Origin of the sequence: Cupriavidus sp. Met-2, from assembly GCF_049843575.1 — a bacterium.
Taxonomy (GTDB): Bacteria; Pseudomonadota; Gammaproteobacteria; order Burkholderiales; family Burkholderiaceae; genus Cupriavidus; species Cupriavidus metallidurans.
Genome location: NZ_JBBHZL010000002.1, coordinates 113020 through 224075, shown reverse-complemented (window position 1 = coordinate 224075; position 111056 = coordinate 113020). Strand labels below are relative to the sequence as shown.

The window sequence follows — 111056 nt, the reverse complement described above, 5'->3', positions numbered from 1 at the left end:
CGGTCGCCCACCCTGCCGGAGTGCGGCCCACGGCTTTCATGTTGCCGTTCGTCTTGGCGCCTCCATTGGCGCGCGTACTGCCAACCTGTGCCTGCACGTCCTGCGACAGCCTGGCGTGCGTGTTCGAGCTGACCGGCTCGAGCACCGCCTGCTGATCATAGAAGTACTTCTCGCTCTTCGTCATCAGGAACAGGTATTCATGCGCTTTGGTGCAGCGATCGCGCACGCTCTCCGGCATGGGATTGGGCTTGTGCCAGATGATGTCCTGCCGGAGCCACCAGCCGGCATCCTGCAGCGCGAAGGCGAGGCGCCACGGCTGACCAACCAGATCCTTCGGTTTCAGACCTTCCACGCGCACGTCGCTGCGCGGAATCGGCGCGTCATCACGCCGGCGGCTGGCGATCATCGCTCGTGCTTCGGTTGCGGCCGGCGACGGTCCCCATGCTGCACCGCGCGTGCCGGCATAGCTGTCGCCCATGTTCAGCCACAGTGTTCCGTCGTCGGTCAGCAGCTGGCGGCAGAGGTCGAAGACCTCCACCATGCTGGTGATGAATTCTGGCAGGGAGGCCTCCAGCCCCAGCTGTCCGTCGACGCCATAGTCGCGGAGCCCCCAGTACGGCGGGCTCGTGACGATGCACTGCACGCGCACGCCGTCGGCGATTAGCGATCGCATAACGCGGCGGCAGTCGCCCTGATAGCAGCGATCCAGTTCCATCACGCCTCTCCCCCTCCCGACTGCTCGCGGGACATGGCGGCGTCGATGGCGGCGCTTGCAGTGCTATAGCCACGCCCTTCGGTGGCGTTGTTCGGCAAGCAGAACCATGCTTCTTTGCGTTCCCACAGGCGGTGTGTATGGACGTGTTCGATCATCCATTGATACCGCTCCGTATCCCTCTTGTCGCTCTCTCCCGCAGGGTGGGTGTAGATGGGCACAAGGCCGCCGATTCTGTCGGCAATGCGCTTGGTCCGCGTGAAGTAGTTACCGCCTGATGGTTGCGCGTAGCCGAATGGCACTGCTCCCGCATCGGCCTGTACCTGCTGGGCGAGCAACGCCTCGCCAAACTGGCGCATGATGGCCAGAACGGTTGACCGCTTGAATTCCACTGTTCCGGGATAGCGATTCATCAGGAATTGCAGGCGATTCGATTCGCCCAACGCCTCGCGCTCATCCTGCTGCGCCGATGCGGCCTTTGCGCGAGCAATGACACGTTGCAGGTTATCTAGCGTGCTGCTGGGCTCGCCATCCTTCACCACGTTCAGGCGATATACGCACTCGACGTGCTCCAGCGAACGCAGCATGTCATCGAATACGCTGCAAGTTGGCTGCACCCCCGCGCCCATTTCCCCAGGCTGGCGAGGGGCGGCATATGCTCGAATCGCGTCCGCAACCTGCTGAGGATCGCAGATCGACCCACCGGGCACACACGCACGGATCAGGGCTTCAGCGTCGAAGGTCGCGGGCTGGCGAGGGGCGGCGAGGATGGCGGCACGAGCAAACCGCGTCAGCCCTTGCGGCGTGAAGGTGACTTCCTTCAGTTCCTCTTCTTCCCAGAAGGTGTTGCGGGCGAACCTATCCGCCATGTCGAAAATCTGCTCATCCGTCAGCCCATCCCCCGCCTGTTGCGGGGCGCTCGGGGCGGAAAGAACAGAGTTGCGCCATTGACGCGCCATCAATGCGGCTTCGTGCCAGTCGGATGGCTGACTCGTCTGGGCGGCTTTCATGTACGCCGTGTCAAACGCTTCAAGCAGCGCCCCACCTTGCGGCTGCGGGGCGGCGCGTCGGTTCCACTGCTCGATAGCGTCAGTTGCGTTTCCCCATCCACCTTCAGCGCCGCAGACATGGCACATGACAGCCCAATTAACCTTGGACTGTTGCATTACCCCCGCCTCACCGCCGCAGAACGGGCACGGCAGCAATTCGCTGGCGTTGGTGTTGTCGGTCATTTTCTTCTCCTTAGAACCATGCGGCAGCCACATCTCGGTGCGGCGTCCATGTCCTCATGTGCTTCGCGTGACGCTGTTGCGCCTCTTCGCTTGCCTGTTCCTCCGCAGACAAGTGCTTGACGATGGAGAGCAATCGCTTCTCCCCGCGTGGCTGCGGTGCATCTGGCTGGCATCCGGTTGCGAACGCAGCGACTTGATGCGTGTAGTTGTCGACCCATATCCACCGGGCGATGTAGACGAGCCCGGCATTGCGCAGTTCTTGCAAGCGCTTCCGGGTCGTTCCATCGGTCCCGCCTGAATGCTTGCTGATCTGCTCGATCGTCGCCGTACCGTGCGCGCCGACGAAGGCAATGATGCTGTCGAGCACCGCCTGTTTCGCTGCCGTTTGCTTCGCGTGGCCGGCGTTTAGCATGTTGCCCTCCGGCTCATCTTGTCGGAGCGCGCGCGGCGAACCTGGCCATCAAGCTCGGCGCTATGTTTCATGATCATGGTTCGACCCTCGATCAGTTCGGTTGCCGACCGACTGCGTCGCGGCCCTTGGGTGCATGCTTCCACCACTGAGCAGGCTTCCCGCTGGCGCCATAGTCGAAGGGCGTGAACACCTGGCCGCCGGCGGCACCGCGATCACGCAGGAAGCCCCATGGTTTGACGTCCTTGGCCGGAACGATGAACAGCGACCAGACCTCGCGCGGCGTATGGACACCGATCAGCGGGCCGGGAGCCAGGATCACGCGATGGAACGTGTCACCGGTCAGGAAGTTGAACCAGCGCACAGCACGCGTGCCGCTGCGGGTGGCCTCGTAGTACCAGCCGCGCAGGATGAAGGACATGGCCCAGCGCCACGGGTGGTCGTGGAGACCACGATCGGGGTCAGACCCGACGAAGCGGTGCAGGTAGAAGCGGATACCGAAGAGCGCGCACACGAAGTAGCGCTCCAGGTAGGGGCGGTCGGCCTCGCAGATGATCTTGCAGGGGCGGCCAGCGGAGTATGCGAGCAAGAGGCGGCGGATCATGCGGCCTCCTTTGCCGGCGCCATGGCAGCGTCGTACTGGCGGATTGCCCAAGCAATGGCGTACAGATTCCAGATGAATCGAAAGGTGTACTCGTCGCAGTTCCATTCCCAGCAATCCTCGAACAGGCGCGGGAAATCCTTGTCTTCAAAGTCGTTCAGGCGTGACCAGACGCTGGTATCCCCGTCGCAGGCATAGTCCAGGACGTCGTTTTGCACCTCCTGCAACAGCTCGGCTTTTAGTTCCGCCGAGATACCGCGGCCTTCGCAGTAGTCGTCGATACGTTCCTTGACGCGCTTTTCGAAAGTCTCGGCATCGAAGCGCTTCGCCGCGCCGTTCCCATATCCATCGCAGGAAACTGCCTGCAGCTTCTCGCACCAATAGCCTTCGTTGATGTAGAGCTTGGTGGGGTCGCCGCGGTCGTCCGTGCGGAAGAACTCGAACATGTCAGAGAGACGCGAGAACACGTACGTGCCGCAGTCGCCCTTGATACAAAGAGTGCCGTGCCACGTCAGGATCTCGAACCAGTAGCTACTGGAATCGGGCTGACGGAATTTGATGTGCCGGTTGACGCCATCATCACGGATGACGGTCATTGCGTGCTTGGCGACATCGCTTTCAAATCTGGCCTGGGTGCAGGTCATCGGTACAGTCTCCCGTGGATCTGTTTGATCATTTCGAATTCAGCGGCGGTGACGTTGACCACCTGGCTGCGGTTGCGGCGCTCCTTCAGGCTGCGGACGAGCTCGATCTCGGCAGACTTGAGGGCGCTGGTATCGATCAGCCGGATGACGCGGTCGAGCATCGTGTGTGGGCTGACCGCGGTGGTTTGTGCTTGGCGTTGCATCCAGCGGTGATTGAGATAGGCGCCCACGCCGAGCGCGACGAATGGTGCAAGCAGGGCCGGCGCAACGGCGAGGACGGTGGTTAAAGTCGGCATCGGGTCAGTGCAGGCGCACCAGGACGGGCGCGCCATTGATCCAGCGGCCGGTGACCTTGAAGCCTTCGGCGCGACGGGCGCGCACGTACTCCTCCCAGGTAATGTCGGGATTCATGACTGCCTCCAGATAGGGGTAGCGGTAGGGGCGTCCGGATTGAGTTCGGCGTAGATGCCGGACAGGGCGATGGCGCTGAATGCAACAGCAAACCAGAAACCGATGGCGCGGAGGAGCTTCACGCTGCGCTCCCGGTGGCTCTTGCGATGACGGCCGCGCGCTCGTGATAGCGGGTGGTGCCTTTGCCGTCGACGCCGTCGCGGGCGTTGCGTTCAGCCCAGACGTCTTTCTGGGTAACGGACATCAGCTGCAGGCCGTTCTGGATGATCCGGTGGGCGTGCTGCAGCTCGCGGAGCAGATCGGCGCTGCAGTTGGTGACGGCCGCTTGGCGCAGGGAGGCTTGATCGGGTGTCATGCGGCCTCCGCAGACGTGGCAGCAGGTTCCGACGTGTTCTCGGCTTCGATGCGAGCAAGGGCCTTCGCGTCGATGGAGATGCGCACGCGCAGGCGCCCCTTCTTGAGAGTGATGCGGGTCCAGATGCTCTCGTCGCGTTCCACTTCTTTGAAGCCGACAACAAGGAGTGCCTTGTACAGGCGCGCATCAGCGTCGAAGACTGAGGATGTGGAGATGGAGATCGCGCCCCTATCAAAAAAGCGGCCGTCGACCTGGCTGCCGTAGAGCGTGTAGCCGGCGGCCTTCAGTGCTGCGTGCTCGGCTTCAAGCAACGCCAGCGCGGCGTCTGCCTTCTGCAGATCCTTCAGGCGGCTGCGATGACGGGCCTCTTCCCAGGCAACCGCCTGCTTACGGAGCGGCATTGCAAGGATCTGATCGTGAGTGGGGAACTTGGCCATGACTCAGACCCACCCGCGCGACGAGGCGAAAGCGAACGCAGCGACAACGCCGAGCGTCCACAACATGATTCCGATAGGTACGAGCAGGTCCATCCCCTCATCTCCCGTTTTGTGTAACGATGAGGGGAGTCTACAAACAAATATGTAGTTCGGCAAGAACCAAACAGAAAATTTTGTTTTCTAGCGGAGGCGCTCCTTCCGAGCGAGCGTCGACGCCAAGTCGCTCGCGTGTTCCATAGCCAAGAGGGAGGAGCTCGCGTATGCCCCAAACATTTGCGCGATGTAGGTTCCGTCCTCGCATCGACGGATGACGATCATGTCGTCCTGCGCCCCCGGTGGTACCGGCGGGCGATGCCTTGAGAGCCGATCTTTTCGATAGGCGCCAAGGTTCACTACTTTTGCCATTGCTGAGACCCCTTCTGCCGCCGGATTCTCAGGGCCCGGCGATCGATACTGGGGGACACAGATAGCGGGAAGGCTGCGGGTGAATAACCCCGCGAAAGCGGTATGCAGCGCATCTTGCCGGTGTGGCGGCAGATCGCTCTGTATGGCTACGGCAAACAAAAAGCCCGCTCTAGGCGGGCTTCTGATCGGTCATCCGTGTGAGTGGCGCTTTCGGGATACGTCCTTGAGTTCCGCCTTCCCGCCTGCAACAACTACCGGTTCGCGCTGGTCGTTGGGGCGCTCATCAAGGGGTCGTGTGTCCAGCTCTTGGAGGTAGGCGAGGGCTTTGGTCAGGCTGGATCCCGATAGCTTCGCCAGGATCGACTGCGCAATCTGGCGCTGGGTCGCCTCTAGTAGTTGGTGGGGCGCGCCCTGAGAGTCATCCGGTCGGCGGTGCTTGGATTCAACGACGATTACAGCGCCATCGGAGTCTCGCCCTTCGACGTCGAAGCCGTCGGGGCCTGGGCCGGTCCCATAGGTCAGCCACTGAACATCTACGTCCAACACCTGGGCAATTCGAGCTGAGTACTTGCTGGACTTCGCGTTCTTGTTCGGGTCCAGGAGGTGCTGAATGCTCTGCGGCTTGCACCCCATTCCCACGCGCCGAGCCAACTCGCTCTGGTCGTGGTTTGGGCTCAGGCCACGCGTGGTCATGGCCAAGTAGAGGCGGTCTGCATAGGTCGACATACACAGCATTTTGTTATGCCGTCTTGCAAAAGGGACGGTAGCGTGCTACAAATCTATGTGTAGACACGATAGGGCATCCGAATGCAAGACAGTCCGTGGCAAAAAGCCGTCCGCCTTGCGCACTCACAGGAAAAGTTGGGTGCGCTGTTGGGTGTGACCCAGCAGACGATCTCGTACTACGTCGAGAAAGGTGGCCCGATTCCAGCGAAGTACTGGCGAGCTTTGGAAACGTCGCTAGGGCTGCCTCGTCAGGAACAGCGTCCGGAAGACTGGCAGGAATACTGGCCCGAACTGGCTGCGTCCGTTCAATAGGAGCCTCAGTTTCCCGTCTGGCCGTCTTCCAGTGCTTGTGCGATGCGTTCCAGTCGCGCAAGAAGTTCACGAGTTGTGCGGATGCAGTCCTGTAGTGCTGGGCGTTGGTCGACTGGCTGGCGTCGGCCCCGATGGGGTTTGCCTTTTCCAGTCGCGAGCCACTGAGCGGAAACGCCAAGCGCGCGAGCGATGGCTTCGGTGTGGCGGCTCCCGGTCGCGTTGCGGTTCGGGTCAGCCAGGTACTGAATCGATTGGTACTGGACGCCGATGCGCTGAGCCAGAGCGCGCCGGGATGTCGGCGGCTCTGTCTGTTGCATTGCCCAGCGGAGGCGTTCGGCGTACGTGTACATGCGGTCGAGTTTGTCATTGCCTCTGTGCAGATTTGTCTGTGTTTTGCCGGCAGATCGTTCTGCCACCTTGGGCGAGCTAAGCCCAGTCAATCAGTAAGTCCTCGGGGGGAACCCCGCGATTCGCGGCATTTGCCGCTGCAACACCAGGAAGGAAAAGACCATGTCCCGTCGATCCGAGTACCGCAACGAAGTTAAGACGCGCCTCAGCGACGACGACTACGCCGCGCTCCAGGCATTCAAGGCGATGAGTGGGTTTGACTCCGACTCTGCCGCCCTCCAGCGCGCTGTACGACTCGCGTTGCGTGGTGCTGTAGGAACTTTGCCCGTGTCGCTCGTTGGCGTCAGTGCCGAAGTGGCCCAACTTGGGACGCAGGTGCACGCATGAGTGGTGAGCGCAAAACTCCAGATCTGGAGCGGAAGATCCTCAGCGTTGCGCTTTCGACGGAAGAGGCGGCGGACATGGTCATGCGGGCCGGTAAAGAGGGCACGCCGGTTGCCGATTTCCTTGGAACCCAGGTGCGGCGCGGGGCTTACGGGCACATGTATGCCGAGACGGTGGCCGCACAACTGCGTCCCAATCTGGGACATGTAGGGACAGGCAGGGACGCGAGGGAGGGCGACGCGTGATTCACGAGCTGATGCCGCGCGCAGATCTGCGCGAGCAGGGCGCCCAAGCCTTTCGCCGCGGGGAGTCCGAGGCGGATAACCCGCACTGGCCGCCCGGCACAGACGCTCACTTGGAGTGGAACTTCGGCTTCAAGGACGCGCAGTACAGACCCACCACCCAGCACGACTAGGAGAGGGCATGCACACGCAAGTCGCTCACACCAGCATCCGCAATTACGACCGTATGCGGTCATCTGGCCAGTTGGGCCGGGTCCAGCAGGAAATCATGGCAGTCATCGACGTCTGGCCGCGTGACTACTCCCTCAAGGAAATCGCCGAGGCTACCGGCCTGGCCATCAACACGGTCAGCGGCCGGGTCAACGAGCTGCGCCAGCTGGGTCAGCTCGAGCAAGGGCCGCAGCGCGCGTGCAAGGTCACTGGCAGGACGATCCGCCCGGTGCGCCGCCCGCATCCGCAGGGGGCGCTGTTCTGATGTCGATCGTTCACGTCGTCTCGATGTCGGGTGGCAAGGACAGTACAGCCACGGCCATCCTCGCGCTGGAGCAGCACGGTAAGGATGCCTGCCGGTTCGTCTTTGCGGACACCGGCAACGAGCACGAAGCCACCTATGAGTACGCGCTGGGCTATCTGCCGTCCGCGCTGGGGATCAAGGTGGACGTGGTGCGCGCTGACTTCACCGACGAATTTGCAACGAAGCGCGCCAATCTGGGGCGCCTGGCGGCCGGCGAGCCGGAGACGGCTGTCTATGGTCGGCGGCAGTTCAAGTACTCCTGGACGCCAGAGGCCGCCGCGCGCGCGCTCGAGCTCCTTCACCCGACGGGCAATCCGTACCTGGACATGTGCCTGGTCAAGGGTGGCTTTCCTTCCCGGAAGCGTCAGTTCTGCACCGATTACCTCAAGACGCAGCCATTGACTGCCTACGCGGTCGAACTGCTCGACGCTGGCCACGCCGTTTGGTCGTGGCAAGGCGTCCGCATTGACGAGAGCCATTCCCGTCGCGTGCGGCTGCAGGGCACTGGCGCTTGCGTGAAGGCATTCGAGGAGGTCGGTGGCGGCCTGTTCAACTACCGCCCGATCCTCCGCTGGAAGGTACAGGACGTCTTCCAGGCACATGAGCTGGCCGGCATCAAGCCGAATCCGCTGTATCTGCAGGGGATGGACCGTGTGGGCTGCATGCCTTGCATCAATTGCAGCAAAGGTGAGCTGCGGGAGATTGCTCGCCGCTTCCCGGCCGAGGTCGAACGCATCGCGGCATGGGAGCGGTTGGTGTCAGAGGTATGCCGCCCGCGATCCCCAGTTTCGTTTTTCCACTTGGGGGCGAAGGGCCACGCCGGTCAGTCGTCGACCATTCATTCAGTCGTGGAGTGGAGTCGGACCGGCCGCGGTGGACGCCAATACGACTTGCTTGTTATGGCTGAGCTGGAATCCCCGGCTCAGTGCTCATCTGCCTACGGACTCTGCGAATGACAGCCCTTGTTGTAGTTATCGCCAACGGCAAGTCCGCCCGTGTCAACCCGTTGCTGCATCCGGACATGCTCTGTCACGGCCAGCAGTGCTATCTCCACTTCCCAGGCATCTGCCGGAACAACCCCGACACCGTGGTGCCGGCCCACTCCAACCAGCTGAAGCACGGCAAGGGGAAGAGCATCAAGGCCAATGATCTGATGACGGTGCCAGCCTGCTTCCAGTGCCACTACGAACTCGATCAGGGGAAACGCTTCTCGAAGGGGCAGAAGAGCCTGTGCTGGGATGAGGCATACGACCGGTGGGCGGCATATCGCCTGAAAATGTATGGCGTGCCGGCGGCGCGCATTGAGGAGGCCGCTTGAGCACCATCATCATGTCCAAGTGCTGGGATCTGGAAATGCCGCCGACCCAGAAGTCGGTGCTGATCTCGCTGGCGGACAACGCCAACGACCAGGGCGTTTGCTGGCCATCGATCCCGACGATCTCTCGCCGTACCTGTTTCTCGGAGCGCGCCGTTCAGAACGCCATCAAGTGGCTGGAGCGCTATCACCTGCTGAAGGCAGACCGCTCGAATGGTCGCCACACCAGCTACACGCTCACGCCGGGGGAGTACCTCATGGAAACCCCCGCAGCAGATGCACCGGCGCAGCAAATGCACGGGCGCAGGAAATTCGCTGGCGCAGCAGATGCACCAACCCCCGCAGGAAATGCCGGGGTACCCCCGCAGCAGGTGCGCCAACCCCCGCAGCAGGTGCCGTCTAACCGTAAAGAACCATCAACTGAACCGTCAGGGAACCGTCAACGCGCGTCCGCCAAGAGCGGAAAGACCGCGAAGACACCGGCCTTGTTCGAACGGCTGTGGCTGGCCTATCCCCGGAAGCAAGGCAAGGCGGACGCCGAAAAGGCATTTGGCAAGCTGGCCGCCGACGAGGCGCTGCTCGAGCAGATGCTGGCGGCGATTGCGGTGCAGGCGGCCAGCGCCGAGTGGCGGGAGGAGGGCGGCAAGTTCATTCCGCACTGCTCGACCTGGTTGAACGGCCAGCGGTGGCTCGACGAAGGTGTGACCGTGGCCGAGGGAACGGCAGAGGATGCCTCCGAATGGTGGCAAAGCTCGACGGGCATCGAAGCGAAGGGCGCGACCTGCTGGCGCGCGCGAAAGTCGGGCGAGGATTTCCAGCGATACAAGGTTGGCGTGTTCAAGGCGGCTGGCGAGGGCCCGTGGCGCCAGGCGCTGCTTGCGGACCTGTTGCGCACCAAGAGTTCGATCTACGTCGACGTGCATGTGTACTTCTACGGCCATCCGCCGGCGGAGGGGCAGGCATGAGGTGGCTGATCGTTGTTGATGCCGCCGTGCTGATTGTCCTGGGCGGCGTCATATCGGGTTTGCTCGGCGCGTCAGTGCTTCAGAGCAGCCTCCTGGGCGGCTCGCTGGGATGGTTGTACGCGCGGCTTATGGCGGGAGGGTGGAAGTGAGTATGTGGGGGCAGTGGGCAAATGCGAACGGACGAGGCCTGGCGGCACGAGTGCGAGGTGCAGTGGCTGGCAGGAAGGCCGGGGCAGGAGATCGCGGACTACCTGCGCAAGGTGGAGAACAAGCGGGGGCGGCCGACGGCGGACAAGTTGGCATCGGACGTCCGAGCGGTAAGGCGGACAAACCGAGCAAGTACGGCAACGAGCGGGTGATGTTCCAGGGGGAGGTTTTCGACAGCAAGCGCGAACTGGAGCGCTACTGCCATCTGCGGATCCTCCAGCGGGCCGGCCAGATCCAGCAGCTGCAGCGCCAGGTGGAATTCATCCTCGCACCGGCGGTGGTCATCGATGGGCGGAAGCGCCCGCCGCTCAAGTACGTGGCGGACTTCACCTACGTGGAACGCGGCGCCGCGGAGAGGACTGTGGAGGACGTGAAGGGCGTCATCACCAAGGAATACCGAATCAAGCGTCACCTGATGGCAGCCATGGGAATCCAGATCAAGGAGGTGCGGTGATGGGTTGGAGCCTTGGATTCGACGAGGACATTCACTTCGCTGCCCGTGCGGCGAATACGGTTCTAATCGCCGCAGAATCTGCGGTGAATGTGTGGCGTAGCGAGGAGCGGAAGGTATGAGCTCCGCCGACATCTGCGACGTGTTCGCTTGCCTAGTGATGCTGGCCATTGCCGGCTCAATCCTGTGGGGGATGGTTCGATGACTGCCAGATGGACCAAAGAGGATGACGAGTTCCTCGAGCAGGGCTATCGAGATGGCCTGTCCGGGCAGGTGATTGCCGATCGACTGGGGCGCACACGGACTGGTATTCACATGCGCGCGATCAGGCTGGGTTTGCGGGTGCTGGATGAGCGTGGTGACAAGTCGCCGCAGTGGATTGCTATCCAGAAGCTCTGCGCGGATGGGGTAGGGCGGTCCGCAGCTGAGATTGCGGACGCCATTGGCGCAAATCGCGAGAACATCGCGCGGCTCATGCTTTATCGACATGAGAAGGGCTATGCCCATGTGGAGCGCTACCTGACTGGGCGGCCGGGCAAGGCATTGCCGGTCTGGCTTCCATTCCCAGGCGATGACGTTCCATACCCCGCCTCTAGCCGCAATGCTCAAAAGCAGAAGCGGTGTCGTGCACGCAAGCCGGTTGCGGTAGTCGAGCGGCGGGAGGCCGCGCCAGTCCCTCCACCAGACCAGCACGAGATCATCCGCGCACTGTTCGGTATGGGAGCAGCAGCATGACTGAACGACAGAAGGGCGGCGAGTTGGCGCGGCTGGCCGGCATGTGGTGTGGCAATCCGGAGTTCCGCCGCATGGTGGCAGACAGGACCGGTAGGTCGTGTGAGACGGCTGGCGAGGCCAGGGCCTACATCCTGGAGCGGTGCGGCATCGAATCCCGGGCGCAGTTGGACCACGTGCCGGCGGCAGAGGCCAAGTTTCACGCTAGCGTGCGCCTGCCATGGGTGCGCTGGCAGCAGGGCGCAAGACAACAGAACCACTTCACGAGATAACCAGGCCATCATGACCGAGACCGAGATCCTATTCACCAGCGCGGACAGCGCTCTCCGCTTTGCTTTCTCGTACTCGACGCAGCAGTACAGCCCGACGCCGATGGCGCGGGCGATGCGCGGCGGCAATGTTGGCACCGGCAAGGGGCTGGTGGGGGTGGACGGCGCAGGGCAGGCGGGGATGATCCAGGCGGAACTGAAGGAATTCAGTGAACTCGACCGGTCGCTGCTCATTGCTCAGTTCGCGCCTGTCGAGTTGCCCTGCGATTGCACCAGGGCGTGCTGCTCTGGCAACCGCCCGAATGTGGAGTGGGCGGACGCGATCAGCTATCTGACTGACCATACCACCTACCTGTTCGCCGGCCACCTGTCCAGCTACAGACTTAGACGGACGCTGGTCGAGCGGCATTTCGGTGCGCACCGGGATATTCACGGGAAGAAGCTGACGATCGAGCGGCTGGCGCAGCAGTGCGAGATCCACAGACAGACTGTCTCGACGCACCACCAGAAGCTGATGGCCTACTTTCGGGGCACGAAGGGCGTGAATGGCTCGGTTGGTGTCCAGGCAATCGCCCTACAACGCGCCAACGAGTTGCTCCGCGATCGAGGTCTTGTGGGGGAGGTGGATGCGATGCTCGCTATCTCTACTTAGGAAGGGCATCCGGCCAATTGGTGCGGATGAAATTCATGGTGGTTTCTGCTTTGAACTCTTCGGAGAAGTCGGTTCGTTTATAGCGTTCGGAGAACCCTTCCAGTCCGACAATTTCAATTTCATGACTATTGTAGTCAACCAGCATGAATAGAGGGGTTGTCGTTACCGGCTTTGGTGCGTTTCGCGACAACAGAACGGTTGTCGTCAACCCGCCGTAAAGGCGGATGAACGCCATAACGGCATATCTTCCGGCTTTCGCCTTCGCGCTGCAAATAGCAACGATGTGTCTATCAGACGGTACGTGGCTGAACGCGTCCTTTTCTTGTTGGCTGATCACCACCATGGGGCTTCCATGCACGATGCCACTCTTCACGCGGCTGAACGCGTGGTGCCTCGCGTAGTCTTCCTCGAAGATGTAGATCAAAAAATTCATGGCTATCTTGGCGTAGGTGCGCCGATAGTGATCAAGATTAATGGAGAGCGAAGTTTGGACGACCGGGTTCGGGGAATCCTGGTAGTTCAGCGTATCGGGGAGGGTGGCGGCAAATGCAGCTCGACGGGCTTGGCTGAGTAGGGACCCGACGTCATCCTCCTGCGCTGCCCGGAGAACCAGCTGACCGGTCGACTTCTGAAAGAGCCGAGGGCTGGCGTGGTTGGCGCTTTCTCGATTGTCTTTGAGGGGCTCGACCCATACACAAGATCTTGGCGGGCTGTCTCCCGTATGCCTTCCAGAGGGTATGTAGCTGTTCCCATCCCAAAGATATGATTCAATCGAATACGTGTTGCTTCCGTTTGTAGCAATTTTCCGCACAGAATCGATCTTCTCGGTTGAGAAGATGGCGCGCGCTTTTTCTAAGAATGCTTTCGGCTTGCCGCTCGCGCCTCCAGTAAAGCCGACATCGCCGTTCCGATGAAGCAAGAACTGCATCAGCATGTTTGGTTGCCCCTTTGCATGAATCTCTGCCTCGGCAACCGTGCCATCCTCAAGAACTACGGTCGTCATCTTGGTGTCCATCCGCGGCTTGGAGACCTTGCTTCCTCGACGTCTGCTGTGTTCCTGGAGTAGTACGCGAGCGAAGGCGTTGGGGGATGATCGCATGAAGCTCGCTTCCATCTTGGAGAACCGCACCTCATTGCACTCTATACATACAAGGTTCTTGAGCAGAAACCTTGCATTGTCCCCTCCCAAACCTGCAGGGAACAAATGCTCATCTGAGAACGGTCCCGGGCTGTCACAATAGATGCAGGTCTGCGGTGTCATTGTTGTGGCGACCGAAAAATCATCAGGATACCCGTATCAGGTCCGTCGACCCTTACTTTGCACTTGACCTTTCGACATTATGTGTCGAAAATAGACCTCATTCTGATACGCCGCAGAATTGCACCCAAAGCCCGCTCAGCGAAAGCCAGCGGGCTTTTTGCTTTGGGGTTTGCCATGTTCCTGCCTATCTCCTACTTCCTATTGTGGGGGATGTGGCCGCAGGTCTGGTGGCCCAACACGCCTGTCTCCTCCCGGTAGTTGCATCGGGTTTGGGTATGCCGGCCGCTGGCTGCCGTACCTGTTTCTTCTTCGCGCCATGAGCCGCCTTACCACTCTGAAGCCTCGCCTCATCGCGCTGAAGGAGGACCGCGTGGCCATCACGAATGGTGGCGGCTGGCGAAGTAGAGGGATGAGTAGCAATGAGCGTGGCTATGGCCACAAGTGGCAGAAAGCACGGGCAGCGTGGCTGCGTGAGCATCCTCTGTGTGTGTACTGCCACGAGGAAGGGAGGACGACAGCTGCTGACCTGGTGGACCACATCATCCCGCATCGTGGTGATCAGAGACTGTTCTGGAGTCGATCGAACTGGCAGAGCCTATGCGGGCCCTGCCACAGCGGACGCAAGGCACGTGAGGAACGAGCAGCCGGCCTGCGTTGAGCCTGCCAGCGGGCTCCGGTGGGCCTTGTCGCCTGGGCGGGGGTATCGAAAGTCTGGGGTCGGCCGGGGGCAAGACCGCCAGTTTCCTCACGCGCAGAAAATATCCCGTCCGACGAACTTGTTAATGGTTTAACACGGCAGCCGCGTTAAGAGCACGCCGCAAGTCATTGAGCGCAAACGGAAAACGTCATGCGCGATGTTTAACATTTGAACCGCTTTGAGCGGGCATTAACATGGCTCTCACCGGCAAAAAACAGAAATTTGCCGAGGCCAAGGGAAGAGGGCTGTCCAACAAGGACGCTGCGATCGCAGCGGGCTACAGCGCGAGCTCAGCGGCTGCTTCGGGTTCCCGTCTTGCGAAGGATCCCGACGTGCTCGCGCACCTGGATCGAAAGAAGCGGGCGGCGGCCGCAAAGAAGCCAGCTCCACCAGCGAAGACGCTTCCGAGTAAGGATCCGGCTACCCTGGAAGCTGAAACATTAGACGATGAGACTGCGATCGCCTCCTTCGACTGGGAGCAGGCAACTCGGTTTGGTGACCCGAAGGCATTTCTGAAGGCGGTCATGAACGACGTCGAGACGGAGCCCAAGCTGCGAGTGTTCGCAGCGAAGGAGCTAATGCCGTACTTCCACAAGAAGCTGGGCGATACCGGCAAGAAAGAGCAGGCGGCAGCTGATGCCAAGAAGGCGGCCAGCCGGTTCGCGCCGGCGGCGCCGCCTAAGCTGGTCGCGGCGGGCGGCAAGAAGGTGTGAGTATGGAATGGTCGACTGCGTGCACTGACTGGGAATTCAAGCTGGTCGAGCGGAAGTCGATCATTCCTCCGCCGATCTTCGTTGACGAAGCTGAACGCGCGCTGCAGATCTTCAAGGAACTGCGTGTTGTTGATCTGCCTGGCAAGCCCACGTTTGGTGAGTGCAGCGAAGAGTGGGTGTTCGATTTCGTTCGGGCCATCTTTGGTGGCTACGAGTCGGAGACTGGCAAGCAGCTGATCCGGGAATACGGACTGCTGATTAGCAAGAAGAACACGAAGTCGACGATCGCGGCCGGCATCATGCTGACCGCGTTGATTCTCTGCTGGCGGGAGGAGGAAGAACATCTGATCCTCGCGCCAACGAAGGAAGTGGCTGACAACAGCTTCAAGCCGGCCGCAAGCATGGTCCGTGAGGACGAAGAGCTCGCGGCCATGTTCCACATTCAGGACCACATCCGGACGATTACCCACCGGGTGACCCGGAATAGCCTGAAGGTGGTGGCCGCTGACACGGATACCGTATCCGGGAAGAAGTCCGGAAAGGTGTTGGTGGACGAGCTCTGGCTCTTCGGCAAGCGCGCCAATGCCAGCGCAATGTTCATGGAAGCGTTGGGCGGCCAGGTGTCTCGTGATGAGGGGTGGGTGATCTATCTGACTACCCAGTCTGACGATCCGCCGGCAGGTGTGTTCAAGGAGAAACTTGACTACTGGCGAGGTGTCCGTGACGGCAAGATCGTCGACCCAAAGACGCTGCCTGTTCTGTACGAGTTCACGTCTAGGCTGATCGCGTCAAAAGGGTATCTGGATCCGGCTAACTTCTACGTCACGAATCCGAATATCGGGCGCTCTGTGAGCGCGGAGTGGCTGGAGGACCAGCTGCGAAAGAACCAGGCGAAAACGGATGGGACGCTGCAGCAGTTCCTCGCCAAGCACCTGAATGTAGAGATCGGTCTGGCGCTTCGCTCTGACCGCTGGGCCGGCGTGGACTTCTGGCAGCAGCAGGCGCGTACCGGCATTACGCTGGAATCGCTGATCGAGCGGTCCGAGGTGGTGACGATGGGCATCGACGGGGGCGGCCTGGACGACTTGCTTGGTCTGTCCGCTGTTGGTCGGGACACCGAAACGGGCGAGTGGCTTACATGGTGTCATGCCTGGGCGCACCCAAGCGTGCTGGAGCGGCGCAAAGAGATCGCCCCGCGGTTGCACGACTTCGCTGCGGCGGGTCATCTGACGCTGGTGAAGAACATCGGCGAAGACGTTGGGCAGTTGGTCCAGTACGTCTCGCAGGTCGAGGAGTACGGTCTTCTGTTCCAGATCGGGGCAGACCCGGCCGCGCTTGGCGCGATCCTGGACGCGCTGGAGGACGCTGAGATACCCCGCGACAAGATCGTCGGCATCTCGCAGGGCTGGCGCTTGGGTGGAACGATCAAGACGACCGAACGGAAGCTGGCAGAAGGCGTGCTGGTGCACGACGGATCGCCAATGATGGCCTGGTGCGTTGGCAACGCAAAAGTGGAGCCTCGTGGTAACGCAATTCTGATCACAAAACAGGCCAGCGGAACCGCAAAGATTGACCCGCTGATGTCCATGTTCAATGCCGTCGAGCTGATGAGCCGCAACCCAGAAGCGCAAGACGGGCCTGGAATCTATAGCTTATGAAACAGATGATCGCAAAGGCGCTGGGTGGCTGGCGATCCCAACCGCCACCTGCCGTGCCGGCCGCGATCGAGCCGACGCTTGGTGCTGCGGCCACCAAGCCGGCAGACGTCAGCGCACTGGGTGAGAACTCATTTGTCGACGGTCTGTCGATGGACGAGCTGGTGAACCTGCTAGGCGCTGCGTACAGGTCATCGTCAGGCGAAGCCGTGACAGAGAGCACCGCCATGCGGGTCTCAGCCGTGTACGGATGCGTATCGCTGCTGGCCGGTGCGATCTCCACCCTGCCGATCGGCATTTACGAGCGTTCCGGGAATGACCGGCGCAGCGCCGACCATGAATACTGGTGGCTGTTCAACGAGCAGGCGTCGGAGGGATGGACTACCGCGGCTGCGCTGGAGTACCTGATCTCCGCCAAGTTGTTCCACGGCGACGGTTTTGGGCAATTGCTGCGGCCCAGCGCCTATAGCAACCGCGTAATCGGCTGGAAGCCGCTGCACCCGCTGTGTGTGATGCCGTTCCGGCACGAGGGTCGCGTCCTGTACCGCGTCATGCCGAATGACGGTAGCGAGTCGTACACACTGGACAGCGCGGACGTGATTCACTTGCCCAGCCTGGGATTCGATGGGCTGCGCAGTCCCAGTCTGATCACCTATGCAGCGGTCGAGGCCATCGGCGCCGCTATCGCCGCGCAGAAGTACTCCGGCAAGTTCTTCTCGGACGGCGCGAACTTCGATTACGCGCTGAAAACCGAGCAGAAGCTCAAGCAGCCCCAACTGGAGGCGCTGAAAGCGTCGCTGCTGGCGCGGATCCAGAACGGTGGGCGCGGCCCGCTGATCCTGGACGGCGGCCTGGCGCCGGCACAGCTGAGCGTCAACAGCAAGGACGCCGAGATCTTGGCAACGCGGCTTTTTACCGTCGAGGATATTTGCCGGTTCTTCGGCGTGCCGCCGCATATGGTCGGCCATACCGACAAAACCACCAGCTGGGGCAGCGGCATCGAGTCGCAGGGCATCGGATTCGTGCGCTACACGCTGCAGCGTCACCTGACGCCGCTGGCGCAGGAACTGAATCGGAAGCTTTGGCCGGTGCGCCAGCGGTTCTTTGTGGAGCACATCACTGCAGCGCTGGAGCGTGGAGACCTGAAATCGCGATACGAGGCATACAGAATCGCACTGGGCCGCGCTGGAGAGCAGCCGTGGATGAACGCCGACGAAGTGCGTCGGCTGGAAAACATGCCGCCGAACGCGGATCTGAATCTGAATGGAGGTGCCAGTGCGCAACCGACTTAACAAGCTGCTGCAGGACAACCGCAAGGCGTCCGCCCGCCGCTTCGACGTGCTGGCGAAGGACGGTACCGATGAGGCCGAGGTGTTCCTCTACGACGCGATCGTGTCGAACGAGGAAGAGGCAGCCTGGTGGGGTGGCGTGGCGCCGGAATCGTTCGTGAAGGCGCTACGAGAGATCGACGCCAGTACGATTCACCTGCGTATTAACTCGCCAGGCGGCAGCGTGTTTGCCGCCCGCGCAATGGAACAGGCGCTGCGCGACCACAAGGCCAAGATCATCGTTCATATCGACGGTCTTGCCGCCTCGGCTGCCACGTTCATCGCTTTGGCTGGTGATGAGATCGTGATGGGCAAAGGCGCTCTGTTCATGATTCACAAGGCATGGACTGGCATGTGGGGAAACGCCGACGATCTGCGCGCCGAAGCGGATCTGCTGGACAAGATCGACGGCACGTTGGCAGATACGTACGCCGAGCGCACCGGCGCCGATACCAAGCGGATCGCGGACTGGATGTCCGCTGAAACGTGGTTCACCGCCGACGAGGCAGTGGAGCACGGCTTTGCAGACCGCGTGGCCGAGACGGAAGCGAAGGCGAAGGCCTGGAACCTGAGCGCCTACGCCAACGCACCGAAGCCGGAACCGGAGCCGCCACAGACTCCGGCGCCGGCAGCCAATGTCGAGCCTGACCCGACCGCGGCGCCCAACCCCACTCCCTACGCCACGGATGAACACCGCGCCCGCCAGGCGCAGCGTATGAGACTTGTGGCCCAAATCTGACGCGAGTTCGCGCACAGAAACCAGCCGCCTCCGGGCGGCTTTTTTTCGTCCATTGATAAGGAAACGACCCTATGAGCAAACTCGCTCAACTGCGCGAACGCCGCAACGCCAAGGCAAAGGAAGCGCAAGATCTGAACGCCAAGTTCCCGGCCGACCAGCGCATGCCGGCCGCCGAGGCATCGCAGCTGGACGCCATCCTTGCGGAAATCGAGACCATCGACGCCGAGATCGCCCGCGAAAACCGTCTGGCGCAAGTCGCCGGCAACGCTCAGGCGGAGCATGAGGCTGCAATGCACGCTGCCACGCACCCGAACGGCAACGACTCGCCCGAGGCTGGCGCCCTGCGCGCCATGCTGACTGGTGGTCTGTCGGCGCTGAGCCCGGAGCAGCGCAACGCCATGTTTGCGCGCGTGAACCCGGACATTCGCGCCGCCATGTCGACCACGACCGGGAGCGAAGGCGGCTACACCGTTGCCACGGAGTTCAGCCGCAACCTGATCCAAGCCATGCGCGCTGCATTCGCGGTGCGCTCGGTTGCCACGGGCATCCAGACCAGCACTGGCGCTCAGATGCTGTTCCCGACCGCCGATTCGACGGCCGAGGAAGGCGAGATCGTCGGCCAGAACGGCCCGGTGACGGTGGGTGAAACCCAGTTCGGCCAGGCATCGATGGATGTCTACAAGTACTCGTCCAAGTCGATCGCCCTGCCGTTCGAGCTGATCCAGGATGCGATGTTCGACCTGGAGGCATACATCCAGACGCTGCTTAACCTGCGCCTGGGCCGCATCCAGAACCGCCACCACACCGGCGGCACTGGCACCGGCCAGCCGCGAGGCCTGGTGACGGGCTCCACACTGGGCAAGGCCGGCGCCACGGGCCAGACTGCCACCGTCACCTATGACGACCTGGTGGATCTGGAGCACTCGGTAGATCCGTTCTACCGCCCGGCCGGCCGCTTCATGTTCCACGACGACACGCTGAAGTCTGTGCGCAAGATCAAGGACGCGCAAGGCCGTCCGATCTTTGTGCCGGGCTACGAGCAAGGCAATCCGGGCGGTGCTCCCGACCGCCTGCTGGGCCGTGAGATCGTCATCAACCAGAACATGGACCCGATGAGTGTCTCGAAGAAGTCGATCCTGTTCGGCGACTTCTCGAAGTACCTGGTGCGCGATGTGATGGACGTGACGCTGTTCCGTATGACCGACAGCGCCTACACCCTGAAGGGCCAGGTCGGCTTTGTCGCCTTCTGCCGCTCGGGCGCCAACCTGATCGACGTCGGCGGCGCGGTGAAGTACTACCAAAACAGCGCGACCTAAGTATGAATTTCCTCAGCTCCGGCTGGGGCCGTCCCTCATCCACGCACCGAGAAAGAGCCCATGGCAACGAAGCTACCCCAATCCACGAAGACCGCACGCGTGCTGTGCGCGGTCACCATCGACGGTGTCCGTCACAAGCCGAACACCGTCATCGAGAACCTGCCGGCCGACGTGCTGAAGGCGCACGCCAAAGACCTGGACGATGAGCCGGCCGCAGTCGCACTCGCCAAGAGCGAGGGCGGCGAAGTGGTGCAGTACACCGAGCCGAAGGCCCCTGAAGCGGAAGCCACCGAGGAGTGAGCATGTTGTTGTCCAAGACCGTGACCGCTGCTGCGACGACCAAACCGGTATCGGTGGCCGAAGTGAAGACCAGCGCGCGGCTGGACAGCGACATGACAGACCTGGACGAGCACATTGGCACGCTGATTGACGCAGCCCGGATCGAGGCCGAGCAGGAAACTAGCCGCGAACTGGTGCCGCAGACATGGCGGCTTGAGTACTCCGATTGGCCGCGCGAGACGCTCCCGCTGTCGCCAGTCACTGCGCTGGTGTCGGTCGAGTACTTCGATGGAGCCGCGTGGCAACCGGCGAGCGGATGCGTGCTGGAGGATCGCCAGAACGGCCGATCCATCCTGGCGATCCCGCCTGACTTGATCTCTGCCCTTGGCTACCGCAACGGTGCTCGAGTGCGTGTAACCGTTGAGGCGGGCTATGAGACGGTACCGGCCGGCATCAAGGCATGGCTAATCGTCACCAGCGCATGCATGGCTCGCAACTCGTCCCCGCCGGCATACCTGGCCGGGCTGCTGGACGCTGAGAGGGACTGGTAATGAGTCATGACAGCCGAATCACTATCCAGCGGCCAACAGCGGACCAGGCCGACACCGGAGAGCCGGTATCGGCCTGGGAGGACGTGGCCACTGTGTGGGCCACGATCAAGCATATCAGCGGGCTGTCCGCCATCAAGTCCGGCGCCGACGTCTCGGTGGTCAAAGCCAGCATCCGCATCAACTGGCGGACTGGGCTGGACGCCAGCATGCGCGTGGTGCGCGGCACGACCGTGTACGACATCAGGGCAGTGATGCCGGACGAATCTGGTCGAAAGTACGTCGACCTGGTGTGCGAAACCGGCGCCCGGAGGTGATGCTATGGAAGTCCATCTGAGCCTGTCAGGCGACCTGCAGGCCGCGCTGGACCGCCTAGAGGCGGGCATGAAGGAGCGTGTGCTCCGGCCGGCTGCCCATGCCGGCGCCCTGGTGTTTTACGAGGAAGCGCGCCGGCTGGCTCCGGTGTACGACGGGCCGGAGAAGAAAGGCGTAAAACCCGGTCAGTTGCGCAATGCGATCTATCGCGTGTTCTCCGAAAGCAAGTCCGGTGAGACGCAGAAGATCTACGAGGTCAGCTGGAATGCCAAGAAGGCGCCGCACGGCCACCTGATTGAGCGTGGGCATTGGCGGGTGAATAAGGTGATCCGCGTGAACAACCGGTGGGTGGCCACGACTGAGCGTCTGCCGGCGCCGGTGTGGGTGCCCGCGGTGGGGTTCATTCGGCGTTCGTATGACCAGCGCGAAGCTGCGCTGAAGGCGATGCATGAGCGCGCCGCCGAGCGCACGGCGGAAGTGCTGGCGGAGGTCAAAGCATGACGGTAGAGGCCGACATCTTTCGGGCGCTGAAGGGCTTGGTGGGAAACCGTGTCTATCCGGAAGAGGCGCCAGCCGGTGTGGAACTCCCCTTCATCATCTATCAGCAAGTTGGGGGCGATCCGCTGAACTATCTGGCGGGTGTCCCGGACAAGCGAAACGGCCGATTCCAGATCGACGTTTGGGCGAGCAACCGCACTGATTCGTCAACGCTGAGTCGCCAGGCTGAAGACATCCTGCGCGCAGACCCTGTTCTGAGCGCCGATACGCTGACAGGCATGATCGCGACGAAAGACCCAGCGACTGGCTGGCGCGGATCGTCGCAAGATTTCAGCATCTGGTTCACGAATTAACGCCCGTTCGGGCATCAACCACTGACCCGCTGCGGCGGGCTTCTTTACTTCAGGAGTCTCATATGTCTCTGAGCTTGCCCAACGGGGCAGTCTTTTCCCTGGCCACTACGGTTGGTGCAGCCATTGCTGTCACGGCGCTGACAAACGCAAGTCCGGCGGTGGCCTCGGCTGCAGCCCATGCTCTGGTAGACGGCGACATCGTCGAGATCATCTCCGGCTGGCCAGCACTGAACGGCCGCGTCGCGCGTGTCATCGATAGCGAGGCCGGTACGTTCGCCTTGGAGGGCATCAATACAACGGACGCCACGAAATACCCCACAGGTGCGGGTATCGGCAGCGTCCGCAAAATCCTCACGTGGACGCCAATCACGCAGGTTCTCGAGGCGTCGATGTCCGGTGGCGAACAGCAGTTCTACAACTACCAGCTTCTCGAGGACACGGGCGACGAACGGCAGATACCAACAATTCGCAGCGCGCGTTCGGCAACGCTGCAGATTGCTGATGACGACACGCTGCCGCACTACGCGGTCCTCGATGCCGCTGATGCCGAGCGCAAACCGCGTGCGATCTGGTTGCAACTGCCCAGCAGGGCACGCACCTACTACCGCGCATATGTCTCCTTCAACAAGGTGCCGACGCTGACGAAGAACCAGGCAATGGCCTTGTCTGTCGCGCTGTCGATCGACGGCGAGCCGACGCGTTACTCGGGAGCACAGGCATGAGCTTCAAGGTCAAAGTGAATCCCACTTTCGTTGGCGAGGCGAAGATCCATGTGCCGGGTGAGGGACCGAAGCCACTCAAACTGGTGTTCAAGCACAAGAGATCCGAGGCTGCTGCCGAGTTCTACCAGCGGGCAGCCGAGCTGTCGCTGGATGTCGCCCGGCCGATCAGCGAGCAGTACGCGAGCCACCTTCTGGAGATCGTTGAGGGTTGGTGCGACGTGGATATGGAGTTCTCTGCCGAAGCGTTTGCCGAACTGCTGGCGAACTACGCCTTCGCCGCCCAAGCGATTCAGGAAGCGTACTTCGAGGAGCTGGCCGGAGCTCGCCGGGGAAACTGATCGAGGCGGCACGCGCACTGTACTGGCGTCCTCCGGACGCCACGCAGTTGGCGGCATTTGGACTGACGATCGCGGACTATCCCCGACCGGAGGTTGACCTCTGGCCGGAGACGGTCATGGCGTTCGACGTCTTCTGTCGCATGGTCACGCAGTGGCGCATGGGGATGGCTGGTCCCATAGGGCTTGACTACAGCGTGCTGCCATTCGTGATGCGTATGGCATGTGTACCGCGCAAGCAACGCAAAGGCGTCTTCGAGCAGGTTCGCATCATGGAAGATGCCGCGCTCGCGACGATGAACGAGGGGTGATATGTCCGAGGTGATCGGCAAGGCGACACTGGAGGTTGGGGCGGATTCGTCCTCGCTGGAGGCCGGACTCGCCAAGGCTGGAGAGGCCGTCCAGCAACTGGAGCGGACCGCCGCTACCTCGTCGCAGAGGACTGCCGGTAACTTCAAGGGTGTAGGCGATGCGGCAACCGATGCGTCGCGGAAAATGGACGCGAGCGCCAAGCAGTTCATTGCCAGACTCACGACACAGGCGAACACCGCTGGCTTGTCGAATTCTGCGGCCAAGGAATACATCGCCATCTCCAAGGGCATCCCAAAGGAGGTCTACGAGCCGCTGATTGCCAAGCTCCGTGAGGCGGAGCAGCAGTTTGGCAAGACGGGCGTCTCGGCTGCTCAGACCGCCGCTGCGATGCGCATGGTGCCGGCGCAGATGACCGACATCGTGACGCAGCTCGCAGGCGGGCAAAGTCCCCTGTTGGTGCTGACGCAGCAGGGCGGGCAGCTCAAGGACATGTTCGGCGGCATCGGTCCCGCTGTGCGCGGGTTCGGTACGTACCTCGCCGGGCTGGTGAATCCGCTGACGGTGACGGCCGCCGCTGCGATGACCCTGGCCGGTGCCATGTACCAGGGCTCGCAGGAGCAGACGGCATTTCAAAAGTCGCTGATCCTGACTGGCAACTATGCCGGTGTCAGCGCAAACCAGCTGGTGGCTATGTCCGCCGAGATCAGCCGGACGGTCGGCACGCAGGGCGCGGCGGCGGCAGTCCTCAATGACCTGGCCGCATCAGGCAAGGTGGCGGCCGACCAGCTCCAGGTGGTGGGCACGGCCACAGTCACCCTGGCGAAGGTGGGGGTGGCCGTCAAGGAAACCGTCGGTCATTTCAATGATCTGGGCGACGAGCCGGTGAAAGCCGCCCTCAAGCTCAATGAGCAGTATCACTTCCTGACAGACACGGTCTACCAGCAGATCAAGGCTCTGGAAGAGCAGGGTGACAAGGACCAGGCCGCCGCCTTGGCGCAGCGTACTTACGCTCAGGAAATGACGCAGCGTGCCAACCAGGTGCTCCAGCATCTTGGTCTCATGGAGCGCGGCTGGAATTCCGTCGCCGGCGCCGCCAAGGGCGCATGGGATTACATGCTGGGCATCGGCAGGCCCGACACGCTCGCTGACGTGCGGCGCAATATCGCCGCCGTTCAGTCTGAGCTGGAAAAGATGGGGCAGCCGACCGGCTTTGACTCCACGGGCGGCGGCGCTGCCACCGGCAACGGCGATCGTCGACGGGTAGGTGCCTTGGCGCGGCTCAAGGCGCTGCAGGCGCAGGAAACGGCGCTACAGGCCGATGCCGACAAGGCGGCAGCCGATGGGCGGCGGCAGCGCGACGAGCAGGAAAAGATCGCCGCCAGACAGCGGCTGGAGGCGCAGGAAAAGGCTACCCGATCGCGTGCGCAGCAGCGTGCCGACGAGATCGACCAGCTGCGGAAAGATGGCGAGAAAGTCGGTCTTACCGAGGAAGAGATCGCCAAGCGTATCGCGGCTGTCAACGAGAAATACAAAGACCCGAAGGCGTCGCACGGCAAGGCATACACCGAGGACTACGCCACCCGCTACCTCGACCAGCTCAAACAGACTGAGGCAGCAACCAAGGCCGCGCTGGAGGATAGCGACAAGCTGACGGCAGCCGCGAAAGCACGCGCGGAGTTCGAGCAACAGATCGCCGACATCAAGACAAAGAAAGTCCTGACGGCCGATCAGAAAAGCCTGCTCGCACGGCAGGATGAGATCCGCGCTCAGCTCGATCTGAACGTCGCTGCCGATGCTGCGCTTGAGAGCAAGAAGGCGCAGACCAAAGAGGCTGAAAAACAGGTGCGCCTGGCGGAGCAGGCGCGCGCGCAGGCCGCCGGCATTGACGTCCGGATCGGCGAGGGCGCGAGTACTCGTGCGGACCAGTACTCGCGCCAGCTCGATGCCTTCGGCATGGGTGGCCGGGCGATGGAGCAGGTGAGCGCCGCCAAGAGCATCTATCGCGAGTTCGCGCGCGTCCGGACGGACTGGATCAAGAGCATGACCGACCGGGGGCAACTCGGGACGCCACTGTTTCAAGACGAATTGGTCCGGATCAATGAAGGCGAACGCGCGGCGCTGGACCAATTGGGGCAGTACTACGACCAACTGAGCCAGAAACGTGCCGACTGGAGCAACGGTGCGCGCGCAGCGTTCGCCGACTACCAGGACTATGCCGCCAACGTTGCCGATCAGACGGGCCGGCTATTCGGCAATGCCTTCCAGGGCATGGAAGATGGCTTGGTCAGCTTCGTCACGACGGGCAAGGCGTCGTTCGCTGATTTTGCCAAGTCCGTGATCGCGGATCTGGCGCGTATCGCCGCGCGAGCGGCAATCTCGGGCTTGTTCCAGATGGGGATCAATCTCCTCGGTGGGGTGCTCGGCGGCTCGCTGGGTGGCGCCGGGGCCTTCGACGGGGCGGCGGGTGCCGCGGCTGGCGCTCCTGGCCAAATTGCGACTCCGCTGGCCGGCGACCTCTTCGGTAATGCGGGTTCCGTGCCGGGCAACTACGGCTCGGGGATATTTGCCCTACCGGCGCGCGCAAGCGGCGGCCCGGTGGTGGCTGGTCAGCCGTACCTGGTCGGCGAAGAGGGGCCGGAGATCCATGTCCCGAGCACAGCGGGCACGATTATCCCGAACAAGGCGTTGGGTGGCTCGAAGGTGACGCTGAATTTCTATGGCGCGCCTGGCGAGCCGGAAGTCAGGAAGTCCGAGGACGCTGCGGGTAACACCAACATTGATGTGATCTGGAAACAGATCGACCAGCGCATTGACCAGCGCATGTCGAAGAACATGGTCGGGCAGGGCGGCTATGCGGCCCAGATTCGCAACGGAATGATCTGATATGGCAATCGAAACCTTCATGTGGCGGGCCAGCGGCCCAGGCGCGCAGGGGGACGTCACCCTGCGCGTACGGGGTGCGCAGTTTGGCGATGGCTATGCGCAGGCTGTGCCCGACGGTATCAACAACAAGGTCGAGGCGTGGCCACTGCAGTTCGTGGGCGATCGCGACACCATCAAGGCGATCCGCGATTTCCTGGACCGGCACGCCGGCGCGACGTCGTTCTACTGGACGCCGCCGCTCGGCGAGCAGGGCCGGTACAAGGTGGCGCGGTACGCCCTCGGCCCAGCGGCCAAGGGCGTCTACACCCTCTCCGCAACTTTTCAGCAGGCGTTCGCGCCGTAGAAGATGGCAAAACAGACAATCAACCTCGGTTACCCGCCGAAAGGCGATGGCGGTGATGATTCGCGCACGGGCTTCACCAAGGCAAACGCGAATTTTGACGAGCTGTACGCCAAGGCTCAGTCGCAACTGGTGAAGGATGTCGGAGGCGCAGGCGTGATTGCCCTGTCTGCTCAGGAGGCGCTGACGGGGATTATGTATTTATACGGTGCGTTGACTGGGAATCGGGAAGTTGCAGTACCGGATTCCGTCCCGCAGACATGGATTGTTGTGAATGCCACCACCGGGCCATTCACGCTTCGCTTTCGAACGGTGAGTGGAACGGGCCCTGTTCTTGCGGCCGGATCAAGCGTTGTGGTGTTTAGCGACGGCGGTAACGTCTCGGATGTCGATGGGATCATGCGGTACCAGGTCGGTCAACTCATGACGGCAGCGAGTGCTGACGTGGGCAGGGTCTCATTTTTCGCGGCCAGCACGCCCCCATCTGGATACCTGGAGTGCAATGGGGCAGCCCTCTTCAGGTCCGACTTTCCTCCACTGTTCGCCAGAATTGGCACGACTTTCGGAGCGGGAAACGGCTCAACGACATTCAACATCCCGGATCTGCGAGGGGAGTTTCTGCGTGGATGGGATCACGGCAAGGGCGTGGATCCAGGGCGCGCATTCGGTAGCTTTCAGGATCAGGCTGTGATCAGCCATAGCCATACCATTCCTGCATCCATTCTGTATGCCATGGCCGGGACAGCGTATGCGGGCGGCACCTACGGCAACACCTTATCCAACCAGGGGACGGGCGCCGCAGGGGGGTCGGAAACGCGCCCGCGAAACGTCGCATTGCTTCCGTGCATCAAGTATTGAGGGCAGGTATGAAAGTCACGAACTACGACAACTTCACCGGCGTGCCAACCAGCGTTGGCGTTGCTACCGATAACCCGGTGAATCCTGATATGCCGCTCATTCCAGCGTACGCGACCGTGCAGGATGCGCCCTCGGTGCAGGCCGGGCAGGTGGCGATCTATGTGGATCCACATGGCGTGCCGCCGATGAACTGGGAGTTTGGTGAATGGAAGATCGTTCCCGACTATCGGGCCATTCCCCTCTACAGTGTGCCTAGCGGTGAGCCGTACGAAATCGGGGGGCAGTACGCTGGAGTCGGGCCCCTTCCCGCTATGGTGACGGACCAGCCTCGCCCCTCTCCGGCTCACGTCTGGCGCGATGGTGCATGGGTGCTGGACGAGGGGCTGGCCGCCACGCTGCGAGTGGACGCGGCCCGCATCAAGCGTCAGGCGGAATCGGCTCGAGCGCGCACCGCGATCGAGCCATTGCAGATGGCTGTCGAGCTTGGCATCCAAACGGAGGCTGAAGGTGCGGCATTGATCGAGTGGAGGCGATACTTCGTCGCGCTGAGCCGCATCGATGTGACAGCAGCGACGATTGAATGGCCGGAGGCACCCGTCACATGAGCATTCAGGCCGATGTACAGAAGCTGGAGCCTGGTGAGTGGGTCGAAGTGTTCGAACTGGACGCGACCGCTATTGGTGGTGATGTCCTCTGCTTTCACGGTTACACGCAGGTCGGCTCGATCTGGTGGCAGGGTAAGGAGTACTCGCCCTGGTCGATTCAGGTGGAGGGATTCGCGCGCACAGGCGATGGCCAGCAGCCCACGCCCACCCTGCGCGTGGGAAACGTGGACGGCTCGATCTCGGCGCTATGCCTGTTCCTTGCCGACATGGTTGGTGCGCAGCTCACGCGCCGGCAGACGCTCGGCAAGTATCTGGACGCCAGAAACTTCCCTGGTGGGAATGCGGATGCCGACCCGGGTGAAGAGTTGCCGCCGGAGATCTGGCTGCTCGAACGAAAGGCGGAAGAATCAGCCGTCTCCGTGACGTTCGAGCTGTCTAGCGCGCTGGATTTCGGCGATGCGCAGATCCCGGCGCGCCAGATCGTTGCCAATATCTGCATGTGGCTGACGAAGGGGGGGTATCGCGGTCCCTATTGCGGGTACACCGGCGTGGACTATTTCGATCGCGACGATAACCGCGTTACCGATCAGGTGCTGGACAAATGCGGCGGCCGTCTCTCGTCGTGCAAGGCCCGGTTTGGAGCAAACAACCCGCTGCCATACGGTTCGTTTCCGGCAGCGGATCTCGTCAGGGGGTGATATGCGGCGCGAAACCTTGCTGGCCGTGCGAGAGCACGCGCAGCGTGACTACCCGCGCGAGGCCTGCGGGCTGGTGGTGATCGTCAAGGGGCGGGAGCGATATGTCCCGTGCCGGAACGTAGCAGCTGGCACCGAACATTTCGTGATGCCGGCCGAGGACTATGCGGCGGCCGAAGACCTCGGCGAAGTGATTGCGCTGGTGCACACGCACCCGGACGCGCCGGCCACGCCTAGCGAGGCTGATCGTGTCAGCTGCGAGGGATCTGGTTTGCCCTGGCACATCCTGTCCTGGCCGGCGGATGACTTGCAGTCGATCGAGCCAGTCGGCTACCAGGCGCCGCTAGTCGGGCGCGAGTTCGCCCATGGAGTGCTGGACTGCTATGCGTTGATCCGGGACTGGTATCGCCGCGAGCGTGGCATCGAGCTGCTCGACTTTGAGCGTCGCGATAACTGGTGGAATCGCGGCGATGATCTGTACATGCAGCACTATGCAGAGGCGGGATTCGTCGTAGTCTCGCAGGATCATCCGGAGCAGGTGGGTGATGTGATTCTGATGCAGCTGCGCTCCAAGGTTCCGAACCATGCGGCGATCTATCTTGGTGATGGGTTGATGCTGCATCACCAGCATGGCAGGCTGTCTTCGCGCGATGTTTATGGCGGATATTGGCAGGAGATCACGCGCTGTGTGCTTCGATTGAAATGTGATGTTGCACTAGAATAGCGGCGAAATTAACTCCTGCGAGGGGATGATATGCGGGCGGTAGCTTTGCTTGGGGGGTGTGCGTTGCTAATGGCTGGTTGCGTTGGAATGACGCAAACTCAGATTCGACAAGTTCAGCCGGAACTGCGACAAACCAAGGCGACCGCAAACGCGGTTCTTGAGTGCGTGCAGGTCAGCCTGAATGACTTACCGAAGATCACCACGTATCCAAGTGGCGGGCGGACGGAGATCAGTATTGGCCTTGATCAGTTGGGCGATTATCGAGTCTATTACCTTATTGATCTTCGTGCCGTTGAGGGTGGAACTGCGCTTGCGGTTCGACGAGCGAATTCGGGGATCCGCCAGCTGAGCGAGAAGGAACTGGACGCGCTGTTAGACCGATGTGCGCCGCGCGCATAGCTAGTTACCATTATCGATTGAAATTACCCGCCTTTAGGGCGGGTTTTTAATTTGGCGACATGGAAAAGATTCGAACCATTCGACTTTACGGAAATCTGGGGGTGCGGTTTGGTCGCGTGCACCGGCTGGCGATCGCCAATGCGGCGGAGGCCGTGCGGGCGCTGAGTGTGCTAGTGCCGGGGTTCCGGGCTGAGTTGCAGGACAGCAGCGAACGGGGCGTGGCTTATGCGGTGTTCATTGGCCGGCAGAACGTTGGTCATGATCAGATGTGTACGCCGCCAGGCGGTGACGACATCCGCATTGCGCCGGTCATGCGCGGTGCAAAGCGCGCAGGCCTGTTTCAGACGATCTTGGGTGTCGCGCTCGTCGCGCTGGCATGGTGGAATCCTCCGGCCCTTGGCATGACCGCGCAAATGGCGTTCGGTGTGGGTCTGGCGGGCGCCTCGATGGCGCTCGGTGGTGTCGTGCAGATGCTGTCGCCGCAAGCGAAGGGCCTGTCGACGAAGGATTCGCCGAACAATGGGGCCAGCTACAACTTCAACGGACCGGTGAACACCACGGCGCAGGGCAATCCCGTGCCGATTCTGTACGGACGAATGATCGTCGGCAGCGCCGTGCTCTCCGGTGGCATTTTCGCTGAGGATCAGGCATAGCGCCGCGTGTCCTTCAATAACCTGGCCCCGCCTTCGTGCGGGGCCTTTTCATTTGGTGCAGGGAATATGCGCGACATCATTGGCTATGGGGGCGGCGGAAAAGGTGGGGGCGGAGGCAGCGCCCCGTCGGAAAGCCCGGACAGCCTGCACTCGATCGCGTACGCGCGCGTGCTGGATCTCGTTTCCGAGGGGGAGATCCATGGGCTGGTCAATGGCCTGCAAAGCGTCTACCTGGATAGCACGCCGCTGATGAATGCCGACGGCTCGCAGAATTTCCAGGGCGTATCGCTGGCGTACCGCAACGGCACGCAGGATCAGGACTACATTCCCGGCTTCCCGTCCGTTGAGAACGAGGCGGCGGTCGGCGTGGAACTGAAGGCGGCCACGCCGTGGGTGCGTGCCGTGAACAACACTGCGCTCTCTGCGGTGCGCATCCGGTTGGGGGTGCCCTCGCTCTCGAAGGCCAACACCAGCACGGGAGACATCGGCGGGTATCGGGTCGAGTACGCCATCGATGTCGCAACCGATGGTGCGGCATATCATCAGGTGCTGCTGACGGCTTTCGACGGTAAGACAACCAACAACTACCAGCGCAGCCATCGTGTGGAGTTGCCACCAGCCAGGCAGGGGTGGAACGTGCGCGTGCGGCGGATCACGCCAAACGCCAACAGCAACACCATCGCGGATACCACTCGTATCGAGTCCTATACCGAGGTCATCGACGCCAAGCTGCGCTACCCGAATAGCGCCATCGTGGCCCTCCAGATCGACGCCCGGCAGTTCAACAGCATTCCGGCGCGGTCGTTCGACATGAAGGGGCGGATTCTCCGCGTGCCGTCGAACTACACGCCGGAAACGCGTAGCTACACCGGCGTGTGGGATGGGACTTTCAAGACGGCGTGGACCGACAACCCGGCGTGGATCTTCTACGACCTGGTGCTGCATCCTCGCTATGGACTTGGCGATCGCGTGAACGCCGCGATGGTCGACAAGTGGTCGCTCTACCAGATCGCGCGGTATTGCGACGAGCTGGTCCCAGATGGGCGGGGTGGGCAAGAGCCACGCTTTACTTGCAATGTGTACCTGCAGGCGCGCGCCGACGCGTACAAGGTGCTGCAGGATCTGGCGTCGATCTTTCGCGGCATGGCCTACTGGGCGTCCGGCACCGTGGTCGCTGCGGCGGACATGCCGTCTGACCCGGAGTACACCTTCGCGGCGTCCAACGTGATTGATGGCCGCTTTTCCTACGCCGGCAGCGGGCTGAAGGCCCGCAAGACGGTGGCGTTGGTGTCGTGGAACGATCCGTCCGACTTCTACCGGGCCAAGGTCGAGTATGTGCCGGATGACGATGGCATTGCGCGCTACGGCGTGCGCCAGACCGAGGTGACGGCATTTGGCTGCACGTCGCAGGGGCAGGCGCACCGCGCCGGGCAGTGGATCTTGCTCACCAGCCGCATGGAGACTGAGACCGTGACATTCGGGGTCGGCCTCGACGCGGCATTAGTGAGGCCGGGTAGCGTTGTCCGCATTGCAGATCCTGCTCGAGCCGGGCGGCGATTGGGTGGCCGCGTGCGCGTGGCACCCGGCACGCGCCAGGTGCAGCTCGACAAGGTCGATCAGATCCAGCCTGGCGACGCTCTTACGGTCGCCTTGCCCTCAGGGGCCGTGCAGACGCGGACGGTCGTGGAGGTTGTGGGTTCCACCGTCCGGGTGTCGGCGGACTGGACCGAGAGCATCCAGGCAGAGGCGGTCTGGGCGGTTGACAGCGCCACGCTGAAAACCCAGCTGTTCCGCGTGCTGTCGATTACGGAAGGCGATGGCATCACCCGTCAGGTGACGGCGCTCAGGCATGAGGCGGGAAAATTCGCAGCGATCGACAACGGTTCCCGGCTGGAATCGCGGCCAGTGACCGTTATCCCGCCATCCGTACAGCCTCCGCCCACCGGCGTGGAAATCAGATCGTATTCCGTCATTGGGCAAGGCATCGCGTCAACGACGATGGTTGTCAGCTGGTCGCCATCGGATAGAGCCGTGGCCTATGAGGTGGGATGGCGTCGCGACAACGGGGAATGGGTCAGGGCCGGCCGTACGGGCTCCTGCAGCCTGGAGGTGACGAGCATCTACGCCGGCACGTATCTGGCGCGTGTGCGTGCGGTCAATGCCCTGGACGTGGCATCGATCCCTGCCTACTCGGTGGAAACGGTGCTGACCGGAAAAACGACGCCGCCGCCCGTTGTGACGTCGTTGGTGGCCACAGGGCTGGTGTTCTCGATTCGGCTGGATTGGGGGTTCCCGCCGGGGCCATCCGATGTGGAGCGTACCGAGATCTGGTACAGCAAGACGCTGAGCCGTACTGATGCCATCAAGCTGGCCGACTTTGCCTTCCCGCAGAACACTCACACGATCATGGGATTGGCGGCCGGGCAGCGCTTTTGGTTCTGGGCGCGCCTGGTCGACAAGAGCGGCAACATCGGCGCCTGGTACCCGACCGGCAACGGTGTGCAGGGGCAGAGCAGTGCAGATGCCGGCCCCATTCTGGACGCGATCGCGGGGCAGATCACCGAATCCCAGTTGGGCAAGGATCTGCTAGGGAGAATCGACCTGATCGACGGCCCGCCAGATATGGTCGGTTCTGTGGCTGCGCGGGTGAAAGCCGAGCAAACGGCCCGGACCGATGCGGATTCGGCCTTGGCCACCAGGCTGGATTCGGTCGTGGCGACATTCGGGCCACCGCCGATGGCTGGGGATACCGGGACGAATGCCGGCTCGACGCTGATTATGGCGGGCGTCTGGTCCGAGCAGGCGGCGCGCGCGGAGGCCGATATGGCGCTGGCCAGGCAGCAGACCACGCTCCAGGCGCAAATCGGGCAAAACGCAGCGGTGGTGCAGCAAACGGCGTCAGCAGTCGTGGCGCTGAACGGGAAGATCTCCGCGGCGTGGAACATCAAAGTAGGGGTCACGCAGGATGGCAAGTACTACGGTGCAGGCATGGCCATCGGAATCGACAACGAAGCCGGCGCCGTGCAGTCACAGATCCTGTTTCAGGCCGACCGTTTCGCGCTACTGAACGTGGCCAACGGTGCCGTGACGTCACCGTTCGTGGTGCAGAACGGTCAGACGTTCATTAGCCAGGCATTTATCGGGGTGGGATGGATCACCAGCGCGATGATAGCCAATGCGGCCATTACCAATGCGCAGATTGACAATGCTGCGATTACGACGGCCAAGATCCAAGACGGCAGCATCACAAATGCAAAGATCGACAGCGCTGCGATCGACTCGGGCCAGATCCGCCTGGCGGCAATCCAGAGCGCCCACATCGTTGACGCCTCCATCAGCACGCTGAAGATTGCTGGGGAGGCCGTGACGGTCCCGCGCGGCTCCGTCAATGGAAGCGGCAGCACTTCCATAAGCGATACGACGATCTGCACGATCTCGATGCCTGCCGGTATCCCAACGGTGCTTGTGCAGGCATCGGTTGTACTCCGGGCGGCCGGTACAGCGCGGGCCTACCTGGTGCGCAATGGTGTGCCGGTGTCGGATTACTACTTTGGCTCTCAGGCGGGCCCATCGGTCGTGACCCCGACGCTTGCCTACTTCGACACGTCCCAAGCCGCAGCCACGTATCAGCTCGTGGTGGGGCCATCTGGTACCGGTGGGCAGGTCGATTGGAATGGTGCCGTGCTGACCGGACTTGGCATCAAGCGATGAGGCTTGGTTCGGAAACTGCCGCCTTCGGGCGGTTTTTTATTGGCCCGCCCTGTGCGGGCCTTTCTCATTTATGGAGGGGGTGAATGTCAGAACCAATTAGCGGAGGGGCCGCGCTAGGCGTCGCGGGGGCGGCTGCCTTCAAGGCGGCGGGAGGGCCGGCAGCAGTCGCGGCTGGTGGGAGTGGCCTGGCGGCCATCGTGGTCATGCTGCTGATGCGCCCGCGTACGCGCGGCGAGTGGGCAGTGGCGCTGATCAGTACGGTGGTGTCGAGCGTGGCGGGCGGTGCAGCGGTGGTGCAGCACTATGAGCTGCAGTCGTGGACGCAGAACTATATCGGGCTGGTGGCGCTGTTCGGGCTCGTGTTCGCCTGCGGCCTGCCGGGCTGGGCGGTGGTGCGCTGGCTGTTCAATTTCATCGAGCGGCGCCGCGACAAGGATCTCGCAGACATCGTGCGCGAGGTCAGGCAGGAGGTAACGCTATGACGCTATCCGAAATCATCTGCCTAGCGATCGAGCCGGCATTGCGGCTGCTGCCGCCCGCGATGGATACGGTAAAGGCGCGCGTCATGCTGCTGGCCATCGGGCTGCAGGAGTCGGCATTCGCGGCGCGGCGCCAGGCCGGCAATGGTCCCGCCCGAGGCTTCTGGCAGTTCGAGCTGGGCACGCCTCAGTCGCGCGGCGGGGTGTGGGGGGTGTTCTTGCATGTCGCCAGTCGGCCGCACCTGGAGCGCCTTTGCCTCGCGCGGCGTGTCGCCTTTCAACCGGAGGCCATTCATCGTGCGATCGAGGTGGATGACGTGCTCGCGGCCGGTGTGGCGCGTCTGCTGCTTTTCACAGACCCCTTTGCGCTTCCGTCAGTGACCGAGCAGCAGGCGGCATGGGATCTCTATGCCCGCACCTGGCGGCCCGGTAAGCCGCACCCGAAGAACTGGCCTGCCAATCATGCCCGCGCGGTGGCGGAGGTCCAGTCATGACCCTGCCACGACTGCCGTGGCGTTCGATCCTAATCGGCGCAGTGGCGGCGGCTTTGTTCGCTGCGGGTTGGCTGGGTAATGGCTGGCGGCTCGGCGAGCAGATCGCCGAGCAGAAGGCCGAACATGCCACTGAGCAGCGTAATCAAGCACGTGTCCAAACCAAGGCCGTCGACGATGCCCGCATTGAGGAGCAGCGGCGCGTGGCCGAACAAGCGAAATCCACCAATGATGCTATCCGACAACTTCATGCAGCACAGGCTAGTGCTCGCGCTGCTGACGCTGCTCGTCGCGAGCTGCTCGCCCGTATTGCAGCCATCACCAACGCTGCCCGCAGTCCCCGCGATCCCGCCTCTGTCGCCGCTGGCGCGTCAGCCGGCGATCCCATCCTACTGCTCGCCGACGTGCTTGGACGCGCTGACCAGCGAGCGGGAGACCTGGCGCAATACGCTGACGCAGCCCGAGTCGCTGGGCAAAAGTGCGAGCGGGACTACGACGCCTTGATTTCTACGACGCCTTAGTGCGTGACGGCACAGGAGCCGCCTCTGCAACCATCGCAACGGACGGAAGCAGGCGCAGGAATGTCCGCGCCACCTCAGGGTCGCGGCATGTCAGCCAGTCGTCCCATTCTTCGCGCGGCAGAATCACAATGCCGCGCTTCTCATCTCCAGGCTTGTGAAATCGCTGCATCAGGGGGTGGCTGTCGGCGTTGAGCGTCGGCATGGTGAACGACACAGCGCCATCCGGCCACGGGCGCCACAATCCCGCGATCGCAAATGGCTCGCCGTCTGGCAGTCCAATCCTCCACCGTACGGCCTTGCCCGTCTCCCAGTTCGGCTCATAGAAGCCGGTGGCCGGGATCAGGCAAAGCTGCGCAGCTTTCCAGTGCTTGGCGAATGAGCTGAGCTTTCCGATCGTTTCCGTCCGCGCGTTGGCTGTGGGGTAGTAGCGCACGCCAGGCGGGATCTTTGCCTTGGGCACCATGCTGAACGAGCCCAGCACCGCTTCGCGCGAGCCAACTTCCGCGGCGCGGATGATCGGGGCAGGGTAGTCGGGCCACGCCTCGGCCTTCCACTCGCCGGCGGGCGGCTCAACGCCGAAGACATCGCGCAACACCTGGCGCTGGACGGGGGCATAGTTCACGCACATTAAACGTCCCTCCTATATGAGCCGACTCAATGGGGTTATAGCATGGCACCCCAATAGACAGGCGCCACAAAGCGAGGGTGGCGTGGCGAGCGGGCCCTTATAGTTGCCAGCCGTTTCTTCGCCGTTCAACGAAAAACCCAACGGATTCTAGTGATTGAATTGTCTTCTCAATCGCCAGGAGAATTTCCGCTTGGTTTGGGTTCCTGGTCAAGGAGAAATTGTGTACTTCAGATGGGCCCTTGGAACTCGTTGAGAAAGGAGGGTGCAGTGGTTCTTGGCTCGAAAAAATGCTGATCGCCGAGTTCATAATTGCCTCATCGCTTCCGCTAAAGAATGCTTGAAGATCTCGGTCGTCGTCATAAATTTCAAAACTAATCCAGCGCGGAGTAGATCCATTGAGGCGCATCTGAACTGTGTAGATGTCTTCGTGAGAAGTTTGATTTTCTTCCATTATTTGGCTCAAGATTAATCTTCAGTGTCGAATTCATCGGTGGATGGCAATGCACGACGGGCCAGAAAGATCCCCGCAATCTTCGCGTTCGGATAACTTTTTCTGAGTAGTTGCGACATCGCCTTGAAAGTGCATCCAGTAGTCAACATATCGTCAACTACGACGATTGTTGTGGGCACTGGATTTCCTAGCGCTGGATTAATTCTGTAGTTTCTAGCAAGGTCCTCCGGCTTGGGTCGGTTTTGTGACTCATGTGCGGGTAGTCGTGAATGTGCCTGGCTGATTAGTTGCCGTACATCACCGCCTGCGGCAGCAACGACCTGCAGCGCTTGCTCAATGCGATCGTCATAGCCTGGGTCGCCAATACAACGCGATGGTGGCGCGCCGACAAAGGTAACGGTTGGCAAAGCTGCCGGCTTAAATGCGCCTGCTAGCCACTGTCCAGCCTGCTGGATGGCAAGCAGCTTGTACTGGTAGTCGGGGAAGGCCTTGCGTTCCGGCTTCTTCTTGAAATTCCAGATTAGCTGATTTGTCTCGCTATACCTTGGGCCCTCTCCGGCAGTATATTCTCCGAAATAGTAGCAGGCATCTGTTGCTTCAAGGTAGTAATGTTCGCCAATTGTAAGGCTGTCTATTTTTCTTAGTTTCGGCATGTCAGTGCCTGAATAATGTCATCGAAGTCCCGAACGCGAATCGCGCCCTGTGCCTCATATTTGGCGGGCCAGGTAAGATTTGGGTTCTGAAAGCAATTGTCCAGTATGAACAGCTTTCGTCCTTGGTTTAAGGCTGCTCGCGCTTGCGTCAACGTTCCAGACGTTTCGCCGGCTTCGACTATGATGGTCGCTTGACTAAAAGCAGACATAGTTGCATTTCGCTCAGGGAAGAAGAATCTATTACCCTTGTAGGTCTGCCGCGCGTAGCGGAGAATGGGAACCTGGCTGATGACCAATTGCTCGCGAGCGAGAAGGCGTTGCATCTCCTTGTTCTCACGCGGATAATATTCAGTGATGGGAGTTCCTATTACGGCAACAGTGTTGCCGCCCTCCTCGAGAGTGGTCGTATGTGCCACCGTGTCAATGCCGCGGGCGAGCCCAGAATAGATGGTGTAGCCTTCGGCAACCAGCAACTTCACAAGTCGCTTTGCACGCGCGGCACCTTCGCGACTGGGCTCCCGAGTTCCAACTACTGCGACAGATTTGCGCGACTCCGCCAAATCCCACCACCCTTGAAAATAGAAAAACGCAAGTGGGTGTATCGCGTCCCGTAGTTTCTTGGGGTAGTCAAGAGCCCCGTGAATCCTCACCCCAAACTCGGTGATCTCCGCCTTCGAAAAGTGGGGGCGTAGCTCGGCCAGAATATCCTCCGTAGCCTCCTGCGAGACCAATTGAGAAGGGGTCGCGCCGGGGTGCTTTTCGAAGATTTCTGCAATCGTCTTAAACGAAGCGTTGTCGGACTGCCACAAAGCTTCGTAGGCCGCCATTTCGCGCCACGGTGATATTGGCTGTTCAGCCAGGACGGTGTCGAAATCTGAAATTGGATCTGACACGCCGTGCGCGAGAAAGAGATCTCCGGTCTGGTGTTCCAAATTCTCAGATGGTTTCATGTGATCTATTGTCATCTACAATACACGACTCTTGTGACTGGAAAGTATACCGTTGAGGGGGGTATACAACGGTACGGAACGCAATGTCGTGGTCTGTGTTCTTTCGGGTAACAGCTTAGGGCTCTTCGTGCCGCATGGGAACATTGGCTTTGGGCGTTCGATCCACGCATTCTTGAAACGCCGCGGCCCAGACTGCCTCTGCGATCCCTCGCCAACCGAATTCCTTACCGGCCCGCTGGACCTCAGATGATTTCCAAATCCGCTCGAACTCCTTTGAATCGAAGTCCGCACCTGTGAGTAGGCTGGCCTGGGCGGGAGTCTTCGCCAGGAGGACTTCGAGCTCGTGCCGCACCTCCTCGAGCTGATCCCCGGCGGGCTCTCCCAAACCGTTCTCCCAACCGTGGAATCCCACGGCGTCCGTGCCTGCATTGAGGCGATCAAGGGCGTCAAGTAGGCGCTGCGCTACTTGTCGGACAGTCGGTAAGCTAGGGGGCGCCTCGTGGATTTGGCAGCCTGCGGCTGACTTTTTGTTGCCCATGGCAATGCTTGATGCTGTATGGATATACAGTGTATCGCACCACGCCGGGCTCAGGTGGCTCATCTGATTTGCCAGCTTTTTGCCAGCATTCGCCTGAAAGGCGCACAGTTGAGCCAGATTGCTGGGGTTCGAGTCCCCTCCCTCGCACCAAGTTACCGTATCATCACATTCCCACGTAACACCCAAAATCCCCGCAAACGCTTGTCCCACAAGGGATAGCGGGCTTTTGCGCATCCGCATCACCCCCCAATCCACCTACAAAGAATCACATATAATTCCTGCGTCGCCCCCAGAATTCCCCCACGGAGCCCCCATGGCATCGTTTCAGAAGATTGGGAAAGGGTGGCGCGTTCAGCTCGATGTGAAGGGCCAGCGCGAGAGCCGTAGCTTTCCAAACAAGGCGCTCGCCCAGGAGTGGGCGGACCGCCGGCAGGCTGAGTTGAGGTCGATCCAGTCAGGGCAGGGCAGCAAGACATTCACGGTCGGGCATGTCCTGGACGACTACCAGCGAAAGATCAGCCCCACGAAGCGCGGGGAGCGGTGGGAAAAGCTCAGGCTCGAGTTGATCGGCAAGATCAAGGTCGAGGGGCGTCAGCTCCGGGATATCCGACTGGCCGAGCTCCGATCGACCCACATTGCGGCATGGCGCGATGCCAGGCTGCGCGATGTTTCTGGCTCTTCCGTATCCCGCGAAATGACGCTTCTTTCCCACGCACTCGATGTGGCGCGGCGGGAATGGGCGTGGCTGGTTCACGATCCGATGAAAGATGTCCGCCGGCCGCCGGAGAATCCACCGCGTGACCGCCTGATCGCCGAGACGGAGATAGAGAAGATCATCACCGCACTGGGGTACCAGGAGGGCGTGCCGGTGGCGCTGCCGTCGCAGCGGGTGGCCGTGGCATTCTTGCTGGCCATCGAGACGGCCATGCGTTCGGGCGAAATGCTGGGGCTGACAAGTCGATCTGTCGACTTCGAGCGGCGCGTTGCCCATCTGCCGATGACAAAAAACGGCGGAGCCAGAAATGTCCCGCTGTCCACGCGAGCGGTGACGCTGCTGAAAATGCTCCCGGAGGTTGATGGCGGCGATCCGCTGTTCAATCTGTCGGCGGCCAGCCGGGATGCGCTGTTCCGCAAGGCCAAAGAAAAGGCCGGCATTGCCGGCCTGACATTCCACGATACGCGGCACGAAGCGATCACCCGCCTGGCCAAGAAGCTGCAGCCGCTGGATCTGGCCCGGATGACCGGGCACACGAACCTCCAGGAGCTGATGACGTACTACAACGAGTCCGCCGCCAGCATCGCGCAGCGCCTGGGCTAGTCGACTTTCCGCGGCCGGCCTACGATCTTCTCCTTGTGCGATCGCACCCAGGCGATTACCTCCGAGGCCTCCCACAGCGGCTGGCCTCTGGAGCCCTCCTTCTGGGTAGGCAGGCGGATCGGTTTGGGGAAGCCCGGCAACGTGACCACACGCTCCATCACGGCTGCGGGTGAGCGTCGCAGATAGTTTCCGATCAGCTTTGCATTCCAGAGTTGGACAGAGACAGGGATCGCAGGCACTACGCGCTTGGCGATTTCGTCGGCAAGCTGGTCAATCAGTTGTGTTTCGCTCATCTCGCAACTCCATAGTGCGCTCCAGAGGCTCCCCCTCAAAATCCCCACCACCCCGACGCTTCAAATCCACCACACCCACCCGCCGCGCATCCCGAGCAGCCATCGCCCGTGCTGCTGCCGTAACAGCCGCGCGCAGTACCCCAGACATCCCCTCAAAAGGCGTAGCAACGCGCAGCACCCGATGCACCCGCCGCAACTGCATCTCAGTAACAATCAACTTACCCACGATATCCCCCACGCCGAACAAAGCCATCCCACACCCCTCGCGCATAGCAGACCGTGAAAAACAAGCTCACCACGAACATCCCAGGCTCGTCGTTATCGACAGTCAGATACACCCAAGCCGGCTGACCAACCAGCCCGACCAACGCAGCCCAACGCACGCGATGCGCCCCACTGTTGAACAGATAGACCGACACCAGCGCAGTACCGATCATCCAGAGATTGAGTAGCGCGTACATCAGGTGGCCCTCCCAATGGCGTGAGCGCAACAGAAGCGCGGCGGCGCGGTCAGGTGGTTCAGCGCGCCGAGCTGCGCATCCAGGCGCGTGCGGGCGATCGCGGTGAACTCGATGCGCACGCCATCGTGTGAAACGATGCAAACGAGAAAGGCGTTCATTGCTCGCTCTCCTCGATGTCGCGAACAGTAGGGAGCACTATGGGTTCGCCCGACGCGAAGCGCGCACACCCTTCCCGAAGATGGACGGAGAGCGCGATCCTGTTCCCATCGTGCGCCGTGATCAAGAGTTGCTGTGTGGCGAACGTATAAGCCGGCGTGTTGGGCAGGCGCTGGACCTGATAGCAGACGGGCTTCACTTCGATGGAGACTGCTGAACAGATAGAGGTCTCAATGGCAGACATACTCAAACTCCTTTATCGACCGAGCGCGCCTCAAACACCCAGCACTTGACCGTATCCGGCCGGCGTGGGACGTGGGGGTACTCAGCGTTGTGACGCGCGTTGATCGCGCTGTTGACGACCCGCAGATCGATGAACTTGCGTGCCCTCGATGTCTTGAGGACACGCTTCAGGTCGGTCAGCGGGGGAAGGTTCAGGCGGCGGTCGTTGGCCACCTGTTCGAAATGGCGCAGGCTGATGGCTATGACATCGCCGCCACGAGCGTGGTTGAGCACCGCGTTGTCATCTTCAGCGGACTCGATGTGGTCGTACAGCTCCCAGAACTCCTGCACGAGCGGGTGATCGGCGCCGATGGCCTGCTGACGCTCCACGGCCATGCGCACGAGTTTCGTCTGCGCTGCGTCACGGTAGTCGCGTGGCAGTGGCATAACGGCGGTCAGACAGTCAACCAGCGCCATGATCTGCGCGTGATTCTTCACGAGACGCTGGTGTTTCACCTCAGGGTTAGCGGCCAGCTTCTCCTGGTAGAACGGCATGCGCTCGGCAAACAGCCTCAGTACGTCCTTCTCTTTCAGGATGGCCGACAGCAGGAACGCGGAGACGTCCTCGACAGGCATCTGTTCCAGCGCACGCGCGGCGGCGAACGTGTCGGCGTTCTGGCCGGCACGATCGAAGTACAGATGCACGATCCGCTGCAGCACGGCCTCGCTGGCATTGACTTCGGCGTTCTGGCTGATGACCACGGTCCCTCGGAAGGGTGGTTCGTAGGTTTCGTTACCGCCGTTCTTGACACCGCGTGCTCGTGTGCTGCGCCCGTTGTAAGCGGTTTTCAGCTCATTCCAGTCAAAGCCCTTGACCTTGGCGCCGTCCTCACCGCGGTCGCCTTCGATCAGGACCACCGGCAGGTTCGACACCTGCGCAAAGTTCCGTGCTCGTGCGGCGAGCGATGACTTTGACGGGTCGAAGCCTTCATAGTCACGCCGGCCGAACAGCTTCCACAGGAATTCGATCAACGTCGATTTGCCGGCGCCGGGCTCGCCCACCACTTCGAGGAAAGGGAAGCTCTTCTGCTTGATCCCTTCGCCTTCGCGGATCTGCTCGGCAAACAGGCTGCCCAGCCAGAAGGCGAGCGCCACGATGGCCTTGGCGCCGAACGCGCGCCAGAGCAGCTCCAGCCAGCCATAGTCGAGCGCCTTGATGTCGGTATTGATCGACAGGCCAGCGGAGCCACCGATCGTCTTGATGGACAACCGCCCGACATCAAAGAAGTCCTCGTCGTTGAGCGTGAATAGTTTTCCGCCCTTGACGGCGATGTCGGCGTAGACGTAGCAGCCGTGCTCCTTCGCGTAGCCCACGAAATCGATTGTCTGCACGCTCTTGATGCGGTGCATCTGCTCTTTGAGATACGCGTCGAGCTGGCCGGTGGAGCCGGTGTAGAACGCGCCGGGCGCAACCCCAAGCAGACGCTTCTTGAACTCGGTCGCAGAGGCGATCTGTGCGCTGCTGAATGTGTTCTTGGCGGGCTCGGATTCGTGCGGAAAGCCGACACGGAAGTAGTACCAGGCCTCGTCGGTGGCGGCGTTCGCCTGGTAGTACAGGACCGTAGGCAGACAGGTGGCGCCATCGACACCATCGGCTTCATCGCCTTGCTCGGCTTCTTCACCGCCCATGTGACGGGCAACCTGGTGCTGGCAGGCGCGGCCCTTGTGAAAGGGGGCGCGGGACTGTGGGTGAAACTGGGCGCCATTCCGCTATTCATCATCACGGTCATGCTGGCCAAGATGTGGATCGACCGCTGCAGCCAGTCCCACAAGACCCTGGGCTGGCTGTTCGTGGCGGAGGCGGTGTTCCTGTCCGCCTTCATGCTGGTGGGACTGTACTTCGATCCGCTCCTTGATCCCGGCGCGGGTGAGCTGGCACTGACGGGTGGCCTGGGCCTGATGGCTCTGGCAATCCGCAATACGGCGAGCAAGACCTTGATCAAGCACATCAGCCCCAGCACGATGATGACGGGGAACACCACGCAGTTTGGCATCGATCTATCCAACTTCGTGCGCACGTTCAGCCGCGAACACGGGGTCGCCGTGCTGAAAAGCGGAAGCATCGTCGTCGGGTTTGTCGCGGGCGCGTTCCTTGGCGCGGTGCTTTACATGCGCATCGGCTTCTGGAGTGTGCTGCCTTTCACGCTGGCGATCTTGTATCTGGCCAGCCTTGCGTTCCGCAAGCAGTTCATTTGAGCACTGCCATGACCATCAACAAGAGTCGGCTGGAATCATTCAGCGATGGAGTGATTTCCGTGAGCTTGACGCTGATGCTCTATCAGATTCAGCTTCCAGCGGAGTTCAACTGGACTGGCGTACGAGCAGAGGCGCCCCATTTCTTTGGATACGTGCTCAGCTTCATCTATGTCGGCATCTACTGGAACAATCACCATCACCTGTTCCAGATGGTGCGTGGTATCAACGGGAAGGTCATGTGGGCGAACCTCAATCTGTTGTTCTGGCTGACGATGATTCCTATCACCACCACCTGGACTGGCAAGTCGGAATTCTCGGAGATTCCAACCGCGCTGTACGCCTTTGTGCTCTTTATGTGCGCCATATCCTATTGGATTCTGCAGCGCGTCATCATGGCATCGGAGGGACAGGGCTCCATGCTCGCAGGTGCCATCGGCAAGGATCGGAAGGGCAGGGTATCGCTCGTCGTGTACGCATTGGCGATCGTGGTGAGTTTCTTCAGCAGCATCGCGGCAACACTCATTCTGATTGCGATGGCTGCATTCTGGTTTCTGCCCGATTCGCGGATCGAGAGCTATCTTCTGGGGCAGGGCGGCAGGGATTCATAGGCGGCCGGGAAGCGCGCCGTCTGTGTCAACCGCAGGCCAGCCTCGCCCCCGGGGCTACATGTTCTCCAATTCGCCGGCAGCAGCCTGCAAGACGCGGGCGAAATGTTGGGGCGGTTGACCACCGGTGATGCGCTGGTTGCCGACCCGGTATGTGGGCACCGAACGGACGCCATCGAACTGGGCCTGTAGTTCCTGGGCCACGACGCTCGCTTCCCCGGCCGAGCCGTTCAGATACTCGCGCACGCCGGCTGCGTCGAAGCCGATCGAAACCGCGATGTCTACCAGCACGTCCAGAGAACCAATGTCCTGTCCGCGTGTGAAATAGGCTTCCATCACTGCGCTGAACAAGTCATCCGCGCGTGCGGCGTCCTGGTCCTGTACGTAGCGCATAAGGCGGTGTGCCAGGCGTGTATTCGGCGTGACCAGTATCCGGTCGTAGTTGAATGCAAGACCCACGCGTTTCCCAGCCGCCGCAACCTCCGCATCCAGCACCTGGGACCGCTCCCAGCTGCCGAACTTGCGGCTGCGATATGCCTTGCGATTCGAGCTGGGTTTCGGCATGTCCGGGTTGAGCTCGTAAGGCTGGTATTGCGAGCGGAATCGGCCAGCCATGCCAGCCTGCTCGATGCCGGCCTTCAGCGATTGATGCCCGATCCAGCACCAGGGGCAAATGAAGTCGTAAGTGATGATGATGTCTATCGGTGTCATGGAGCGCTCCAGTCCTGAAGCGAAATGGCGATGACACAAAGGTAAGGCACGCGCCCGGATTCCTGAATAGGGACGCCGCGCAACCCAGCGTTGCGCTCGATGCAAGGCACGGCTGCCGACAAGGCAGCCGTGTGTCAGTCCACCTTCAGCGTGCCGGTACGGGTGCGAGCGATTCGTGCGGCGTGGCGGTCCGTTGCGCGGCTTTATGGACCATCGTGTAGGCGTAGTCCACACCCATGCCGTAGGCGCCGGAGTGCTCCTTCACGAGCTGCATCACGGCATCATAGGTGTCGTGATGCGCCCAGTCGCGCTGCCATTCGAGCAGTACTTGCTGCCATGTCACCGGCACCACGCCGGCCTGGATCATGCGTTGCATCGCGTAGTCATGGGCTTCCCGGGTATTGCCACCACAGGCATCCGCAACCACGTAGAACTCATAGCCGGCGTCCTGCATGGCGCACAGGGCGAAGGTGGTAATGCACACCTCGGTCCACAGCCCGGCAGCCACGATCTTCTTGCGGCCGGCCGCCTTCAGCGCATCGCGCACCTTCTGGTCGTCCCAGGAGTTCATCGATGATCGCTCGAGTGTTTTCGCGTTCGGGAACACGTCAAGGAGCTCTGGAAACGTGTAGCCCGAGAACGACTCGCTTTCCACGGTGCTGATGGTGGTCGGGATATTGAAGATCTTGGCGGCCTTGGCAAGGCCGACCACATTGTTCTTCAGCGTCTGACGATCAATGGACTGAATGCCGAACGCCATCTGCGGCTGCGTGGCCAGAGCGGACTGGATCTGCAGGCCAGGCTGGGGCAGATGGGCATTCATATTCCGATCATCTTCATGACTGGGTACGGAGACATCGCCATGAGCGTCGCAGCCATGAAGGCCGGGGCCGAAGACTTCATGGCCAAGCCGTTTCGCGACCAGGATTTGCTGGACGCCGTATCCGCCGCGCTGGAGAAAGACCGTTTGCGCCGCCAGGCGGTTGGCAAGGTTGATGAGATTCGGGCGAACTACGCCACACTCACGCCACGCGAATCCGAAGTCATGGGACTGGCCGTGACAGGACTGCTGAACAAGCAGATTGCGGGCGAGATCGGCATCAGCGAGGTTACCGTCAAGATTCACCGCGGGCAGGCGATGCGCAAGATGCGGGCGCGCACGTTTGCTGATCTGGTATTGCTGGCGCAGCAGCTCGGTATCTGCAGGGCCGATCGCTGACCGATTGTCAGGACGTTGGGCGGGAGAGGGTTCCCCCGCGCGATTGACATGCTCAGGCGATCAGCGTCCGGGCGACCAGCGTTGCGGCCGCCACGCTTGATGTGCTGACCGCCAGCCAGCATCCCAGCAGGAGGGCGCCGTTGACCACGCTTCGATCTGATTTCATCTTGTGTGCTCCGTGGGATGACTGGCTGCGGGCATGCTTCAGCGCTCGATCACCGGTGCGTGTACGGGCGCGATCGATGCGTGTGGGGTTGCCGTGCGTTGCGCGGCCTTGTGAACCATCGTGTAGGCGTAGTCGATGCCCATGCCGTAGGCGCCTGAGTGTTCCTTGGCCACGGCCATCACCGCGTCGTACGTTTCGCGGTTCTTCCAGTCGCGTTGCCATTCCAGCAGAACCTGTTGCCACGTCACCGGTACCACGCCGGCCTGGATCATGCGCTGCATGGCGTAGTCATGCGCTTCCTTGGTGGTGCCGCCCGAGGCGTCGGCCACCATGTAGATTTCGTAGTCGCCTTCAAGCATGGCGGAGAGCGCGAAAGTGGTGTTGCAGACCTCGGTCCACAGGCCGGCCACGATTACCTTCTTGCGGCCATTGGCGGCCAGCGCGTCGCGTACTTTCTGGTCGTCCCAGGAGTTCATCGAGGAGCGTTCCAGGGTTTGCTTGCCGGGGAACACGTCGAGCAGTTCCGGGTAGGTGTAGCCCGAGAACGACTCGCTTTCGACGGTGGTGATGGTGGTCGGCACGTCGAAGACCTTCGCAGCCTTGGCCAGGCCCACAACGTTGTTCTTCATGGTCTGACGGTCCATCGACTGGACGCCGAAGGCCATTTGCGGCTGGTGGTCAATGATGATCAGCTGGCTGTTGCGCGGGGTCAGGACTTCCAGTTTGGCGTTCGACATGGTGCTCTCCACTAAGTTTTATTCAAGGAATTTGAGTTCTTGGTCTGGCAGCGCCGCTTTCAGTTCGTTGCGTTGTTGCGCTGTCCATGTGCAGAACTATAGCGATGGCGAGCGCACAAACATCCGATCTGGATTGTAAGTGTTGTTCAAATTTTTTGATCTTTGGAATTGGGCGGTGAAACCATGGGCGCGAGGTCGAACCGCATGCCATGCGCGGTCCTGAAGCCCTGACGCGCTCTCGCATTTCAAAAGCGACTGAGTTCTATCCATTGGGAGCGAGATGAACACGACAACCCTCAACCCTCAGGACATCGTGACCAGCATCATTGTTCACGAGGTCGAGCCCGGCGCCGCCGGGCAGTATGAGACGTGGCTCGCCGACATCCGTGTCGCCTGCTCCAGGTTTCCAGGCTACCTGAGCACCGACGTGATCCGCCCGGTCGGCAAGGGCCGTGAATACGCGACGATCGTCCGTTTCGCTGACTTCAAAAGCCTGAATGCCTGGATGGAATCCGATGAGCGCCGGCAGCATATTGCGCGGATGCAGTCGTCGCTGCGGCAGGGCGATCGATACGAGATCCGAACAGGTCTCGATTTCTGGTTCACGCCGAAGCACGCACCGGTCAAAGTGCCGACCGCGTGGAAGCAGTGGCTTGTCACGTGGAGCGCGATCTTGCCGCTCAGCATTGTTGTTCCGCTGGGGGTGGTGCCAATGCTCGCCCGTCTCGGCTTCGCCCGCGACTCGTTTGCCGACAAGGCCGTCGTTTCGGCGGCAATCGTGTTCCTGATGGTCTACGTGGTGATGCCACGCTATACCCGGCTTGTGGCGCGCTGGCTGTTCAAGTGAGGGCGCTGACGGTTTAGGCGGCCTCCCATCGGTCAACTACGGGTTTTGCCTGACACGCACCGTATCCGTTGATTTGATTGGATTTTCCGGGTCGCTGTGACGTTCCGGGTTCCTGCGGACGAAAAATTCTGCTTGATCTTCACGATTCGGTGTCCATAATGCAAACGTTTGCAAAAACATGAGAAGAAGGAAGAAACCATGGAGACGATGCAATCTCGATCGACGCCGCAATCCATTGAAGACCTGGCCCTGATCGACGACGAATGGTCGGTGACCGACGTTGTCAGGCGTGCAATGGAGGGAACGGAGAATCCGCGCCTGCGCACCGTGATGGCGGCGCTGGTGCGGCATCTGCACGAATTCCTGCGCGAAGTGCGTCCGACCGACGAGGAGTTTGAGTTAGGGCTCGAGTTCATTGCCGCGCTTGGCCACGCCACGCACGCCACCAACAATGAGGTGGTGCTCGCCGCCGACGTGCTGGGCCTGTCGACACTGGTGACCACGATGAACAACAGCACAGTGGGTGGCCGTACCCCGGGCGCGCTGCTGGGGCCGTTCTATCGCGCCAATGCGCCGCGTTACCAGTGCGGCGATTGCGTGGTGCAGGACGACGCACCGGGTCTGCCACTGTTCGTCAGCGGCACCGTGCGTGCGACCGACGGCACGCCATTGCGCGGCGCGACGGTCGAAGTCTGGCAGGCGTCGCCGGTCGGGCTCTACGACAATCAGGACCCGAACCAGCCGGACCGCAATCTGCGCGGACTGTTCCAGACCGATGCGGAAGGCGGCTATCACTTCCGCACCGTGCGCCCGGCCGGCTATCCTGTGCCCACCAACGGCCCGGTCGGCGAACTGCTGGCAGCGCAGTTTCGCCATCCGTATCGCCCAGCGCATATCCATTTCATCGTCGCCGCGCCGGGCTATCGCACGCTGGTGACGCAGGTGTTTGCCGACGACTCCGACATTCTCGAAACCGATGTCACGTTCGGCGTGCATCGCCAGCTCGTTGGCCGCTTTCAGCAGGTGGAAGCGGGACGCAGCCCGTGGGGCGACATACCCGCGCCGTTCTACACGCTGGCATTTGATTTCACGCTGGAACCGGGCGTTCAGACGTTCCCGCGTCCGCCGATCGATTGATGGACCGACGAACCCGTCGCTCCACCGTCGCAACGTTTATCACGACCTTCCATTCATCCAACTGAACATGCCTATTCATTCCCTATCCGGCAAAGTCGCCGTGATCATCGGTGGCACCGGCGGCATTGGCCTCGCCACAGGCCATGCGCTGGCAGAGATCGGCGCCAGCGTGGTGCTGACCGGACGCGATGCGGACCGCACCGCGAGCGCCGTCGCCACGCTGCCGGCCGGCAATCACCTGGCTGCTCATGCAGAAGTCGGCGACAGCGCCACGCTGCGGCTACTTGCGGACGACGTCCAGCATCATTACGGACGTGTCGACATCCTCGTCAACACGTCGGGCTTCACACGTGCGATTCCGCATGCCGATCTCGATGCGCTCGACGATGCGTTGATCGACGAAATGTTTGCCGTCAACTGGCGCGGCCAGTTCGCCGCGATTCGCGCGTTCGCACCACTGCTGCGCGCGAACGGCGACGGCCTGGTCGTCAACGTCGGCTCGATCGCGGGGCGCACCGGGCAAGGCAGCAACGTTGCGTACTGCGCGGTCAAGGCGGGTCTCGACGTCATGGCAATGTCGCTGGGCCGTGCACTCGCCCCAGCAATCCGCGTGCTCAATGTTTCTCCGGGCGTAGTGGATACCGGCTTCGTACCGGGCCGCGATAGCAGCTTCAATGAACGCGCGGCCAAGACCACACCGCTGCGGCGGATCGGTCAGGCGCAGGACGTGGCTGACGCCATCGTCGCGTGCGCCACATCGCTTCGCTTTGCCACGGGCACCACCATCGTCGTCGATGGCGGGCGCCAGCTCGGCTGATTCCTTTTCTTCTCAGGTCAACGTATCCATGCACGCACGCAAGACCATCATCACCTGCGCGGTGACCGGCAATATCGTCAAGCCAGACCAGCATCCCGGTCTGCCCATCACACCGGAACAGATCGCCAACGCCGCGCTCGAAGCGGCCGACGCTGGCGCTGCCGTCGCGCACATCCATGTACGCGATCCGGAAACGGGCAAGCCGTCGATGCGTCTCGATTACTACGCCGACGTGATCGACCGCATCCGCGCGCGCAACCGTGCGCTGATCATCAACCTGACCACGGGCCCCGGCGGGCGCTTTGTGCCCGACGAGGACGAGCCGCGCGTGGCTGCGGCGGGTACCACGCTGCTGCATCCGCTCAAGCGCGTCGAGCACATCGCCGCATTGCGTCCCGACGTGTGCTCACTCGACCTCAACACGATGAACTCGGGCGCCGACGTGGTGATCAACACGCCGGGCAACGTCCGCAAGATGGCCGAGGTGATTCGCGCCGCAGGCGTGATGCCGGAGCTCGAGATCTTCGATTCAGGCGATCTGAACATGGCGCTCGACTTCATGCGTGATGGCGTGCTTGAAGGCCCGGGGCTGTGGACTTTCGTGCTGGGCGTGAAGTATGGCTTCGCACCCACGCCGGAAACGATCTTCTACGCCCGCAACATGCTGCCACCGGGCGCGCACTGGTCGGCGTTCGGCATCGGCCGCGCGGAGTTCCCGATCGTCGCGCAGGCCTGGCTGGCGGGTGGCCACGTCCGAGTCGGCCTGGAAGACAACATCTATCTCGAAAAAGGCGTGCTGGCGCCGAGCAACGCCGCGTTGGTCGCCAAGGCGCGCGACATCGTGAAGTCGCTCGGTGGCGACATCGCTTCATCCGCCGATGCGCGCCGCACGCTCGGACTGCGCGAAGTCTGATTCCTTCTCTACTGCATGCCAATCATCATGAACACTATCCAGGTCAAACGAAAAGCCGCGAACATCGACGAACTCGATCTCACCCTGTTGGGGGTGCCACGCCCCGAGGCTGCCGATGGCGAATGCGTGATCGAAGTGACCAGCGCCGGGGTGAACCCGAGCGACGTGAAGGCGACGCTCGGCCTGATGCCCCACGCGGTCTGGCCGCGTACCCCGGGGCGAGACTACGCAGGCGTCGTCATAGATGGGCCGGCTGCGCTCATGGGCCAGCAGGTATGGGGCAGCGGCGGCGAGCTTGGTATCCGCCGCGACGGCACCCATGGCAAGTACCTGCGCGTCAACGCGCAATCGGTGCGCGCCAAGCCGGCTACGCTGTCGCAGCTGGAAGCGGGTGCGGTGGGTGTGCCGTTCATCACCGCGTACGAAGGCTTGCGACGCGCGGGCATGCCAAAGGCAGGCAGCGTGGTGCTGGTCGGCGGTGGAAACGGCAAGGTGGGGCAGGCCACGATCCAGATCGCCACGGCGCTCGGCGCGCGTGTCTTCGCCGTCGAGCGTGGCGCCGAGCCGTATCGCGGCCACGCAAGCGGTCCGGTGCGCATGATCGACGCCAGCCGTGAAGGCATTGCCGACGTGGTGCGGGCCGAGACCGGCGGCCATGGTGCGGACATCGTCTACAACACCGTGGGCAGCCCGTACTTCGAACAAGCGAATCTGGCCATGGCGATTGGTGCCACGCAGATCTTCATCTCGACGATCGAGAAGCCTGTACCGTTCGACATCTTCGCGTTCTATCGCGGCCAACACACGTATGTCGGCGTCGATACGCTCGCACTGGACAGCCAGGCGTGCGCCAACATCCTGGATGCGCTCGCCCCGATGTTCGCCTCCGGTGCGTTGAAGCCATTCCCGGTACTCGACGACTACACGTATGCACTTGCGGATGCCCGGGAGGCGTATCGCGCGGTACTGCAGGGCGCGAGCGAGCGCGTGGTGCTCAAGCCATGAACACCACCCGGTTCGCACAGGCGCCGGCCTATTTCCCGGCCAATCACGAAGGTATGCACTGCCTGCGCTTGCAGGGGCACGAAGCTGGGCCGTCCGAGGCGTTGTGGATGGGTGTGTCCGTGATTCTCCCGGGCGGCCACACGTCCATGGATGCCTCGCCCGTGGAAAAGCACTACGTGGTGCTGGAAGGCGAGGTATGCATCCGGACGCCCGGGGAGAGCGTCACGCTCGGCCAGTTCGATTCGGTGCGGCTGGCGCCGGGAGAGGGGCGCCAGGTATCCAACCCTGGCAATCGGCCAGCGATGTTGCTGCTGGCCATGCCTTATCCGAAAGCTGTCAATCCATAACCCTAAGCAGTTGACCCTTGAAGTCCTCGTCCGCCCCGGAATGCAAACGTTTGCGCTTTATGCGGCCCGAGGCGGGCATCAGAAGAACATAAAAAAACCTGGAGACAAAAAGATGCCCCCGATCCTGCACCTGCGCCGACGCCACGTCATGCCACTGGTCGTCATGGCGACCGGCTTTGTCGCTGACGCCAGCGCGGAAACCAACGTGACGATCTATGGCCGGCTCAACACAGCCATCGAGTATTCGAGCGCCAGTACCTCGACGAATGGCACGTCGCTTGGCAGCGTGGTGCGCCAGACCAACAACCGTTCGGTGTTCGGCTTCCGCGGTGAGGAAGATCTGGGAGGATCGCTGAAGGCGGTGTGGCAGATCGAAAGCAACCTGTCGATCGATACCGGGCAGGGACAGATCGCGGGACGCAATTCGCGCATCGGTCTGCAGGGCGACTATGGCCTGTTTTTCATGGGGCATTGGACCACGCCCTACACCGAGGCAACGATGGGTTACGACCCGTACTACCCGACCACCGCCGGCTACATGGCGCTGATCGGCAACGGATCGACCTCGAGCTCCGACAACGTGCAGGACACCAGTTCGTTCGACCGGCGTCAGAAGAACATCGTGCAGTACCGTTCGCCGTCACTGGCCGGCGTCAGTGTCTCGCTCGGCTGGGGGCTGCCAGAGGAAAAGCTCACCGTGCCGCGCAATCCGGCGCTGTACTCGATGGCTGCCGTCTACGAACGTGGTCCGCTGAACGCCACCGTCGCCTACGAAATCCACCAACACTATCAGGCCGCGGGCCGCAACGACGATGCGTTGAAATTCGGCATCGCTTACCAGTTGTTCCAGGGGACGCGCCTTGCGGCGATCTACGAGCACCTGCACTACCGCACCGATACGGGTGACCTGCAGCGCAACGCCTATTACGCGTCGCTGGTGCAGCAGGTAGGTACCGGCAGTGTGCGCGCTGGCGTTGCATATGCCGCGAACGGGACAGGGTCGTCGACCAGCACGATTGGCTACTTCCGCAGTGGCGCCGAGACGGGAGCTATCCAGTTCACGGTTGGCTACGACTATCCGCTGTCGAAGCGCACGGCGCTGTTCGCGTACTACAGCCGCATCAACAACAAGAAGAACGCGGTCTACGACTTCGCAATCAACCAGCTCGGCATCAAGGCTGGCGCCGACCCGCAAACAGTGGCGCTCGGCATGCGTCACTTCTTCTGACGTTCGAATACCCGCACCCGCACACGCATCGCGAGGAGACATATCATGCTTCGACGTTTCAAGGCGCTTGGCGCCATGCTTTCCCTTGTAATGGCATCGACCATGGCGACGGCTGCGCCGCCGCACTATCCCAGCAAGCCGATTCGGCTGGTCGTGCCGTTCTCGGCCGGCAGCGCCACCGACATACTGGCGCGCATCATCAGCACCAAGATGGGCGAAGGCGGCACGTATCAGATCGTTGTCGACAACCGGCCTGGCGCGGGCGGCACGCTTGGCGCCACCACGGTGGCCCGGTCGGCGCCGGATGGGTACACCCTTATTCTGGTCTCGGTGGGCCACGCCATCAATGCGACGCTCTACCCGAAGCTCGGCTATGACACGGTCAAGGATTTCGCGCCGGTCTCGCTGGTGGCATCGGTGCCGAACGTGTTGGTAGTGAACGCGGCGAGTCCGTACAAGTCGGTGCGTGATCTGGTGACGGCGGCGAAGGCCAAGCCGGGCGCGATGAACTTCGACTCGGCGGGATCGGGCAGTTCCACGCACCTGAGCGGCGAGTTGTTCAAGATGCAGGCCGGGATCGACATCGTGCATATTCCGTACAAGGGCACTGGCGAGGCTCTGACCGATGTCATGGCCGGGCGCGGTGACATGATGTTCGCGCCGACGCTTTCCGCCATGCCGTTTGTCAAGCAAGGCAAGCTGCGCGCGCTGGCAGTGACCACGCCCGCGCGCACGAGCGTGCTGCCCGATATCCCGACGGTAGCGGAGGCCGGACTGCCAGGCTACGCCTTCGATTCCTGGTTCGGCGTGCTGGCGCCGGCGGGTACCCCGAAGGAAATCGTCGATGCGCTAAACGCGGAGATCGGCAAGGTGCTGGCTTCGCCAGACGTGCGCGAGAGGATGGCTGCACAGGGTGCCGAGCCCCGCCGCAGCACACCGCAGGCGTTCGCCAGCTATATCCAGGTGGAGATCGGCAAGCTCGCGCCAGTGGTGCGGCAGTCGGGGGTGACGGCGGGGCAGTAGCCGGGGCCGCCATCTGGCAGCAAGCGGGCACGGGCGTGCCGATCGCAGGCGCTAGAATGGCGCATCGCCAACCCGTAATCGCACCGCCCGCTGCCAACATGCCCGAGCGCAAACGCCTGACTCTCAAAGACCTGGCTGCCGAGATTGACGTCCATTACTCCACCGTCTCGCGCGTGATGAATCCGGCCACGCGGCATCTGGTGGCCGACGAGGTGGCCGCACGCATCCTGCAGTTGGCCGAGCAGCGCGGCTTCCGGCCGAACCGGATCGCGGCCGGCCTGCGCACGCAGCGTTCCGGACTGGTCGGCGTGGTGCTGCCCGATATTGCCAACCCGGTGTTCCCGCCGATCCTTGCTGGTATCGAATCGGTGCTGGCGCGTGACGGCTATGTGCCGATCGTCGTCAATGCCGGCGCCGACAAGTCGCGTCAGCGGTTCGTCATCGACCAGTTGATGGGGCGGCAGGTGGAAGGACTGGTGCTGGCCACAGCAGAGCGCGACGACCCGATCCTCGACTACTGCCTGAAGCTTTCCATCCCGGTGGTGATGGTCAACCGGGGTGAGCCGACGGGGTGCGCATCGTGCGTGGTCAGCGATGGCTTGCTGGCGATGCGGCTGACTGTCGATCACCTGGTGAAGCTTGGTCATCGCCGCATCGGCCATATCGCCGGACCGGAGACCACGTCCACTGGCCAGCAGCGCCGCGAAGGCTTCCTGCAGGCGGTCAAGCGCCATCGCTTGCGCCGCGACGACTACGCGGTGGTGGAGGCCGTCAGCTACTCCCGTGAGGCCGGACGTGAAGCCTGCGCCGAACTGTTCCAGGCATTGCCGGGCCTGACCGCGATCGCGGCCGGCAACGACCTCGTCGCGATGGGCTGCTATGACTATTTGCGCGAGCACGGCATCCGCTGTCCGGATGACGTATCGGTTGTCGGGCACAACGACATGCCGTTCGTGGATGCGCTGACCCCACCGCTGACGACGATCCGTATTGCCGTGCACGAGATGGGCGAGCAGGCCGCTACGCTGCTGCTCAAGAAGATCGGCAAGCCGGAGGCGCCAGTGGTATCCGTCTCGCTGACGCCCGAACTCGTCGTGCGTGGTTCGACGGCCGCGCCGCGCTAAGCGGCTACAGCCAGCATCGGCGCATCATCAGTCTGAGTTGCCGTTAGAAGGCAATAGCTGGTAGCTACCAGCTTGGAGGTCCCAAACGCCGTTAGCACTTGGCACATCGCTCAATCCAATTCAGGCCGACGTCGTCGTGCAATGGCGGCCGTCTCTAACCGACCCCTATGAGACGGCCGACGTGCTGGATAAACTGGCCGGAGCCGTTCCGTATTTGGACATTTCGGCTTGCCGGGGCTGATAGCGAGCCACCAACGCGTGTCACAGGCGACTATCGACGCCTAGGCGGTCATTAGACATGGAATCGTTTGAACGGCCATTGCAGGGATAACACCGGACTGCTTGATTGGCAGTCCCTGAGGTGGGGCGTCAAGCCACGCTGATGGCAAACGACTATTTAGAAGCGGAAGGCCACGCTTAGCATGGGGCCCTTCAGCGTGAGCCTTTGGACAAGGTCGCCGCTACGGAGTTGATACGTCAAGTAGCGATAGGTCAATTGCACATCTCCCCAGCTTGCCGCATAGGCCGCGCCACCGGACGCTTGCACGGTATATTTGGAAGAGCCGGTCCCGACGTCGACGTAGTACGGCACATACCATCTATCAAGGTTTCCGAGACGTAATCGACCGCGAACACCAATAATTCCATCCCAGATATTCGCTGTCTGCGACAGGCTTCCCTGCGTCGCCAGAGTCGCGCCTTGCTGCGTGAACGTGGCGGATAGCGTCCAGTTCGCACTGGCGCTGAGGTTCAGGTATCTAAGCCCGCCGAGTGGCTCGACCGTTCCCCATTGCGATCGCAGCGCGGTATAGGCGGCGGCAAGTCCGAACAGCCCACCGCTCAGGCTACTGCTTGTACTCGTCGCCAACTCGCGAGGGATGGCAACCGCGCCACCGCCCCCTGCGCCGACGGCATTGAGGGTGGTTTGTTGGTGGCTGAAGTCGAGGTATGCCCCATCAGCGATGATCGCCCAGTCCCCCTTACTGGCTTCCGCCTGCACCATCAGAAGAAACTGCAGATTCTGGAGATAGCTGTCCGGCCCGGTTCCCAGGTCGAGCCTACCCCCTCCTGTTGAGGAGTTTCCGGAGAAGCTGAAAGCGCCGCTCACGTTGGGTAACCAGAGGTAGGGTGCGATCGCAAATTTCCATCCACCCGCGTCCGGCGATTCGGCATGCCCCGAGCCAGTAGCGATAGCAAAGAGGATAGCGACGCCGATACGTTTCCCACGGAGCCTCGAAATGCGCGCCTCGATATCGCTCCTACCTAGACGACGTCCCCGTTGCACCAATTCCATTGATCACGCCTTCGATGATCGTATTGTTGTCACACAGCCGCTGCGCGATGCCGTGAATGAATGAGGCAGCCTGTCCGCCTCTGGACACGAAATGTCCCGCTTCCCAACCTATCCGGTCTTGATGGGCGACTCAATTGGCCCAAAGGGAAGGCCAGTATTGGCTACCAGTTTCAGGGAGCCGGGGTGTTTCGGCGACGCTACAGGCTGCGGCTTTGTGGCGAGGACTGGGGCACCCAATGCTTCGAAATCGGCCGAGTGAATACAACGGCCGCTCCGCGATTCAGACGCGACACTCGCCCGCCGGCTGCTCGTCGTCGGCTTCTGGCCGATCTTGTTCGCCCGGCTTCCTCCGCGATGTTCAGCATGGCGGGCCCAATCACGCCGCTGTGGGAGCATTGCTGGACTCTATTCGTGGACGACCCGGGTCAAGTCTGCTGTAGCCGCTAGTCCATATCACCGCGAATCCGGCCGCTTATCAGCATGGACATCACGCCAGGCCAGCATCTCCGTCAGCCGCTGTTCGCGGTTGTTATCAAAGCCGCAACTGTCCCGCCATTCGGCCGGATTCTCATAGGTGCCGAAGAGCATGTCCCACCAGGTGATGTCACCGTAGTTGTTCCGGTGATGCCCATGACGATGGTGGATGCGATGCATTTCTGGCCGTTGGAACACAAATCCGACCCAACGTGGCGACCTGACATTGGTGTGATAGAAGAATTCACCCAACGCAGTGCACAGCGTATAGACGCCGCCCGCCTCAAGCGACAGGCCAAGCAACGTGTAGACCAACAGGCTGCCGATTATTGAATTGACAACCATCTCAGCGGGGTGCTTGTAGAACGACGTGATCACCTCAAGCCGTTGCGGGCTGTGATGGATCTGGTGGAACAGGCGCCAGAGCAAGTCCGACTCGTGGCGCCAGCGATGCCACCAGTAGAAGACGAAGGTCGCGATGAAGTAGGCGAGGAGCCCCCCGGCGGCCGGCGAAACATGGTCCGAGAGGCGGAACAGCGACCACGATGCCAGCCACCGTTCCCAACTAATGCCGGCGAGCAACACAACGCCGAGTTGGACGGCGTTGACCAGCAGGACTCGAATAGGCCATGTGCGCACGCGCGGCAGGGGCCAGCCTGGCGCAATGCGCTCCAGTACGAAGCAGCAAGCAAAGACGATAAGAATGACGGAAATCATGCTTTTGCTCCTCCGGACCGGTTGGCAGCAGCATGCGCTGGCTGGACGGTGCCATCGAAAAGCAGTTCCAGTGCGGGGCTGCGAAGGAGGCTGGCAGGTGTGACCGTCTCCCGTTCCCATGGAATCCGGCCGAAGTACCACAACCGCCAGAAGCCAAGCGCGGCGTCAGGCTGACGCGCCAGCAGTGCCTTGAATGTCTCAGCTTCGCCGACACCGATGTCGGCTGACTCCGCCAGCACTTCTCGCACGAAACGAGAGCAGAACTGGCGTCGCGAGTGAAGGTTGAAACCAGTGTCGTACCAGATGCCCATGCGGTGGCGCACGGCCTCAGACAGTCGGAGTTGCTGCGAGGCCGTCAGCGGCTGCCGCAGCCGCGCAATGGCAATTCGCCCATGTTCGGAGCGCGCAGCAAAGCGTTTGAGGGAGGTGGTTCGACTGAGCGGGAACGTGCTTTCCGCTATCGACGTTCCGGTTCCCGAGTTGGCAACTACGATGCCGACGTGATTTGTCCACGAGGCCGTGGCGGTGGCAACTTCACGAAAGGGGCGGGCTCGAACGCGGATAAAGACAATATCGCCAACCTGGAGCGTCGTGGCAAGGTCCAGAACGTTGGAATCGATCTGCATGATTGATCTCCCTGGCAGCGCTGTATCGATGGACACAGCATCGCATGGGGTATCGCAAAATGTGAAAATCTCTGCCAGAGTGGCGATTGGATGGCCGTCGAGTATCAAAATTTGATACGTGGCTCCGATTCCTTCTAGCGTTCGGGGGAGAACCATGAGCGAGGTTGAACAACTCGTCGCCACAATCAAGCGCCAGCTCAAGGCGCAAGGGCTGACCTATCGCGATGTCGCGCAAGCACTCGCCCTATCCGAAGCCAGCGTCAAGCGGCTGTTCGCCAGTGAACGGCTGAACCTGGACCGATTAGCCCAGCTCGCCACGCTTCTTGGCTTTACGTTGGCCGAACTCGCACAGGAGGCCGCCGCCGCTCTGCCGGTATTGCGGCGGCTTACCCGGGAACAGGAGGCGCAACTGGTGTTAGACCGCAAGCTGCTGCTGGTTGCAGTCTGCGCGTTAAACCACTGGTCGGCGGAAGAGATCGTCGCTGCTTACCAGATCACCCGTGCGGAGTGTGTGGAGCGGCTTCTTGTGCTTGACCGAATGGGTCTGATTACCCTCCTGCCCGGCGACCGGATCCGCCTGCGCGTCATGCGCGATTTTGACTGGCTGCCTGATGGCCCGATTCGTCATTTCTTCAGGGAGGAGGGGCTGAACGACTTTCTCGACAGCCCCTTTAATGCGCCGGGCCAGACCATGGAGTTTGCGCACGCCATGTTGACGGGCCCGGCGCTTGAGCAACTGCGGTTGGAACTGCAACGGCTTCGGGCCCGTGTTGCGCTATTACACGATGAGTCCGCGTCTGCGCCTCTGGCGCAGCGTCGTGGGATCGGCATGCTCCTGGCCACGCGGGAGTGGGAGCCAACCGGATTTGCGAGCTTGCGCCAACGGCCTCGGTAAGAGGGCGCTGTAAGCCATATGGCTCCCGCAGCGAAATCGAGCGGAAGTACTCGGGCTTCCGACGTAGATTGGGGGCGAGGCGGCAGCTATGTGGGCTGATTCTCCAGTTCTCTGGGTCAACTGGCTGCTGGACGCGCGAACGTTGTATAGCGACCCTTCTGAGACATCCGACAGCTTCGAGGTGGCGGCAATTCTCGCTAATCGCGGTCACAAGACGCTGCCGTCAGCTATCACGCGCATTGGTTACCGTCCAGACGTTCTCCAGAAACTCACGCAGTAGTGTCGAGGAATTGTTTTTCTTCCAGATCAAATAGAACGGTAACGAAAAGTTCAAGTCGTCGACAGGGCGAAGGGCCACTCCCGCCGGGCACTGCCACCGCGTCGCCTCGCTGACGAAGGCGACACCGAGGCGACAAGATACCAAGCTCAGCATCGTCGCGTGATCTGTGACCTGCTGAACAATTTGTGGCGCCAGAGCCCCGTCGCGAAGGCACGCGCGGATTAGGCGATCATGGAAGCGTGGATAGACCCATCGATGGAACCAGATAAAGGGAACATCGCGGAGTTCGCGCAATCGCACGCTGTCGAGCGACATGATGGGATGATCCTTCGGCGCGGCCAGCACCAGCTTGTGCCGGGCGACCTTTCGATGCGCGAACTCCGAAGGCGGCTTTGTCAAGCTGAAGATGAATCCTGCGTCCAGGTTTCCCGAGCTGACCGCATCAACCTGACGACTGGAAGCCATGGCATGGAGTTCAAGTTCCACAGTCGGGTGCTGTTCACGAAACGCGCGCAGCGAGTCAGGTACGGCACCATGCCACGCTTGGGTTTCACCGAATCCCACTCGCAGCGTTCCGGTTTGACCGGCGGCGATCCGCTCCACCCGAAGCTTCGCCTCATTCACCTCGCGCAGAATACGACGAGCGTCGTCGAGAAATGAGCGTCCCACAGCATTTAGCCGTACCCCGCGCGGCAAGCGATCGAAGAGCGCGACGCCCAACTCCGCTTCCAGATCCTGAATCTGTCGCGAAAGCGCTGGCTGCGCGATTTTGAGTAGCTTCGCTGCTCTCCCGAAGTGCTCCGCCTCGCCGACGCACGCGAAATAGCGTAGATGCCTCAGTTCCATTTCATGCCTCAAGAGTATCGGACAGATAAATAGTAGGTCTTGGACGCATCGGATGAGGCTATCTAAACTCGAAACGTCCGGCGTGGGCAAAACGATGGCACCCCAACCCAAAGCCCAGGTTGCTAGCGAGAATGAACGACGACTTGGACTGCGCCTTGCCTGTACACGCTGATAACTGATGAACTGTGCCTTGGCGCTCCAGGCCGTTGTCAGTCCCGCAACGCCGATAGATTCGGGCGTCCCAATTGACTCTTAGCTTATGCCATCCAACATTGCCGGCGAAGGCACCGCCGATCGCATTGCGATACCGTGAAGGGGATCGTCGTCGTAGGTGCGACAGGTGGGTTGGAGCAGCTGCCCCGTGCGCTGCTCTGGATTGCCCCGATGCTCTCGGCATGTCACGGATCTGACGCAGTAGCGCGGCCTGGCTTTCACGAGCGACGGACGTTAGGCACAGCAAGGTCGGCTTTCCACTGGCGAACCAAAGAATGTTCGTCGATCTCCGGGGCCATAGGGGTGTCAAGATGGCGAAGAGCACCCTCGCCAGCTTTCCAGTTCCAGCGTAGAGGAGATAAGAATGGGCAAGAAAGTTGCGGAGATCATCGTAGAGGTACTCGAACAGGCTGGCGTCAAGCGCTGCTATGGCATTGTCGGCGACACCCTCAACCTGATTGCCGAACACCTCGATCGAAGTTCCTCGACTGGGTCGGTGTTCGTCACGAAGAAGCGGGCGCCTTTGCGGCAGGCGCTGAGGCGCTATACACCAACAACCTGACAGCGTGCGCCGGAAGCTGCGGCCCAGGCAGTCTGCACTTCATCAACGGCCTGTACGAGGCCAATCGCAATCGCGCTCCGGCTGTCCTGATCGCCAGTCAGGTAGCGATGAGCGAGATGGGCTTCGAGTTCATTCAAGAGGTGGATTTCAAGTCGGTCTTCAAGGAATGCTCGGTGTTTTGCGACATGATCCTGACGCCCGAACAGGCCCGCAGGAAAACCGCGATGGCCTGTCAGACCGCACTGGCCAGGCGCGGCGTTGCCGTGTTGATCGTGCCGGTGGATATTTCACATGGCGAAGTGAAGGAGGACTTCCCTTATCGCGTTCACCACAGTCGTCTATCCATCCGGCCGAATGACGCGGAGATCGGAGCCATCGCAGAGGTCCTGAATGCCGGCAGGAAGACTGCCATTTATGCGGGGTCCGGCTGCGAGCAGGCGCTCGCCGAGATCATGGCCGTCGCGGAAAGGCTTAAGGCGCCGGTCGCCCATACCTCGCGCGCGAAGAACTGGCTCGAACCGGGCAATCCGTACAACATCGGCATGACGGGCATCCTGGGGAACGAAGCCGGCTATAACGCGGTGCTCGAATGCGACACGCTGCTGTTGCTCGGCGCGGATTTTGCGTGGCGCCAGTTCTATCCCGATGGGGCAAAGATCGTGCAGATCGACATCGACCCAACGCATCTGGGCCGACGCCACCCCATCACGCTGGGCGCGGTAGGCGACATCCAAACTACGCTGCAGGCACTGCTGCCGCATCTGGACCAGCACGAGGACGCGTCATTCCAGGAGAAATACATCAAGCGTTATGCCGAAGCGATGGTAGCGGCAAGGAAGCCTCTCATCCCGGGCCACAACGACAGCATTCCCGGCTCGTACCTCGCGTCAATCATCGACAAGCACGCCGCCGACGATGCGCTGATCTGCGCTGACGATGGCAGTCCGATCGTGTGGGCGTTGCGTCTGTTCGACGCCAACGGCAAACGCCAGATCTTCGGCAGCCTCCTGCACGGCACCATGGCGAGCGCCTTGCCCAGCGCACTGGGCCTGCAGAAGGCATGCCCCGATCGCGAGGTCATCGCCATGTGCGGCGACGGCGGCATTACGATGCTGTTCGGCGAACTGCTCACCACGATCCAGGAAGAGGTGCCCATCAAGATCGTGGTGTTCGACAACAGCAAGCTTGGCTTCGTGGAGATCGAGCAGAAGGCCGAGGGCATGCTCGACACCTTTACGAAACTGAAGAACCCAGACTTCGGCAAGGTGGCGGAGGCCATCGGCCTCTGGGGCAAGACGGTGCGCAAGGCCTCTGAGCTGGACGCGTCGGTGCAGGAGTGGCTGTCGCAACCCGGCCCTGCGCTTCTCAATGTCATCGTCAATCCGCTGGAACTGGTCAAGCCACCCTTCCTGGAAGCCGGCCCCGTGATCGGCATGGCGATGTACTCCGTGCGCGCCATCCTCAACGGACGCGGCGCGGATGTACTGGAAATGGTGCGCGAGAACTTCCGCTGAAGACCCAAGCGTCGGACCCAAGCGTTGCTTCAGGTAAGCAACGTCTTGGGCTCCAGGTACGCGCTCATGCCCCATCGGCCCATCTCTCGCCCGAGCCCGGAATGCTTGAAGCCGCCAAACGGTGCGCGCGGCTCGTGGGCCAAGGTGTTGACAAGCACGCGGCCTGAATCGATCTGGCGCGCCACACGTTCGCAGCTTTCAAGATTCGTGCCCAGCACCAGGGCACTCAGGCCATAGCGCGTGTCGTTGGCAATGGCGATCGCATCGGCCTCATCGTCGTAGGGGATGATTGTGAGCACGGGGCCGAAGATCTCCTCACGCGCGATGCGCATCTGATTGTTGGCATGCGTGAAGAGGGTGGGCTTCACGAACCATCCGGCATGCATGCCATCGGGCCGGCCTTCGCCACCGGCCAGCAGCGTCGCACCTTCCTGCTGTCCGATACGGATGTAGTTCTGCACCCGTTCCCATTGCTTCTGGCTCACCATTGGGCCGATGTCGGTGTCGGTATCGCGTGGATCTCCGGATCGGACATGCGATACCGCCTCCTTTGCGATGTGCTCGAATTCGGTCAGGCGGTTGCGCGGCACGAGGATACGCGTCCCGGCAATGCAAGCCTGGCCGCTATTGGCAAAACCGGCCTGCAGTACCAGCGGCATGACGGTGGCAAAGTCTGCGTCGGGCAGCACGATCGTGGGCGACTTGCCACCCAGTTCCAGGGTCACGCGCTTCATGGTCTCCGCACCGGTGACCACCAGATGCTGGCCGACTGCGGATGAGCCGGTAAACGAGATCTTGGCGACGCCAGGATTGCGCGCAATCTCCTCGCCGACGATCTCGCCTCGGCCGTTGACGATATTGAACACCCCCGGGGGCAGGCTGGCTTCGTGTAGCGCCTGGGCCACGATCTGGGTTTGCATTGCGCTCATCTCACTGGGCTTGATGACCGCCGTGCAGCCTGCCGCTAGCGCGGTGGCCAGCTTGTTGCAGATGAAGCCCGCATTGCTGTTCCATGGTGTGATCAGGCCGGCAACGCCGACAGGTACCTGGATCACCTTGGCCGAGCCTACATGCTCTTCGAAGGCGAAGGACTCCAGTGTGTCGATTGCCTGAGCAATGACATCGGCCGGGTAGGTTGCCATCCAGCGTCCACGCACCTGCGGTGCGCCGTACTCCAGCAGGATGGCTTCCATCAACTCGTCTTCACGCGCTGCCACGGCCCGGTGCATACGGTGCAGGGCTGCGATGCGCTCCTCGCGTGTGGTGCGCGACCAGGCGGGGAACGCCGCCTGGGCCGCCGCGATGGCGCGCCGCGCGTCCTGCGCATCACCCAGCCGCACCTGGCCGATGACTTCCTCGGTGCTCGGGTTGTAGAGATCGAACCATTCGTCGCCGTGCGGCGTGACGAATTCTCCGTTGATATAGATATGCGCAATGCGTTGCATGATGACCTCTCTTCGAGTGGGATGCCACGTAGTCTAGGATTGGTTTATTGTTCTGATAAGCAGTGTTATGGTTGATGATGCATCCTTAAATTCAGGATAATCCATGCACAGAACAGGAATGACCGAACTGGAAGCGGTGCTGGCCGTGGCGCGCCGCAACAGCTTTCGTGGTGCCGCGCAGGAGCTGGGCATGTCCACCACCGCCGTGAGCAGCGCGGTGGCTGGACTGGAGGCGCGCCTGAAGGTGCGTCTGTTCAATCGATCGACGCGCAGCGTTGCCCTGACTGACGCCGGCTTGCGGTATGTGGAACGCATTGCCCCCGCGCTGGCGGCAATCAAGAGCGCAGGCGAGGAAGCCGGCAGCGGCCCGGACGTGCCCAGTGGCACGCTGCGCATCAATGCGCCGCAGGGCGCGGCAAATTTGCTGCTGGCGCCGCTTTTCAACGTGTACGCGCAGCGCTATCCCGATGTGCGGATAGACATCGTGAGCGAGTCGCGCATGATCGACGTCGTGGCAGAAGGGTTCGATGCAGGCATCCGCCTGGCCGAATCCGTCCCGCAAGACATGATCGCCGTGCCCCTTTCGCGCGACGTCCGCATGCTTGTGGTGGCAACGCCTGCATACCTGGAACACCACGGTACACCCAGACACCCACGCGATCTGCTCCAGCATCGGAGCATCGGCATGCGCATGTCCCACGGCGGCATCTATCAGTGGGAGCTGGAGCACAAGGGGCAGAAGTTGCAGATGGACTTGCCCGTTCGCATTGCGCTCAACGAGATGCCGGCCATCAGGCAGGCGCTACTGCTCGGACTGGGCATCGGCTTTATCTCCGAGTGGTTCATCGAAGACGAACTGAAGACCGGTGCCCTGGTGCCCGTGCTGGCTCCGTGGTGCCCGTCGTTTGGCGGGCTGAGACTCTATTACTCAGGCCATCGTTTCGTGCCCGCACGGTTGCGCGCGCTTGTCAGCCTGGTCCATGAGCTGCGTCTGGCTGAAGCGCAGTAGCGATTGGTAGCCCGTTTCCGGGGGACCAGTTCTCGCTGGCGACTTCGATCAGATTGATGAACACGTCGGCCGGTTTGATGCCGGAACCGGCCTCGAGCCGTGCGACGAGATTGCGATAGAACCGCTGCTTGTCGCCGGTAGACCGGCCCGCCGTCAGCGTGATCTGGATGAGCAGAAGGTTTGCCGAACGCACGAACGGATACGTCATGTTGGCGTGGAAGTTCGCATCTTCGTGTTCGCTGATGGTCATGAAGAACGCCTCCGGATGTACATCGAGCGATTTTTGCAGGGACTCGTGTATGGCTTCCAACACCGCGGCGCGGAACGCCGCAGGCTGGCCTTTGCGCATGGATACGTGGGTCATTGGCATGATCGATTCTCTTCGGTCGACGAAAGGGTGTGGGTCAGCCGGCAACGAGGCCGTTGATCGCTGCTTCCGATTCGGGCTGATACGGGGCTCGCATCGGCAGGTTCGATTCGCCGCCCGCGAATGGCTCCAGTGCATCGCGCTCAGATCAGCGCCTCGATGAGCATCGGCCCGCGGCGCTGCATCGCGGAAGCGAACGCGGCGTCGAAGTCCGTGGCCGAGACCGTACGGACCGCTTCCACGCCCATGCCCGCGGCCAGTGCCACCCAGTCGAGCGATGGATCTTGCAGATCGAACATCGACGCGGCGCGTGCACCGTCCTGTGACGCGCCGACGCGCTTCAGTTCGTTGTTCAGGATCTTGTAGCCGCGGTTCGCGTAGATGACGTTCACGACGTCGATCTGCTCGCGAGCCTGCGTCCACAGCGACTGCACCGTGTACATCGCGCTGCCGTCGCCAAGCAGGTTGACGATCTTGCGATCCGGGCAGGCGATGCCGGCACCGATCGACAGCGCCATCATGCTGCCGATGGCCCCGCCAGACAGGGTCAGGAAATCGTGCGGCGCGGCCGATTCGGTCAGGCCGTAGTACGCCATCGCCATGCCCGACTCCTCGGTGACGATGGCGTGCTCGGGCAGATGCCGGGCCACGCTGCGCATGATCGATTCGGGGGTCAGGGAGCCACTGGCGGGAGGCTCCATGTGCTTGCGTACGCTGTGCCCCGCGATCGAACCTGTTGCGCCGAGCACGTCGGCCAGCGCTTTCAGCGCGCCGGTGCCGTCCTCGTGCGCATGGGAGAGCACCGCCAGCCGGCATCCTTCCGGCGTCAGCCAGCTTGGTTTGTCCGGGTAGGCGAAGAAGCTGACCGGTGGCTGCGCGCCGACCAGCACGATCAATTCGGTGCCAGCCAGGAATTCCACGACTTGCTCGGCGAAGTACGGCAGGCGCTCCACGGGCACACGCCCGGCGCCACGCTGCAGGCGCGGGGCGAACGTATCGGAAAGCAGGCGGGCACCCGTCTTCGCAGCGATCTTGCCTGCGGCGTGCAGGGCCCGTTCCTGCAAAGCGTCACCGCGCAGCAGGAACGCCGTCTTCACGCCACGCTGGACGAGCGCGGCGATGTTCGCAATGGTGGCGCCGCTTACCGGCGCCCGACTCGGCAGCGGCAGCGGCGCCGCGACGGTATCGGCCTGGCTCCAGGCGGTATCCGCAGGCAGGATCAGTGTGGCCACCTGGCCGGGTGCCTCCATCGACGCTTGCACGGCGCGCGCGGCGTCGGCGCCAACCGTCAGCGCGCTTGCGGATGCGTGAATCCATTGCGATACCGGCCGCGCGAATCCCTGGATATCGGAAGTCAGCGGTGCCTCGTAGCGTGAATGAGAGGCTGCATGGTCGCCGACGATGTTGACGATCGGGCTCGATGCGCGCCGCGCGTTGTGCAGGTTGGCCAGGCCATTGGTCAGGCCCGGACCCAGATGCAGCAGCGTGGCGGCAGGCTTTCCTGCCATGCGACCGTAGCCGTCGGCCGCGCCAGTGACCACGCCTTCGAACAGGCCAAGGACGGGGCGCATGCCATCCACCGCATCGAGCGCCGCCACGAAATGCATCTCCGACGTGCCCGGATTGCCAAAACACACCTCCACGCCACACGCCACCAGCGAACGCAACAGACTTTCCGCACCGTTCATGCTTGACACTCCGAAATCGAACCACCATCGAATCCTCGTTCACCGCGGTTTCGTAGCAGGGCAACGAGGTTGTGCAACCGAGCACGGATCGATAGTAGAAACTCCGATTCGATGTAAAAATACAGCCAACTCAGAAACTCTGTTACGTCATGCGTAAGAATCTCGACTATGGATTGCTCCATGCGATGACAGCGTTTCTGCGTGTCGTCGATGCGGGCAGTTTTACGGCCGCCGCCGCCCAAATGGCGCTCACGACGGCGCAGGTCTCGCGGCTGGTTTCCGAGTTGGAAAAGCGCCTGCAGGCCAAGCTTCTGCAACGGACAACCCGCAGGCTGGCGCTGACCAGCGTCGGCGAGCGGTATGCTGACCAGTGCCGGAGCATTCTCGAGCTGGTGGCCGAGGCGGAAAGCGGGGTGGGCGGCGCAAATGTCGAACCAGACGGACGGCTCAGGGTGCGTTGCATGGCCGCGTTTGGCGAACGCTATGTGGTCCCGCTTGTGTCGATGTACTGTGCGAGGTATCCGAAGGTGGCCGTGGAGTACGGCACGTCCCAATACGCCCCGGACCTGATTGCCGAAGGCGTGGACGCCAGCGTCTACCTGGCGCAACGGCTCTCCGATTCGAACCTGGTGGCGCAGGCCCTTGGGGAAACCTACGGTTTGCTGTGCGCGGCGCCGTCCTATCTGAAGCGGCGCGGCACGCCGAAATCCGTTGAGGAACTTGCAGCACATGCCTGTCTGCGCATCGCCAACCCGTCCACGACGCCCGATTGGACGCTGACGGACGGCACACGGAGCTTCACACTGGACGCCGGCGGCCCGCTGGTGGGTGACAACCCCGGCGTTGTCCTCCACGCCGCGAGCAGCGGGCTGGGCATTGCGCTGCTGCCGATCTTTTCGGCTGTGGACCACATCCGCAACGGCGAACTACGCGTCGTACTGCCCGCGTGGCGCTCCCCGGCTATCGGCGTCTACTTGATGCTGCCGTCGCGGAAGTTTCTTGAGGCGAAAACGCGCGCGTGGATCGAATTGCTGAAGACCGAACTGCCGACTGCGCTGCAGCGAGATGCCGGTCATCCTGCAGCAGCGACGAGGGCTAAACCGCGTCGATACTCGTCTCGCTGAGCGGTAGCAACCGTTTGCGCGTCGGTGTGTGGCGAAAGGTTAGGCCGAACTTTGCTGCAGTTCGCTGACGAGCTTGGCGATGCGACGCTGCCGCGTCTCAAGAGACTTGGCATCCTCAATCGCAGCGACGTGCTTCCGTTTGAGCCCAAACGGCAAACTATCAAAGGCGGCTCTGGCGCCTTTATTTTTCCTCAGGGCCTCAGAAAGGTCTGTCGGTTCCGGCAGCGTTCTCGGCTCTTCGTCGAGTTCTATTTGAACGTCGACGAGGTCGCCCTCCGCGATACCGCTTTCTCGCCGGTTGGCCGCGCTGATACCCACCAAGCAGTTGCCATTCATTACGGCAATTCTGCTTCGCCATTTGTGGCCGTTGATGGAGATGGCAACCGGTGGTCGCGCGCCCGCGCCGAACGACTCAATGCCATCCTTCGGGACCTCGACGGCCGTTGCATTGCCCGAGGGGAGGACCTTTGCCTGGAATATGAATTTCATGCGACCGGAGAGCTGAGGTACTCAAAGGAGATCTAGGAAAACACGAACGCAATGAAACCCGGGACGCGCTGCCCGATGGGCATGCGCGTTACCGGCACCTCCGAAAGTCGCCGGCCTCCGGAGTGGGAGGCGAGTTCGACAGTCGTATATGGCGTCGAGAAAGATAGGTAAGGCGAAATCGGAAGTCAAAGGCTATTTATCCCAAGCGCCGGGCCGCACCATATGTGAAATACAAGGCACGTTTCATCTGGTCGAGAAGCACTGCATCCTGCGCCGGCCCGCCCAAGCTCGCGCTGGAGCCAAGCGCGCTCGGGGTGATATTGTCTGGAGAGCCCAAGATCACCGAAGATTGGTGATTCGCCCATTCTTCCTGGGGACGCCATGCATCCACTCTCGGATTCCGCCAACGTATCGCACCGCGATGACGTCTTTGCACTCTGGGACCGGCTGGCCGAGTTCTCCGCCGGCGAAGCCGATGACGCGCTGACCCATTTGTTAACCACGCTCTGTGCAATGGTCACGGCACAGAATGCACTTTGGGCTGTCGTTGTCCGATTACCTGCGGTCGCGCGAAAGGACCCCTTGTTTGGCTGGCGTCCACGCCTTGTTCGCCTCCTGCATCCTGTCCCCGCGATGGTTGCTTCCGTGCAGGAGCAGTTCGACACGCTATGGTCCGGCAACGTGGACTCGTCACATGTCGTGGCCATGTCGGGGGATGAGCCATTCCGCGCCAATCTTCTCTTCGAGGCGATGCCCGCCGAATGGTTTGAAGGTGCCCACTATCGCCGTCACTACCTCGAAGTTGGTCACGCCGACAGCATCCAGGTGCGTTGTTCGCTCAACGATGATGTGCGGATTCATCTCTTCGTGTTTCGCGATCTGCAAGCCCCCCGTTTTTCTGCACCGGATCTCGAGCTTCTGGGCTTCGTGATGCACGGGCTGAGGTGGTACTACCGGCAGCAACTGCTCAGCCACGGCCTGCTCATCGCCGACGCGTCGCTGACGTCGGCCGAGCGAAGGGTGTTGCTGGGGCTGCTCGACGGACTGACGGAAAAGCAGATCGCGCAGAAGCTCGAGCAGAGTCCGAACACGACTCACGTCCATATCAAATCAATTTACGCAAAATTCAACGTTCGAAATCGCTCGACGCTCACCGCGCTGTGGCTCGGCAAGTTGCGATAACGCATTGCAGAGTGGTGCCGTTGCGGGCAATTGAGCGTAGCCGCCTGGCATCGAGTTCGCCCGGTACATGCGGCCTGCGCAAGAAATCCAGCGCAGATCGTACAGAGGATTGCAGCGGCTTGGCTAAGGTGCGAACAGATCCAACCCTGCCAGGGCTAGCGCGCCACTCAGCGCGATTGCGGCCGTGGAATCCACAAGAATAAGGATTGCACCCGACAACCAGCAGGCGAAGGTGAAGCCAATTGCTGCTTTCATCGTGGCACCTGACGCGTAAATGGGCTGCGGCGAGCCAAGCCGGCCGCAAACTGAATGCATCTTCCCCATGGAGGCTTCGCTAACGTCGAGCCGTGACGCTGTGCCTTGCACCAACCGACGCTGCCAGCCAGACGCCGAACAGGACGGCAACGAAACTGACAACAAGACGCGTACTTACGGGTTCCTGCAGGAACAGAACGCCGCCAAGTGCTGCAACGGGTGGCACCAGTAGCTGGATGGTGGCCGCGGACATCGCCGGCAGCTTTCGGATTACCGACGCCCACACGACAAAGCCGACAGCAGATGTCACAGCCCCTGACGCCACAGCGAGGGCAACCCCGGCTACGCTCGCGTGGGCATGGCCGTGAAGCATCCAACCGAGGACGATGCAGGTCGGAGTCGCGCGCAGGAAGTTTCCTGCCGTTGCCGAGAGTGGACTTGCGGCTCGCCTGCCTCGCAAGGTATAGATCCCCCATGCCACGCCCGCCCCAACCATCATCAGCAAGCCGGAGAATCGCGGAACGCCGATGCCGGGTGTGGTCAGGTATAACAGTCCGGCAATAGCCAGGAGATAGCCCATCAGCGCCACGCGGTGGAAGCGCTCGCCTTTGAGAAGGCAGGCAATAAATATCGTCAGTTGTACCGTCCCGAACAACACGAGCGCACCGAAACTGACGCCGAGGGATAGATACGACAATGAGAACAGGATCACGAAAATCCCCAGCGCTGTAGCTGAGATCCAGTCAGGGTCAGGATTGGGCTGCCGGGTGTACTCCGGTTTCAGCTTCGTCACGACCAGTAACGTCGCGCCTCCGGCCAGCAGCCGGATATCGGAGAATGTCGCTGCGTCGATGGAGTAAGTGAACAGTGCGACGCGGCACAGTAGCGCGTTCGAGGCAAATGCAGCGATCGCAACCGCGCCCTGCAGGGCGCAAGTCGGCGTGATTGCACTCGCGCCTGCTGGAGCCAGATAGGCACTCATCGCCCTTCCTTTCTTTAGCGTCGCAGGCCTTTGACGGGCGCATTGCGCCGCGACCCTTGCGTCTGCTGGAGAATAGGTAGCTCGATGACGTCCGAAAATAACCTGAATAGGTGACCGCGTGCTGGCGCCCGCGAAAGGATCAGGATGACATCCCGCCAGCCGAAGCTGAGGCAGTCAACTATCGACAGCTTCAAATCCCTGCCTCTGAACCGCCATTAACTTGAAGCAACCAGCCTCCACGGCTCCCGGGCGGCTCAGTTATCGTGCTGGATAAGGTTTCCCCAGATTCCAGCGTGATTGCCAATGTTCGATGTACTGGCGTGAAACCTCGGGCATGTCTCGAATGACGACCACATTCTCGGAGTTGGATGTCTCGGCAGATGGCGCGAAGTTGAAGGAACCTGTTTCAACCGTGTTGCCATCGACAATGATCGTCTTGTCGTGATGGATATGGAAATGGTCGGTGGTCCGCAGTTCCACACCATTGCGGGTCACAAGGTCCATGGCTGCCAAGCTCGTCTTGCCCAGGTTGCGCTTCTTGTCGATTACCACGCGCACCTCCACGCCTCGATTCCTGGCATCAACCAGCGCCTGCATGATGTCAGGAGCTTGAAACGAGTAGGCGAGCATCTGAATGGAATGCTGCGCACTACCGATAGTCTTCAGAACAAGCTCTCGCGCTGAACCCTCCGGGGAGAAGCCAACCTGAATGCTGGGAGTGGCATGGGCGAGAGATGAAATGCTGAGAAGGGTGGCAAGGGCGATGCTTCGGGTTCTTGTCATGGCGTTAGGGCCTTGGTCGGAGCGCCTGGCACTGGACGGGGTATGGCTCACGTACATGGACGCTCGCAGTGGTTGTCTCGGCGTTGGCGTGGCCGATGGTCCCCCAATAGGACGATTCCTGGGATCAATTCGGAGTTGGATGGTTGGATCCGCCCATGCTGGTTGCTGAAATGAAGTTGTACCAACCAGTTAAGGGAGTTTGCAATGTTCGCCTATTTCGTTGTGTTCTTCGCGCTCTGGGGCGTCGTGAGGCTGGCGGATCGTTGGGGGATGTAGGGGGCGTTGACGGCTCGGAACATTCAGGTGTGGCGGCAAGTACGGGGCATCAATTGGTCGATGCAAGCCGTTAGCTATGCGCGTCGCACGATCGACTGATCAGGGCCAGATCATTCGGAAATGCGTTGATGTATTTTGGGAAAGTTCCTATGTGGCGGTCGTCGTTCCTTGCCTTTAATGAACCTCGTCCAGTCCAGAATTTTGGTGGCTGAATAAGCGGGAGCATCGATAAGTGATGCCCCGGCATTGATGGTCGAGGTTCGAAGTGAGTGAAGTTGAGTTTGTGAGCTGGTTGCGCGGTTTTGTGAACGCCCGCGGTGCTGTACCGCCTACTGCTGTCCAGTGGCGAGAGATCATGGCACGCGTGTCGATTTGCTCTGTGGATCCACTGGGTCCAAAGCAACGCGAGGCTGTGGAGTTGTCTGAGGCTATTGGGCGACTTCGCGTGGCGGCCACGCAGCAGGTTGGAGTGCTTGTACCGCAGCCGTTGGCTGCGGCACGGCAGTGAAGGCGGCGCTCATGTTCTTGCCTGTCAACCGCGGTTTCTTCTGGGTGCTATGGGCCAAAACAATGTTCCCTACTGATCGCCGCTGATTCGTTGCGATGATTTGTCGAGATCAACCCGCCTTGCGCAAGCCTGGCGGGTTTTGCTCTGTCTCGGATGGTGCTTCTTGCGGGAGATCTGCGGATGGGCGCGGTTCCAATGCGAGGCATGGCACGCCATGGTTGGTACTAGGGTGGGGGAGCGAGCTACCGCCCAGTTACTGGTCCTGGATAGACGAATTCCCACCACGCGCCCGGTTACGCTCCCGCGCATAATCCTCATAGGGCGGAAGCGTCTGCCTTACCGTTCCCGGAGTCATAGGATTCACGGCGGCATCGTGGCTACGGGCACCTTCGTAGGTGCCGCGCCAAAAATCGAAGGATGAGCATCCTGCGCTGAAGGCTGCCGAGGCAAGGGCAAGAAAAACTGGGATCAATCGGTTCATGCGACTAGAGACTGGAAATCTGATTGCGCCTGCAAGTCTGGCGCATCGAGACACGCAGCCTATCGTCCCATATGTTCAAAGTCGAAAAAAAAGCCCGCTGCGCGAAGCAGGCGGGCCGGGATGAATTATCGTGGGGTCAATCACGACGGTTTTGATTGTCTGATAATGTATTCTCGCCGTCTGCCCTACGTACGAGGGGATTAACTCGAATGAGTTAATTTTATCCAACTTACAGTCAGAAAGATTTGCATGAAGCACTTTATGGTGATAGTCAAAGTGCAGATTTAGCCATCCAGCGACTCGAGCGTGAACTTCGCGCCGCCGTCCTGACCAAGCAGTTCGACCAGTTTCGGCATGGCTTCCTGGAGCTCTGCCTTGAGCGTCCAGGGAGGATTGACGATGAACATACCACTGCCATGCAAGCCCAGACCGCCCGCGACCGGGTGTTTGACTGTCAGTGTGACGTGCAGCCAGCTCTTGAGCGGCAGGCGCTTCAGCTGGGCCGGTAGCTGGGTTGATTCCCGTCGTTGCACCTCGGGATACCAGATCGCATAGATGCCCGTGGCGAAACGCTCCAGGCCAGCATTGAGCGTATCGAGCGTACGGGCGTAGTCTTGTTTGTCTTCGTAAGAAGGGTCGATCAGCACCAGTGCGCGGCGGGGCGGGGGCGGCAGGATAGCCTTGATGCCATTGAAGCCATCGCCGTCATAGAGCATGACCTTGCGTCCCGCGCCGCGGAAATTGTCGCGCAGTACCTGGATCTCGGTGCTGTGCAGTTCGAACAGGCGCAGGCGGTCCGCATCGCGCAGCATTTGCCACGCCAGCCACGGCGAACCTGGATAGTGCTTGAGATTGCCGTCCTCGTTCAGCGCACGTACCTGTTCCAGGTAGGCGTCGAGCAGGGCAGGCATCGGCTGGCCGTTCGCGGCGGCGCGCCAAAGCGGGCCAATACCGGTCTCGAACTCCGATTTTTTCTGCGCGTAGGCGTGATCAAGGGCATAGAGCCCGGCGCCGGCGTGGGTGTCGATGTACCAGAACGCCTTGTCCTTCTGCGTCAGGTAGTCCAGCAACTGGACAACGACGGCGTGCTTGAGGACATCGGCATGATTGCCGGCGTGGAAGGCGTGACGATAACTGAGCATGGCGAGGGAATGACGGCGCGCAAACTTCGCGCAAATACGGCCTTGAAGGCATTTTCAGGGCGGTGCGCGGGGAGGGCGCTATGCTACCATCCGCCGCCATTTCCGGCCGTATGAATCCTTGCCATGACGCGCGTTCTCGAGCCCGCCGAGCCCATTCTGTCCAATGACGGTACTCCCTATTCGCCTCGCTATGACGATGTCTATCACAGCGCGCGTGGAGGTCTGGCGCAGGCACATCACGTGTTTCTCGGTGGCAATGGTCTGCCCGAAGGCTGGGCCGGGCGCGAGCAGTTTGTCATTGTCGAGACGGGGTTTGGGCAGGGCCTGAATTTCCTCGCCACCTGGCAGGCATGGCGTAGCGATCCGCAGCGTTGCCGACGGCTGCATTTCGTGTCGATCGAGAAACATCCCTTCACGCGCGAAGGTCTGGCGCGATTACATGCACATGCTGGCCTGGGTGATCTGCTGCCGTTATCCGACCAATTGCAGCAACAATGGCCTGACGCGTTGCCCGGCTTGCACAGGCTGTCGTTCGAGGGTGGGGCGGTCACGCTGACGCTGGCATTGGGCGACGTGGAAACGATGTTGCCGAAGCTTGTGCTCGGCGCCGATGCGTTCTACCTCGATGGGTTTTCGCCATCGCGCAACGCAGAGATGTGGTCCGACACCGTGTTCCGCGGCCTGGCGCGTCTCGCCCGCATCGGTGCGACGCTCGCGACCTACACAGCGGCGGGATTCGTGAGGCGCGGGCTCAAGGCGGCCGGGTTCGAGGCGCACAAGGCGCCCGGATTCGGTGGCAAGCGAGACATGACCGTGGCGCGTTTCGCGCCCGTCTGGAAGAACCGCCGTCATGCGCCGCCCGAGGCAGCGCAATGGGCCGAGCGACATGCCATCGTCATTGGAGCGGGGCTGGCGGGATGCGCCGTGACCGAACGTCTGGCTGCGCGTGGCTGGCGCGTGACATTGCTCGACGCGCATGACGGACCGGCGCGACAGACATCGAGCCACCGTGCCGCGGCGATGCATGCGCATGTGTCCGCCGACGACAGCTTCCTTTCACGACTGTCCCGTGCTGGAAACCTTCATGCGTTGCGCGCGTGGGGCGCATTGGAGGCGGCTGGCTATCCCGTGGGATGGCACGGCACTGGCGTCCTGCAGATCGGCGAGGATGATGCTGAGAACGCGGCGCAGCAAGCCGCACTTGCGGAGCTTCGGTTTCCGGAGTCATTTGTGCGCTGGATGTCGCCGCAAGAGGCTACGGAGCAGCATGGCGCAACGGTTCCGAGAGGCGGCTTGTGGTTTCCGAAGGGAGGCTGGGTGGCGCCGCCCGACATTTGCCGCGCGCAGCTTGCGAAAGCTGGTGCGGCTGTGGATGCGCTATTCAATTGCCGCGTGGCAGCGATCAGGCGGATCGGTGATGCGTGGCAGGCGCTTGCCGATGACGGTGGGGTATTGGCCGCAGCGCCGGTTCTGGTGCTCGCCAATGCCTACGAAGCCGATCGACTGACCTCGGGCCAGTTCCTGGCGCTGCGCCGGGTGCGTGGCCAACTGACGGATCTGGCACCCGCGCAGGCAGAGGCGCTGGGTGGTTGGCCCGATTGCGTCGTGACCGGCGGTGGTTACCTACTGCCGCGTGACGCGGCGGGCGGAGCAAGGATGGGCTCGAGTTATGAAGCGGACGAAGGGCCGCTGGTCGAGCGTCCGGAAGTGCACGCTGCCAACCTCGATCGTCTGGCATCGATGCTGCCGGACCGGGCGTCACAAATCGCGCAGATCGACCCCGCCACGCTGCAGGGTTACGTCGGCGTGCGCACGGTCACGTATAACCGTCTTCCGCTTGTCGGGCGCATTGCCGACGATGCGCAGGCACTGTCCCGTGCCGCTGCGTTGCGTGGCGCGCATTTACGCGATCTGCCGCGGCTTCCCGGTCTGTATGCGGCCCTTGCATATGCCTCGCGGGGCCTCACATGGGCAGCCTTGTGTGCGGAGCTGATCGCCAGCCAGATCGAGGGCGAACCACTGCCGCTCGAGGCCGATCTGGCAGATGCGATCGATCCCGCACGGCTCCTGCTGCGCGCGCTCCGACACGGTCACGCGCAGGCGCCCGAATCGGCGGGGCCTGGGGTGGATGCGGCCGGCTAGGGTAAAAACTGCCGGAAGCGAATCAAAACCGTGCGATAATCCCCGTTTTCCGTTTGCACGGAGACCCCCGCTCGTCGGCGCCAGTCGCGGGTGGACCGATATGCAGGCGGTTGCGCTGACAACAACATTTCTGGATTGGATTAACGACCATGTCGAACGTCATTGAAAACCTCGGCAAGCTTCACCGCAAGGTGACCCTGGCTATTCCCAAGGCCGAAGTGCAGAAGGAAACCCAGGAACGCCTGGCTCGTCTGTCGAAGACCGTGAAGATGTCCGGCTTCCGCCCGGGCAAGGTGCCGATGAAGATGGTCGAGAAGCAATATGGCCAGCAAGTCGAGTTCGAAGTGCGCTTCGACAAGGCTGCCCGCAAGTTCTTCGACATCACCCAGGCCCAGGAAGTGAAGGTGGCCGGTCAGCCGAAGTTCGACATCAAGACCGAAGGCGTGGCTGACGACGAACTGGCTTTCGAAGCCACGTTCGAGGTGTATCCGGAGGTCAAGATTGGCGACCTCGCGTCGGCCGAAGTGACCCGCACCAAGACCGAAATCGGCGACGCCGAGATTGACAAGACCGTCGACATCCTGCGCAAGCAGCGCGTGCACTTCCACGCTCGTGGCGATGCGGGTGCCCACGGTGACGGCGGCGCCGACGTGGCTGCCCAGAACGGCGACCGCGTGACGCTGGACTTCGTCGGCAAGATCGACGGCGTCGAGTTCGCTGGCGGCAAGGCCGAGGACTTCGTGTACGTGCTGGGCGAAGGCCGCATGCTGCCGGAGTTCGAAACAGCTACGCTGGGCCTGAAGGTGGGCGAAAGCAAGTCGTTCCCGCTGACGTTCCCGGCCGATTACCACGGCAAGGAAGTGGCCGGCAAGACCGCTGAATTCACGGTCACGCTGAAGAAGGTCGAGTGGGCGCACCTGCCGGAAGTGGATGATGCATTCGCCAAGTCGCTTGGCATTGCTGACGGCAGCGTGGAAAAGATGCGCGCCGACATCCGTGAAAACCTCGAGCGCGAAGTCAAGCGCCGCACGCACTCCATGCTGAAGGATCAGGTCATGGAAGCGCTGCTGAAGGTTAGCGAGCTGGACGTGCCGAAGGCGCTGGTCGAGCAGGATCAGGAACGCCTGGTGGAAATGGCCCGTCGCGACCTCGAGCAACGTGGCATGCCGAACGCCAAGGACATGCCGATTCCGGCCGAGATGTTCACGCAACAGGCCGAGCGCCGCGTGAAGCTGGGCCTGATCCTGGCCGAGATCGTCAAGGCCAATGGCCTGGAAGCCAAGCCGGACCAGATCAAGGCCGAAATCGAGGACTTCGCGAAGAGCTACGAAGACCCGAAGGAAGTCATGCGCTGGTACTACGGTGACCAGCAACGTCTGGCCGAGATGGAAGCCTACGTGCTCGAAAACAACGTGGTAAATTTCGTGTGCGACAAGGCCAAGGTCGCGGACAAGACGGTGTCGTTCGAAGAACTCACCGCCGCGCCCGCACAAGCCTGAGGTTGGGCATAAGCCGGAATCCGCGCGAGTATGGCGCGGTGCCGGCTTGCGTCAATCGGCCTCGCGCGCTGGCCGATTGACGCCATTCCTGAATATCTGGAGAACCTGCATGACCCGCAATGATTTGCTTGATCGTCTCGCCACCACGCAGGCTTCTGCTCTGGAGACCCAGGGTCTTGGTCTGGTGCCGATGGTCGTCGAGCAGTCCGGCCGGGGCGAGCGCGCGTACGACATCTACTCGCGCCTGCTCAAGGAACGTGTCGTCTTCATGGTCGGCGAAGTGAACGACCAGACTGCCAACCTGGTGGTGGCCCAGCTTCTGTTCCTCGAAAGCGAGAATCCTGATAAGGACGTGTCGCTGTACATCAATTCGCCCGGCGGTTCGGTTTCGGCCGGTCTGGCGATCTATGACACGATGCAGTTCATCAAGCCCGATGTGCAAACACTGTGCATGGGCATGGCGGCCAGCATGGGTGCATTCCTGCTCGCAGCAGGCGCCAAGGGCAAGCGCAGCGCGCTGCCAAACTCGCGAATCATGATTCACCAGCCGTTGGGCGGTGCGCGTGGCCAGGCTTCGGACATCGAAATCCAGGCACGCGAGATCCTGTATCTGCGCGAGCGCCTGAACAGCATCCTTTCTGAGGTGACCGGCCAGCCCGTGGAGAAGATCGCGCGCGATACTGACCGCGACAACTTCATGAGCGGCGACCAGGCCGTGGATTACGGTCTGATCGACAAGGTGATTACCCGTCGCAGTTGAGACGGATCGGCCGGTTTGCCGGTAGGCCATTCCGGGTGCGATCCAGAAAGGATTGCCCCGGGTGGCGCCCGGTAACGCCGGGCGTAGGCTGTACGAATCCGCTCGCCGTAAATGGCGAAGGCTACACCGGAACGAGGCTGTATGCCTCGTTTTTGCGTTTTGCCCCACATGGAGGGGTTGCCGCCGACTGTGCCAATTGTTTTGGCGTATGATGCGTTTAATGCGTTTCCCGCCCGGTCTCCCGCCAGGTGGGAACACACTGCTAATGTGACTGATTCCTATGGCGGACAAAAAAGGTTCATCCAGCGAGAAGCTTCTCTATTGCTCCTTCTGCGGCAAGAGCCAGCATGAGGTGAAGAAGCTGATCGCCGGCCCGTCGGTGTTCATTTGCGACGAATGCATCGACCTGTGCAACGAGATCATCCGTGACGAGGCCTCCGCGACCGACAAGGACGCCACGGCCGCCACGCGATCGGATCTGCCCACGCCCCACGAGATTCGCGAGAGCCTTGACCAGTACGTGATCGGGCAGGATCAGGCCAAGAAAATTCTGGCCGTAGCGGTCTACAACCACTACAAGCGCCTCAAGCACCTCGGCAAGAAGGACGATGTCGAGCTTTCCAAGAGCAATATTCTGCTGATCGGGCCGACTGGCTCCGGCAAGACGTTGCTTGCCCAGACGCTGGCCCGCCTGCTCAACGTGCCGTTCGTGATCGCGGACGCGACGACGCTGACGGAAGCCGGCTACGTGGGCGAGGATGTCGAGAACATCATCCAGAAGCTGCTCCAGAACTGCAATTACGAGGTGGAGAAGGCGCAGCGCGGTATCGTCTACATCGACGAAATCGACAAGATCTCGCGCAAGTCGGACAACCCGTCGATCACCCGCGACGTTTCCGGCGAGGGTGTGCAGCAAGCGCTGCTGAAACTGATCGAGGGCACGATGGCCTCGGTGCCGCCGCAAGGTGGCCGGAAGCATCCGAATCAGGACTTCCTGCAGGTGGATACCACCAATATCCTGTTCATCTGCGGCGGCGCGTTTGACGGCCTGGAGAAGGTCATCATGCAGCGCTCGGACAAGACCGGTATCGGTTTTGCCGCCCAGGTGCAGAGCAAGGAAGAGCGGGAAGTCAGCGAAGTGCTGCCACAGACCGAGCCCGAGGATTTGATCAAGTTCGGCCTGATTCCGGAGCTGATCGGTCGTCTGCCGGTGGTGGCTACGCTAGCGAAGCTGGATGAGGCTGCACTGATGCAGATTCTGATCGAGCCGAAGAACGCGCTGGTCAAGCAATATCAGAAGCTGCTGGCCATGGAAGGCGTGGAGCTGGAAATCCGCCCGGCCGCACTGTCCGCGATCGCTCGCAAGGCCATTCGCCGCAAGACCGGTGCGCGCGGCCTGCGTTCGATCCTTGAACAATCGCTGATGGATGTCATGTATGACCTGCCCAACTACAAGGGCGTCCAGAAGGTCGTGATCGACGAGAACACGATTACCGGCGACGCAGCGCCGCTCCTGGTTTATGAGGAGCAGCAGCCCAAGGTGGCGGGGTCTAACTGACGATCGCGCCGCACATGGGTGGCCTCGACCACACCGGCAAATTTCAAGCGGCCGTTCGCAGCAAAGCGAACGGCTTTTTTTCTTCAATTCCACAAACGAACGGGAGCAAACGCGGGTATGCTGTTTCACTGGGGGTCGCAAGTGCAGTTTGCAGCATGTTTTTCTGCGTACAGATTCGATGATGGGCATCTTGCAATCGAATTCCGCGACCCTATTTACGCCTTAAATGACTGACTGGGGAAAATGATGTCCGGAACACAACTCCTCCCGGCTGAGCCGATTCGCCTCCCACTGTTGCCGCTGCGCGACGTGGTGGTGTTTCCGCACATGGTGATCCCGCTGTTCGTGGGACGCCCGAAGTCCATCAAGGCGCTTGAGACTGCGATGGAGTCGGGCAAGAGCATCATGCTCGTGGCCCAGAAGACTGCGGCCAAAGATGAGCCCACCGCGGATGACCTGTATGAGGTCGGCTGCATCGCCAATATCCTGCAAATGCTGAAGCTGCCCGACGGCACCGTGAAGGTGCTGGTGGAGGGTACGCAACGTGCAAATATCACCGAGGTGAGCGAGGACGATTCGCACTTCATGTGCGAAGCCGTGCCTGTGCCGCCCGCACCGGTTGAATCGGCCGAGACCGAGGCCCTGCGCCGCGCGATCGTGTCCCAGTTCGACCAGTACGTGAAGCTGAACAAGAAGATCCCTCCTGAGATCCTGACGTCGCTGTCCGGTATCGATGAGGCCGGTCGTTTGGCCGATACGATCGCCGCGCATCTGCCGATCAAGCTCGAGCAGAAGCAGAAGATCCTTGAGATGGTCAAGGTGACCGAGCGTCTCGAGAGCCTGCTGTCGCAGCTCGAGGGCGAGATCGACATCCTGCAGGTGGAAAAGCGCATTCGTGGCCGCGTCAAGCGCCAGATGGAAAAGAGCCAGCGCGAGTACTACCTGAACGAGCAGGTCAAGGCGATCCAGAAGGAACTGGGCGAGGGCGAGGAAGGCGCTGATCTGGAAGAACTGGACAAGCGCATCAAGGCCGCCCGCATGCCCAAGGAGGCCAAGAAGAAGGCCGACGCCGAGTTCAAGAAGCTCAAGCTGATGTCGCCGATGTCGGCCGAGGCCACCGTCGTGCGCAACTATATCGACACGCTGGTCAGCCTGCCGTGGCGCAAGAAGAGCAAGGTCAACAACGACCTGGCTAACGCCGAGCGCGTGCTCGATGAAGACCACTATGGCCTCGAGAAGGTCAAGGAACGGATTCTCGAGTACCTTGCCGTGCAACAGCGCGTGGACAAGGTGAAGGCGCCGATCCTGTGCCTGGTTGGCCCTCCGGGCGTCGGCAAGACCTCGCTCGGTCAGTCGGTTGCGCGTGCCACGAACCGCAAGTTCGTGCGTATGGCGCTGGGTGGTGTGCGTGACGAGGCCGAGATCCGCGGTCACCGTCGTACGTACATTGGATCGATGCCGGGCAAGATCCTGCAGAGCCTGTCGAAGGTTGGCGTGCGCAATCCGCTGTTCCTGCTCGACGAGATCGACAAGATGGGCATGGATTTCCGTGGCGATCCTTCGTCGGCGCTGCTCGAGGTGCTGGACCCGGAACAGAACCACACGTTCCAGGACCACTACATCGAGGTGGACTTTGACCTGTCGGATGTGATGTTCGTGGCGACGTCGAACTCGCTGAACATTCCGCCGCCGCTGCTGGACCGGATGGAAGTGATCCGCCTGTCAGGCTACACGGAGGACGAAAAGGTCAACATCGCTACGCGCTACCTGTTACCGAAGCAGATCCGTAACAACGGCCTGAAGCAAGGCGAGATCGAGGTGACCGAAGCGGCAATCCGCGACATCATCCGCTACTACACGCGAGAAGCCGGTGTGCGTTCGCTGGAACGCGAAGTGTCGAAGATCGCTCGCAAGGTTGTGAAGATGCTGCTCCTGAAGAAGGAGTCCACGGCGGTGAAGGTGGATTCCGAGAACCTGGACAAATTCCTTGGCGTGCGCAAGTACGACTTCGGTTTAGCCGGCAAGGAAAACCAGGTGGGTCAGGTGACGGGTCTGGCGTGGACGGAAGTCGGCGGCGACCTGCTGACGATTGAAGCCGCGATCATGCCAGGCAAGGGCAACATCACGCGCACCGGTTCGCTCGGCGATGTGATGAAGGAGTCGGTCGAAGCCGCGCGCTCGGTGGTGCGTTCGCGGGCGCGTCGTCTGGGTATCGCGGATGAGATGTTTGAGAAGCGCGACATCCACATCCACGTGCCCGAGGGCGCCACGCCGAAGGATGGTCCGTCGGCCGGTATCGCGATGACGACCGCGCTAGTGTCGGTGCTGACTGGCATCCCGGTGCGTGCCGATGTGGCGATGACGGGTGAAATCACGCTGCGCGGAGAGGTGCTGCCGATCGGCGGTCTCAAGGAGAAGCTGCTGGCTGCCCATCGCGGCGGTATCAAGCTGGTGCTGATCCCCGAAGAGAACGTCAAGGATCTGGCTGACATTCCGGACAACGTGAAGAACGCCATCGAGATCATGCCGGTGCGCTGGATCGACCGGGTGCTGGAGCTGGCGCTCGAGCGAAAGCCCGAGCCGCTGCCTGAGGAAGATGCCAAGCCGGCCGAGGTGGCGGACAAGGCCGCGTCCCAGGTGGAGCGTATCCATCACTGATCGACGCACACGTCAGTCTGAGATGTAGTTAGGAACGCCGCAGGGTCAAACCTGCGGCGTTTTTGTTTGCGCAATGCCCGCGGCGCCGTGTGCCTTGCGGTGCGCAGAAGATTGTTGCAATCAATGCTTGGCAAATCGAAAAGTCTCGTATTACAATCGCGGCCTCGCAACGCAAACAGCGGCAACGAAGCAGTAACCGCCGAATCGTGCGAAGCGAGATTACCCTGCAGGCGGCAGCTTGCGATGGTCTAGTGGGTGCTTAGCTCAGCTGGTAGAGCGGCGCCCTTACAAGGCGTAGGTCGGGGGTTCGAACCCCTCAGCACCCACCACTTCACCATTGCGATGCGTTGCCACTGATTGGGGGGCCGACACGGAGTGGTAGTTCAGTCGGTTAGAATACCGGCCTGTCACGCCGGGGGTCGCGGGTTCGAGTCCCGTCCACTCCGCCAACAAAATTAGCCCGCGTCAGCGGGCTTTTTTGTGTCCGCAATTCTGGCTTGCAGGCGGGCCTCTGGCATCGGAGTGGGGCGAGTCACCTGTGCGACCTCCGCTTCGCTGGCGCGACCACTCCAGCAAGATCGACAGATTGCGGTTTCGCATGATCTCTCGACGCACATTCAAGCAGTACAACTCCTCGCTTTTGATAGAATCGCAAGGTTTGACTTTCGAGCCACCCCTTTAACCGGATCAGCATGCTTGATTTCGTACGCAACAACCGGCGCCTGATGCTCCTTCTGCTGCTGGTGCTTGTCTTCCCGTCGTTCGTATTCTTCGGCGTGGAGAGCTATTCGCGCTTCATGGACAGCTCGCACGATGCTGCCAAGGTCGACGGCCGGGCCATCACCGTGCAGGAAGTCGACAATGTGGTGCGCGACCAGAGCGAACGGATGCGCCAGATGCTGGGCAACAACTACGATCCGCGCATGTTCGAAGGCCCTGCCGCGCGGCAGGCCGTGCTGGACCAGTTGATCCAGCAGCGTGTTATTTCGGAAGCCACTCAGAAGAAGCACCTGACGGTTTCCGATGCGCAGATCGCTGCTGCGATCCAGAGCATTCCCGCCATCGCCCAGCTTCGCACGGCGGACGGCAAGTTCGACGAGAAGGCCTACGTGCAGCTGCTGGCGGCGCAAGGTATGACGCCCGAGCAGCTCGACGCACGGATGCGTTTCGAACTCTCCACGCAGCAACTGGGTGGTGCCATCGGTACGACAGCTTTCGTGCCGAAGTCGCTGCTCGATCGCCTGATCGCGATTCGCGACCAGCAGCGTGATGTGCAGGCCATCGTGATCAAGCCGGCCGATTTCACGGCCAAGGTGACGCCGGACGCCGCCGCGCTGAAGGCCTACTACGAGTCCCATCTGGCAGCGTACACGATGCCCGAGCAGGCCAAGGTCGAGTATCTGGTGCTGTCGGGTGATGCCCTGGCTGCCAGCCAGACGATCACCCCCGATCAGTTGAAGTCGTATTACGACAGCAACATACAACGTTTCCGTACTGACGAGCAACGTCGCGCCAGCCACATCCTGATCGCCGCGCCGAAGGATGGCAAGGAGGCAGATCGCAAGGCCGCCAAGGAGAAGGCCGAGAAGCTGCTGGAGGACCTGCGCAAGCATCCAGACACGTTCGCCGATGTTGCGAAGAAGAACTCGCAGGATCCTGGTTCGGCGGAGAAGGGCGGTGACCTTGGCTTCATGGGTCGTGGTGCCCTGGTCAAGCCGTTTGAAGACGCGATGTTTGCGCTCAAGGATGGTCAGATCAGCGATGTTGTGGAAACCGATTACGGCTATCACATCATCAAGCTGACGGGTATCAAGCCGGCAGCGACCGAGCCGCTCGAGGCAGTGCGTCCCGAACTCGAGATCGAACTCAAGAAGCAGCTTGCCGCGAAGGCGTATACCGAGCAGGCCGATGCGTTCGGCAACATGGTGTACGAGCAGTCCGAGAGCCTCAAGCCCGCCGCCGACAAGTTCAAGCTGACGATCCAGACTGCGGACAATGTCACGCGTACGCCGAATCCGGTGTTGGGCAAGGACAACCCGCTCAATAACGAGAAGGTGCTCAAGGCGCTGTTCAGCGATGACGCCATCAAGAACAAGCGCAATACGGAAGCCGTGCAAGTCGGCCCGACTACGCTGGTGTCGGCGCGCATCGTCGACTATCGCCCGGCCGCCGCGCGCAAGTTCGAAGAGGTAGAGGCGCTGGTGCGTCAGGCCTACGTCGCACAGCAGGCGGCGGAACTGGCACGCAAGGATGGCGAAGCCCGTCTTGATGCCTTGAAGAAGAGCGGCAGCGCTGATGGCTTCGGCTCGATGGTGACCGTGTCGCGTGCCAAGGCTGATGGCGTGTCGCCGAAGGCTGTCGATTCGATCATGCGTGCCGATGCCTCGAAGCTGCCTTCGCTCGTGGGTGTGGACCTCGGCGCGGATGGGTACGCGATCTACCGTATCGCCAAGGTTGGCACGCCGCCGCAGGCCAACGCAAACCAGCGTGAGGCTGACGCGCAGCAACTGGGCCAGATGGCCGGCCAGACGGAACTGGCAGCGTTCTATGACGTGCTCAAGGCCGGTGCGAAGGTGAAGATCCTGCATCCGGCCAAGACGGACGACGCGGCAGCGAGCGCACCTGCTGCACACTGACGCGACGTCACCTGCGATGTAAAGAAGCCCCTGCGGTTGCGAGCCTGCAGGGGCTTTTTTGCATGTGGTCTTGCCGATCAGCTCGGGATGCCGTGGTGCGGACCGGGAAGTCCAGCTCGGCCTAAGGTCCGATGCCTACGCCGCCTTTTTCAACAACGGTTTCAACTGCGACCAGACATTGTCCAGCAACGTGGGCTGTGCAGCGGAGGTCGGATGAATCCGATCGGTCTGGAACCATTCGGGACGCGAGATCACGTTGTCCAGCAGGAAGGGCACCAGCGCGGCCCGTTTTTCCTTGGCCAGCTTGCTGTAGAGTGCGAAGAATCGCTCGGTGTAATCCTGACCATAGTTCGGCGGGATTCGCATTCCCACGAGCAGCACAGTGGCACCAGCTCGCTGGGCATCGCTGACGATCGTTCTCAGATTGGCCTCGGTGGTCTGCAACGGGAAGCCGCGCAGGGCGTCGTTGGCACCCAGCTCGACGATTACCACCGCCGGCTTGTGTCGCTTGAGCAGGTCAGGCAGGCGAGTTTTGCCACCGATTGTGGTCTCGCCACTGATGCTCGCGTTGACGACGCTATAATCGAACCGCTCCTTGCTCAGGCGGTCCTGCAGCAGGCTGACCCAGCCAGTGCCGCGTGCAATGCCGTACTCCGCGGACAGGCTGTCGCCCAGTACCAGCAGCGCGGGCTTGTTGCCAGATTGCGCGTGCGCCGGCACTGCCGTCATGACGGCAGTTGCCAGTGTGATACCCAACGCCGCCAGCCATTGCCGGCGCCTACTGTTTGTCATCCTCTCTCGCATGTCCACGTCCATTCTTGCCGTCGAGTCATTAGGAAAGACCGTAGCCGATACGACCGGTTCGCTGACGATTTTGCACGACGTAACGTTTTCCGTCACAGCGGGTGAAACGTTGGCCATTGTCGGGGCGTCTGGGTCGGGCAAGTCCACGCTACTTGGCCTGCTTGCCGGGCTCGATCTGCCGAGCACGGGATCGGTCCGGCTCCATGGTCAGGATCTGTTCCGGCTCGATGAAGACCAGCGTGCCGCGCTGCGCGGGCGTCACGTTGGCTTCGTGTTTCAGTCGTTCCAGCTGGTCGGCCATCTGACCGCGCTGGAGAACGTAATGCTTCCGCTCGAGTTGCGTGGCGAGACCGATCACGTGCGCGAGCGGGCCGTCGACATGCTGGAGCGAGTTGGGCTCGGTCAGCGGCTGTCCCATTATCCACGCACGCTTTCCGGCGGCGAGCAGCAGCGTGTGGCGTTGGCGCGCGCCTTCGTTGCGCGGCCCGATATTTTGTTTGCGGACGAGCCGACCGGAAGTCTGGACACCGCCACGGGCGAGGCGGTCATCGCGCTGATGTTCGAGCTCAATCGCGATGCGGGATCGACACTCGTGCTGGTCACGCACGACCGTTCGGTGGCGGCGCGATGCGGCCGCATCCTGACGATCGAGGCTGGCCGTGTAGCCAGCGATGAGTTCATGGATGTGGGCGTCTGAGCGGTGTCGACGGGGTTAACTGCGCGCCAGTGAGCGGCGTGCCCGCGCGATCAGCGCGGCGGTCGATGCATCGTGGGCTTCCGTGGCATTGCCACTGAGTTCGGCCTCGATCGGGCGCGCCAGGATCTTGCCGAGCTCCACGCCCCACTGATCGAACGAATTGATGTTCCAGACGATGCCCTGCACGAAGGTGCGGTGCTCATAGAGCGCGATCAGCGCGCCCAGCACGTGCGGCGTCAGGTTTTCCATCAGCAGCATGTTGCTGGGGCGGTTGCCCTCGAACACCATATGCGGAATGCGTGCTGCGTCGACGCCGGCCGCTTGGAGTTCTTCCGCACTGCGTCCGCGCATCAATGCCTCGGCCTGCGCAAAACAGTTGGCCAGCAGCTTGACGTGATGGCCCGGCAGTTCGCGCGGCGGCACCAGCGGCGCGACGAAATCGACCGGCACGATCTGCGAGCCCTGGTGGATCATCTGGAAATAGGCGTGCTGGCCGTTGGTGCCAGCCGTGCCCCAGACCACTGGCGCGGTATCCGCGTCCACCGGACGGCCATCGAGCTGGACCGACTTGCCGTTGCTCTCCATCTCGAGTTGCTGGAGGAACGCCGGAAACAGTTCGAGCGAGGTCGAATAGGGCGCCATGCAGCTCGTCGGCATGTCGTGGAAATTGCGATACCAGATGCCCAGCATCGCCATCACCACCGGCATGTTTTGGGCGAGCGGTGCAGTGCGGAAATGATCGTCCATCGCGCGGGCGCCGAGCAGCAGGTCCTCGAAGGCGTCGAAGCCGACGGCCAGCGCAATCGACAGGCCGACCGACGACCACAGCGAGAACCGGCCACCGATCCAATCCCAGAACTCGAACATGTTGTTCGGGTCGATGCCGAACTCGACCACCGCGTCGCGATTGGTCGACACGGCGACGAAGTGCCGCGCGAGCTGATTCTCGGCCACGCCGTGGCGCAGGAACCAGTCCCGCATGCTGCAGGCGTTGGCCATGGTTTCGAGCGTGGTGAACGTCTTCGAACAGATGATCGCCAGCGTGCGTGCCGGATCCAGGCGCTGGAGCGTTTCGGCAAGCTCGGTGCCATCCACATTCGAAACGAAGTGCACACGCGGTCCGCGCGGGTCGGCCAGATGCGCCAGGGCGCGGCATACCATGCGCGGGCCCAGGTCAGAGCCGCCGATGCCGATGTTGACAATGTCGGTGATCCCCTGGCCCGTGGAGCCGGTCCAAACGCCACTGCGCACGCGGCCGGCAAACTCGCGCATCCGGCGGAGTACATCGTGGATGGCGGGCATGACCGATGCCCCGTCGACCTTGAACGGCGCGTCGGGCAGGGCGCGTAGCGCGACGTGCAACGCGGCACGATCTTCGGTGGCGTTGATATGTTCGCCAGCGAACATGGCATCGCGGCGCGCCGGCACGCCGGCTTCCTCGGCAAGCTTCATCAGCAGCGCAAGGGTTTCGCCGGTGATGCGGTTCTTCGAGTAATCCAGATACAGGCCGGAGGCTTCCAGCGAGAAGGTATCGACCCGTTGGGCAGCCCCGGCTTCGGCGAACCACTGCTGCATCGGCGTCTCGCGGACGACGTTATGGTGTTGGCGAAGGGCGTTCCAGGCTTGGAGGTCAGTCGGCATTCGTTCTTGGGGGAAATCGGGCACGAACGCCCGCACGAGGCAGGCGCCAGCAAGTATATCGTCAGAATGTGATCGCAAATTCCGGAAGTGGCAGCAAAAAGTAACGAGGCTTGCGGGATTGACGGTTTCCGACGTCGGGATGTCGTTACCTTAGCAGAGGGTGCCAACGCCCCCTATCGGCAATTGTCCGACGCGTGCCGCGCCGCGCGCATCACCTGAGATCACCTGGATGGCGTCTGGCGTGATTCGCGCGGCATTGTTGGTGGCGTTGACGGGACGTCACGCGCCGCCACCGCGCAGCAACGCGTTGAAAATATCCCGGGCGGGCAGATAGAGCTCGCTGGCAGTCATGCCAGCCGGGCCCGTGCCCGACGCTACTAGCCTGTCGGCGGCGCGGCCGTGAATCCAGACCGCCGCGCGCGCGGCGGCGACGATCGGCATGCCCTGGGCGATCAGGGCGCCGATCATTCCGGCCAGGACATCACCGGTGCCCGCGGTGGAGAGCGCGGCATTGCCGGTTGGATTGATCGCGGGCGGCGCGCCGTCTGGGGACGCGATCACGCTCCCGGAGCCCTTGAGTACGATCGTGGCCTGCCACCGCGTGGCCAGCGCGGTGGCGGCCGCCAGCCGGTTGCGCTGGATATCGGCCACGGTGCTGCCCAGCAGTCGCGCGGCCTCAAGAGGGTGGGGCGTCATCACGTGTGCCACGCCGCTTTCGACAAGTTGCTGGGCCAGCGTGCCATCGGTAGCCAGCAGGTTGAGCGCATCCGCATCGAGCACCAGCGGTGCGGCTGTCGCCGCGTTGGCGCAGATATCGATCAATTGCGTCAGTTGCTTGCGCGCGGAGGCACCCGTGCCCATCCCGGGGCCGACCACGTAGGCGGACATCGCGCCGGGCGAAAGCTCCGTCACGGCGTGCAGCATCAACTCCGGATGGACCGGGTCGATGGCGGGTGCCGGTTGCGCGAGGAATCCCACATGGACACGACCGGCGCCCAGATACAGGGCGGCGCGCGCGCCAAGCAATGGGGCCCCGGTCATTCCATGGCTGCCACCGATCACTGCCAGGCTGCCGAAGCTGCCTTTGTTATCCGCGTGCTCACGTCGCGGCAGCGAATGGGAAAAACCCGGCGGCTGATTGACCACCGCCACGGGATGTTCGGCTGGCGGATAGTCGAGCCCGAGTGGTGCGATATCGACCTCGCCAGCGCAATCGCGGCCATCCAGGGTCAGCAGGCCCGGCTTGGCAGCCAGGAACGTCAGCGTGCGTTGTGCCCGGACCGCCGGGTCGCCGGTGCCGGTGTCGGCGAATAATCCGCTCGGGATATCGAGCGAGAATACCGGCAGGTGCGAGGTATTGAGATGGTCGATCCAACGCGCCATATTGCCGTCGGCCGCACGGTTGAGTCCTATCCCCAGCAATCCATCGACGATTGCCGCGCATCCGTTCGGCCAGGGAGGAATCCCGGTATCGGCATCGTTGGGCAGCGCCAGGAGCGGCACGCCGGCGGCGCGGGCCTCGAGCCAGGCGCGGGCCGCATCGGCGGGCAGCAGGTCGGCTTCGCCGATCAGCCAGGCTTCCACGAGCCGTCCGCGCTGATGCAGGCGCAGGGCGGCGACCAGCGCGTCGCCGCCGTTGTTGCCAGGGCCAGCCAGGCAGAGGATGCGGCCATTCGGCACCCATGCGTGCAGCCAGTCCGCTGCCGCAGCGCCCGCGCGGGACATCAACGTGAAAGGCGGGGTCGCGGCCAGCCCGGCGTGCTCCACGCGACGGATCGTCGTCAGGTCGTAAAGCGGCGTAACGTCCGTGCCGGCGGGATCCAGCGCGATGCGGTCCGGCGTCGCGTCGGGGTCCGGGGATGTCGAAGGCGAGACAGTCGTGCTCATATCGGTATCAGGCTGGGCCCAGCCGGTAACGTTCGGGTGTCAGCCCATCCATGTCGATGGCTGGCCCGTCGCCTTGGCCGGCGCTCGCGGCGATCTGGTCCGCGGCAATTTTGCCCGATCCGCAGCTCATCGCCCAGCCCGTCGAGCCATGGCCGAGGTTCAGAAACAGGCCCGGCACGCGGGTGGCGCCGATCAGGGGCGGGCCGTCAGGCAGCATCGGTCGCGCTCCGGCCCAGAGCGTGGCGGCATTGTAGTGCCCGGCTACCGGAAACCAGTCGCGCGCGACCTTGATCAGGGTTTGCAACGCGGCCGGCCGCAGATCGAGCTTGCGCGATCCAAGCTCCGCGGTGCCCGCCACGCGCAGTCGATTGCCCATGCGCGTGATGGCCACCTTGAACGATTCGTCCATCAGGGCGCCTAGCGGCGCCTGTAGTTCGTCCGTCACCATGACCGTGGCCGAGTAACCCTTGACCGGGTAGAGCGGCAGGCGCAGCCCAAGCGGGCGCAGCAGCGTCTCGCTGCCAACGCCGGCGGCAAGCAGCACGCGGTCCGCATCGAGCACTTCCCGGGCATGGCCACGGAGCGCGGCGAGTTCGACTGTCAGGCGGCCGTCCGTCCTGCGCAACCGGGCAACTTCGGTCTGGAAGCGAAACCGCACCCCCGCGGCTTCCGCGTGCTGGTGCAGTCTGCGCACGAAGATCGGGCAATTGCCGGATTCATCCTCCGGAAGGTGCAGGCCGCCAGCTAGTGGCGTGTCGTCGGTCAGGCCGGGTTCGATACGCCGGCAACCGGCGGCGTCGATGAGCTGATGCGGGACGTTGTTCTCGCGCAGCAGCGCCAATGCAGGCGATGCGAGATCAAGGTCGCGCTGTGTGCGAAACAGTTGCAGGTAGCCACGTGATTGCTCGTACTCGATCTCGAGCGCCGAGCGAAGCTCGTGCAGACAGGCGCGGCTGTAGAACGCCACACGCTGCATCCGCAGCTTGTTGGTGCGATAGCTTTCGGGGTTGCATTCGCGCAGCCAGCGCACGATCCAGCGCCACATCGCGGGGTCGACGCTTGGGCGGAACACGACCGGCGAGGCGTGCTGGAACAGTGAGCGCACAATCTTGCCGGGCATCCCGGGCGCCGCCCAGGGCGTGACGTAGCCGGGGGCGATCACGCCCGCGTTGCCAAAGCTGGCTTCCTGCGCGGGGGCGCCGCGTCGCTCCAGTACAGTGACTTCGAAGCCGGCCTGGCGCAGGTACCAGGCCGAGCAGACGCCGATTGCGCCGGCGCCGATGATGATCACGTGCATCCGCTAGCTTTGCCCCCTTCAGGATGAAGTGCCGCTATTTGAGCTCCTTCGCCATGACCACGTCTGGCAGCCATGTCACCACGCTGGGCCACACGGTGATGATGCCGATCGCCAGCACCATCATCATGAAGAACGGCAACGACACCCTGGCGATGTAGTTGCTGTCCTTGCCGGTCATGCTCTGGAGCACGAACAAGTTGAATCCGACGGGTGGCGTGACCTCGGCGATTTCCACCAGCAGCACGATGAAGATGCCAAACCATACCAGATCAAAGCCGGCGGCCTGTACCATCGGCAGGACGGTGGCCGTGGTCAGCGCGATCATCGAGATGCCGTCGAGTGCCGTGCCGAGCAGGATATAGATGATGGTCAGGACGGCGATCAGCGCCCACGGCGACAGGTGCAGCGCCGCCACCCATTCGGCCAGTGCGCGCGGAATGCCGGTGAAACTCATCGTGACCGACAGAAATGACGTCGCCCCGAGCACGAACATGATCATCGCGGTCAGCCGGGTGGCCGACATCAGGCTCTCCCAGAATGCCTTGCGCGTCAGCGAGCCGCCTGCCCAGGCCAGCGCGAGCGATGCCACCACGCCATACGCGGCAGCCTCGGTAGCCGTCGAGTACCCGGCCATCATGATCCACGTGATGAACGCGATCAGGATGATGCAGGGCATGAGCTGCCGGATCGACGCGAGCCGGGCCGACCAGCCGAACGTCTCGGCCGCAGGGGTCTTCTCAGGATTCATCAGCGCCCAGACCACGATGTATCCCGAAAACAGGATCATCAGTAACAGGCCCGGCAGGAACCCGGCGAGGAACACGCGGATGATGGAGACGTCGGCGGACACCGCATACACGACCATTGTGATCGATGGCGGGATCAGAATGCCCAGCGTGCCCGCCGTCGACAGCGAGCCGAGTGTGATGCGCTCGTCGTAGCCGCGTCGGGTCAGTTCGGGCAGTGCCGACTTGGCGATCGTGGCGCAGGTGGCCGCCGACGACCCCGACACCGAACCGAAGATGCCGCAGCCGAGAATGTTGACGTGCATGAGACGGCCCGGCAGCCAGTTGAGCCACGGGGAGAGGCCATTGAACATCTGCTCGGAGAGCTTGGTGCGGAACAGGATTTCTCCCATCCACACGAACAGGGGCAGCGATGCCAGCGTGTAGGAGGCACTGGACGACCACCAGGAGTTGGCCAGGTTAACCAGCGCGTCGTGGTCGGAGAAGATCACCAGGCCGACCCACGAGGTCACGGCGATCGCCACGGGAATCCACGCGCCGATCGCCAGGAAGGCGATCATCACCAGCAGCAGGATCAGGGCAACGAGAACGGTGCTCATCAGACGGTCTCCCCGAAGTCGCCAGCGGCCAGCTTGGCCTCCTGCGCGAGCTGGTAGCGCGGTTTCTGCCGGCGTACCACACGCAGCCATTCGTCGCCGACGGCCAGCAGGAAACCTAGCGCGCCGATTACCGCGAAACTCTGCGGAATCCAGAGCGGAATCACGATCTGCCCCTGGGACACATCGCCGATATCCCAGCTTTGCCAGGCAAACGAGCCGAGCGCCCACGCCGCATAGCCGGCGAAGATCAGGCAGATGGTGAGCGAGATGACTTCCAGTAGCCAGCGGCGTTTGGTGCCGACGGCTTCCAGCAGCATCTCCACGCGCACGATGCCGCCGTGCTGAAACGTCTGACCGAGGATGAGGAAGGCGGAAGCGGCGCACAGCCACGCGACGATGTCGTCGCCGCCCTTGAGCGTGATCGAGGTCTCGCGCGAGATCGACATCGCGATCATCACGATGCAGACGGCGAGGATGCAGAGCGCGCCGAGCGCGGCGCAGACGTCAAGCAGATGGTCGAGCCAACGCTTGCGGAGGATGGGGGCTTCCATGGTGATGACGGGCTACCTGTGACGCGGGAACGGCGATGGGAGGGCGCGCGCGATCAGCGGCGCGCGCCTGCTGCAATGCACGGGCGAAAGCAGGCGGGCGCCACGATGGATTGTCGCGGGCCTGCTTTCGCAAATGGCTCGGATCTACTTCTTGTAGGCGTCGAGAATGGCCTTGCCATCGTCGCCGGCGCTCTTCGCCCAGTCGGCAACCATGACTTCGCCTACCTTCTGCATGTCGGATTTGAGCTGCGGCGAAGGCGGCGCCACGGTCATGCCGTTCTTGGAGAGCGTCGCCAGATATTCGCGCGTCTTCTGTTCGGAGACCTGCCAGCCGCGCTTCTCGGCATCGGCCACGGCCTTGAGCAGGGCGTCCTGGGTGGGCTTGTCGAGCCCGTTAAAGGCCTTCTTGCTGACGACGAGCATGTTCTTCGGCAGCCACGCATCGACGGTATAGAAGTACTTCACCGACTCCCATACCTTGGTATCGACGCCCGTTGCGCCAGACGACATGAACGAGTTGACCGTGCCCGTGGCAAGCGCCTGCGCCAGGTCAGCGGCCTGGATCGTCACCGGCTGGGCGCTGACCAGCTCGGCGATCTTCGACGTTGCGGGGTTGTAGGCGCGCCATTTCAGGCCCTTCATGTCCGCCGCACTGTTCAGGGGCTTGTTCGCATAGATGCCCTGCGGCGGCCAGGCCACCGCGTAGAGCAGTTTCATGCCCTGGCGGTCGAGTATCTTGTCAGTGACGGTTCGCGAGGCTTGCCAGAGCTTGTAGGAATCGCCATAGCTCGTGGCCAGGAAAGGCACCGCGTCGACGCCGAAAACCGGGTTTTCGTTGGCCAGCGTCGACATCAGGATTTCACCCATCTGCACCTGGCCGGTCTGCACGCCACGCTTGATCTCATTGGCCTTGAGCAGCGAGCCATTGGGATGCAGCACGATCTTGAGCTTGCCTCCGGTGGCCTTGTCGACATCGTTGGCCATCTGCTGCAGGTTTTCCGTGTGCAGATTGGTGGCCGGATAGCCCGTGGGCAGGTCCCACTTCGTATCCGCCCGTGCCGCCGTGGCGGTCAGCAGAACGCCTGTCACCGCCATCGTCACCGCAACTGCCAATACCTTGACTCGCATTTCCATCTCTCCCTGATGTTGCGCGCGGGCGCCTGCCCGACTACGCGGGTTTGACTATCCTCCTGGAACTACCTGCGCCGATTCCCGGGTTGTTGGTGATCTCGGCGGTAATGCGGTAATGCGTGTCGCGGTGCGGCGGCGGCTCAGCCTCCGCGCCGTGAGGGGTGCACGAGCGATTCCAATGCAAGCGCCGTGCCCAGCAGCTGCGCGTCGCGCATCGGTCCCTGGGAAAGCATCAGGCCGACGGGCAGTTCGTCGGGCGCATGGCAGGGCAGCGACACCGAACAGCCGTCGAGAAAATTGAACGCGGACGTATTGCGCAGGAGCAGCCCGTTTGTGCGGAAGAACAGGGTGTCATCTTCCACCAGCGGAGCGATCGGCGGCGCCACCATTGGCACCGTGGGGCAGACCACCGCATCGAACGGTGCCATGCGAGCTTCCATGCGGGCAATCCAGTCGAGTCGGGCGCGGTGCAGTGCGATGTAGTCCGCCGCGCTCATCGCCGCGCCCCGTTCGATGCGGGTCACCACGCGCGGGTCGTACAGATCGCGGTGGATGGCGAGCAGCGCGCGATGGTGCGCGTAGGACTCGGGCGCCGAAAAGCCGCCAGCGGCATTCAGGCTGGCCAGTTCGGTCAGTTCGGGCATGTCCACGTGCTCGATGCGCACGCCGGCCGCGGAAAGCCGGCCGATGGCACGGTCGAAGGCTTTCGAGACCGGCTCGTCCAAATCGTCGAGAACCAGCTGGCGCGGAATCGCCAGGTGGATCGCCGTGGAGGCCTTCATTTGCGGAATGAACGGGACGTCGGCGATGACGCTATCCACGGCGATGCAATCGGTCAGCGTGCGCGCCATCGCACACGCGGTATCGAGCGTGTAGGACAGCGGGAACGCGCCCGTCAGCGGCACGCGGCGCGATGTGGGTTTGAAGCCGACGATGCCGCATAGCGCGGCGGGAATGCGGATCGAGCCGCCCGTGTCGCTGCCGAGGCCGGCCACCGCCGTGCCGATGGCGACCGAGACCGCCGCCCCAGACGACGATCCGCCCGGAATCCGTGCAACCGAGCTGTCGCATGGGTTGACCGGCGTGCCGAAATGGGGATTGATGCCGACGCCAGAAAAGGCGAACTCGGTCATGTTGGTGCGGCCGATCAGCGCGGCGCCGGCCGCGCGGAGCCGGGCCACCACGGTGGCATCGGCCGTTGCGGGGGCGGCGTCCTGGCGGGCGGCAGACGCGGCGCGCGTGACCTCGCCCGCGATGTCGTAGAGATCCTTGACCGATACAGGCAGGCCCGCCAGTGGGTGGAGCGGTTTGCCGGCGCGGTCGGCGGCATCGGCCGCGCGGGCCACCTCGATGGCGGCATCGAACGTGGTATGGAGATAGACCGCGTGGCCGGCGGCGCTGGTGGCCTTGGTGGCGGCTTCGGCAAGCAGGTCGGCGCGGCTGGTGGTGCCGGCGCGGACGGCGGCGTTCAGGGAGGCGATGTCAGGCAGCATGACGGTTTGCGTGGGCGAGACGAGAGTGACAGGCGCCGCGGAGCAAAATCACATTCACGCATTGCCTGTGTGAATCAAGAAGCTCAAGAATCCGACAAGGGTAGCAAGAAGCGCATCGGCGGGACATAGGGACGGACGCTATATCCGCACGCGCGGCAAAAAACCCCATTCGATGCCAGGATCGAATCGCCCGGGCGATCAGGCAGACGAGATCAGGTCCCCTTGACGGGCTTCTCGTTAGCCATCTCCTCCGGCTGCGGCTCATCCCAGACGACCTTGTTCCGGCCGCCGGCCTTCGCGGCATAGAGGCGTTGGTCCGCCACCATCAGCAGCGAGTCGAGGTTGCCCGGTTCGTCCGGCGCAATCTGCGCCACGCCGAAGGACGCGGTGAAACGGATGGATGCCGTGTCGTCGCTGTCGACCGGTTCGCAGACCAATGCCTGCAGGGCCAGGCGAAGCTTCTCGGCCAGGTTGGCTGCATCCGCGATACCCGTGCGTGGCAACAGGACGGCAAACTCCTCGCCGCCAAGTCGCGCCGGCAGATCGACATTCCGGACATTCGCGCGCAGCGCGTCCGCCAGGGTACGCAGTACTACGTCTCCGCTGGCGTGTCCCCAGCGGTCGTTGATCTTCTTGAAACGGTCGATGTCGAGCATGATCAGCGAGACCGGAACGGCGTCCCGCTTGCACCATGCGTAGGCGTCTGCGAATCGGGATGCGAACACGCGACGGTTCGCCAACCCGGTCAGGGCATCGGTTTCGGCGAGGGTCCGGAGGGCTTCGCCCCGGGCAATGTAGTGCCCGAACAATGTATGGACAATTGCCAGCGTGAAGCAGAGCAGAAGGCCCAGGGCGACAGCGCCGGCGCCGATGGCGCCGCTCAGGCGGGCGACGCTTGCCTGTAGCAGTTCACGGGTGGAGACCTCGTCGACCATGATCAGGCCGCTGTTTCCGAGCTTGCGATAAATGAGGCGGCTGCCATGCTCGTTGCTCAGGATGCCGGCATCGCTCCTGAATGCCACCGCGAGCTTGTCCGCTGGCCATTTGTTGATGAGCACGGAGGCGAGCGTTTCGCCCCGGTGCACGTTTCGCATACTGGCGCCCATGAGCGCGCCGTTGTGGTCCACCAGGTAGTTGTTGACGTCGTGATGGGGGGCAACGTTGAGGGACTCGTCAAGACTGTGCCGCGGAATCTCCAGGATCAGAACGGCCTTGAACGCGTTGCCGGCATAGACAGGAGCGCTCAGGAATAGTGACGATTCGCCAATGTCGTCCATAGACCGCGCGATGCTCCATTGCTGCTTTCGCGTTGGATTGGCCAAGGGGAGGTTATTGCGAAAGTACGCGGCGGAGGCGAGGCTCCGCAGGGTGGGATTAACGTCCTGTTCGCTAATGGCCGGGTAAGCCACGATGATGCCGTTGCCGGACACATAGGCAATGCGTTCCCGGAGCCCGGGTTCGTTGTGTCCCGCACTGAACATATGGCTGAGCGCGATTGCGACCGCCATGCTCGGGATCAGCTTGGCATCGTCGCGCAAGAAGCCATCCAGCCCAGTGAGCTGCGCCGCGCTGACGCCAAAGACGGGCGCCGCGTCACGTGTCCGCAGCGCCCAGACATCGTCATTGCGGTGCTCGAAGGCAGTCTGGATGTCGTGGGCGAAGAGGGCTGGCAATTCGTCCTGGATCTGCATCAGGTGCTCGGCGTAGTTCCGGATGTTCGTCAGGCGCTCCGCCTCCAGTTGAAGCAGCGCGTTGATGCTCACGGCACGAACCGCCTGCATTTGCCTGACCGACTCGATCTCCGCGTCGCGCGACAGCATCATGCCTCGGAAGATGAGCAGCAAAATCAGGAGAATGGCGGCGCTGAACGCAATCAGAATGAAGCGGCGAGGGCGCCTGATGAGCGCAAGCCATAGCCGGCTCAGGAACCTGTCGGACGGGACCAGTTGTCCGGTATCGGAGGCGGAGTGCATGTTGATTGTTCTTCAATACGTGACCATGGCCGGTGCCCGATCTGGAACGTGATGGCTTTTGTGCGACGGGAAGTCGTATCGTGCCGGATTCAAAACCGTCCGAGACTGGCCGTCGAAAAATTTTAGATCGGTTCTGCAAATCTTCGCGTCCGTGGGGCGACAGCCCGGCAGCACGTGATGGCGGCGGATTTCTCCTCGAATTGCCGATAAACTGTCGCGTAAATCGCCCAAATCCGGGCGCCCAATGATCCAAAATCGCACCCCAGGAGACTGCTTTTCATGGCACGCAAGCCCGTTTCGGACAGCCCCGCCAACGCTGAGCCAGTGGCGAGCCCCTCACCGGCCGCGCCACTGGCGCGCGCCGCCGGCGTCAACATTGTGTCGTCGTCGCATCTGGTTTCGGTGCGTAGCCCGGAATTGTCGGAATTCGAGTTCGGGCTGAATACCGCTTACAACGCCTACAGCCGGTGGGTGGTGCGCTGCATGGGTGCCGCTGGCGTGCGCGACCTGACGTTCCTGGACGTGCTGGTACTGCACCACGTCAATCATCGCGGACGCGCCAAGCGGCTGGCGGACATCTGCTTCGTGCTCAACGTCGAAGACACCCACCTGGTGACATACGCGCTCAAGAAGCTCGTGGGGCTGGGACTGGTGGCCGGAGAGCGGGTTGGCAAGGAGGCCACTTACGCCACCACGCAGGCCGGTGCCGACGCCTGCGCCAGGTACCGCGAGATCCGCGAGCAGTGCCTGACGAGCAATTTCACGGAGGGTAGCGAGGAAAACCTGGAGATCGGCGAACTGGCACGCCTGCTGCGTGTGTTGACCGGTCTCTACGAGCAGGCGGCGCGCTCCGCCACCTCTCTTTAGAAATGTGACGTATTGTGCTCTATAACGAGGCTTGGCCTGCCGATAATGACGTCGGTCAGGCCGTCCTTGACCGCTTTCTCCCGGAATGTCCGTCGGTACCCGATTGCGCAATGCAAAAAGCGGTCGCCGACAAGGTACAATAGCGGATTCCCGCCAGCCGGCATTCCATTCAGCAGTGTCGGCGGCCGCCTGCCCCGACCCTCCTACGCCTCCCGACCGTTACGATCATGGCGCATTTCTCGTGCTTCCCCGGCGCTTTGGCGCTTTCTGCCTTCCGTCAGCAACGTCTGCTTGCCGCTCTCCAACAGATCGACGCCGATATTGAATCGGTGCACGGCCAGTTTGTGCACTTCGTCGATTCGGACACACCACTGGCCGCCGAGGATCAGACCCGCATCGGCGCGATGCTGACCTACGGCGCGCCGTTCACCGCTCAGACCGAGGGCGACCGCTTCGTCGTGATCCCGCGCTTCGGCACAATCTCGCCGTGGGCCAGCAAGGCCACCGATATCGCCCACAACTGCGGCCTGACCCACGTTCACCGTATCGAGCGCGGCATCGAAATCACGGTCATCTGCAAGAAGGGGCTGCTGCGCGGCCGCAAGACGCTGGATGCCGGCACGCGCGCCGCTGTGGCCGCACATCTGTTCGACCGCATGACCGAAACGGTGATCGGCAGCCGTGAAGAGGCCGCCGCGCTGTTCCAGGAACTGCCGGCCAAGCCGCTGCAGTTCATCGACATCTCGGCGGGCCGCAGCGCGCTGGTGGACGCCAACACGGCAATGGGCCTGGCGCTGTCCGAGGACGAGATCGATTACCTGCTGGACGCCTATGGCAAGCTCGAACGCAACCCGACCGACGTCGAGTTGATGATGTTCGCGCAGGCCAACAGCGAGCACTGCCGCCACAAGATCTTCAACGCCACGTGGACCATCGATGGCGTGTCCCAGGACAAGTCGCTGTTCGCGATGATCCGCAATACGCACCAGTTGAACCCGCAGGGGTCGATCGTGGCGTACTCGGACAACTCGGCGGTCATGGAAGGCGACGTCGCCGAGCGCTGGTTCCCGCGTGGCGCGGACCAGAAGTACGGCCGCCACGAGGCGCTGACCCACACGCTGATGAAGGTGGAAACGCACAATCACCCGACCGCGATCTCGCCGTTCCCTGGCGCGTCGACGGGTGCAGGCGGTGAAATCCGCGACGAAGGCGCAACTGGCCGTGGAGCCAAGCCCAAGGCCGGCCTGACCGGCTTCACGGTGTCGAACCTGATGCTGCCCGATGCCGTCGAGTCATGGGAAAACGCGCGTGACGCAGCCCAGCCGGTGTCCCACCGCAATCCGGACGACAAGCCGGTTGTGACCGGGAAGCCGGACCGCATCGCATCCCCGCTGCAGATCATGATCGACGGGCCACTCGGCGGCGCGGCGTTCAACAACGAATTTGGCCGCGCCAACCTGGGCGGCTACTTCCGCGTCTACGAACAGAACGTTGGTGGCACCGTGCGCGGCTATCACAAGCCGATCATGATCGCCGGCGGTATTGGCAACATCGACGGTTCGCACACGCACAAGGACCCGCTGCCGGCTGGCACGTTGCTGATCCAGCTGGGCGGCCCGGGTATGCGTATCGGCATGGGTGGCGGCGCGGCCAGTTCGATGGCGACCGGCACGAACACCGCCGATCTCGATTTCGATTCGGTGCAGCGTGGCAACCCGGAAATGGAGCGTCGCGCGCAGGAAGTCATCAACGCCTGCTGGCAGCTTGGCGATGAGAACCCGATCCTGTCGATCCACGACGTTGGCGCGGGTGGCATTTCGAACGCCTTCCCCGAACTCGTCGACGGCGCTGACCGTGGCGCGCGTTTCGACCTGCGTCAGGTGCACCTGGAAGAGTCGGGCCTGTCGCCTGCCGAGATCTGGTGCAACGAGTCTCAAGAGCGCTATGTGCTGGCGATCGCGCCGAACAGTCTGCCGCTTTTCCAGGCGATGTGCGAGCGTGAGCGTTCGCCGTTCGCCGTGGTGGGTATCGCTACAGAGGAGAAGCAACTCCAGCTTGTCGACTCCCATGTGGATGCCGCGCTGAAGGAACACTTCCCGGTCAACATGCCGATGGACGTGCTGCTGGGCAAGCCGCCGCGCATGCATCGCGACGTCACGCGCGTGGAGCGGGAGCTCCCGCCCGTCGATGTGACCGGCATCTCGCTGGAACAAGCCGTGCGTGACGTGCTGCGTCACCCGACCGTGGCGAACAAGTCGTTCCTGATCTCGATCGGTGACCGTACGGTGGGCGGGATGAACGCCCGCGACCAGATGGTGGGCCCGTGGCAGGTGCCGGTGGCCGACGTGGCCGTGACTACGCTCGACTACAAGGGCACCGCTGGCGAGGCGATGACGATGGGCGAGCGCACGCCGCTGGCCGTGATCAACGCGCCGGCCTCGGGCCGCATGGCGATCGGTGAAGCGTTGACCAACCTGGCAGCGGCACCGGTCAAGGACCTGGGCAAGGTGAAGCTCTCGGCCAACTGGATGGCTGCCTGTGGCGTGGCCGGTGAAGACGCCAAGCTTTACGACACGGTGCACGCCGTTGGCATGGAACTGTGCCCGGCGCTGGGCATCAGCATCCCGGTTGGCAAGGATTCGCTGTCGATGCGCACCAAGTGGTCCGATGCCGATGGCGACAAGGAAGTGGTAGCGCCGGTATCGCTGATCATCTCCGCATTCGCGGCGGTGGACGACGTGAACCGCACGCTGACGCCGCAGCTTCGCACGGACCTGGGCGAGAGCGTGCTGATCGCGATCGATCTCGGGCGTGCCAAAAACCGCATGGGCGGCAGCATTCTGGCCCAGGTGACGCAGCAGGTGGGCGATAGCGCCCCTGACGTCGACAACGCGGAAGACCTCAAGAACTTCTTCAATGTGATCCAGCGCCTGAACCGTGAGGGCAAGCTGCTGGCCTATCACGATCGTTCGGACGGCGGTTTCATGGCTGCCGTGGCGGAGATGGCGTTCGCGGGCCACTGCGGTGTGTCGCTGAACGTCGACATGCTCACGCTCGATCCGAATGGCGAGCAGGATTACGGCGACGCCAAGAACTGGGCGCAGCAGGTCGCGGAACGTCGCAATGACCAGACGCTGCGCGCACTGTTCTCCGAGGAACTCGGTGCCGTGGTCCAGGTGCGCCTGGAAGAGCGCGACGCCGTGTTCGCGGTGCTGCGCGAGGCAGGCCTGTCGGCATGCAGCCACGTGATCGGCAAGCCGAACACAAACGACCAGGTCGAGATCTATCGCGATGCCAAGAAGGTGTTCGGCGCCGCGCGTGCCGATCTGCAGCGTACGTGGACCGAGGTGAGCTGGCGTATCGCGCGTCTGCGCGACAACCCCGCCTGTGCCGATAGCGAGTACGAGCGGGTGCTCGATGCCGGCGACCCCGGCATCAGCCCCGTGCTGACATTCGACCCGGCCGAGAACATCGCCGCGCCGTTCATCGCTTCGGGCGCGCGGCCGCGCGTGGCCATCCTGCGCGAGCAGGGTGTGAACTCGCAGATCGAAATGGCGTACAGCATGGATCTGGCGGGCTTCGACACGCACGATGTCCACATGAGCGACCTGATTGCCGGCCGCGCGAACCTGGCCGATTTCAAGGGCTTCGTGGCCTGCGGTGGCTTCAGCTACGGTGACGTGCTGGGTGCGGGCGAAGGCTGGGCCAAGACGATCCTGTTCAATGGCCAGATGGCCGAACAGTTCGCGGCGTTCTTCAATCGCCAGGACACCTTCGCGCTGGGCGTGTGCAACGGCTGCCAGATGATGAGCAACCTGGCCCCGATCATTCCGGGTGCCGGCGCCTGGCCGAAGTTCACGCGTAACCAGTCGGAACAGTACGAAGCACGCTTCGTGACCGTCGAAGTGCAGCAGTCGCCGTCGATCTTCTTCGCCGGCATGGAAGGCAGCCGCATTCCGATCGTCGTGGCGCACGGTGAAGGTTTTGCCGATTTCTCGCAGCAAGGCGACATTGCCAAGGCAAACGTGGCCCTGCGTTTCGTCGACAACCGTGGTGCTGCGACGCAGACGTATCCGCTGAACCCGAATGGTTCGCCGGAGGGCATCACGTCGGTTACGACGGTCGATGGCCGCTTTACCGTGCTGATGCCGCACCCGGAGCGGGTGTTCCGTACCGCGACGATGAGCTGGGCGCCGGACGCGTGGAAGCAGATCGCCGATGGTGGCAGCCCGTGGATGCGCATGTTCCGTAACGCACGGAAGTGGGTGGGCTAAGTTCTTATCCAGCCCATGCCAAAGGCGCCCGATTATCGGGCGCCTTTTTCTTTTGGAGCCGCCGTCTGCATTACGGTCAGACAGCCAGACGGTCAGACGGTGAGATGCGAGTTCAAGCTACAGCCGTACTGGGCTGGTCCGCAGGGGATGGCGGTGAGGCGGATGGCGTAGGCGCGGACTCCTGCGTCTGCAGGCGGGCGCTCCAGGGCAGGTACCGGGAATAGAGGAGGCGCAAGCGATCGGACCCAGGGGGAATTTTGACTTCTCCGCGGATTTCCATGAAGGCGACCGTGGCCTGTAGCAGTTTCGCTTGCGCATAGCGGTCACGCACGGGGAGGTGAGGGAGCAGGCTACGCCATCGACCGCCGGTACATTCGATATTGGGCATTCCCAACGCGCAATAGACCATGCCGCTGGAGAAGATGTGCCACATTTGCCAATAGCCGCTGGTCACGCCCATTGCTTGAGATCCATGGAAGTCATGAAGCCTGCGCCGGAACGCATGGGTTCTGATCTTACCGGGACCGTTGCCAAGTGGAAACCCGCCACCCGTATCAAGATCAAACACGTGCCGTGCAAGGCTGCCCAGAGTGCTCCAAATGAAAAAGCCGGCGCATTAGCGCCGGCTTTTTATCGGATTGGCAACAGATTACTGAATCTTCGCCTTGTCCTTGAGGGACTTCATCATCGCCTGGAACTGCTCGCGCTGCCAGCCCTGATCGCCCATCATCATCTGCTGAAGCTGCGGCTTCACTTCTTCGAACGACGGGATCTTGGCGTCGCGCGTGTCCACCAGTTCGATGATGTGCCAGCCAAACTGGGTCTTGACCGGCGTATCGGTCATCTGGCCCTTCTTCAGGTTGGTCATCGCGGCCGAGAACTCGGGCACGTAGCTGCTGCTGTTGGCCCAATCCAGGTCGCCACCGTTCGCGGCGGAGCCGGTGTCCTTCGACTGGGCCTTGGCCACATCCTCGAACTTGGCGCCGGCCTTGATCTTGGCGATCAGTGCTTTGGCGTCGGCTTCCTTCTCCACGAGGATGTGACGGACGTGGTATTCCTTGCCGTTGCCGAACTGCGCCTTGATCTTCTCGTATTGCTTGCGCAGCTCTTCATCGCTGGCGCCGTGGGTGCGCACGTAGTCCTCGAATACCGCGCCGGCCAGCACGTTCAGGCGGGCCTGTTCCAGTTGCTCCTGCACGTCGTCACGCTGGGTGATGCCGCGCTTGTTGGCTTCCTGGAGCAGCAGTTCGCGGTCGATCAGCATGTTGCGCGCACGGTCGCGCAGTTCGGGAGTTTCCGGCTGGCCAGTGCTGGCGATCAGCTTGTCCACCTTGGCCGACGAAATCGGCTTGCCATTCACAACGGCAGCGTTCTGGGCGAATGCGGGCAGGCTGCCAGCAGCAAGCACAGCCGCCAGGCTGAACGAGAGGACGGAGGTCTTCATGGGGTCAGGTCTGAGAGTTGCGAGTAGCGTCGCGGGTTGCTTCGCGTGATTGATATTCTTGGTCGGTGTACGCGTTGACAGCCAACGCGTGGATTTGCGAGGGGAACAGTTCGCGCAGCGCATCATACACCATACGGTGCCGGGCTACGCGAGAGTGACCCCCGAACCGCTCGCTGACGATGAGCACGTCATAGTGCCCGCCGCCAGAGGCAGCGCCTGCATGGCCGGCATGGGCGGCGCTGTCGTCGCGCACGGCCAGGCGGGTGGGATCAAGCGCTGCCTGGAGCAGCGCTTCGATGGTGGCGGGATCGGCTGCCATCCGGATTTCCTTCTGTTCTGTTCTGAATCGATGAGTCCGCGGCGCGGTGGCTTACTCGGACGGGGTTTCCTGGATATGGCGCGACAGCCAGATGCTCTGCGCCACAATGAACACCAGCATCAGGCCCATGCTGCCGAACAGCTTGAAGTTGACCCAGGTGTCGGTCGAAAACTGGTACGCCACATACAGGTTGAGCACGCCCATCACGGCGAAAAAGCCCGCCCATGCGACGTTGAGGCGGCCCCACATCGGTTCGGGCAGCGTCACCTGCTTTTCCATCATGGCGCGGATCAGGTTCTTGCGCCATCCGATGACCGAGCCGATCAGGGTGACCGCGAACAGCCAGTAGAGCACCGTCGGCTTCCACTTGATGAAGGTCTCGTTATGCAGCAGGATCGTAGCGCCACCGAATACGGCGATGATCGCCAGGCTGACCCATTGCATGGGCTCGGCCTTGCCGTGACGGAAGTGAACCCAGGCAATCTGGACCACCGTCGCGCCGATCGCCACGGCCGTCGCGGGATAGATGCCGAACAGCTTGAAGGCGACGAAAAAAAGGATGACCGGGAACAGGTCGAAAAGAAATTTCATGCGGATGCGATAAGGTTGGCGGATCGGCGATCAGGCTGGCCCGCGGGCGATCCGCCGCCTGGCAGATCGGTCATGCGACCGGAGTGCGGGTGTCGTCACCCACGATCTTCCGGATCGCGATCATCGAATTTTAGCGCAGCCGAGTTGATGCAATACCGAAGTCCGGTGGGAGCGGGGCCGTCCTCGAAGACGTGGCCCAGATGGCTGCCGCATTCCTTGCAGCGGACTTCCACCCGTGTCATGCCATGGCTATGGTCGGTGTGTTCGGCGATCACTTCGCCGTTGATCGGGCGGAAATAGCTCGGCCAGCCGCAGCCGGCGTCGAATTTGGTGGCCGACTCGAACAGCGGCGTGCCGCAGCCCACACAATGGTAGATGCCCTGGTTCCAGTGGTCCCAGTACTGGCCGGTGAACGGGCGCTCGGTGGCGGCCTCGCGCGTGACGCGGTACTCGATGTCGGACAGCTGGGAGCGCCATTCGGCGTCGGTCTTGGTCGTGGTCATGATCGTGCTTCCTGGTAGTGCGGCATTCTTGGGGGCGTTTGGTCTGGATTACGACGAACAGCTGACTTCAAGGCCGGAGGCCCAATCGGGCGGCAGCTTTGCATATGACTCGGCTTCGGGCTGTTCGTCGAATGGCTTCGACAAAACGGCCATAAGGCGATCCACTTCGGAGAAATCCTTGTCGCGCGCGGCGCGGATTGCCGTCTCGGCCATATGATTGCGCAAGACGTACTTCGGATTCGTGGCCAGCATGGCGGTCGTGCGTGCCGCATCGTCCGACTGCTCGCTCTGGAGCCTGGCGCGGTACTCAGCTGCCCACGCATCCCAGGCCGCGCGATCGAGGAACAGGTCGCGTACCGGTGCATCGTGCGAGTTATCCAGCGAGGAAACGCGCGAAAGATTGCGCCAGAACGATGTGTAGTCCACGCGATTTTCGTGAAGTACACGGAACAGATTGGTCATCAGCGTCTCGTCTTGCTCCTGTTCGCTGCGCAGGCCAAGCTTGGCGCGATAGTGACGGAAGAATGCCTCCGCGTAGCGGTCACGGAACGGGTCGAGCGCCTCACGGGCGGCTTCCACCGCTGCTGCCTTCTCGGCCTCGGGGTCCGCCGCATTGGCGTCGCGCCAGAGCGGCAGCAGCGCCTGCGCCAGGCAGTGCAGGTTCCAGAAGGCGACCTGTGGCTGCTGGCTGTAGGCGTAGCGGCCCTGCTGGTCGGAGTGGTTACAGATGTGATTGGCGTCGAATGCGTCGAGGAATCCAAATGGGCCGTAGTCGATCGTCAGGCCCAGGATCGACATGTTGTCGGTGTTCATCACCCCGTGGCAGAAGCCCACCGCTTGCCAGTGGGCGACCATGTCGGCCGTCAGCAGGGACACTTCGCGCAGCAGGGCCTGGTACGGATTCGCGGCGTTCCGGCAGGCTGGATAGAAGTTGTCGATGACGAAATCGGCCAGTTGCCGGAGCGACGCATGGTCTTCACGTGCGGCAAAATGCTCGAAATGCCCGAAACGGATGAAGCTTGGCGCCAGCCGCGTGACCACGGCAGAGGTCTCGATGGTTTCGCGACGTACCGGCGCGTCGGAGCCGATGATCGACAACGCCCGAGTGGTCGGCACGCCGAGCGCGTACATGGCCTCGGAGCACAGGTATTCGCGAATCGAGGAACGCAGGACCGCGCGGCCGTCTGCCATACGAGAGTAGGGGGTGAGTCCACCCCCCTTCAGTTGGATCTCCCACGGGCCGCCTGGCGTTTGCGCTTCGGCCAGCCGGATTGCGCGGCCATCGCCTAGCTGTCCGGCCCAGACGCCGAACTGGTGGCCGGAGTAAACGGTGGCCAGCGGGTCCGCCCAGTCTGGTACCGCGTTGCCGACAAAGCTGTCGATGAAAGCCGGGTCCTTGACCGCATCCTGCAGGTCCGTCTCGTTCCAGCCCAGCAGCGCCGCAGCGGCTGGCGCGACACTGACAAGGTAAGGCGAAGGCAGTGGCGTCGGGGTGAGTCGCGTGAAGAAGCGCTCGCCGAGCGCGGCAATGCCGGGGCGCGTGCCAAAAGGTACGTTGAAGGAGGTCGGGGGCAAGACGTCAGTGGGTTCGTTGGGCATCAGGGGCAGCCAAAAATGGCAGGGCTCCGCATCGGTCAGACCGCTCAATGATGGCGCTGCCGAATGCCCAGTATGAGTGCACATGCATCAAGTGCATGGTGCTAGGGGAAAACGACATATTGAGACACATCTGGCCTCGCAGTATTGTACTTGCACCGGTTTCCCCCTGTAGCCCAAGGGTCTCCGCTGTATCGCAGACCACGCAAATAGCGATGCAAATAGCGGACATCAATCCTATGCATGACAGGGGCCGGAGCGCTGCCATCGAGCGCGGCGCTCGCGCGATCCATCACACATAAGTGTCACCGGTTTCTGTTTTCGCGGAGTATGGGAGCAATCGGCCAAAAATTAGCACGATTGTTCGTTTTTCAGACTGATCATTCAAGACTGGAGACAGTTTCATGGCTTTGATGGGACAAATGATGAGCGCACCGTTGCTCATTTCCTCCATCATCCGGCACGCTGCGCGCTACTACGGCAGCACCGAAATCGTCTCGCGACGAACCGAAGGCGACCTGCATCGCTATACCTACCGCGATTGCGAACTGCGCGCGCGCAAGCTGGCACAGGCGCTTGGCGCGCTGGGCGTGCAGCAGGGCGAACGCGTTGGCACGCTGGCTTGGAACGGCTATCGCCACCTTGAGATTTACTACGGGGTGTCCGGCATGGGCGCCGTCTGTCATACGATCAACCCGCGCCTGTTCCCGGAACAGATCGCCTACATCGTCAATCATGCCGACGACCAGTACGTGTTCTTCGACAGCACGTTCCTGCCGCTGGTAGAGGGCGTGGCGCCGCATTGCCCGAACGTGAAGGGCTGGGTGATGATGTCCGACCGCGCCCACATGCCGGCCGAGTCGAAGGTCGACCTGATCTGCTACGAAGACCTGATCGACGCCCAGGACGGAAACTACGAGTGGCCGCAGTTCGACGAAAACCAGGCGTCCAGCCTTTGCTACACGTCCGGTACCACGGGCAACCCGAAGGGCGCGCTGTATTCGCATCGCTCGACGGTGTTGCACTCGTACGCCTCGGCACTGCCCGACGCGCTCGGATGCTCCGCGCGCGACGTGATTCTGCCGGTCGTGCCGATGTTCCACGTCAATGCCTGGGGCCTGCCGTACTCGGTGCCGCTGGTCGGCGCAAAGCTGGTGCTGCCCGGGCCGAAGCTTGACGGTGCTTCGCTGTTCGAACTGTTCGAGCAGGAGGGCGTGACCTTCTCCGCCGGCGTGCCGACGGTCTGGCTGGGCCTGCTGCAATACGTCCAGGCCAACAAGCTGAAGTTCTCGACGTTCCGCCGCACCGTGATTGGCGGATCGGCGGCGCCGCCCGCAATGATCCGCGCGCTCGAAGCGCTGGACGTGGAAGTCATCCACGCATGGGGCATGACCGAGATGTCACCGCTGGGCACGTCCTGCAAGCTGCTGGCGCGCCATTTGGACCTGCCTGAGGAGGCGCGTCACAAGATCGTGGAGAAGCAGGGCCGCGTGATCTATGGCGTCGACATGAAGATCGTCGACGGTGAAGGCAAGGAACTGCCGTGGGACGGCAAGGCCTTCGGCGACCTCTACGTGCGCGGCCCGTGGGTCATCGACCATTACTTCCGCAACGACAACAGCCCGCTCGTGGATGGCTGGTTCCCCATCGGGGACGTGGCCACGATCGACGAAGAGGGCTACATGCAGATCACGGACCGCAGCAAGGACGTGATCAAGTCCGGCGGCGAATGGATCTCGTCGATTGATGTCGAGAACGTCGCTGCCGCGCATCCGGCCGTGCACATGGCCGCCTGCATCTCCGCGTATCACCCGAAATGGGACGAGCGACCGCTGCTGGTGGTGGTCAAGCGCCCGAACATGGAGATCACGCGCGAGGAACTGCTCGGGTTCTTCGAGGGCAAGGTCGCCAAATGGTGGATTCCCGACGATGTGCTGTTCGTCAGCGAGATTCCGCTCACGGCTACCGGCAAGATGCAGAAGCTCAAGTTGCGTGAGCAACTCAAGGACTACAAGCTGCCCACCGCCTGAGGCCGATCGAGGTCGACCGCAGCGGGATATTCATCTGATCAGGTAGCAGCAGGCATTTGCGCGGGCTCAGGGAAAGGAGTCCGCGCGCCGGTGACCGGCCACGCGAGGAGGGTGTGGCCGGTCACTCATCGCCAATGACAACAAGTGAAGGAGACAGGTATGACCAAGTTGCGTCCGCTGGTAACCGGGGTGGCGGCAGTTGTGGCACTGGGTTCCGCGCTGGTATCGGGAGTGGCTGCAGCCGATACGGTGAAGATCGCGTTTATCGATCCGCTTTCGGGTTTGATGGCCCCCGTGGGCCAGAACCAGCTCAAGAGCTGGCAGTACGTGGCCGACGTGGCTAACCAGAAGAACTGGGCGGGCGCGCACAAGTTCGAGGTAGTGGGGTTTGACAACAAGCTGTCGCCGCAGGAAAGCCTGACCATCCTCAAGCAGGCCGTGGACCAGAACATCCGCTATATCGTCCAGGGCAACGGCTCCGCCGTGGGGCTGGCGCTGGAAGACGCGGTGGCCAAGCACAACGAGCGCAATCCGGGCAAGGAAATCGTCTACCTGAATTACGCCGCGGTGGACCCGGACATGACCAACAGCAAGTGCAATTACTGGCATTTCCGGCTCGACGCGAACTCCGACATGAAGATGGAGGCGCT

Annotated in this window: 114 protein-coding genes, 2 tRNA genes and 3 pseudogenes (2 of these 119 only partly in view); 71 read left to right on the top strand and 48 right to left on the bottom strand. The window is 62.2% G+C overall.

Annotation, left to right across the window (positions count from 1 at the left end):
* The 10 genes from WD006_RS06295 to WD006_RS06250 all read right to left on the bottom strand — a co-directional run.
* Positions 1-715 carry the 5' portion of a DNA-methyltransferase gene (locus WD006_RS06295; protein WP_029307740.1) on the bottom strand. Its footprint begins 440 nt before the window's first position, so only the first 715 of its 1155 coding nucleotides appear in the window; its start codon is at positions 713-715; its stop codon lies off the left edge, out of view.
* Positions 715-1944, bottom strand: a complete 1230-nt coding sequence (locus WD006_RS06290; protein ID WP_029307741.1) for a Lar family restriction alleviation protein — start codon at positions 1942-1944, stop codon at positions 715-717. The genes WD006_RS06295 and WD006_RS06290 overlap by 1 nt, the downstream gene beginning before the upstream one ends.
* A 10-nt stretch (positions 1945-1954) precedes the next feature.
* Positions 1955-2356 carry a hypothetical protein gene (locus WD006_RS06285; RefSeq protein WP_029307742.1) on the bottom strand — a complete coding sequence of 134 codons (402 nt, stop codon included), beginning with the start codon at positions 2354-2356 and terminating at the stop codon, positions 1955-1957.
* Positions 2357-2447: 91 nt separating this feature from the next.
* Positions 2448-2957, bottom strand: coding sequence for a hypothetical protein (locus WD006_RS06280; RefSeq protein ID WP_029307743.1), 510 nt, complete (start codon positions 2955-2957; stop codon positions 2448-2450).
* Positions 2954-3598, bottom strand: a complete 645-nt coding sequence (locus tag WD006_RS06275; protein WP_029307744.1) for a hypothetical protein — start codon at positions 3596-3598, stop codon at positions 2954-2956. The genes WD006_RS06280 and WD006_RS06275 overlap by 4 nt, the downstream gene beginning before the upstream one ends.
* Positions 3595-3894, bottom strand: a complete 300-nt coding sequence (locus WD006_RS06270) for a hypothetical protein (RefSeq protein WP_029307745.1) — start codon at positions 3892-3894, stop codon at positions 3595-3597. Before WD006_RS06270 ends, WD006_RS06275 begins: the two co-directional genes overlap by 4 nt.
* Before the next feature lie 111 nt (positions 3895-4005).
* Complete coding sequence (locus tag WD006_RS06265; protein WP_267880318.1) at positions 4006-4131, bottom strand: hypothetical protein; 126 nt, start codon at positions 4129-4131, stop codon at positions 4006-4008.
* The gene (locus tag WD006_RS06260; RefSeq protein ID WP_029307746.1) at positions 4128-4364 is read right to left on the bottom strand and encodes a hypothetical protein; all 237 of its coding nucleotides are present in this window, start codon (positions 4362-4364) and stop codon (positions 4128-4130) included. Before WD006_RS06260 ends, WD006_RS06265 begins: the two co-directional genes overlap by 4 nt.
* Complete coding sequence (locus tag WD006_RS06255) at positions 4361-4801, bottom strand: hypothetical protein (protein ID WP_029307747.1); 441 nt, start codon at positions 4799-4801, stop codon at positions 4361-4363. Before WD006_RS06255 ends, WD006_RS06260 begins: the two co-directional genes overlap by 4 nt.
* Before the next feature lie 594 nt (positions 4802-5395).
* Positions 5396-5932: a helix-turn-helix domain-containing protein gene (locus tag WD006_RS06250; RefSeq protein ID WP_141192886.1), complete on the bottom strand. Its 537-nt coding sequence runs from the start codon at positions 5930-5932 to the stop codon at positions 5396-5398.
* 81 nt (positions 5933-6013) lie between these two features.
* Between WD006_RS06250 and WD006_RS06245 the strand changes: the two genes are divergently transcribed.
* The 13 genes from WD006_RS06245 to WD006_RS06185 all read left to right on the top strand — a co-directional run bounded on the left by WD006_RS06245 (position 6014) and on the right by WD006_RS06185 (position 12323).
* Positions 6014-6244, top strand: coding sequence for a transcriptional regulator (locus WD006_RS06245; RefSeq protein ID WP_029307749.1), 231 nt, complete (start codon positions 6014-6016; stop codon positions 6242-6244).
* Between the two features lie 510 nt (positions 6245-6754).
* Entirely contained in the window at positions 6755-6979 is a 225-nt protein-coding gene (locus WD006_RS06240; protein ID WP_029307751.1) for a hypothetical protein, read from the top strand.
* A complete protein-coding gene (locus tag WD006_RS06235) occupies positions 6976-7221 on the top strand; it encodes a hypothetical protein (RefSeq protein ID WP_029307752.1) in 246 nt (81 codons plus the stop codon). The genes WD006_RS06240 and WD006_RS06235 overlap by 4 nt, the downstream gene beginning before the upstream one ends.
* A complete protein-coding gene (locus tag WD006_RS06230) occupies positions 7218-7391 on the top strand; it encodes a hypothetical protein (protein ID WP_155734920.1) in 174 nt (57 codons plus the stop codon). The genes WD006_RS06235 and WD006_RS06230 overlap by 4 nt, the downstream gene beginning before the upstream one ends.
* An 8-nt stretch (positions 7392-7399) precedes the next feature.
* Positions 7400-7693 (top strand): helix-turn-helix domain-containing protein, encoded by a 294-nt coding sequence (locus WD006_RS06225; protein WP_029307753.1) that lies wholly within the window; start codon positions 7400-7402, stop codon positions 7691-7693.
* Positions 7693-8688: a phosphoadenosine phosphosulfate reductase family protein gene (locus tag WD006_RS06220; RefSeq protein WP_029307754.1), complete on the top strand. Its 996-nt coding sequence runs from the start codon at positions 7693-7695 to the stop codon at positions 8686-8688. Before WD006_RS06225 ends, WD006_RS06220 begins: the two co-directional genes overlap by 1 nt.
* Positions 8685-9050, top strand: coding sequence for a nuclease domain-containing protein (locus tag WD006_RS06215; RefSeq protein ID WP_029307755.1), 366 nt, complete (start codon positions 8685-8687; stop codon positions 9048-9050). Before WD006_RS06220 ends, WD006_RS06215 begins: the two co-directional genes overlap by 4 nt.
* Entirely contained in the window at positions 9047-10012 is a 966-nt protein-coding gene (locus tag WD006_RS06210) for a helix-turn-helix domain-containing protein (RefSeq protein ID WP_051723095.1), read from the top strand. Before WD006_RS06215 ends, WD006_RS06210 begins: the two co-directional genes overlap by 4 nt.
* 170 nt (positions 10013-10182) lie before the next feature.
* Entirely contained in the window at positions 10183-10371 is a 189-nt protein-coding gene (locus tag WD006_RS06205; protein WP_029307757.1) for a DUF7696 family protein, read from the top strand.
* On the top strand, positions 10314-10673 hold the full coding sequence (locus tag WD006_RS06200) for a DUF1064 domain-containing protein (protein WP_035832720.1): 360 nt from the start codon (positions 10314-10316) through the stop codon (positions 10671-10673). Before WD006_RS06205 ends, WD006_RS06200 begins: the two co-directional genes overlap by 58 nt.
* A 198-nt stretch (positions 10674-10871) precedes the next feature.
* Positions 10872-11405: a hypothetical protein gene (locus WD006_RS06195; RefSeq protein WP_029307759.1), complete on the top strand. Its 534-nt coding sequence runs from the start codon at positions 10872-10874 to the stop codon at positions 11403-11405.
* A complete protein-coding gene (locus tag WD006_RS06190) occupies positions 11402-11674 on the top strand; it encodes a hypothetical protein (RefSeq protein WP_051723098.1) in 273 nt (90 codons plus the stop codon). The genes WD006_RS06195 and WD006_RS06190 overlap by 4 nt, the downstream gene beginning before the upstream one ends.
* Before the next feature lie 10 nt (positions 11675-11684).
* On the top strand, positions 11685-12323 hold the full coding sequence (locus tag WD006_RS06185; RefSeq protein WP_029307761.1) for a hypothetical protein: 639 nt from the start codon (positions 11685-11687) through the stop codon (positions 12321-12323).
* Here WD006_RS06185 and WD006_RS06180 read toward each other — a convergent pair.
* A complete protein-coding gene (locus tag WD006_RS06180; protein WP_152567222.1) occupies positions 12316-13326 on the bottom strand; it encodes a hypothetical protein in 1011 nt (336 codons plus the stop codon). The genes WD006_RS06185 and WD006_RS06180 overlap by 8 nt on opposite strands.
* A 574-nt stretch (positions 13327-13900) precedes the next feature.
* Here WD006_RS06180 and WD006_RS06175 point away from each other — a divergent pair.
* The 26 genes from WD006_RS06175 to WD006_RS06050 all read left to right on the top strand — a co-directional run bounded on the left by WD006_RS06175 (position 13901) and on the right by WD006_RS06050 (position 35753).
* Positions 13901-14242 (top strand): HNH endonuclease, encoded by a 342-nt coding sequence (locus tag WD006_RS06175; protein WP_029307763.1) that lies wholly within the window; start codon positions 13901-13903, stop codon positions 14240-14242.
* Between the two features lie 233 nt (positions 14243-14475).
* Entirely contained in the window at positions 14476-14994 is a 519-nt protein-coding gene (locus WD006_RS06170; protein WP_029307764.1) for a terminase small subunit, read from the top strand.
* Positions 14995-14996: 2 nt separating this feature from the next.
* Complete coding sequence (locus WD006_RS06165; protein ID WP_029307765.1) at positions 14997-16652, top strand: terminase large subunit; 1656 nt, start codon at positions 14997-14999, stop codon at positions 16650-16652.
* Complete coding sequence (locus WD006_RS06160; RefSeq protein ID WP_231108885.1) at positions 16649-17941, top strand: phage portal protein; 1293 nt, start codon at positions 16649-16651, stop codon at positions 17939-17941. Before WD006_RS06165 ends, WD006_RS06160 begins: the two co-directional genes overlap by 4 nt.
* Entirely contained in the window at positions 17925-18716 is a 792-nt protein-coding gene (locus tag WD006_RS06155) for a head maturation protease, ClpP-related (protein WP_051723111.1), read from the top strand. Before WD006_RS06160 ends, WD006_RS06155 begins: the two co-directional genes overlap by 17 nt.
* A gap of 71 nt (positions 18717-18787) precedes the next feature.
* Entirely contained in the window at positions 18788-20032 is a 1245-nt protein-coding gene (locus WD006_RS06150) for a phage major capsid protein (protein WP_029307768.1), read from the top strand.
* 60 nt (positions 20033-20092) lie between these two features.
* On the top strand, positions 20093-20332 hold the full coding sequence (locus WD006_RS06145; RefSeq protein WP_029307769.1) for a hypothetical protein: 240 nt from the start codon (positions 20093-20095) through the stop codon (positions 20330-20332).
* Between the two features lie 2 nt (positions 20333-20334).
* The gene (locus tag WD006_RS06140; RefSeq protein ID WP_051723100.1) at positions 20335-20862 is read left to right on the top strand and encodes a head-tail connector protein; all 528 of its coding nucleotides are present in this window, start codon (positions 20335-20337) and stop codon (positions 20860-20862) included.
* Positions 20862-21176: a phage head closure protein gene (locus WD006_RS06135; RefSeq protein ID WP_029307771.1), complete on the top strand. Its 315-nt coding sequence runs from the start codon at positions 20862-20864 to the stop codon at positions 21174-21176. Before WD006_RS06140 ends, WD006_RS06135 begins: the two co-directional genes overlap by 1 nt.
* 4 nt (positions 21177-21180) lie before the next feature.
* Positions 21181-21675 (top strand): HK97 gp10 family phage protein, encoded by a 495-nt coding sequence (locus tag WD006_RS06130; RefSeq protein WP_029307772.1) that lies wholly within the window; start codon positions 21181-21183, stop codon positions 21673-21675.
* A complete protein-coding gene (locus WD006_RS06125) occupies positions 21672-22025 on the top strand; it encodes a DUF3168 domain-containing protein (protein WP_029307773.1) in 354 nt (117 codons plus the stop codon). Before WD006_RS06130 ends, WD006_RS06125 begins: the two co-directional genes overlap by 4 nt.
* A gap of 62 nt (positions 22026-22087) precedes the next feature.
* Complete coding sequence (locus WD006_RS06120) at positions 22088-22747, top strand: phage tail protein (protein ID WP_029307774.1); 660 nt, start codon at positions 22088-22090, stop codon at positions 22745-22747.
* Positions 22744-23085, top strand: a complete 342-nt coding sequence (locus WD006_RS06115) for a phage tail assembly chaperone (RefSeq protein WP_029307775.1) — start codon at positions 22744-22746, stop codon at positions 23083-23085. The genes WD006_RS06120 and WD006_RS06115 overlap by 4 nt, the downstream gene beginning before the upstream one ends.
* A 47-nt stretch (positions 23086-23132) precedes the next feature.
* Complete coding sequence (locus WD006_RS06110; protein ID WP_267880319.1) at positions 23133-23393, top strand: DUF1799 domain-containing protein; 261 nt, start codon at positions 23133-23135, stop codon at positions 23391-23393.
* 1 nt (position 23394) lies between these two features.
* Positions 23395-26277, top strand: a complete 2883-nt coding sequence (locus tag WD006_RS06105) for a phage tail tape measure protein (protein WP_029307777.1) — start codon at positions 23395-23397, stop codon at positions 26275-26277.
* Position 26278: 1 nt separating this feature from the next.
* The gene (locus WD006_RS06100; RefSeq protein ID WP_029307778.1) at positions 26279-26620 is read left to right on the top strand and encodes a phage tail protein; all 342 of its coding nucleotides are present in this window, start codon (positions 26279-26281) and stop codon (positions 26618-26620) included.
* A gap of 3 nt (positions 26621-26623) precedes the next feature.
* Positions 26624-27475: a phage tail protein gene (locus WD006_RS06095; protein ID WP_051723101.1), complete on the top strand. Its 852-nt coding sequence runs from the start codon at positions 26624-26626 to the stop codon at positions 27473-27475.
* Positions 27476-27483: 8 nt separating this feature from the next.
* Entirely contained in the window at positions 27484-28080 is a 597-nt protein-coding gene (locus WD006_RS06090; protein WP_029307780.1) for a tail fiber assembly protein, read from the top strand.
* Positions 28077-28778: a phage minor tail protein L gene (locus WD006_RS06085; protein ID WP_029307781.1), complete on the top strand. Its 702-nt coding sequence runs from the start codon at positions 28077-28079 to the stop codon at positions 28776-28778. The genes WD006_RS06090 and WD006_RS06085 overlap by 4 nt, the downstream gene beginning before the upstream one ends.
* A 1-nt stretch (position 28779) precedes the next feature.
* On the top strand, positions 28780-29499 hold the full coding sequence (locus tag WD006_RS06080; RefSeq protein WP_029307782.1) for a C40 family peptidase: 720 nt from the start codon (positions 28780-28782) through the stop codon (positions 29497-29499).
* A gap of 87 nt (positions 29500-29586) precedes the next feature.
* Positions 29587-29898: a hypothetical protein gene (locus WD006_RS06075; RefSeq protein ID WP_029307783.1), complete on the top strand. Its 312-nt coding sequence runs from the start codon at positions 29587-29589 to the stop codon at positions 29896-29898.
* A 59-nt stretch (positions 29899-29957) separates the two neighbouring features.
* Positions 29958-30551, top strand: coding sequence for a tail assembly protein (locus tag WD006_RS06070; protein ID WP_029307784.1), 594 nt, complete (start codon positions 29958-29960; stop codon positions 30549-30551).
* A gap of 66 nt (positions 30552-30617) precedes the next feature.
* A complete protein-coding gene (locus tag WD006_RS06065) occupies positions 30618-34262 on the top strand; it encodes a host specificity protein J (protein ID WP_080711396.1) in 3645 nt (1214 codons plus the stop codon).
* A gap of 83 nt (positions 34263-34345) precedes the next feature.
* Positions 34346-34744: a hypothetical protein gene (locus WD006_RS06060; protein ID WP_029307786.1), complete on the top strand. Its 399-nt coding sequence runs from the start codon at positions 34346-34348 to the stop codon at positions 34742-34744.
* A complete protein-coding gene (locus WD006_RS06055) occupies positions 34741-35235 on the top strand; it encodes a hypothetical protein (protein WP_029307787.1) in 495 nt (164 codons plus the stop codon). Before WD006_RS06060 ends, WD006_RS06055 begins: the two co-directional genes overlap by 4 nt.
* Positions 35232-35753 carry a DUF2514 family protein gene (locus tag WD006_RS06050; RefSeq protein ID WP_035832643.1) on the top strand — a complete coding sequence of 174 codons (522 nt, stop codon included), beginning with the start codon at positions 35232-35234 and terminating at the stop codon, positions 35751-35753. The genes WD006_RS06055 and WD006_RS06050 overlap by 4 nt, the downstream gene beginning before the upstream one ends.
* On the opposite strand, the gene WD006_RS06045 is transcribed toward WD006_RS06050, so the two are convergent.
* The 4 genes from WD006_RS06045 to WD006_RS06030 all read right to left on the bottom strand — a co-directional run bounded on the left by WD006_RS06045 (position 35740) and on the right by WD006_RS06030 (position 38435).
* The gene (locus WD006_RS06045; protein WP_029307790.1) at positions 35740-36381 is read right to left on the bottom strand and encodes an SOS response-associated peptidase; all 642 of its coding nucleotides are present in this window, start codon (positions 36379-36381) and stop codon (positions 35740-35742) included. The genes WD006_RS06050 and WD006_RS06045 overlap by 14 nt on opposite strands.
* Before the next feature lie 97 nt (positions 36382-36478).
* Positions 36479-36832: a hypothetical protein gene (locus WD006_RS06040; protein WP_141192888.1), complete on the bottom strand. Its 354-nt coding sequence runs from the start codon at positions 36830-36832 to the stop codon at positions 36479-36481.
* A 14-nt stretch (positions 36833-36846) separates the two neighbouring features.
* Positions 36847-37485, bottom strand: coding sequence for a hypothetical protein (locus WD006_RS06035; protein WP_141192889.1), 639 nt, complete (start codon positions 37483-37485; stop codon positions 36847-36849).
* Positions 37473-38435, bottom strand: a complete 963-nt coding sequence (locus WD006_RS06030) for a DNA-processing protein DprA (protein ID WP_080711398.1) — start codon at positions 38433-38435, stop codon at positions 37473-37475. Before WD006_RS06030 ends, WD006_RS06035 begins: the two co-directional genes overlap by 13 nt.
* A gap of 764 nt (positions 38436-39199) precedes the next feature.
* On the opposite strand from WD006_RS06030, the gene WD006_RS06025 reads away from it, so the two are divergent.
* Positions 39200-40291, top strand: coding sequence for a tyrosine-type recombinase/integrase (locus tag WD006_RS06025; RefSeq protein WP_227874034.1), 1092 nt, complete (start codon positions 39200-39202; stop codon positions 40289-40291).
* Here WD006_RS06025 and WD006_RS06020 read toward each other — a convergent pair.
* The 5 genes from WD006_RS06020 to WD006_RS06000 all read right to left on the bottom strand — a co-directional run bounded on the left by WD006_RS06020 (position 40288) and on the right by WD006_RS06000 (position 43112).
* The gene (locus tag WD006_RS06020) at positions 40288-40584 is read right to left on the bottom strand and encodes a hypothetical protein (RefSeq protein ID WP_029307794.1); all 297 of its coding nucleotides are present in this window, start codon (positions 40582-40584) and stop codon (positions 40288-40290) included. The two genes, WD006_RS06025 and WD006_RS06020, sit on opposite strands and share 4 nt — an antisense overlap.
* Positions 40585-40802: 218 nt before the next feature.
* The gene (locus WD006_RS06015) at positions 40803-41045 is read right to left on the bottom strand and encodes a hypothetical protein (RefSeq protein ID WP_029307795.1); all 243 of its coding nucleotides are present in this window, start codon (positions 41043-41045) and stop codon (positions 40803-40805) included.
* A complete protein-coding gene (locus WD006_RS06010; protein ID WP_155714376.1) occupies positions 41045-41203 on the bottom strand; it encodes a hypothetical protein in 159 nt (52 codons plus the stop codon). The genes WD006_RS06015 and WD006_RS06010 overlap by 1 nt, the downstream gene beginning before the upstream one ends.
* A complete protein-coding gene (locus WD006_RS06005) occupies positions 41200-41445 on the bottom strand; it encodes a hypothetical protein (protein ID WP_029307796.1) in 246 nt (81 codons plus the stop codon). Before WD006_RS06005 ends, WD006_RS06010 begins: the two co-directional genes overlap by 4 nt.
* Before the next feature lie 2 nt (positions 41446-41447).
* Positions 41448-43112, bottom strand: a complete 1665-nt coding sequence (locus tag WD006_RS06000) for a hypothetical protein (RefSeq protein ID WP_175582352.1) — start codon at positions 43110-43112, stop codon at positions 41448-41450.
* On the opposite strand from WD006_RS06000, the gene WD006_RS05995 reads away from it, so the two are divergent.
* Both WD006_RS05995 and WD006_RS05990 read left to right on the top strand, forming a co-directional pair.
* Entirely contained in the window at positions 43089-43679 is a 591-nt protein-coding gene (locus WD006_RS05995) for a YoaK family protein (RefSeq protein WP_231108883.1), read from the top strand. The two genes, WD006_RS06000 and WD006_RS05995, sit on opposite strands and share 24 nt — an antisense overlap.
* Positions 43680-43687: 8 nt before the next feature.
* Positions 43688-44287, top strand: coding sequence for a TMEM175 family protein (locus WD006_RS05990; protein WP_035832645.1), 600 nt, complete (start codon positions 43688-43690; stop codon positions 44285-44287).
* A 54-nt stretch (positions 44288-44341) separates the two neighbouring features.
* Here WD006_RS05990 and WD006_RS05985 read toward each other — a convergent pair whose 3' ends face one another.
* Together WD006_RS05985 and WD006_RS05980 are read right to left on the bottom strand one after the other, a co-directional pair.
* Complete coding sequence (locus WD006_RS05985; RefSeq protein WP_029307799.1) at positions 44342-44995, bottom strand: DsbA family oxidoreductase; 654 nt, start codon at positions 44993-44995, stop codon at positions 44342-44344.
* Positions 44996-45140: 145 nt separating this feature from the next.
* Positions 45141-45764, bottom strand: a pseudogene (locus WD006_RS05980) (hydrolase); the annotation flags it as partial.
* Between WD006_RS05980 and WD006_RS05975 the strand changes: the two are divergent.
* A pseudogene (locus tag WD006_RS05975) lies at positions 45756-46214 on the top strand (response regulator transcription factor); the annotation flags it as partial. The pseudogenes WD006_RS05980 and WD006_RS05975 sit on opposite strands and share 9 nt — an antisense overlap.
* A 204-nt stretch (positions 46215-46418) precedes the next feature.
* Here WD006_RS05975 and WD006_RS05970 read toward each other — a convergent pair.
* Positions 46419-47117 (bottom strand): hydrolase, encoded by a 699-nt coding sequence (locus WD006_RS05970; protein ID WP_008651604.1) that lies wholly within the window; start codon positions 47115-47117, stop codon positions 46419-46421.
* Positions 47118-47397: 280 nt separating this feature from the next.
* Between WD006_RS05970 and WD006_RS05965 the strand changes: the two genes are divergently transcribed.
* The 9 genes from WD006_RS05965 to WD006_RS05925 all read left to right on the top strand — a co-directional run bounded on the left by WD006_RS05965 (position 47398) and on the right by WD006_RS05925 (position 55558).
* Entirely contained in the window at positions 47398-47964 is a 567-nt protein-coding gene (locus WD006_RS05965; protein WP_029307801.1) for an antibiotic biosynthesis monooxygenase, read from the top strand.
* Positions 47965-48162: 198 nt separating this feature from the next.
* Positions 48163-49101 carry an intradiol ring-cleavage dioxygenase gene (locus WD006_RS05960; RefSeq protein WP_011516645.1) on the top strand — a complete coding sequence of 313 codons (939 nt, stop codon included), beginning with the start codon at positions 48163-48165 and terminating at the stop codon, positions 49099-49101.
* A gap of 67 nt (positions 49102-49168) precedes the next feature.
* The gene (locus tag WD006_RS05955; RefSeq protein ID WP_011516644.1) at positions 49169-49918 is read left to right on the top strand and encodes an SDR family NAD(P)-dependent oxidoreductase; all 750 of its coding nucleotides are present in this window, start codon (positions 49169-49171) and stop codon (positions 49916-49918) included.
* Between the two features lie 28 nt (positions 49919-49946).
* A complete protein-coding gene (locus WD006_RS05950) occupies positions 49947-50831 on the top strand; it encodes a 3-keto-5-aminohexanoate cleavage protein (protein WP_029307802.1) in 885 nt (294 codons plus the stop codon).
* Between the two features lie 27 nt (positions 50832-50858).
* The gene (locus tag WD006_RS05945) at positions 50859-51836 is read left to right on the top strand and encodes a quinone oxidoreductase family protein (RefSeq protein WP_029307803.1); all 978 of its coding nucleotides are present in this window, start codon (positions 50859-50861) and stop codon (positions 51834-51836) included.
* Entirely contained in the window at positions 51833-52183 is a 351-nt protein-coding gene (locus tag WD006_RS05940; RefSeq protein ID WP_008651613.1) for a cupin domain-containing protein, read from the top strand. The genes WD006_RS05945 and WD006_RS05940 overlap by 4 nt, the downstream gene beginning before the upstream one ends.
* A gap of 112 nt (positions 52184-52295) precedes the next feature.
* Positions 52296-53411, top strand: coding sequence for a porin (locus WD006_RS05935; RefSeq protein ID WP_011516641.1), 1116 nt, complete (start codon positions 52296-52298; stop codon positions 53409-53411).
* A gap of 45 nt (positions 53412-53456) precedes the next feature.
* Entirely contained in the window at positions 53457-54434 is a 978-nt protein-coding gene (locus WD006_RS05930) for a tripartite tricarboxylate transporter substrate binding protein (protein WP_029307804.1), read from the top strand.
* 56 nt (positions 54435-54490) lie between these two features.
* Positions 54491-55558: a LacI family DNA-binding transcriptional regulator gene (locus tag WD006_RS05925; protein WP_029307805.1), complete on the top strand. Its 1068-nt coding sequence runs from the start codon at positions 54491-54493 to the stop codon at positions 55556-55558.
* Positions 55559-55955: 397 nt separating this feature from the next.
* Here the strand turns inward: WD006_RS05925 and WD006_RS05920 are convergent, their stop codons facing one another.
* The 3 genes from WD006_RS05920 to WD006_RS05910 form a co-directional block, all read right to left on the bottom strand.
* A complete protein-coding gene (locus WD006_RS05920; protein ID WP_029307806.1) occupies positions 55956-56852 on the bottom strand; it encodes a hypothetical protein in 897 nt (298 codons plus the stop codon).
* A 453-nt stretch (positions 56853-57305) separates the two neighbouring features.
* Positions 57306-58043 (bottom strand): sterol desaturase family protein, encoded by a 738-nt coding sequence (locus WD006_RS05915; RefSeq protein ID WP_029307807.1) that lies wholly within the window; start codon positions 58041-58043, stop codon positions 57306-57308.
* Positions 58040-58669: a YebB family permuted papain-like enzyme gene (locus WD006_RS05910; protein ID WP_029307808.1), complete on the bottom strand. Its 630-nt coding sequence runs from the start codon at positions 58667-58669 to the stop codon at positions 58040-58042. The genes WD006_RS05915 and WD006_RS05910 overlap by 4 nt, the downstream gene beginning before the upstream one ends.
* Positions 58670-58823: 154 nt before the next feature.
* Between WD006_RS05910 and WD006_RS05905 the strand changes: the two genes are divergently transcribed.
* Entirely contained in the window at positions 58824-59564 is a 741-nt protein-coding gene (locus WD006_RS05905; protein ID WP_029307809.1) for a helix-turn-helix domain-containing protein, read from the top strand.
* Positions 59565-59787: 223 nt separating this feature from the next.
* Here WD006_RS05905 and WD006_RS05900 read toward each other — a convergent pair whose 3' ends face one another.
* On the bottom strand, positions 59788-60690 hold the full coding sequence (locus tag WD006_RS05900; protein ID WP_011516632.1) for a LysR family transcriptional regulator: 903 nt from the start codon (positions 60688-60690) through the stop codon (positions 59788-59790).
* Between the two features lie 384 nt (positions 60691-61074).
* On the opposite strand from WD006_RS05900, the pseudogene WD006_RS05895 reads away from it, so the two are divergent.
* Both WD006_RS05895 and WD006_RS05890 read left to right on the top strand, forming a co-directional pair.
* A pseudogene (locus WD006_RS05895) lies at positions 61075-61560 on the top strand (thiamine pyrophosphate-binding protein); the annotation flags it as partial.
* 12 nt (positions 61561-61572) lie between these two features.
* The gene (locus WD006_RS05890) at positions 61573-62979 is read left to right on the top strand and encodes a thiamine pyrophosphate-dependent enzyme (protein WP_324608780.1); all 1407 of its coding nucleotides are present in this window, start codon (positions 61573-61575) and stop codon (positions 62977-62979) included.
* Between the two features lie 29 nt (positions 62980-63008).
* Here WD006_RS05890 and WD006_RS05885 read toward each other — a convergent pair whose 3' ends face one another.
* Positions 63009-64424 carry an aldehyde dehydrogenase family protein gene (locus tag WD006_RS05885; protein ID WP_011516629.1) on the bottom strand — a complete coding sequence of 472 codons (1416 nt, stop codon included), beginning with the start codon at positions 64422-64424 and terminating at the stop codon, positions 63009-63011.
* Between the two features lie 103 nt (positions 64425-64527).
* Here WD006_RS05885 and WD006_RS05880 point away from each other — a divergent pair, with 103 nt between their 5' ends.
* Entirely contained in the window at positions 64528-65433 is a 906-nt protein-coding gene (locus tag WD006_RS05880; protein WP_011516628.1) for a LysR family transcriptional regulator, read from the top strand.
* Here the strand turns inward: WD006_RS05880 and WD006_RS05875 are convergent.
* On the bottom strand, positions 65393-65782 hold the full coding sequence (locus tag WD006_RS05875) for a tautomerase family protein (RefSeq protein WP_227874032.1): 390 nt from the start codon (positions 65780-65782) through the stop codon (positions 65393-65395). The genes WD006_RS05880 and WD006_RS05875 overlap by 41 nt on opposite strands.
* Before the next feature lie 161 nt (positions 65783-65943).
* Complete coding sequence (locus tag WD006_RS05870; RefSeq protein WP_011516626.1) at positions 65944-67488, bottom strand: acetolactate synthase large subunit; 1545 nt, start codon at positions 67486-67488, stop codon at positions 65944-65946.
* Between the two features lie 149 nt (positions 67489-67637).
* Here WD006_RS05870 and WD006_RS05865 point away from each other — a divergent pair, with 149 nt between their 5' ends.
* On the top strand, positions 67638-68612 hold the full coding sequence (locus WD006_RS05865) for a LysR family transcriptional regulator (protein WP_011516625.1): 975 nt from the start codon (positions 67638-67640) through the stop codon (positions 68610-68612).
* A gap of 39 nt (positions 68613-68651) precedes the next feature.
* On the opposite strand, the gene WD006_RS05860 is transcribed toward WD006_RS05865, so the two are convergent.
* Positions 68652-69101, bottom strand: a complete 450-nt coding sequence (locus WD006_RS05860) for a YdeI/OmpD-associated family protein (protein ID WP_029307812.1) — start codon at positions 69099-69101, stop codon at positions 68652-68654.
* A gap of 381 nt (positions 69102-69482) precedes the next feature.
* On the opposite strand from WD006_RS05860, the gene WD006_RS05855 reads away from it, so the two are divergent.
* The gene (locus WD006_RS05855; RefSeq protein ID WP_011516622.1) at positions 69483-70283 is read left to right on the top strand and encodes a helix-turn-helix transcriptional regulator; all 801 of its coding nucleotides are present in this window, start codon (positions 69483-69485) and stop codon (positions 70281-70283) included.
* A 334-nt stretch (positions 70284-70617) separates the two neighbouring features.
* On the opposite strand, the gene WD006_RS05850 is transcribed toward WD006_RS05855, so the two are convergent.
* From WD006_RS05850 to WD006_RS05840, 3 genes are all read right to left on the bottom strand, one after another.
* Positions 70618-71520: a DMT family transporter gene (locus WD006_RS05850; RefSeq protein ID WP_029307813.1), complete on the bottom strand. Its 903-nt coding sequence runs from the start codon at positions 71518-71520 to the stop codon at positions 70618-70620.
* Between the two features lie 258 nt (positions 71521-71778).
* Positions 71779-72303 carry a phospholipase D family protein gene (locus tag WD006_RS05845; protein ID WP_029307814.1) on the bottom strand — a complete coding sequence of 175 codons (525 nt, stop codon included), beginning with the start codon at positions 72301-72303 and terminating at the stop codon, positions 71779-71781.
* 1549 nt (positions 72304-73852) lie between these two features.
* On the bottom strand, positions 73853-74710 hold the full coding sequence (locus WD006_RS05840; protein ID WP_029307815.1) for a 23S rRNA (adenine(2030)-N(6))-methyltransferase RlmJ: 858 nt from the start codon (positions 74708-74710) through the stop codon (positions 73853-73855).
* A gap of 123 nt (positions 74711-74833) precedes the next feature.
* Here WD006_RS05840 and mnmC point away from each other — a divergent pair, with 123 nt between their 5' ends.
* The 8 genes from mnmC to WD006_RS05800 all read left to right on the top strand — a co-directional run bounded on the left by mnmC (position 74834) and on the right by WD006_RS05800 (position 85963).
* Entirely contained in the window at positions 74834-76852 is a 2019-nt protein-coding gene (mnmC, locus tag WD006_RS05835; RefSeq protein WP_029307816.1) for a bifunctional tRNA (5-methylaminomethyl-2-thiouridine)(34)-methyltransferase MnmD/FAD-dependent 5-carboxymethylaminomethyl-2-thiouridine(34) oxidoreductase MnmC, read from the top strand.
* A gap of 149 nt (positions 76853-77001) precedes the next feature.
* Positions 77002-78351 carry a trigger factor gene (tig, locus tag WD006_RS05830; RefSeq protein WP_029307817.1) on the top strand — a complete coding sequence of 450 codons (1350 nt, stop codon included), beginning with the start codon at positions 77002-77004 and terminating at the stop codon, positions 78349-78351.
* Between the two features lie 109 nt (positions 78352-78460).
* Positions 78461-79111 (top strand): ATP-dependent Clp endopeptidase proteolytic subunit ClpP, encoded by a 651-nt coding sequence (gene clpP / locus WD006_RS05825; protein ID WP_008651661.1) that lies wholly within the window; start codon positions 78461-78463, stop codon positions 79109-79111.
* A 280-nt stretch (positions 79112-79391) separates the two neighbouring features.
* Positions 79392-80669 (top strand): ATP-dependent Clp protease ATP-binding subunit ClpX, encoded by a 1278-nt coding sequence (gene clpX / locus WD006_RS05820; RefSeq protein ID WP_011516610.1) that lies wholly within the window; start codon positions 79392-79394, stop codon positions 80667-80669.
* Positions 80670-80915: 246 nt separating this feature from the next.
* On the top strand, positions 80916-83327 hold the full coding sequence (lon, locus tag WD006_RS05815; protein WP_011516609.1) for an endopeptidase La: 2412 nt from the start codon (positions 80916-80918) through the stop codon (positions 83325-83327).
* A 253-nt stretch (positions 83328-83580) separates the two neighbouring features.
* Positions 83581-83656: transfer RNA gene (locus tag WD006_RS05810), tRNA-Val, on the top strand.
* A gap of 43 nt (positions 83657-83699) precedes the next feature.
* Positions 83700-83776 (top strand) — tRNA-Asp (locus tag WD006_RS05805).
* 243 nt (positions 83777-84019) lie between these two features.
* Positions 84020-85963 carry a SurA N-terminal domain-containing protein gene (locus WD006_RS05800; RefSeq protein ID WP_029307818.1) on the top strand — a complete coding sequence of 648 codons (1944 nt, stop codon included), beginning with the start codon at positions 84020-84022 and terminating at the stop codon, positions 85961-85963.
* Positions 85964-86098: 135 nt separating this feature from the next.
* Here WD006_RS05800 and WD006_RS05795 read toward each other — a convergent pair whose 3' ends face one another.
* Positions 86099-86779, bottom strand: a complete 681-nt coding sequence (locus WD006_RS05795) for an arylesterase (protein ID WP_011516607.1) — start codon at positions 86777-86779, stop codon at positions 86099-86101.
* On the opposite strand from WD006_RS05795, the gene WD006_RS05790 reads away from it, so the two are divergent.
* On the top strand, positions 86766-87464 hold the full coding sequence (locus WD006_RS05790; RefSeq protein ID WP_029307819.1) for an ABC transporter ATP-binding protein: 699 nt from the start codon (positions 86766-86768) through the stop codon (positions 87462-87464). The two genes, WD006_RS05795 and WD006_RS05790, sit on opposite strands and share 14 nt — an antisense overlap.
* Before the next feature lie 15 nt (positions 87465-87479).
* Here the strand turns inward: WD006_RS05790 and pgi are convergent, their stop codons facing one another.
* From pgi to WD006_RS05750, 8 genes are all read right to left on the bottom strand, one after another.
* On the bottom strand, positions 87480-89105 hold the full coding sequence (pgi, locus tag WD006_RS05785) for a glucose-6-phosphate isomerase (protein WP_029307820.1): 1626 nt from the start codon (positions 89103-89105) through the stop codon (positions 87480-87482).
* Positions 89106-89384: 279 nt separating this feature from the next.
* Positions 89385-90992 carry a bifunctional ADP-dependent NAD(P)H-hydrate dehydratase/NAD(P)H-hydrate epimerase gene (locus WD006_RS05780; RefSeq protein ID WP_029307821.1) on the bottom strand — a complete coding sequence of 536 codons (1608 nt, stop codon included), beginning with the start codon at positions 90990-90992 and terminating at the stop codon, positions 89385-89387.
* Positions 90993-90999: 7 nt separating this feature from the next.
* On the bottom strand, positions 91000-92289 hold the full coding sequence (locus WD006_RS05775; RefSeq protein WP_029307822.1) for a D-amino acid dehydrogenase: 1290 nt from the start codon (positions 92287-92289) through the stop codon (positions 91000-91002).
* A gap of 34 nt (positions 92290-92323) precedes the next feature.
* The gene (locus tag WD006_RS05770; RefSeq protein WP_011516601.1) at positions 92324-93634 is read right to left on the bottom strand and encodes a TRAP transporter large permease; all 1311 of its coding nucleotides are present in this window, start codon (positions 93632-93634) and stop codon (positions 92324-92326) included.
* On the bottom strand, positions 93634-94185 hold the full coding sequence (locus tag WD006_RS05765) for a TRAP transporter small permease subunit (protein WP_008651680.1): 552 nt from the start codon (positions 94183-94185) through the stop codon (positions 93634-93636). Before WD006_RS05765 ends, WD006_RS05770 begins: the two co-directional genes overlap by 1 nt.
* Before the next feature lie 144 nt (positions 94186-94329).
* Positions 94330-95313, bottom strand: coding sequence for a TRAP transporter substrate-binding protein (locus WD006_RS05760; protein WP_011516600.1), 984 nt, complete (start codon positions 95311-95313; stop codon positions 94330-94332).
* Positions 95314-95456: 143 nt separating this feature from the next.
* Positions 95457-96809: an amidase gene (locus WD006_RS05755; protein WP_011516599.1), complete on the bottom strand. Its 1353-nt coding sequence runs from the start codon at positions 96807-96809 to the stop codon at positions 95457-95459.
* Between the two features lie 212 nt (positions 96810-97021).
* Positions 97022-98782, bottom strand: coding sequence for a cellulose biosynthesis regulator YedQ (locus WD006_RS05750; RefSeq protein ID WP_029307823.1), 1761 nt, complete (start codon positions 98780-98782; stop codon positions 97022-97024).
* A gap of 279 nt (positions 98783-99061) precedes the next feature.
* Between WD006_RS05750 and WD006_RS05745 the strand changes: the two genes are divergently transcribed.
* Together WD006_RS05745 and purL are read left to right on the top strand one after the other, a co-directional pair.
* Positions 99062-99649, top strand: coding sequence for a winged helix DNA-binding protein (locus WD006_RS05745; RefSeq protein ID WP_011516596.1), 588 nt, complete (start codon positions 99062-99064; stop codon positions 99647-99649).
* 227 nt (positions 99650-99876) lie between these two features.
* Positions 99877-103923, top strand: coding sequence for a phosphoribosylformylglycinamidine synthase (gene purL / locus WD006_RS05740; protein ID WP_011516594.1), 4047 nt, complete (start codon positions 99877-99879; stop codon positions 103921-103923).
* Between the two features lie 649 nt (positions 103924-104572).
* On the opposite strand, the gene WD006_RS05735 is transcribed toward purL, so the two are convergent.
* The 5 genes from WD006_RS05735 to WD006_RS05715 form a co-directional block, all read right to left on the bottom strand.
* Complete coding sequence (locus WD006_RS05735; protein WP_008650253.1) at positions 104573-105367, bottom strand: peptidylprolyl isomerase; 795 nt, start codon at positions 105365-105367, stop codon at positions 104573-104575.
* Positions 105368-105371: 4 nt separating this feature from the next.
* Entirely contained in the window at positions 105372-105686 is a 315-nt protein-coding gene (locus tag WD006_RS05730; protein WP_011516592.1) for a BolA family protein, read from the bottom strand.
* Between the two features lie 51 nt (positions 105687-105737).
* Complete coding sequence (locus WD006_RS05725; protein ID WP_008650249.1) at positions 105738-106277, bottom strand: septation protein A; 540 nt, start codon at positions 106275-106277, stop codon at positions 105738-105740.
* A 95-nt stretch (positions 106278-106372) separates the two neighbouring features.
* Positions 106373-106780 carry a peptide-methionine (R)-S-oxide reductase MsrB gene (msrB, locus tag WD006_RS05720; RefSeq protein ID WP_008650248.1) on the bottom strand — a complete coding sequence of 136 codons (408 nt, stop codon included), beginning with the start codon at positions 106778-106780 and terminating at the stop codon, positions 106373-106375.
* Between the two features lie 48 nt (positions 106781-106828).
* Positions 106829-108379 (bottom strand): protein adenylyltransferase SelO, encoded by a 1551-nt coding sequence (locus WD006_RS05715; protein WP_029307824.1) that lies wholly within the window; start codon positions 108377-108379, stop codon positions 106829-106831.
* Between the two features lie 401 nt (positions 108380-108780).
* On the opposite strand from WD006_RS05715, the gene WD006_RS05710 reads away from it, so the two are divergent.
* Both WD006_RS05710 and WD006_RS05705 read left to right on the top strand, forming a co-directional pair.
* Positions 108781-110406, top strand: a complete 1626-nt coding sequence (locus tag WD006_RS05710) for a 3-(methylthio)propionyl-CoA ligase (RefSeq protein ID WP_425648085.1) — start codon at positions 108781-108783, stop codon at positions 110404-110406.
* 159 nt (positions 110407-110565) lie between these two features.
* Positions 110566-111056, top strand: partial view of a branched-chain amino acid ABC transporter substrate-binding protein gene (locus WD006_RS05705; protein ID WP_011516589.1) — the start only. The gene runs 760 nt beyond the window's last position; only the first 491 of its 1251 coding nucleotides appear in the window; its start codon is at positions 110566-110568; its stop codon lies off the right edge, out of view.

What these genes read in the sequence shown, in the direction of transcription:
- WD006_RS06290 (WP_029307741.1), bottom strand. Translation starts at nt 1,944, where the DNA reads ATGACCGACAACACCAACGCCAGCGAATTGCTGCCGTGCCCGTTCTGC.
- WD006_RS06285 (WP_029307742.1), bottom strand. Translation starts at nt 2,356, where the DNA reads ATGCTAAACGCCGGCCACGCGAAGCAAACGGCAGCGAAACAGGCGGTG.
- WD006_RS06280 (WP_029307743.1), bottom strand. Translation starts at nt 2,957, where the DNA reads ATGATCCGCCGCCTCTTGCTCGCATACTCCGCTGGCCGCCCCTGCAAG.
- WD006_RS06275 (WP_029307744.1), bottom strand. Translation starts at nt 3,598, where the DNA reads ATGACCTGCACCCAGGCCAGATTTGAAAGCGATGTCGCCAAGCACGCA.
- WD006_RS06270 (WP_029307745.1), bottom strand. Translation starts at nt 3,894, where the DNA reads ATGCCGACTTTAACCACCGTCCTCGCCGTTGCGCCGGCCCTGCTTGCA.
- WD006_RS06260 (WP_029307746.1), bottom strand. Translation starts at nt 4,364, where the DNA reads ATGACACCCGATCAAGCCTCCCTGCGCCAAGCGGCCGTCACCAACTGC.
- WD006_RS06255 (WP_029307747.1), bottom strand. Translation starts at nt 4,801, where the DNA reads ATGGCCAAGTTCCCCACTCACGATCAGATCCTTGCAATGCCGCTCCGT.
- WD006_RS06250 (WP_141192886.1), bottom strand. Translation starts at nt 5,932, where the DNA reads ATGTCGACCTATGCAGACCGCCTCTACTTGGCCATGACCACGCGTGGC.
- WD006_RS06245 (WP_029307749.1), top strand. Translation starts at nt 6,014, where the DNA reads ATGCAAGACAGTCCGTGGCAAAAAGCCGTCCGCCTTGCGCACTCACAG.
- WD006_RS06240 (WP_029307751.1), top strand. Translation starts at nt 6,755, where the DNA reads ATGTCCCGTCGATCCGAGTACCGCAACGAAGTTAAGACGCGCCTCAGC.
- WD006_RS06235 (WP_029307752.1), top strand. Translation starts at nt 6,976, where the DNA reads ATGAGTGGTGAGCGCAAAACTCCAGATCTGGAGCGGAAGATCCTCAGC.
- WD006_RS06225 (WP_029307753.1), top strand. Translation starts at nt 7,400, where the DNA reads ATGCACACGCAAGTCGCTCACACCAGCATCCGCAATTACGACCGTATG.
- WD006_RS06220 (WP_029307754.1), top strand. Translation starts at nt 7,693, where the DNA reads ATGTCGATCGTTCACGTCGTCTCGATGTCGGGTGGCAAGGACAGTACA.
- WD006_RS06215 (WP_029307755.1), top strand. Translation starts at nt 8,685, where the DNA reads ATGACAGCCCTTGTTGTAGTTATCGCCAACGGCAAGTCCGCCCGTGTC.
- WD006_RS06205 (WP_029307757.1), top strand. Translation starts at nt 10,183, where the DNA reads ATGCGAACGGACGAGGCCTGGCGGCACGAGTGCGAGGTGCAGTGGCTG.
- WD006_RS06195 (WP_029307759.1), top strand. Translation starts at nt 10,872, where the DNA reads ATGACTGCCAGATGGACCAAAGAGGATGACGAGTTCCTCGAGCAGGGC.
- WD006_RS06190 (WP_051723098.1), top strand. Translation starts at nt 11,402, where the DNA reads ATGACTGAACGACAGAAGGGCGGCGAGTTGGCGCGGCTGGCCGGCATG.
- WD006_RS06185 (WP_029307761.1), top strand. Translation starts at nt 11,685, where the DNA reads ATGACCGAGACCGAGATCCTATTCACCAGCGCGGACAGCGCTCTCCGC.
- WD006_RS06180 (WP_152567222.1), bottom strand. Translation starts at nt 13,326, where the DNA reads ATGACGACCGTAGTTCTTGAGGATGGCACGGTTGCCGAGGCAGAGATT.
- WD006_RS06175 (WP_029307763.1), top strand. Translation starts at nt 13,901, where the DNA reads ATGAGCCGCCTTACCACTCTGAAGCCTCGCCTCATCGCGCTGAAGGAG.
- WD006_RS06170 (WP_029307764.1), top strand. Translation starts at nt 14,476, where the DNA reads ATGGCTCTCACCGGCAAAAAACAGAAATTTGCCGAGGCCAAGGGAAGA.
- WD006_RS06165 (WP_029307765.1), top strand. Translation starts at nt 14,997, where the DNA reads ATGGAATGGTCGACTGCGTGCACTGACTGGGAATTCAAGCTGGTCGAG.
- WD006_RS06160 (WP_231108885.1), top strand. Translation starts at nt 16,649, where the DNA reads ATGAAACAGATGATCGCAAAGGCGCTGGGTGGCTGGCGATCCCAACCG.
- WD006_RS06150 (WP_029307768.1), top strand. Translation starts at nt 18,788, where the DNA reads ATGAGCAAACTCGCTCAACTGCGCGAACGCCGCAACGCCAAGGCAAAG.
- WD006_RS06145 (WP_029307769.1), top strand. Translation starts at nt 20,093, where the DNA reads ATGGCAACGAAGCTACCCCAATCCACGAAGACCGCACGCGTGCTGTGC.
- WD006_RS06140 (WP_051723100.1), top strand. Translation starts at nt 20,335, where the DNA reads ATGTTGTTGTCCAAGACCGTGACCGCTGCTGCGACGACCAAACCGGTA.
- WD006_RS06135 (WP_029307771.1), top strand. Translation starts at nt 20,862, where the DNA reads ATGAGTCATGACAGCCGAATCACTATCCAGCGGCCAACAGCGGACCAG.
- WD006_RS06130 (WP_029307772.1), top strand. Translation starts at nt 21,181, where the DNA reads ATGGAAGTCCATCTGAGCCTGTCAGGCGACCTGCAGGCCGCGCTGGAC.
- WD006_RS06125 (WP_029307773.1), top strand. Translation starts at nt 21,672, where the DNA reads ATGACGGTAGAGGCCGACATCTTTCGGGCGCTGAAGGGCTTGGTGGGA.
- WD006_RS06120 (WP_029307774.1), top strand. Translation starts at nt 22,088, where the DNA reads ATGTCTCTGAGCTTGCCCAACGGGGCAGTCTTTTCCCTGGCCACTACG.
- WD006_RS06115 (WP_029307775.1), top strand. Translation starts at nt 22,744, where the DNA reads ATGAGCTTCAAGGTCAAAGTGAATCCCACTTTCGTTGGCGAGGCGAAG.
- WD006_RS06105 (WP_029307777.1), top strand. Translation starts at nt 23,395, where the DNA reads ATGTCCGAGGTGATCGGCAAGGCGACACTGGAGGTTGGGGCGGATTCG.
- WD006_RS06100 (WP_029307778.1), top strand. Translation starts at nt 26,279, where the DNA reads ATGGCAATCGAAACCTTCATGTGGCGGGCCAGCGGCCCAGGCGCGCAG.
- WD006_RS06095 (WP_051723101.1), top strand. Translation starts at nt 26,624, where the DNA reads ATGGCAAAACAGACAATCAACCTCGGTTACCCGCCGAAAGGCGATGGC.
- WD006_RS06090 (WP_029307780.1), top strand. Translation starts at nt 27,484, where the DNA reads ATGAAAGTCACGAACTACGACAACTTCACCGGCGTGCCAACCAGCGTT.
- WD006_RS06085 (WP_029307781.1), top strand. Translation starts at nt 28,077, where the DNA reads ATGAGCATTCAGGCCGATGTACAGAAGCTGGAGCCTGGTGAGTGGGTC.
- WD006_RS06080 (WP_029307782.1), top strand. Translation starts at nt 28,780, where the DNA reads ATGCGGCGCGAAACCTTGCTGGCCGTGCGAGAGCACGCGCAGCGTGAC.
- WD006_RS06075 (WP_029307783.1), top strand. Translation starts at nt 29,587, where the DNA reads ATGACGCAAACTCAGATTCGACAAGTTCAGCCGGAACTGCGACAAACC.
- WD006_RS06070 (WP_029307784.1), top strand. Translation starts at nt 29,958, where the DNA reads ATGGAAAAGATTCGAACCATTCGACTTTACGGAAATCTGGGGGTGCGG.
- WD006_RS06065 (WP_080711396.1), top strand. Translation starts at nt 30,618, where the DNA reads ATGCGCGACATCATTGGCTATGGGGGCGGCGGAAAAGGTGGGGGCGGA.
- WD006_RS06060 (WP_029307786.1), top strand. Translation starts at nt 34,346, where the DNA reads ATGTCAGAACCAATTAGCGGAGGGGCCGCGCTAGGCGTCGCGGGGGCG.
- WD006_RS06055 (WP_029307787.1), top strand. Translation starts at nt 34,741, where the DNA reads ATGACGCTATCCGAAATCATCTGCCTAGCGATCGAGCCGGCATTGCGG.
- WD006_RS06050 (WP_035832643.1), top strand. Translation starts at nt 35,232, where the DNA reads ATGACCCTGCCACGACTGCCGTGGCGTTCGATCCTAATCGGCGCAGTG.
- WD006_RS06045 (WP_029307790.1), bottom strand. Translation starts at nt 36,381, where the DNA reads ATGTGCGTGAACTATGCCCCCGTCCAGCGCCAGGTGTTGCGCGATGTC.
- WD006_RS06040 (WP_141192888.1), bottom strand. Translation starts at nt 36,832, where the DNA reads ATGGAAGAAAATCAAACTTCTCACGAAGACATCTACACAGTTCAGATG.
- WD006_RS06035 (WP_141192889.1), bottom strand. Translation starts at nt 37,485, where the DNA reads ATGCCGAAACTAAGAAAAATAGACAGCCTTACAATTGGCGAACATTAC.
- WD006_RS06030 (WP_080711398.1), bottom strand. Translation starts at nt 38,435, where the DNA reads ATGAAACCATCTGAGAATTTGGAACACCAGACCGGAGATCTCTTTCTC.
- WD006_RS06020 (WP_029307794.1), bottom strand. Translation starts at nt 40,584, where the DNA reads ATGAGCGAAACACAACTGATTGACCAGCTTGCCGACGAAATCGCCAAG.
- WD006_RS06015 (WP_029307795.1), bottom strand. Translation starts at nt 41,045, where the DNA reads ATGTACGCGCTACTCAATCTCTGGATGATCGGTACTGCGCTGGTGTCG.
- WD006_RS06010 (WP_155714376.1), bottom strand. Translation starts at nt 41,203, where the DNA reads ATGAACGCCTTTCTCGTTTGCATCGTTTCACACGATGGCGTGCGCATC.
- WD006_RS06005 (WP_029307796.1), bottom strand. Translation starts at nt 41,445, where the DNA reads ATGTCTGCCATTGAGACCTCTATCTGTTCAGCAGTCTCCATCGAAGTG.
- WD006_RS06000 (WP_175582352.1), bottom strand. Translation starts at nt 43,112, where the DNA reads ATGGGCGGTGAAGAAGCCGAGCAAGGCGATGAAGCCGATGGTGTCGAT.
- WD006_RS05990 (WP_035832645.1), top strand. Translation starts at nt 43,688, where the DNA reads ATGACCATCAACAAGAGTCGGCTGGAATCATTCAGCGATGGAGTGATT.
- WD006_RS05985 (WP_029307799.1), bottom strand. Translation starts at nt 44,995, where the DNA reads ATGACACCGATAGACATCATCATCACTTACGACTTCATTTGCCCCTGG.
- WD006_RS05970 (WP_008651604.1), bottom strand. Translation starts at nt 47,117, where the DNA reads ATGTCGAACGCCAAACTGGAAGTCCTGACCCCGCGCAACAGCCAGCTG.
- WD006_RS05965 (WP_029307801.1), top strand. Translation starts at nt 47,398, where the DNA reads ATGAACACGACAACCCTCAACCCTCAGGACATCGTGACCAGCATCATT.
- WD006_RS05960 (WP_011516645.1), top strand. Translation starts at nt 48,163, where the DNA reads ATGGAGACGATGCAATCTCGATCGACGCCGCAATCCATTGAAGACCTG.
- WD006_RS05955 (WP_011516644.1), top strand. Translation starts at nt 49,169, where the DNA reads ATGCCTATTCATTCCCTATCCGGCAAAGTCGCCGTGATCATCGGTGGC.
- WD006_RS05950 (WP_029307802.1), top strand. Translation starts at nt 49,947, where the DNA reads ATGCACGCACGCAAGACCATCATCACCTGCGCGGTGACCGGCAATATC.
- WD006_RS05945 (WP_029307803.1), top strand. Translation starts at nt 50,859, where the DNA reads ATGAACACTATCCAGGTCAAACGAAAAGCCGCGAACATCGACGAACTC.
- WD006_RS05940 (WP_008651613.1), top strand. Translation starts at nt 51,833, where the DNA reads ATGAACACCACCCGGTTCGCACAGGCGCCGGCCTATTTCCCGGCCAAT.
- WD006_RS05935 (WP_011516641.1), top strand. Translation starts at nt 52,296, where the DNA reads ATGCCCCCGATCCTGCACCTGCGCCGACGCCACGTCATGCCACTGGTC.
- WD006_RS05930 (WP_029307804.1), top strand. Translation starts at nt 53,457, where the DNA reads ATGCTTCGACGTTTCAAGGCGCTTGGCGCCATGCTTTCCCTTGTAATG.
- WD006_RS05925 (WP_029307805.1), top strand. Translation starts at nt 54,491, where the DNA reads ATGGCGCATCGCCAACCCGTAATCGCACCGCCCGCTGCCAACATGCCC.
- WD006_RS05920 (WP_029307806.1), bottom strand. Translation starts at nt 56,852, where the DNA reads ATGGAATTGGTGCAACGGGGACGTCGTCTAGGTAGGAGCGATATCGAG.
- WD006_RS05915 (WP_029307807.1), bottom strand. Translation starts at nt 58,043, where the DNA reads ATGATTTCCGTCATTCTTATCGTCTTTGCTTGCTGCTTCGTACTGGAG.
- WD006_RS05910 (WP_029307808.1), bottom strand. Translation starts at nt 58,669, where the DNA reads ATGCAGATCGATTCCAACGTTCTGGACCTTGCCACGACGCTCCAGGTT.
- WD006_RS05905 (WP_029307809.1), top strand. Translation starts at nt 58,824, where the DNA reads ATGAGCGAGGTTGAACAACTCGTCGCCACAATCAAGCGCCAGCTCAAG.
- WD006_RS05900 (WP_011516632.1), bottom strand. Translation starts at nt 60,690, where the DNA reads ATGGAACTGAGGCATCTACGCTATTTCGCGTGCGTCGGCGAGGCGGAG.
- WD006_RS05890 (WP_324608780.1), top strand. Translation starts at nt 61,573, where the DNA reads ATGAGCGAGATGGGCTTCGAGTTCATTCAAGAGGTGGATTTCAAGTCG.
- WD006_RS05885 (WP_011516629.1), bottom strand. Translation starts at nt 64,424, where the DNA reads ATGCAACGCATTGCGCATATCTATATCAACGGAGAATTCGTCACGCCG.
- WD006_RS05880 (WP_011516628.1), top strand. Translation starts at nt 64,528, where the DNA reads ATGCACAGAACAGGAATGACCGAACTGGAAGCGGTGCTGGCCGTGGCG.
- WD006_RS05875 (WP_227874032.1), bottom strand. Translation starts at nt 65,782, where the DNA reads ATGCGCAAAGGCCAGCCTGCGGCGTTCCGCGCCGCGGTGTTGGAAGCC.
- WD006_RS05870 (WP_011516626.1), bottom strand. Translation starts at nt 67,488, where the DNA reads ATGAACGGTGCGGAAAGTCTGTTGCGTTCGCTGGTGGCGTGTGGCGTG.
- WD006_RS05865 (WP_011516625.1), top strand. Translation starts at nt 67,638, where the DNA reads ATGCGTAAGAATCTCGACTATGGATTGCTCCATGCGATGACAGCGTTT.
- WD006_RS05860 (WP_029307812.1), bottom strand. Translation starts at nt 69,101, where the DNA reads ATGAAATTCATATTCCAGGCAAAGGTCCTCCCCTCGGGCAATGCAACG.
- WD006_RS05855 (WP_011516622.1), top strand. Translation starts at nt 69,483, where the DNA reads ATGCATCCACTCTCGGATTCCGCCAACGTATCGCACCGCGATGACGTC.
- WD006_RS05850 (WP_029307813.1), bottom strand. Translation starts at nt 71,520, where the DNA reads ATGAGTGCCTATCTGGCTCCAGCAGGCGCGAGTGCAATCACGCCGACT.
- WD006_RS05845 (WP_029307814.1), bottom strand. Translation starts at nt 72,303, where the DNA reads ATGACAAGAACCCGAAGCATCGCCCTTGCCACCCTTCTCAGCATTTCA.
- WD006_RS05840 (WP_029307815.1), bottom strand. Translation starts at nt 74,710, where the DNA reads ATGCTCAGTTATCGTCACGCCTTCCACGCCGGCAATCATGCCGATGTC.
- mnmC (WP_029307816.1), top strand. Translation starts at nt 74,834, where the DNA reads ATGACGCGCGTTCTCGAGCCCGCCGAGCCCATTCTGTCCAATGACGGT.
- tig (WP_029307817.1), top strand. Translation starts at nt 77,002, where the DNA reads ATGTCGAACGTCATTGAAAACCTCGGCAAGCTTCACCGCAAGGTGACC.
- clpP (WP_008651661.1), top strand. Translation starts at nt 78,461, where the DNA reads ATGACCCGCAATGATTTGCTTGATCGTCTCGCCACCACGCAGGCTTCT.
- clpX (WP_011516610.1), top strand. Translation starts at nt 79,392, where the DNA reads ATGGCGGACAAAAAAGGTTCATCCAGCGAGAAGCTTCTCTATTGCTCC.
- lon (WP_011516609.1), top strand. Translation starts at nt 80,916, where the DNA reads ATGTCCGGAACACAACTCCTCCCGGCTGAGCCGATTCGCCTCCCACTG.
- WD006_RS05800 (WP_029307818.1), top strand. Translation starts at nt 84,020, where the DNA reads ATGCTTGATTTCGTACGCAACAACCGGCGCCTGATGCTCCTTCTGCTG.
- WD006_RS05790 (WP_029307819.1), top strand. Translation starts at nt 86,766, where the DNA reads ATGTCCACGTCCATTCTTGCCGTCGAGTCATTAGGAAAGACCGTAGCC.
- WD006_RS05795 (WP_011516607.1), bottom strand. Translation starts at nt 86,779, where the DNA reads ATGGACGTGGACATGCGAGAGAGGATGACAAACAGTAGGCGCCGGCAA.
- pgi (WP_029307820.1), bottom strand. Translation starts at nt 89,105, where the DNA reads ATGCCGACTGACCTCCAAGCCTGGAACGCCCTTCGCCAACACCATAAC.
- WD006_RS05780 (WP_029307821.1), bottom strand. Translation starts at nt 90,992, where the DNA reads ATGAGCACGACTGTCTCGCCTTCGACATCCCCGGACCCCGACGCGACG.
- WD006_RS05775 (WP_029307822.1), bottom strand. Translation starts at nt 92,289, where the DNA reads ATGCACGTGATCATCATCGGCGCCGGCGCAATCGGCGTCTGCTCGGCC.
- WD006_RS05770 (WP_011516601.1), bottom strand. Translation starts at nt 93,634, where the DNA reads ATGAGCACCGTTCTCGTTGCCCTGATCCTGCTGCTGGTGATGATCGCC.
- WD006_RS05765 (WP_008651680.1), bottom strand. Translation starts at nt 94,185, where the DNA reads ATGGAAGCCCCCATCCTCCGCAAGCGTTGGCTCGACCATCTGCTTGAC.
- WD006_RS05760 (WP_011516600.1), bottom strand. Translation starts at nt 95,313, where the DNA reads ATGCGAGTCAAGGTATTGGCAGTTGCGGTGACGATGGCGGTGACAGGC.
- WD006_RS05755 (WP_011516599.1), bottom strand. Translation starts at nt 96,809, where the DNA reads ATGCTGCCTGACATCGCCTCCCTGAACGCCGCCGTCCGCGCCGGCACC.
- WD006_RS05750 (WP_029307823.1), bottom strand. Translation starts at nt 98,782, where the DNA reads ATGCACTCCGCCTCCGATACCGGACAACTGGTCCCGTCCGACAGGTTC.
- WD006_RS05745 (WP_011516596.1), top strand. Translation starts at nt 99,062, where the DNA reads ATGGCACGCAAGCCCGTTTCGGACAGCCCCGCCAACGCTGAGCCAGTG.
- purL (WP_011516594.1), top strand. Translation starts at nt 99,877, where the DNA reads ATGGCGCATTTCTCGTGCTTCCCCGGCGCTTTGGCGCTTTCTGCCTTC.
- WD006_RS05735 (WP_008650253.1), bottom strand. Translation starts at nt 105,367, where the DNA reads ATGAAGACCTCCGTCCTCTCGTTCAGCCTGGCGGCTGTGCTTGCTGCT.
- WD006_RS05730 (WP_011516592.1), bottom strand. Translation starts at nt 105,686, where the DNA reads ATGGCAGCCGATCCCGCCACCATCGAAGCGCTGCTCCAGGCAGCGCTT.
- WD006_RS05725 (WP_008650249.1), bottom strand. Translation starts at nt 106,277, where the DNA reads ATGAAATTTCTTTTCGACCTGTTCCCGGTCATCCTTTTTTTCGTCGCC.
- msrB (WP_008650248.1), bottom strand. Translation starts at nt 106,780, where the DNA reads ATGACCACGACCAAGACCGACGCCGAATGGCGCTCCCAGCTGTCCGAC.
- WD006_RS05715 (WP_029307824.1), bottom strand. Translation starts at nt 108,379, where the DNA reads ATGCCCAACGAACCCACTGACGTCTTGCCCCCGACCTCCTTCAACGTA.
- WD006_RS05710 (WP_425648085.1), top strand. Translation starts at nt 108,781, where the DNA reads ATGGCTTTGATGGGACAAATGATGAGCGCACCGTTGCTCATTTCCTCC.